The 115,343-nt window shown below is 28.1% G+C and carries 105 protein-coding genes, 2 tRNA genes, 1 pseudogene and 1 riboswitch (2 of these 109 only partly in view); of the genes and pseudogenes, 89 read left to right on the forward strand and 19 right to left on the reverse strand.

The window, feature by feature from the left end; all coding sequences use genetic code 11:
• Both CVOLT_RS07985 and prfB read left to right on the forward strand, forming a co-directional pair.
• Positions 1–1,263 carry the 3' portion of a DUF8374 domain-containing protein gene (locus CVOLT_RS07985; RefSeq protein ID WP_052243143.1) on the forward strand. It extends 318 nt beyond the left edge of the window, so only the last 1,263 of its 1,581 coding nucleotides appear in the window; its start codon lies beyond the left edge, outside the window; it ends in the stop codon at positions 1,261–1,263.
• Positions 1,264–1,332: 69 nt separating this feature from the next.
• Complete coding sequence (prfB, locus tag CVOLT_RS01305; protein WP_039665103.1) at positions 1,333–2,433, forward strand: peptide chain release factor 2; 1,101 nt, start codon at positions 1,333–1,335, stop codon at positions 2,431–2,433.
• A gap of 26 nt (positions 2,434–2,459) precedes the next feature.
• Here the strand turns inward: prfB and CVOLT_RS01310 are convergent, their stop codons facing one another.
• The gene (locus CVOLT_RS01310) at positions 2,460–3,503 is read right to left on the reverse strand and encodes a YeiH family protein (protein ID WP_084059195.1); all 1,044 of its coding nucleotides are present in this window, start codon (positions 3,501–3,503) and stop codon (positions 2,460–2,462) included.
• A gap of 105 nt (positions 3,504–3,608) precedes the next feature.
• Between CVOLT_RS01310 and CVOLT_RS01315 the strand changes: the two genes are divergently transcribed.
• Positions 3,609–4,469: a LysR family transcriptional regulator gene (locus CVOLT_RS01315; protein WP_052243144.1), complete on the forward strand. Its 861-nt coding sequence runs from the start codon at positions 3,609–3,611 to the stop codon at positions 4,467–4,469.
• On the opposite strand, the gene murD is transcribed toward CVOLT_RS01315, so the two are convergent.
• A complete protein-coding gene (gene murD / locus CVOLT_RS01320; protein WP_039665104.1) occupies positions 4,466–5,665 on the reverse strand; it encodes a UDP-N-acetylmuramoyl-L-alanine--D-glutamate ligase in 1,200 nt (399 codons plus the stop codon). The two genes, CVOLT_RS01315 and murD, sit on opposite strands and share 4 nt — an antisense overlap.
• Positions 5,665–6,756: a phospho-N-acetylmuramoyl-pentapeptide-transferase gene (gene mraY, locus CVOLT_RS01325; RefSeq protein ID WP_165902312.1), complete on the reverse strand. Its 1,092-nt coding sequence runs from the start codon at positions 6,754–6,756 to the stop codon at positions 5,665–5,667. Before mraY ends, murD begins: the two co-directional genes overlap by 1 nt.
• Before the next feature lie 44 nt (positions 6,757–6,800).
• On the opposite strand from mraY, the gene gpmI reads away from it, so the two are divergent.
• Complete coding sequence (gpmI, locus tag CVOLT_RS01330; protein WP_039665106.1) at positions 6,801–8,279, forward strand: 2,3-bisphosphoglycerate-independent phosphoglycerate mutase; 1,479 nt, start codon at positions 6,801–6,803, stop codon at positions 8,277–8,279.
• Positions 8,280–8,294: 15 nt separating this feature from the next.
• A complete protein-coding gene (gene fabG / locus CVOLT_RS01335; RefSeq protein ID WP_039665107.1) occupies positions 8,295–9,038 on the forward strand; it encodes a 3-oxoacyl-ACP reductase FabG in 744 nt (247 codons plus the stop codon).
• Between the two features lie 20 nt (positions 9,039–9,058).
• Here fabG and acpS read toward each other — a convergent pair whose 3' ends face one another.
• From acpS to CVOLT_RS01350, 3 genes are all read right to left on the reverse strand, one after another.
• The gene (acpS, locus tag CVOLT_RS01340) at positions 9,059–9,409 is read right to left on the reverse strand and encodes a holo-ACP synthase (RefSeq protein WP_039665108.1); all 351 of its coding nucleotides are present in this window, start codon (positions 9,407–9,409) and stop codon (positions 9,059–9,061) included.
• A complete protein-coding gene (fliL, locus tag CVOLT_RS01345) occupies positions 9,409–9,957 on the reverse strand; it encodes a flagellar basal body-associated protein FliL (protein ID WP_039665109.1) in 549 nt (182 codons plus the stop codon). The genes acpS and fliL overlap by 1 nt, the downstream gene beginning before the upstream one ends.
• Before the next feature lie 67 nt (positions 9,958–10,024).
• Positions 10,025–10,657, reverse strand: a complete 633-nt coding sequence (locus tag CVOLT_RS01350) for a YheO-like PAS sensor domain-containing protein (protein ID WP_039665110.1) — start codon at positions 10,655–10,657, stop codon at positions 10,025–10,027.
• Between the two features lie 218 nt (positions 10,658–10,875).
• Between CVOLT_RS01350 and CVOLT_RS01355 the strand changes: the two genes are divergently transcribed.
• Genes CVOLT_RS01355 through CVOLT_RS01370 form a run of 4 tightly spaced genes read left to right on the forward strand, consistent with a single transcriptional unit; the run spans position 10,876 to position 15,629 of the window.
• Positions 10,876–12,300, forward strand: a complete 1,425-nt coding sequence (locus tag CVOLT_RS01355; RefSeq protein ID WP_039665111.1) for a catalase — start codon at positions 10,876–10,878, stop codon at positions 12,298–12,300.
• A 52-nt stretch (positions 12,301–12,352) separates the two neighbouring features.
• Positions 12,353–12,823, forward strand: a complete 471-nt coding sequence (locus tag CVOLT_RS01360) for an ankyrin repeat domain-containing protein (protein WP_039665112.1) — start codon at positions 12,353–12,355, stop codon at positions 12,821–12,823.
• A gap of 60 nt (positions 12,824–12,883) precedes the next feature.
• Positions 12,884–14,287: an argininosuccinate lyase gene (gene argH / locus CVOLT_RS01365; RefSeq protein WP_039665113.1), complete on the forward strand. Its 1,404-nt coding sequence runs from the start codon at positions 12,884–12,886 to the stop codon at positions 14,285–14,287.
• A 10-nt stretch (positions 14,288–14,297) separates the two neighbouring features.
• Positions 14,298–15,629, forward strand: coding sequence for an anaerobic C4-dicarboxylate transporter family protein (locus CVOLT_RS01370; protein ID WP_039665114.1), 1,332 nt, complete (start codon positions 14,298–14,300; stop codon positions 15,627–15,629).
• A 7-nt stretch (positions 15,630–15,636) separates the two neighbouring features.
• Here the strand turns inward: CVOLT_RS01370 and CVOLT_RS01375 are convergent, their stop codons facing one another.
• Positions 15,637–16,305 (reverse strand): YheO-like PAS sensor domain-containing protein, encoded by a 669-nt coding sequence (locus tag CVOLT_RS01375; RefSeq protein WP_039665115.1) that lies wholly within the window; start codon positions 16,303–16,305, stop codon positions 15,637–15,639.
• Positions 16,306–16,475: 170 nt separating this feature from the next.
• Here CVOLT_RS01375 and CVOLT_RS01380 point away from each other — a divergent pair, with 170 nt between their 5' ends.
• The 11 genes from CVOLT_RS01380 to CVOLT_RS01430 all read left to right on the forward strand — a co-directional run bounded on the left by CVOLT_RS01380 (position 16,476) and on the right by CVOLT_RS01430 (position 27,175).
• Positions 16,476–16,838: an endoribonuclease L-PSP family protein gene (locus tag CVOLT_RS01380; RefSeq protein ID WP_039665116.1), complete on the forward strand. Its 363-nt coding sequence runs from the start codon at positions 16,476–16,478 to the stop codon at positions 16,836–16,838.
• A 3-nt stretch (positions 16,839–16,841) separates the two neighbouring features.
• Positions 16,842–18,281, forward strand: a complete 1,440-nt coding sequence (dcuC, locus tag CVOLT_RS01385) for a C4-dicarboxylate transporter DcuC (RefSeq protein ID WP_039665117.1) — start codon at positions 16,842–16,844, stop codon at positions 18,279–18,281.
• A gap of 13 nt (positions 18,282–18,294) precedes the next feature.
• Positions 18,295–19,464 carry a trans-sulfuration enzyme family protein gene (locus CVOLT_RS01390; protein ID WP_039665118.1) on the forward strand — a complete coding sequence of 390 codons (1,170 nt, stop codon included), beginning with the start codon at positions 18,295–18,297 and terminating at the stop codon, positions 19,462–19,464.
• 3 nt (positions 19,465–19,467) lie between these two features.
• Positions 19,468–20,832, forward strand: coding sequence for an adenylosuccinate lyase (gene purB, locus CVOLT_RS01395; protein WP_039665119.1), 1,365 nt, complete (start codon positions 19,468–19,470; stop codon positions 20,830–20,832).
• A 6-nt stretch (positions 20,833–20,838) separates the two neighbouring features.
• The gene (locus CVOLT_RS01400; RefSeq protein WP_039665120.1) at positions 20,839–22,179 is read left to right on the forward strand and encodes an MmgE/PrpD family protein; all 1,341 of its coding nucleotides are present in this window, start codon (positions 20,839–20,841) and stop codon (positions 22,177–22,179) included.
• An 86-nt stretch (positions 22,180–22,265) separates the two neighbouring features.
• Positions 22,266–22,496, forward strand: a complete 231-nt coding sequence (locus tag CVOLT_RS01405; protein ID WP_039665121.1) for a FeoA family protein — start codon at positions 22,266–22,268, stop codon at positions 22,494–22,496.
• Positions 22,493–24,520, forward strand: coding sequence for a ferrous iron transport protein B (feoB, locus tag CVOLT_RS01410; protein ID WP_039665122.1), 2,028 nt, complete (start codon positions 22,493–22,495; stop codon positions 24,518–24,520). Before CVOLT_RS01405 ends, feoB begins: the two co-directional genes overlap by 4 nt.
• 107 nt (positions 24,521–24,627) lie before the next feature.
• Positions 24,628–24,861, forward strand: a complete 234-nt coding sequence (acpP, locus tag CVOLT_RS01415) for an acyl carrier protein (RefSeq protein ID WP_039665123.1) — start codon at positions 24,628–24,630, stop codon at positions 24,859–24,861.
• A gap of 30 nt (positions 24,862–24,891) precedes the next feature.
• Complete coding sequence (locus CVOLT_RS01420; protein WP_039666225.1) at positions 24,892–26,106, forward strand: beta-ketoacyl-ACP synthase II; 1,215 nt, start codon at positions 24,892–24,894, stop codon at positions 26,104–26,106.
• A gap of 1 nt (position 26,107) precedes the next feature.
• Positions 26,108–27,043: an acetyl-CoA carboxylase carboxyltransferase subunit alpha gene (locus CVOLT_RS01425; protein WP_039665124.1), complete on the forward strand. Its 936-nt coding sequence runs from the start codon at positions 26,108–26,110 to the stop codon at positions 27,041–27,043.
• A 56-nt stretch (positions 27,044–27,099) separates the two neighbouring features.
• A tRNA-Phe gene (locus CVOLT_RS01430) sits at positions 27,100–27,175 on the forward strand.
• Here the strand turns inward: CVOLT_RS01430 and CVOLT_RS01435 are convergent.
• On the reverse strand, positions 27,166–27,963 hold the full coding sequence (locus CVOLT_RS01435; protein WP_052243204.1) for a ferritin-like domain-containing protein: 798 nt from the start codon (positions 27,961–27,963) through the stop codon (positions 27,166–27,168). The two genes, CVOLT_RS01430 and CVOLT_RS01435, sit on opposite strands and share 10 nt — an antisense overlap.
• Positions 27,964–28,041: 78 nt before the next feature.
• On the opposite strand from CVOLT_RS01435, the gene kpsM reads away from it, so the two are divergent.
• The 27 genes from kpsM (at position 28,042) to kpsS (ending at position 61,123) form a co-directional block, all read left to right on the forward strand.
• Positions 28,042–28,824 carry a capsule polysaccharide transporter KpsM gene (gene kpsM / locus CVOLT_RS01440; RefSeq protein ID WP_039665125.1) on the forward strand — a complete coding sequence of 261 codons (783 nt, stop codon included), beginning with the start codon at positions 28,042–28,044 and terminating at the stop codon, positions 28,822–28,824.
• The gene (locus CVOLT_RS01445; protein WP_039665126.1) at positions 28,821–29,489 is read left to right on the forward strand and encodes a capsular polysaccharide export system, ATP-binding protein; all 669 of its coding nucleotides are present in this window, start codon (positions 28,821–28,823) and stop codon (positions 29,487–29,489) included. Before kpsM ends, CVOLT_RS01445 begins: the two co-directional genes overlap by 4 nt.
• On the forward strand, positions 29,479–30,594 hold the full coding sequence (locus tag CVOLT_RS01450; protein ID WP_039665127.1) for a capsular polysaccharide export system, inner membrane protein: 1,116 nt from the start codon (positions 29,479–29,481) through the stop codon (positions 30,592–30,594). The genes CVOLT_RS01445 and CVOLT_RS01450 overlap by 11 nt, the downstream gene beginning before the upstream one ends.
• A complete protein-coding gene (locus CVOLT_RS01455; protein WP_039665128.1) occupies positions 30,594–32,258 on the forward strand; it encodes a capsular polysaccharide export system, periplasmic protein in 1,665 nt (554 codons plus the stop codon). Before CVOLT_RS01450 ends, CVOLT_RS01455 begins: the two co-directional genes overlap by 1 nt.
• 8 nt (positions 32,259–32,266) lie before the next feature.
• Entirely contained in the window at positions 32,267–33,223 is a 957-nt protein-coding gene (locus tag CVOLT_RS01460; protein ID WP_390621651.1) for a KpsF/GutQ family sugar-phosphate isomerase, read from the forward strand.
• Positions 33,220–34,290, forward strand: a complete 1,071-nt coding sequence (locus CVOLT_RS01465) for a glycosyltransferase (protein WP_052243145.1) — start codon at positions 33,220–33,222, stop codon at positions 34,288–34,290. Before CVOLT_RS01460 ends, CVOLT_RS01465 begins: the two co-directional genes overlap by 4 nt.
• A complete protein-coding gene (locus CVOLT_RS01470; RefSeq protein WP_039665129.1) occupies positions 34,280–35,632 on the forward strand; it encodes a glycosyltransferase family 2 protein in 1,353 nt (450 codons plus the stop codon). The genes CVOLT_RS01465 and CVOLT_RS01470 overlap by 11 nt, the downstream gene beginning before the upstream one ends.
• Positions 35,633–35,701: 69 nt before the next feature.
• A complete protein-coding gene (locus CVOLT_RS01475; protein ID WP_039665130.1) occupies positions 35,702–36,874 on the forward strand; it encodes a nucleotide sugar dehydrogenase in 1,173 nt (390 codons plus the stop codon).
• A 26-nt stretch (positions 36,875–36,900) separates the two neighbouring features.
• Positions 36,901–39,414, forward strand: a complete 2,514-nt coding sequence (locus CVOLT_RS07990; RefSeq protein ID WP_390621652.1) for a DUF8374 domain-containing protein — start codon at positions 36,901–36,903, stop codon at positions 39,412–39,414.
• Between the two features lie 22 nt (positions 39,415–39,436).
• On the forward strand, positions 39,437–40,606 hold the full coding sequence (locus CVOLT_RS01490; RefSeq protein WP_235362403.1) for an aminotransferase class I/II-fold pyridoxal phosphate-dependent enzyme: 1,170 nt from the start codon (positions 39,437–39,439) through the stop codon (positions 40,604–40,606).
• Positions 40,607–40,609: 3 nt separating this feature from the next.
• Entirely contained in the window at positions 40,610–41,242 is a 633-nt protein-coding gene (locus CVOLT_RS01495; RefSeq protein ID WP_039665132.1) for an HAD-IB family hydrolase, read from the forward strand.
• A gap of 18 nt (positions 41,243–41,260) precedes the next feature.
• Complete coding sequence (locus CVOLT_RS01500; RefSeq protein WP_052243146.1) at positions 41,261–42,472, forward strand: glycosyltransferase family 2 protein; 1,212 nt, start codon at positions 41,261–41,263, stop codon at positions 42,470–42,472.
• A 63-nt stretch (positions 42,473–42,535) separates the two neighbouring features.
• The gene (gene rfbF, locus CVOLT_RS01505; RefSeq protein WP_039665133.1) at positions 42,536–43,333 is read left to right on the forward strand and encodes a glucose-1-phosphate cytidylyltransferase; all 798 of its coding nucleotides are present in this window, start codon (positions 42,536–42,538) and stop codon (positions 43,331–43,333) included.
• Positions 43,334–43,348: 15 nt separating this feature from the next.
• Positions 43,349–44,470 carry an NAD-dependent epimerase/dehydratase family protein gene (locus CVOLT_RS01510; RefSeq protein ID WP_039665134.1) on the forward strand — a complete coding sequence of 374 codons (1,122 nt, stop codon included), beginning with the start codon at positions 43,349–43,351 and terminating at the stop codon, positions 44,468–44,470.
• Entirely contained in the window at positions 44,467–45,729 is a 1,263-nt protein-coding gene (locus CVOLT_RS01515) for a UDP-glucose dehydrogenase family protein (RefSeq protein WP_039665135.1), read from the forward strand. The genes CVOLT_RS01510 and CVOLT_RS01515 overlap by 4 nt, the downstream gene beginning before the upstream one ends.
• Before the next feature lie 16 nt (positions 45,730–45,745).
• The gene (gene rfbC, locus CVOLT_RS01520; RefSeq protein ID WP_039665136.1) at positions 45,746–46,306 is read left to right on the forward strand and encodes a dTDP-4-dehydrorhamnose 3,5-epimerase; all 561 of its coding nucleotides are present in this window, start codon (positions 45,746–45,748) and stop codon (positions 46,304–46,306) included.
• Between the two features lies 1 nt (position 46,307).
• Positions 46,308–47,210, forward strand: a complete 903-nt coding sequence (locus CVOLT_RS01525) for an NAD-dependent epimerase/dehydratase family protein (RefSeq protein WP_039665137.1) — start codon at positions 46,308–46,310, stop codon at positions 47,208–47,210.
• On the forward strand, positions 47,207–48,166 hold the full coding sequence (locus CVOLT_RS01530) for an NAD-dependent epimerase/dehydratase family protein (RefSeq protein ID WP_039665138.1): 960 nt from the start codon (positions 47,207–47,209) through the stop codon (positions 48,164–48,166). Before CVOLT_RS01525 ends, CVOLT_RS01530 begins: the two co-directional genes overlap by 4 nt.
• A gap of 86 nt (positions 48,167–48,252) precedes the next feature.
• Positions 48,253–49,569, forward strand: coding sequence for a protoporphyrinogen oxidase-like protein (locus CVOLT_RS01535; protein WP_039665139.1), 1,317 nt, complete (start codon positions 48,253–48,255; stop codon positions 49,567–49,569).
• A gap of 11 nt (positions 49,570–49,580) precedes the next feature.
• Positions 49,581–51,644, forward strand: coding sequence for a DUF8374 domain-containing protein (locus CVOLT_RS07995; RefSeq protein WP_052243147.1), 2,064 nt, complete (start codon positions 49,581–49,583; stop codon positions 51,642–51,644).
• Positions 51,645–51,767: 123 nt separating this feature from the next.
• A complete protein-coding gene (gene cysD, locus CVOLT_RS01545) occupies positions 51,768–52,661 on the forward strand; it encodes a sulfate adenylyltransferase subunit CysD (protein WP_039665140.1) in 894 nt (297 codons plus the stop codon).
• Positions 52,661–54,067, forward strand: a complete 1,407-nt coding sequence (gene cysN, locus CVOLT_RS01550; RefSeq protein WP_039665141.1) for a sulfate adenylyltransferase subunit CysN — start codon at positions 52,661–52,663, stop codon at positions 54,065–54,067. Before cysD ends, cysN begins: the two co-directional genes overlap by 1 nt.
• Positions 54,064–55,779, forward strand: coding sequence for an SLC13 family permease (locus CVOLT_RS01555; protein WP_039665142.1), 1,716 nt, complete (start codon positions 54,064–54,066; stop codon positions 55,777–55,779). Before cysN ends, CVOLT_RS01555 begins: the two co-directional genes overlap by 4 nt.
• Positions 55,780–55,787: 8 nt before the next feature.
• The gene (gene cysC, locus CVOLT_RS01560) at positions 55,788–56,372 is read left to right on the forward strand and encodes an adenylyl-sulfate kinase (RefSeq protein ID WP_039665143.1); all 585 of its coding nucleotides are present in this window, start codon (positions 55,788–55,790) and stop codon (positions 56,370–56,372) included.
• Positions 56,369–57,874 carry a DUF8374 domain-containing protein gene (locus tag CVOLT_RS08000; protein ID WP_052243148.1) on the forward strand — a complete coding sequence of 502 codons (1,506 nt, stop codon included), beginning with the start codon at positions 56,369–56,371 and terminating at the stop codon, positions 57,872–57,874. The genes cysC and CVOLT_RS08000 overlap by 4 nt, the downstream gene beginning before the upstream one ends.
• A gap of 28 nt (positions 57,875–57,902) precedes the next feature.
• A complete protein-coding gene (locus tag CVOLT_RS01575; RefSeq protein WP_039665144.1) occupies positions 57,903–59,948 on the forward strand; it encodes a capsular polysaccharide export protein in 2,046 nt (681 codons plus the stop codon).
• Entirely contained in the window at positions 59,945–61,123 is a 1,179-nt protein-coding gene (gene kpsS / locus CVOLT_RS01580; RefSeq protein WP_039665145.1) for a capsule polysaccharide modification protein KpsS, read from the forward strand. The genes CVOLT_RS01575 and kpsS overlap by 4 nt, the downstream gene beginning before the upstream one ends.
• On the opposite strand, the gene CVOLT_RS07955 is transcribed toward kpsS, so the two are convergent.
• The gene (locus CVOLT_RS07955; RefSeq protein WP_039665146.1) at positions 61,120–62,619 is read right to left on the reverse strand and encodes a DUF8374 domain-containing protein; all 1,500 of its coding nucleotides are present in this window, start codon (positions 62,617–62,619) and stop codon (positions 61,120–61,122) included. The genes kpsS and CVOLT_RS07955 overlap by 4 nt on opposite strands.
• Before the next feature lie 153 nt (positions 62,620–62,772).
• Between CVOLT_RS07955 and CVOLT_RS01590 the strand changes: the two genes are divergently transcribed.
• The 3 genes from CVOLT_RS01590 to CVOLT_RS01600 are packed head-to-tail and all read left to right on the forward strand — an operon-like array spanning position 62,773 to position 65,644.
• Complete coding sequence (locus CVOLT_RS01590) at positions 62,773–63,909, forward strand: hypothetical protein (RefSeq protein ID WP_039665147.1); 1,137 nt, start codon at positions 62,773–62,775, stop codon at positions 63,907–63,909.
• Between the two features lie 11 nt (positions 63,910–63,920).
• A complete protein-coding gene (locus CVOLT_RS01595; RefSeq protein WP_039665148.1) occupies positions 63,921–65,294 on the forward strand; it encodes a cytochrome P450 in 1,374 nt (457 codons plus the stop codon).
• Positions 65,291–65,644: a hypothetical protein gene (locus CVOLT_RS01600; RefSeq protein ID WP_039665149.1), complete on the forward strand. Its 354-nt coding sequence runs from the start codon at positions 65,291–65,293 to the stop codon at positions 65,642–65,644. The genes CVOLT_RS01595 and CVOLT_RS01600 overlap by 4 nt, the downstream gene beginning before the upstream one ends.
• Here CVOLT_RS01600 and nusA read toward each other — a convergent pair.
• Positions 65,641–66,732 carry a transcription termination factor NusA gene (gene nusA, locus CVOLT_RS01605; protein ID WP_039665150.1) on the reverse strand — a complete coding sequence of 364 codons (1,092 nt, stop codon included), beginning with the start codon at positions 66,730–66,732 and terminating at the stop codon, positions 65,641–65,643. The genes CVOLT_RS01600 and nusA overlap by 4 nt on opposite strands.
• A gap of 125 nt (positions 66,733–66,857) precedes the next feature.
• Here nusA and CVOLT_RS01610 point away from each other — a divergent pair, with 125 nt between their 5' ends.
• Genes CVOLT_RS01610 through CVOLT_RS01635 form a run of 6 tightly spaced genes read left to right on the forward strand, consistent with a single transcriptional unit; the run spans position 66,858 to position 71,053 of the window.
• Entirely contained in the window at positions 66,858–67,100 is a 243-nt protein-coding gene (locus CVOLT_RS01610) for an HP0268 family nuclease (protein WP_039665151.1), read from the forward strand.
• A complete protein-coding gene (gene miaB / locus CVOLT_RS01615; protein ID WP_039665152.1) occupies positions 67,097–68,395 on the forward strand; it encodes a tRNA (N6-isopentenyl adenosine(37)-C2)-methylthiotransferase MiaB in 1,299 nt (432 codons plus the stop codon). The genes CVOLT_RS01610 and miaB overlap by 4 nt, the downstream gene beginning before the upstream one ends.
• On the forward strand, positions 68,379–69,002 hold the full coding sequence (locus CVOLT_RS01620) for a lysophospholipid acyltransferase family protein (protein ID WP_039665153.1): 624 nt from the start codon (positions 68,379–68,381) through the stop codon (positions 69,000–69,002). Before miaB ends, CVOLT_RS01620 begins: the two co-directional genes overlap by 17 nt.
• A gap of 2 nt (positions 69,003–69,004) precedes the next feature.
• Entirely contained in the window at positions 69,005–69,994 is a 990-nt protein-coding gene (locus tag CVOLT_RS01625; RefSeq protein WP_039665154.1) for a DUF8341 domain-containing protein, read from the forward strand.
• Positions 69,991–70,521 (forward strand): hypothetical protein, encoded by a 531-nt coding sequence (locus tag CVOLT_RS01630; RefSeq protein ID WP_039665155.1) that lies wholly within the window; start codon positions 69,991–69,993, stop codon positions 70,519–70,521. Before CVOLT_RS01625 ends, CVOLT_RS01630 begins: the two co-directional genes overlap by 4 nt.
• On the forward strand, positions 70,514–71,053 hold the full coding sequence (locus CVOLT_RS01635; RefSeq protein ID WP_039665156.1) for a hypothetical protein: 540 nt from the start codon (positions 70,514–70,516) through the stop codon (positions 71,051–71,053). Before CVOLT_RS01630 ends, CVOLT_RS01635 begins: the two co-directional genes overlap by 8 nt.
• Here CVOLT_RS01635 and CVOLT_RS01640 read toward each other — a convergent pair.
• Positions 71,040–71,828 (reverse strand): hypothetical protein, encoded by a 789-nt coding sequence (locus tag CVOLT_RS01640; RefSeq protein WP_039665157.1) that lies wholly within the window; start codon positions 71,826–71,828, stop codon positions 71,040–71,042. The two genes, CVOLT_RS01635 and CVOLT_RS01640, sit on opposite strands and share 14 nt — an antisense overlap.
• A gap of 76 nt (positions 71,829–71,904) precedes the next feature.
• On the opposite strand from CVOLT_RS01640, the gene lgt reads away from it, so the two are divergent.
• The 6 genes from lgt (at position 71,905) to CVOLT_RS01670 (ending at position 80,266) form a co-directional block, all read left to right on the forward strand.
• Complete coding sequence (gene lgt, locus CVOLT_RS01645) at positions 71,905–72,720, forward strand: prolipoprotein diacylglyceryl transferase (protein ID WP_039665158.1); 816 nt, start codon at positions 71,905–71,907, stop codon at positions 72,718–72,720.
• A 75-nt stretch (positions 72,721–72,795) separates the two neighbouring features.
• The gene (locus CVOLT_RS01650) at positions 72,796–73,575 is read left to right on the forward strand and encodes a fumarate reductase cytochrome b subunit (RefSeq protein WP_039665159.1); all 780 of its coding nucleotides are present in this window, start codon (positions 72,796–72,798) and stop codon (positions 73,573–73,575) included.
• Positions 73,559–75,550, forward strand: coding sequence for a fumarate reductase flavoprotein subunit (locus tag CVOLT_RS01655; protein ID WP_039665160.1), 1,992 nt, complete (start codon positions 73,559–73,561; stop codon positions 75,548–75,550). Before CVOLT_RS01650 ends, CVOLT_RS01655 begins: the two co-directional genes overlap by 17 nt.
• Positions 75,543–76,268: a fumarate reductase iron-sulfur subunit gene (locus tag CVOLT_RS01660; RefSeq protein WP_039665161.1), complete on the forward strand. Its 726-nt coding sequence runs from the start codon at positions 75,543–75,545 to the stop codon at positions 76,266–76,268. Before CVOLT_RS01655 ends, CVOLT_RS01660 begins: the two co-directional genes overlap by 8 nt.
• Positions 76,246–78,465 (forward strand): dynamin family protein, encoded by a 2,220-nt coding sequence (locus tag CVOLT_RS01665; protein ID WP_052243149.1) that lies wholly within the window; start codon positions 76,246–76,248, stop codon positions 78,463–78,465. The genes CVOLT_RS01660 and CVOLT_RS01665 overlap by 23 nt, the downstream gene beginning before the upstream one ends.
• Positions 78,455–80,266 carry a dynamin family protein gene (locus tag CVOLT_RS01670; RefSeq protein ID WP_039665162.1) on the forward strand — a complete coding sequence of 604 codons (1,812 nt, stop codon included), beginning with the start codon at positions 78,455–78,457 and terminating at the stop codon, positions 80,264–80,266. Before CVOLT_RS01665 ends, CVOLT_RS01670 begins: the two co-directional genes overlap by 11 nt.
• Positions 80,267–80,486: 220 nt before the next feature.
• Here CVOLT_RS01670 and CVOLT_RS01675 read toward each other — a convergent pair whose 3' ends face one another.
• From CVOLT_RS01675 to CVOLT_RS01685, 3 genes are all read right to left on the reverse strand, one after another.
• A complete protein-coding gene (locus CVOLT_RS01675) occupies positions 80,487–81,116 on the reverse strand; it encodes a thiamine diphosphokinase (RefSeq protein ID WP_039666234.1) in 630 nt (209 codons plus the stop codon).
• The gene (gene pnuC, locus CVOLT_RS01680) at positions 81,113–81,778 is read right to left on the reverse strand and encodes a nicotinamide riboside transporter PnuC (protein ID WP_039665163.1); all 666 of its coding nucleotides are present in this window, start codon (positions 81,776–81,778) and stop codon (positions 81,113–81,115) included. The genes CVOLT_RS01675 and pnuC overlap by 4 nt, the downstream gene beginning before the upstream one ends.
• Positions 81,769–81,855, reverse strand: a riboswitch (TPP riboswitch). (Overlaps the previous gene by 10 nt.)
• A 93-nt stretch (positions 81,856–81,948) precedes the next feature.
• Positions 81,949–83,022, reverse strand: a complete 1,074-nt coding sequence (locus CVOLT_RS01685; protein WP_039665164.1) for an NAD(P)-dependent alcohol dehydrogenase — start codon at positions 83,020–83,022, stop codon at positions 81,949–81,951.
• Positions 83,023–83,144: 122 nt separating this feature from the next.
• Between CVOLT_RS01685 and hsdR the strand changes: the two genes are divergently transcribed.
• The 7 genes and pseudogenes from hsdR to CVOLT_RS01715 all read left to right on the forward strand — a co-directional run bounded on the left by hsdR (position 83,145) and on the right by CVOLT_RS01715 (position 90,439).
• Positions 83,145–85,451, forward strand: coding sequence for an EcoAI/FtnUII family type I restriction enzme subunit R (gene hsdR / locus CVOLT_RS01690; RefSeq protein ID WP_039665165.1), 2,307 nt, complete (start codon positions 83,145–83,147; stop codon positions 85,449–85,451).
• A 74-nt stretch (positions 85,452–85,525) separates the two neighbouring features.
• On the forward strand, positions 85,526–86,617 hold the full coding sequence (locus CVOLT_RS01695; protein WP_039665166.1) for an ImmA/IrrE family metallo-endopeptidase: 1,092 nt from the start codon (positions 85,526–85,528) through the stop codon (positions 86,615–86,617).
• Complete coding sequence (locus tag CVOLT_RS01700; RefSeq protein WP_039665167.1) at positions 86,610–87,152, forward strand: DUF4411 family protein; 543 nt, start codon at positions 86,610–86,612, stop codon at positions 87,150–87,152. Before CVOLT_RS01695 ends, CVOLT_RS01700 begins: the two co-directional genes overlap by 8 nt.
• Positions 87,153–87,174: 22 nt before the next feature.
• Positions 87,175–88,409: pseudogene (locus CVOLT_RS08200) on the forward strand (restriction endonuclease subunit S).
• 118 nt (positions 88,410–88,527) lie between these two features.
• On the forward strand, positions 88,528–88,764 hold the full coding sequence (locus CVOLT_RS08005; protein WP_235362404.1) for a virulence RhuM family protein: 237 nt from the start codon (positions 88,528–88,530) through the stop codon (positions 88,762–88,764).
• 41 nt (positions 88,765–88,805) lie between these two features.
• A complete protein-coding gene (rhuM, locus tag CVOLT_RS08010; RefSeq protein ID WP_235362415.1) occupies positions 88,806–88,952 on the forward strand; it encodes a RhuM family protein in 147 nt (48 codons plus the stop codon).
• A gap of 2 nt (positions 88,953–88,954) precedes the next feature.
• Positions 88,955–90,439: an HsdM family class I SAM-dependent methyltransferase gene (locus CVOLT_RS01715; protein ID WP_039665168.1), complete on the forward strand. Its 1,485-nt coding sequence runs from the start codon at positions 88,955–88,957 to the stop codon at positions 90,437–90,439.
• Here CVOLT_RS01715 and CVOLT_RS01720 read toward each other — a convergent pair.
• Genes CVOLT_RS01720 through CVOLT_RS01735 form a run of 4 tightly spaced genes read right to left on the reverse strand, consistent with a single transcriptional unit; the run spans position 90,436 to position 93,826 of the window.
• Positions 90,436–91,614, reverse strand: a complete 1,179-nt coding sequence (locus tag CVOLT_RS01720; RefSeq protein ID WP_039665169.1) for a molybdopterin molybdotransferase MoeA — start codon at positions 91,612–91,614, stop codon at positions 90,436–90,438. The two genes, CVOLT_RS01715 and CVOLT_RS01720, sit on opposite strands and share 4 nt — an antisense overlap.
• Position 91,615: 1 nt before the next feature.
• Positions 91,616–92,056 carry a molybdopterin synthase catalytic subunit gene (locus CVOLT_RS01725; RefSeq protein ID WP_039665170.1) on the reverse strand — a complete coding sequence of 147 codons (441 nt, stop codon included), beginning with the start codon at positions 92,054–92,056 and terminating at the stop codon, positions 91,616–91,618.
• Between the two features lie 3 nt (positions 92,057–92,059).
• Positions 92,060–92,281: a MoaD/ThiS family protein gene (locus tag CVOLT_RS01730; RefSeq protein WP_039665171.1), complete on the reverse strand. Its 222-nt coding sequence runs from the start codon at positions 92,279–92,281 to the stop codon at positions 92,060–92,062.
• Positions 92,282–92,290: 9 nt separating this feature from the next.
• Positions 92,291–93,826, reverse strand: a complete 1,536-nt coding sequence (locus tag CVOLT_RS01735; RefSeq protein ID WP_039665172.1) for a multicopper oxidase family protein — start codon at positions 93,824–93,826, stop codon at positions 92,291–92,293.
• A 94-nt stretch (positions 93,827–93,920) separates the two neighbouring features.
• Between CVOLT_RS01735 and nspC the strand changes: the two genes are divergently transcribed.
• The 11 genes from nspC (at position 93,921) to putP (ending at position 108,241) form a co-directional block, all read left to right on the forward strand.
• Positions 93,921–95,084 carry a carboxynorspermidine decarboxylase gene (gene nspC / locus CVOLT_RS01740; protein WP_052243150.1) on the forward strand — a complete coding sequence of 388 codons (1,164 nt, stop codon included), beginning with the start codon at positions 93,921–93,923 and terminating at the stop codon, positions 95,082–95,084.
• Positions 95,085–95,229: 145 nt separating this feature from the next.
• The gene (locus tag CVOLT_RS01745) at positions 95,230–96,165 is read left to right on the forward strand and encodes a formate dehydrogenase subunit gamma (RefSeq protein ID WP_039665173.1); all 936 of its coding nucleotides are present in this window, start codon (positions 95,230–95,232) and stop codon (positions 96,163–96,165) included.
• A gap of 28 nt (positions 96,166–96,193) precedes the next feature.
• Entirely contained in the window at positions 96,194–96,874 is a 681-nt protein-coding gene (locus CVOLT_RS01750; RefSeq protein WP_039665174.1) for a TorD/DmsD family molecular chaperone, read from the forward strand.
• Positions 96,875–97,046: 172 nt separating this feature from the next.
• On the forward strand, positions 97,047–97,250 hold the full coding sequence (locus CVOLT_RS01755; protein ID WP_039665175.1) for a twin-arginine translocation signal domain-containing protein: 204 nt from the start codon (positions 97,047–97,049) through the stop codon (positions 97,248–97,250).
• A gap of 19 nt (positions 97,251–97,269) precedes the next feature.
• Positions 97,270–100,092: a formate dehydrogenase subunit alpha gene (locus CVOLT_RS01765; RefSeq protein ID WP_132038058.1), complete on the forward strand. Its 2,823-nt coding sequence runs from the start codon at positions 97,270–97,272 to the stop codon at positions 100,090–100,092.
• 11 nt (positions 100,093–100,103) lie between these two features.
• Complete coding sequence (gene fdh3B, locus CVOLT_RS01770; protein WP_039665178.1) at positions 100,104–100,673, forward strand: formate dehydrogenase FDH3 subunit beta; 570 nt, start codon at positions 100,104–100,106, stop codon at positions 100,671–100,673.
• Between the two features lie 44 nt (positions 100,674–100,717).
• Positions 100,718–101,440, forward strand: a complete 723-nt coding sequence (locus tag CVOLT_RS01775) for a ModE repressor domain protein (RefSeq protein ID WP_039665179.1) — start codon at positions 100,718–100,720, stop codon at positions 101,438–101,440.
• Between the two features lie 63 nt (positions 101,441–101,503).
• Positions 101,504–102,079 carry a sulfurtransferase-like selenium metabolism protein YedF gene (gene yedF, locus CVOLT_RS01780; protein ID WP_039665180.1) on the forward strand — a complete coding sequence of 192 codons (576 nt, stop codon included), beginning with the start codon at positions 101,504–101,506 and terminating at the stop codon, positions 102,077–102,079.
• Entirely contained in the window at positions 102,076–103,107 is a 1,032-nt protein-coding gene (gene selD, locus CVOLT_RS01785) for a selenide, water dikinase SelD (protein WP_084059199.1), read from the forward strand. Before yedF ends, selD begins: the two co-directional genes overlap by 4 nt.
• Positions 103,108–103,248: 141 nt before the next feature.
• Positions 103,249–106,746, forward strand: coding sequence for a proline dehydrogenase / 1-pyrroline-5-carboxylate dehydrogenase (locus CVOLT_RS01790; RefSeq protein WP_039665181.1), 3,498 nt, complete (start codon positions 103,249–103,251; stop codon positions 106,744–106,746).
• A gap of 13 nt (positions 106,747–106,759) precedes the next feature.
• Positions 106,760–108,241, forward strand: coding sequence for a sodium/proline symporter PutP (gene putP / locus CVOLT_RS01795; RefSeq protein WP_039665182.1), 1,482 nt, complete (start codon positions 106,760–106,762; stop codon positions 108,239–108,241).
• Positions 108,242–108,265: 24 nt separating this feature from the next.
• Here the strand turns inward: putP and CVOLT_RS01800 are convergent, their stop codons facing one another.
• The gene (locus tag CVOLT_RS01800; protein WP_039665183.1) at positions 108,266–108,733 is read right to left on the reverse strand and encodes a hypothetical protein; all 468 of its coding nucleotides are present in this window, start codon (positions 108,731–108,733) and stop codon (positions 108,266–108,268) included.
• Between the two features lie 78 nt (positions 108,734–108,811).
• Between CVOLT_RS01800 and CVOLT_RS01805 the strand changes: the two genes are divergently transcribed.
• From CVOLT_RS01805 to ccoO, 9 genes are all read left to right on the forward strand, one after another.
• A tRNA-Sec gene (locus CVOLT_RS01805) sits at positions 108,812–108,909 on the forward strand.
• Positions 108,910–108,935: 26 nt separating this feature from the next.
• On the forward strand, positions 108,936–110,186 hold the full coding sequence (locus CVOLT_RS01810; RefSeq protein ID WP_039665184.1) for an adenylosuccinate synthase: 1,251 nt from the start codon (positions 108,936–108,938) through the stop codon (positions 110,184–110,186).
• Complete coding sequence (locus CVOLT_RS01815) at positions 110,183–110,602, forward strand: flagellar FliJ family protein (protein ID WP_039665185.1); 420 nt, start codon at positions 110,183–110,185, stop codon at positions 110,600–110,602. Before CVOLT_RS01810 ends, CVOLT_RS01815 begins: the two co-directional genes overlap by 4 nt.
• Complete coding sequence (locus tag CVOLT_RS01820) at positions 110,599–111,120, forward strand: MotE family protein (RefSeq protein ID WP_235362416.1); 522 nt, start codon at positions 110,599–110,601, stop codon at positions 111,118–111,120. The genes CVOLT_RS01815 and CVOLT_RS01820 overlap by 4 nt, the downstream gene beginning before the upstream one ends.
• Before the next feature lie 60 nt (positions 111,121–111,180).
• Positions 111,181–111,732: a DUF507 family protein gene (locus CVOLT_RS01825; RefSeq protein ID WP_039665187.1), complete on the forward strand. Its 552-nt coding sequence runs from the start codon at positions 111,181–111,183 to the stop codon at positions 111,730–111,732.
• The gene (carA, locus tag CVOLT_RS01830) at positions 111,729–112,847 is read left to right on the forward strand and encodes a glutamine-hydrolyzing carbamoyl-phosphate synthase small subunit (protein ID WP_039665188.1); all 1,119 of its coding nucleotides are present in this window, start codon (positions 111,729–111,731) and stop codon (positions 112,845–112,847) included. Before CVOLT_RS01825 ends, carA begins: the two co-directional genes overlap by 4 nt.
• A complete protein-coding gene (locus CVOLT_RS01835) occupies positions 112,844–113,506 on the forward strand; it encodes a sulfite exporter TauE/SafE family protein (protein WP_039665189.1) in 663 nt (220 codons plus the stop codon). The genes carA and CVOLT_RS01835 overlap by 4 nt, the downstream gene beginning before the upstream one ends.
• 124 nt (positions 113,507–113,630) lie before the next feature.
• Entirely contained in the window at positions 113,631–115,097 is a 1,467-nt protein-coding gene (gene ccoN, locus CVOLT_RS01840; RefSeq protein ID WP_039665190.1) for a cytochrome-c oxidase, cbb3-type subunit I, read from the forward strand.
• Positions 115,098–115,108: 11 nt separating this feature from the next.
• Positions 115,109–115,343 carry the 5' portion of a cytochrome-c oxidase, cbb3-type subunit II gene (ccoO, locus tag CVOLT_RS01845; protein ID WP_039665191.1) on the forward strand. 431 nt of this gene lie beyond the right edge of the window, so the window shows 235 of its 666 coding nt (coding positions 1–235); the start codon lies at positions 115,109–115,111; its stop codon lies beyond the right edge, outside the window.

Here is a 115,343-nt window from a genome sequence, read left to right on the forward strand (position 1 = left end):
AATCCTTTATATTCAAAATCTACTGAATATAAAGAATTGGCTGTAAATTTTGAAGATATTAATAACAAATACAGACAATTGACACTAAAATATAAGTTTAATATTATAGATATGCAAAAATTTTATATAGAAAATAATTTAATGAAATTTTTTATGGATGTTCAAGATACTTGGCATCCAATCCCAAGTATAATGTATGAATTAGGTAAAAATATTGCTGATAATTTATGTTTATTTAAAACAAATATATCGCAAAATACCTATAATAACATCGATAGCATAATATTTAAATTACAAAAAGATCATATGATTAGCAATACAAATTTTACAGAATTAACTCATAAAAATTTTTTAACACTAGAAAATGTAGTCAGACTAAACAAGAAAGATATTTTCAAATTTCCAGGCAATTTAAAAAATTATAAGATATTGGGAATTCATTGTTTTACAAAAACAAACTCTAAAACAGCAGAACAAATGATTGCAAATTATTCTAGTATAGTTTTAAAAAATGAAGATAAAACAATTATCAAAGCAGCTATTTCCATGGATAGATTTTATGATTTACACGAAGATTTTATTATAGATGAAAATACTTACATAAAACTTAATGATACAGACTTGCCGTTAACTGAAAATACTCATGCCGAAATTAAAAAATATTTTAATCCAAATACAATATATTTTATCGATATAGTAGGATTTTTACTAATGAAAAATCATGATATAAATACAAAATCAATATATTCAAAAGATTATAAATATACATATGATTTTAATTATTTAATTCCACCGCTAAAATTATATAAATCAATAATAGAAGAGTATAATAAAGATTCCAATTTTTTATTAGAATATTTAAATTTAAAGAATAGTTATAATTTACTATCTTTCCAAACTAAACATGGCATAGCAAAGGCTAGAATTCAAAATCAACTTTCTTATAAACTAGGTCAAACTTTAATAATAAATTCAAAAAGTATATTTGGCATACTATGTATGCCAATATATATAATATCAACTATATTAACTCACAATCAAGAACAAAAAATATATAAAGCAAAAATAAAAAAAGATCCATCTTTAAAATTACCTCCATTAAAAAACTATCCTGATTATAAAGAAGCTTTAAAAGAAAAAGAATGTTTAACTTACAAACTAGGACAAGCGCTTATAAAAGCCAATAAAACTTGGTATGGGGGGGGGTATATAAAGTTGCTATTTGAAATTCGTAAGCTAAAAAAAGAATTTAAGAAAAAATAAATCAATTCCATTTGAAAGTTTGCTAAAATTACAATTTATAATTATAACAAAAATTAGAAAGAATTTTTAATGGATAATTACGAATATAGCGAACTTTTAAAAAAACTTAAAAATAAAGTAGGCAACATCGCTTCTATCATAAAACCTGAAGAAATTAAAGAAAGATTACAAGAGATAGAAAGTCTTGAAAATTCTCCTTCTTTTTGGAGTGATGTGAAACAAGCTGGTATTATAGGAAAAGAAAAAACTAAAATTTCAAATTTACTTAAAAATTATGATAATGCAAATAATGCATTAAATGATGCAAGCGAGCTTTTTGATCTTGCAAATAGTGAAAATGATTTAGATACTATAGAAGCTTTATTTAACGATGCTTCAAATTTAGAAGAGCTTATAGTAAGTCTTGAAATTTCTATGCTTTTAAGCGGTGAAAATGATAATAAAAATGCCATAGTTTCTATCCATCCAGGAGCTGGTGGAACAGAAAGTAACGACTGGGCTAGTATGCTTTATAGAATGTATTTAAGATTTTGTGAAAGAGAAGGTTTTAAAGTAGAAACACTTGATTTTCAAGAAGGTGAAGAAGCGGGATTAAAAGATGTAAGTTTTTTAGTAAAAGGTGAAAATGCTTATGGATATTTAAAGGCTGAAAATGGAATTCATCGTCTCGTAAGAACATCTCCTTTTGATAGTGCTGGTCGTCGTCATACTAGCTTTTCAAGTGTTATGGTAAGTCCTGAGCTTGATGATGATATAGAAATAGAAATAGAAGAAAAAGATATAAGAATAGATTATTATAGAGCTAGTGGAGCTGGTGGTCAGCATGTAAATAAAACAGAATCAGCAGTGCGTATAACTCATATGCCAAGTGGTATAGTAGTGCAATGCCAAAATGATAGAAGCCAACATAAAAATAAAGCCACAGCCTTTAAAATGCTAAAATCAAGACTTTATGAATTAGAATTGATGAAACAACAAGATGAAGCAAATTCTAGCGAAAAAAGTGAGATAGGATGGGGACACCAAATAAGATCTTATGTGCTTTTTCCATATCAGCAAGTAAAAGATACTCGCTCTAATGAAGCTTACTCACAAGTTGATAATATATTAGATGGAGATATTAAAAAAATAATAGAAGGTGTTTTGATAGCTCAAAAAGCACAAAATTAAAATTTCCTAGTTTTAAAACTAGGAAATTACATTAAAACTTTAACTAGAATTATCCCTGAAGCAATTAACCATACAAATAAAATTAAAGCCATAGCAAATGGTTTAAGACCTGCTTTTAAAATCACGCTTCTGTGGATATTTACTCCTAAGGCTACCATAGCTATAGAAAGTAAAAGTGTATCGATAAATGCTATGCTTGGTTTTACATAAGTTAATGCAAATTCAGTATTTAAAATATTTAAAGAGCTAACTCCGCTTGCTATTAAAAACCATAGTGCAAAATATGGGATATTATCTTTAATAGTTACTTTTTCTCCATTTTTGTTTAAAAATTTCAATGAAAATATAGCTAGGAAAATCAAAAATGGCACTAGCATTAAAACTCTAATCATTTTTTCAATCACAGCACCATCTCCAGCTTTTATAGCTTCACCTGCTGCTACTGCATGAGCAACTTCGTGTAAGGTAGCTCCCATAAAATATCCCATTTGATTGATATCAAAGAAATTAAACCATCCTAAATTCCAAGCAATTGGAAATAAAAACATTCCCAAAGTCCCAAAAACAACCACAGTACAAATTGCTACCCCAACTCTATCAGGTCCGCCTTTGACTATGCTCTCGCTAGCCATAACCGCAGCTGCACCGCATATACTAGAGCCACTGCTTATTAGCATACTTTCTTTAAGATCAAGTTTAAAAAGCTTTCCAAGTAAAAGTCCTATGAAAAATGTTGAAAATACTATAATCAAAGCTACGCTTATTCCATTTAGTCCAACTTTTTCTATATCATGAAAAGTGATTCTAAAACCATAAAGGATGATCCCTAATCTTAAAATTTGTTTTGTAGCTATGTTTAATACTCCTGTTTTTTTAAGTAAAGTAGTGTTTTGATGAGCAAAATTACCTATCATAGCTCCAAGAGATACAGCGATAATCAAAGCAGAAATTCCAAAACTTTTAAAAACTGCAAGTTCAGATACAGCATATGAACAAAATGCTAAAACAATTAAAAGCATAATGCTTTCAAATTTCCTACCTTTATAAAGGTTTTTTCTTCTATTGTGCATAAATTTCCTTTAAATTTTTGTGCAATTGTAGCTGGTTTTGATTGATTAGAAAAATTAATTTTATTTGATATAATGATAAAAAATATTTATCAAAAAAGGATAAAAATGACTTTTAAACAACTCAAATATTTTCAAGCTCTTAGTAAAAATTTAAATTTAAGAGCTTGTGCTAAAGAATTAAATATAACCCAAGCTGCACTTTCTTTGGCTATTTTTGAGCTTGAGAAAAGTTTAAATGTCAAATTGTTTGATAGAAATGCTAAGTTTTTAACCCTTAATGAAAAGGGTAAATTTTTTTTAAAACAAATTTCACCTTTGGTTTTGGACTTTGAGCGTATCCAAAAGCAAATGCAAGATCAAACGCATTATGAATTAAAAATGAAAGTGAGTCAAAATGTTGGAGTGTATTTGCTATGTGGTGTGTTAAATGATAAAGAAGATCATATAAAATTAGATATCATGATAGCTAATAGTAAAAATATCATTAAAGATGTTTTGGAAAATGAAATTGATCTTGGTATTATCGAAGGTATATGCAAAGATAAAGATTTAAAAAAAATAAAAATTTGTGATGATGAGCTTATAGTAGTAAGTAAAGAAAAATTAGATAAAGAATTTTTTATCGATGAGTTGCAAAATCACAAATGGCTTAGTAGGGAAAAAGGTTCTGGAGCAAAAGAAGTTTTTTTAAATGCTTTGCCTAAAAATGTAAAATTGAATTTAATTTATGAATTAAATTCCACAGCTATGATTAAAGAATTAGTTAAAAAAGGAAATTTTTTAGCGGTTTTGCCTAAATTTAGTGTTAAAGAAGAACTTGAAAGTCAAAAATTATTTCAAGTAAGATTAAAAAATTTTAAGATTTCAAGAGAGCTTTTTTTAATTTATCATAAAAATAAAGAGTTAAATGAAAAATTTGTAAATTTTTGCAATTTTTTAATACAACAAATTCAAAAAGAACTTTAATGCAATTTAGCTATGCATTTTTTAAATTCATCTCCGCGCTCTTGATAAGAAGAAAATTGATCTAAACTGGCACAAGCTGGACTTAAAAGCGCTACTTCATCCATTTTTAATCTTTCATGAATTTTTGTAACTCCAATGTGTAAAAATTCACAAGAATATGCTTGTAAATTTGCATTTTGTGCAAGATTGATGATTTTATTTGTATTAGATCCTATGGCATAAATTGTGATATTTAAAGTTTTCATAAATTCAAACAAAGAGCTAAGATCAACTCCTTTATCATCTCCCCCTAAGATAAGATGAATTTTTTTATCTTTATAGCGTTTGAGTGCTGCTAAGCTCGCATCTATATTGGTAGCTTTGGTATCATTAACCCAAAGCCTATTTTGATAATCATAAATTTCTTCAAGTTTATTTTTTTCAATTTCAAATTCATTTAAAAATTCATATGAGCATCTATCAAGAATGATTTTTTCTATGCTTAAAGCTATGATGGCATCTAGTAAAAAAGGAGTTTTAAAATGAACTTTTTTTATGTCAATTTCCATTTTTTTAGCAAGCTCGTATTCATCTTCATAACTTATAATATAAGCACTAGTTGGATAGTTTTCATATTTTTTAGGCAAAATTGCCACATCATTTTCATTCATTCTATCTAAAACGCTTAATTTTGCATTTTCATAGGACTTGAAATCTTTATGCCATGAAAGATGATCAGGTGTAATGGGCAAAAGTGCATAAATTTCAGGCTTGGCTAGCTTAGTATAAAAAAGTGAAAAAGATGAGCTTTCAAGTATCCATAAATTTGCATTTGCATCCATTGTTGCAAGTGGAATTCCTATATTAGCTCCCATTTGAGCGTTGATATGTTTTAAAAGATGATATGACATTTGAGTGGTAGTGGTTTTTCCATTAGTTCCACTTATCCAAACACTTTTTGGCATCGCATCATAAAAAAAATCATACTCACTACTTAAATTTTTTGCATTTTTTATTAGGAAATGATCATTGGGAAATCCAGGACTTGGAATTTCTAAATCACTTTTTAAAGGATTAAATTCTTGTGGTGGTAAAAGAGTATTTCCAAATTCATCTTTACTAATGCTTGTAAAATGATCATCATAAATATCGCAATTACCAAAACGCTGTGCAAAAGCCTTAGTAGTCTTACCGTATCCAAAGAGTGAAATTTTCATTATCTTAACTTTATACTGATTAATGCGATGATATTTGCAAGTAAAGCTATCATCCAAAAGCGAACGATAATTTTATTTTCCACCCAGCCTACTTTTTCAAAATGATGATGGATGGGTGCCATTTTAAAAACTCTTTTGTTAAAAATTTTAAAACTTCCTACTTGTAAAATCACTGAAATTGTTTCTAAAACAAAAACAAATCCTATTAATATAAGTAAAATTTCATTTTTACTCACTATGCCAAGATAGCCCAAAAATGCCCCAATACTCAAACTCCCACTATCTCCCATAAATACTTGTGCTGGATAGCAGTTATACCACAAAAATCCCATCAAAGCTCCAATTAGTGCTGCGCTAACTACTACAAGCTCTCCTAAGCCTTGAATTTTTGGTAAAAATAAATAAGAACTATAAATAGCATTACCGCATAAATATAAAAATATTCCTAAGCTTAAAAGTGAAAAAATAGAAGGAACCGTGGCAAGTCCATCAAGTCCATCGGTTAAATTTACAGCATTAGAGCTTGAAATGATGACTAAAATCCACAAAGCAAGCATAAAAATTCCACCATCAAATAAAGCATATTTATAAAATGGTAAATAAAATTCAGTATTAACATCCATTACATAGAGTAAGATAACGCAAACAAAAGCTGCACCAAATTGACTTAATAATTTCATTTTAGGACTAAGCCCTGCGTGGTTGTCTTTTTTAAGAATTTTACCTAAATCATCTACTAAACCTATAGTGCAAAACAATACTAAGCATAATAAACCTACAATAACATAAAAATTATTTAAATCCGCACATAAAATACTTGCAATAATAGTAGCAAAGATAAAAATAAGCCCGCCCATGGTTGGGGTGTGAGATTTAGCCTTGTGTGATTGTGGAGCGTATTCGTAAATAGGTTGATTAGCTTTTTTATTTTGAGCCCATTTTATAAATTTAGGCATCATGTATAAGCTTAAAAATAAAGCGATAAAAAAAGCACATCCAGCTCTTACGCTTATATAAGAAAAAAACATATAATCAGTGTAGTTTGTAAGATAAAGCAAAATTTTAACCTTGTATTTGTTTTTTAAAAGCATAATTTTAGTAAAATCATATAAATAAAATATAAAAAAGAGTAAAAATGAGTCAAAAATGTATTTTAATAATAACAGATGGCATAGGTTATAATCAAGATAATAATTATAATGCATTTTTTCACGCTAAAAAACCAACTTATGATGAACTTTTTAAAAATACTCCTAATGTTTTGATTAAAACTAGTGGTTTAGCTGTTGGTTTACCAGAAGGTCAAATGGGAAATAGTGAAGTAGGTCATATGTGTATAGGTAGTGGGCGTATTATTTATCAAAATTTAGTAAAGATAAATAAGGCTATAGAAAATGATGAGCTAAAAAACAATCAAGCCTTACAAGAGCTTTTGCAAAAATGTAAAAGAATTCACATTATAGGTCTTTATAGTGATGGCGGGGTTCATTCTATGCACTCACATTTTAATGCGCTTTTAAAAATTTGTAAAAATGCAAACAAACAAGTTTTTGCTCATGCTATTACTGATGGAAGAGATTGTTCTCCAAATTCGGGTTTAAATTTTATAAAAGAACTTGATGAATTTTGTAAAAATCATCAAATTTGTTTAGCTTCTTTATCGGGTAGATTTTATGCTATGGATAGAGACAAGCGCTATGAAAGGATAAAATCATACTATGATGCGTTATTGGCAAATGCTGTAATTTACGATGATTTTATAAAATATATGCAAGAAAAATATGATCAAAATATCACTGATGAATTTTTAATGCCTATTATTAGTAAAGAATTTGATGGTTTAAAAGAAGAAGATGGTTTGGTTTTTATCAATTTTAGAAACGATAGAATGCGTCAATTAGTTCAAGCTTTAACCCAAGATGATTTTAATGAATTTCAAAGAGAAGTTGTATTTAAAAATGCTATAACTATGAGTTTATATGATGAAAAATTTAAACTACCTGTAATGTTTGAAAAAGAAATATTACAAAATACTTTATCTAGTGTGCTTGCAAAGGCAAATTTAACTCAACTTCATGTAGCAGAAACTGAAAAATATGCCCATGTGACTTTTTTCTTTAACGGAGGAAAAGAAGAATTAGAAGCCAATGAAACACGCGTTTTAATTCCAAGTCCAAAAGTTAAAACTTATGATCAAAAGCCTCAAATGAGTGCCAAAGAAGTTGCTAATGAGGTGATTAAGGGTATAAAAGATGGTATGGATTTTATCGTTGTAAATTTTGCAAATGGCGATATGGTAGGGCATACTGGCGATTTTGAAGCTGCTATTAGGGCAGTAGAAAGTGTAGATGAATGCTTAGGGGAAGTGATTAAGGTAGCAAGAGAAAATGATTATGCTTTTATCATTACTTCTGATCATGGAAATTGTGAGCAGATGAAAGATAAAGAACTTAATATGCTAACTAACCATACTACTTTTGATGTTTTTGCCTTTGTCGAGGCAAAAAATGTAACAAAATTAAAAGAAAATATGGGACTTAGCAATATAGCCCCTAGTGTGCTTAAAATTTTAAATTTACCTATTCCAGAACAAATGGATGAGGCTTTATTTTAATCGAAAGGAATATCAATGAAATTTAGTGGAAAAAATGTATTAATTACAGGTGCAAGTAAAGGTATAGGTGCTGCAATAGCTAAAGAATTAGCAAGTAATGGTTTGAAAGTTTGGATTAATTATAGAAGCAAACCTGAACTTGCTGATGCTTTAAAAGAAGAAATAGAAAAAAATGGTGGCACTGCAGCGGTGATTAAATTTGATGCTAGTATTGAAGAAGAATTTATAAGTGCTGTAGCTACTATTGTTGAAAGTGATGGTGAGCTTAGTTATTTGGTTAATAATGCAGGTATTACAAATGATAAATTAGCGCTTAGAATGAGTATGCAAGATTTTTCAAATGTAATCAATGCTAATTTAAATTCAAGTTTCTTAGGATGCAGAGAAGCTTTAAAAACTATGAGTAAAAAGCGTTTTGGAGCGGTTGTGAATATCGCTTCTATAGTTGGAGAAATGGGTAATGCAGGTCAGACAAATTATAGCGCTAGTAAAGGTGGTATGATAGCTCTAACAAAATCTTTTGCAAAAGAAGGTGCAGCTAGAAATATAAGATATAATTGTATCACTCCAGGCTTTATAAAAAGCGATATGACTGAAGTTTTAAGTGATGAGATTAAACAAAATTATATTAACAATATCCCATTAAAACGCTTTGCAGATGCTAGTGAAGTAGCTCAAGCTGTGGCATTTTTATTAAGTGATCATTCTTCTTATATTACTGGTGAAATTTTAAAAGTAAATGGTGGCCTTTATATGTAAAAAGCAAGGTCAATCCTTGCTTAATTTTTCTCTATAGCAACTACAGCTATAGCAAATCCACCATCATGAGCTATACTTACGCTTGCTGATTTTATATTAAATTCTTTCATAACTTTTGTAGAAAATTTAATATGAGGAGCATTTTTTTTATCTTTGAAGATAATAATGTCAAAAAATGAACATTCTTTTGAAATCCCTACTCCTAAAGCTTTAGAAGCCGCTTCTTTTATAGCCCAAAATCCTGCTAAAGTGTTGGTATTTTTAATATAAGTTTGCTCTTGCTTGGATAAAAATTTATCCAAGAAAAGCGTTTTGTGTTTATTGTAAATGGTTTCTATGCGAGAGCATACGACTATGTCACATCCAATCATTAAGAAACAACAAAGTCAGTAAAATAAATATTTTTGATAAAACCATCAGTTAAAACTTCATTGATCTTGCCAGTTAGTTCATCTTTTAATCTTTCTTTACCTTTTGTAGTGCTAACTTCTTCAAAAGTTTTTGAAGTTAAGGTTTTGATAATTATATCTCTTATAATAGCAACTTTTTTATCAAGTTCAGGGGTAAGTGTTTCAACATTTTGTTCAAGTTGTATAGTGCATTTTACATATCTTGCACCACCATCACTTAATAAATTTAAAGTAAAAGGTGCTAAAGGATACATCACTCCTATATTTGAATAATCACTACCTCGTGGAGCTACTGCATTTGCTTTTTTAGTTACTTGAGCTGGTTGTTGAGCTTGTTCTTCAGCTTGTGGTGCAGGATTTTCTTCTGAATTTCCACTAAACATCAAATAAGCTATAGCTCCCATAATAACTAGCAAAAATACAAATAAAAATACAACGATAATAATAACTAAGGCATTTCCACCTTTTTTCTTGGCTTGGCCTTGTTCATCCATCACATCATCTGCCATATTTTTCCTTCTTTAATATTTAATAAGAGCGTTATTGTATCAAAAAATATAATTTTTTAAAATATTCTTATTTCATTTTTTGTAAATATCTATACACGCTAGGTTCAGAAATACTTAAAATTTCGGCTACTTTAGGTATAACCCCTTTGACATTAAATACACCTTTTTCATAAAAGCTTGCGATGATTTTTTGTTTTTCTTTTGGCTTTAAGCTTTTAGCTTTAAAATTATCTATGTGCATTCCAGTGATGTCTTTTATAAGTTCTTCTAGGTTTATTCTTATATATTCTTTGTTTTCTTCTTGTCCATGGGGATCATCATAAATACAGGCTAAATTTAAAATTTCATCAGAGATTTTTTTAAAAGCTGAAGTGTCGTGATTGATACAAAGTAAACCTTCTAATTTTTCATCTTTTTTGATGAAAAAAGTTGAACCGCTCATTGATTTTGAATTTTCATCTAAGGTTTTATAGTGGGTGATGTAATCACGCTCAAGATAAATTTTATTTTTAATCATTTCCATTGCAAAACCAGTTAATGGAGAATTGATAGTTCTTTTGCTGATGTGATTGTTTGCGATTTCTGCTATATTAGCACCATCTTCGCTTACATCATGTAAAACTATTTCATAATTTCTTCCTAAAGTATCTGCTAAAAATTTGACTAGTTTTATGTAGTGAGCTTTAGTGTATTTGTCCATAGTCTTTCCTTTGTATTTTGTAGTAAATTCAATAATAATTTTAATACAAAATAAAAAATTTACACTTAAAAATTTATCTTTTATAAAAAAATTATATTTTTTATAAATTTTGCAAGTATGTAACATAATAAATAATAATATTTATCAATTAATATTATTTTAATTTTTATAAGCATATAATTTATCAAATAATAAAAATTATTATTTAAGGAGATAAAATGAGAAAATTAACTAATGATTTTGGTAATATCGTAGCTGATAATCAAAATTCACTAAGCGCAGGTGCTAAAGGGCCACTTTTAATGCAAGATTATATTTTACTTGAAAAACTTGCCCATCAAAATAGAGAAAGAATTCCTGAAAGAACTGTTCATGCTAAAGGAAGTGGTGCATATGGTGAGCTTAAAATCACAGCAGATATTTCTAAATATACTAAAGCTAAAGTATTACAACTAGATGAAACTACACCTTTATTTATAAGATTTTCAACCGTTGCAGGTGAAATGGGTGCAGCCGATGCAGAACGCGATGTGCGTGGTTTTGCGGTTAAATTTTATACTAAAGAAGGAAATTGGGATTTAGTGGGTAATAACACTCCTACATTTTTTATAAGAGATGCTTACAAATTCCCTGATTTTATCCATACTCAAAAAAGAGATCCAAGAAGTAATTTAAGAAGCAATAATGCTGCTTGGGATTTTTGGACACTCTGTCCTGAAAGCTTACATCAAGTAACCATCTTAATGAGTGATAGAGGAATTCCTGCAAGTTATCGTCATATGCATGGTTTTGGTAGTCATACTTATAGTTTGATTAATGATAAAAATGAAAGATTTTGGGTTAAATTTCATTTTAAAACTAAACAAGGCATTAAAAATTTAACCAATGAAGAATCAGCCAAAATTATAGCTAATGATAGAGAAAGTCATCAAAGAGATTTATATGAAGCTATAGAAAACGGAGATTTTCCAAAATGGACTTTCCAAATTCAAGTTTTAAAAGAAGATGAGGTAGAAAAACTAGGTTTTAATCCTTTTGATTTAACTAAAGTTTGGCCTCATAGTATTGTTCCTTTGATTGATGTAGGAGAATTAGTGCTAAATAAAAATGTGCAAAATTATTTTAATGAAGTAGAGCAAGCTGCATTTAGTCCAAGCAATATAGTGCCAGGTATAGGTTTTAGTCCTGATAAAATGCTTCAAGCTAGAATTTTTTCATACCCTGATGCACATAGATATCGCATAGGAACTAATTATCATTTACTTCCTATAAATCGTGCTAAAAGCGAAGTAAATACTTATAATGTTGCTGGAGCTATGAATTTTGATACTTATAAAAATGGTCTTGCTTATTATGAACCAAATAGTTATAATGATAGTCCAAAAGAAGATAAAAGCTATTTAGAACCTGATTTGGCAATTGATAATATTGCACAAAGATATGCGCCTTTAGATGATGATTTTTATACTCAACCTAGAGCTTTATTTAATATAATGAGTGAAAATCAAAAAGAGCAATTATTTAGCAATATCGCTGCTTCTATGGATAAAGTAGAAGAAAAAATCATTCAAAGAGCATTAGATCATTTTGAAAAAATTTCAACCGAGTATGCAAATGGTGTTAAAAAAGCTTTGAAAAAGTAGTTTTTACTTGCCACTTTTAAAGTGGCAAACTAAAGATTATAAAAGGAAAAATATGTTTACTTATGAAGAAGAACAAAGAATTCAAGAACTTTGTACTATGGCTTTTGATTATGCAAGAAAAAATGATTTGCAAAATTTAAAGATTATGATAGAGACTGGATTGAGTGTGAATTTAAAAAATCATAAAGGTGATAGCCTTTTAATGCTTGCAAGTTATCATAATTCTTATGATTGTGCTAAATTTTTATTAGAAAATGGAGCCAATGTAGATGAAAAAAATGATAAAGGGCAAACTCCTTTAGCTGGGGTGTGTTTTAAAGGGTATTTGCCTATGTGTAAGCTTTTAGTTAAATATGGAGCAAATATTGATGAAAACAATGGTTTAGGTATGACTCCATTTACTTTTGCTGTGATGTTTGGACGCACAGATGTGGTAGAGTTTTTATCACAAAATTCTAAAAAGAGTTTTTTGAAAAAAATTTCTTTATTTCTTTTAAAAATTTTTAAAAGAAATAAAAATTAAAGTAATTAATACTATAAAAATTATAAAATATCCTTATTTAGATTATTTTAAGGATATTTTATGCCAACACATAAAGAAAAATTATGGGGTGGTAGGTTTGATTTACCTACAAATAAACTTGTTGAAGAATACACAGCTTCTTTGCTAGTTGAACCTAGACTTGCTCCTTTTGACATACAAGGAAGTATCGTTCATGCTACTATGCTTGCTAAGGAAAAAATCATAAGCAAAGATGATGCAAATACCATCATAAAAGGTTTAAATCAGGTAAAAAAAGAAATAGAAAATAATGAATTTATTTTTGATATTGCTGATGAGGATATTCATATGGCAATTGAAAAAAGAATGACCCAAATTGTAGGGAGTGTAGGAGGTAAGCTTCATACTGCAAGAAGTAGAAATGATCAAACTACGCTTGATTCTAAAATGCATATGCGTGCAGTGATTAAGAGTGTTTTGGCTCAAATTTTGACTTTACAAGAAGAAATCATCAATCAAGCTCAAAAAAACATCAAAGCTATTATGCCAGGTTATACTCACCTACAAACTGCTCAACCTATTTTATTTTCTCATTGGATTATGGCATATTTTTGGATGCTAAATAGAGATTTTTCTCGTTTTGAAGATCTTTATAAAAGAATGGATGAGTGTCCTTTAGGAGCAGCTGCGCTTGGTGGAACTACTTTTAATATAGACAGGCATTTTACAGCTTTAGAGCTAGGATTTAGCAAGCCAACTGAAAATAGCATTGATAGTGTAAGTGATAGAGATCATATGGTGGAATTTACAGCTATTGCTGCGATGTGTTTTATGCATCTTAGTCGTTTTTGTGAGGAACTTATAATTTTTTCAAGTCAAGATTTTAAATTTATAGAATTAAGTGACGATTTTTGCACAGGTTCAAGCATAATGCCTCAAAAGAAAAATCCAGATGTAGCTGAAAAAATGCGTGGTAAAACAGGTAGGATGTATGGAAATGTCATGGCTATGCTTACCATTATGAAAGCAATTCCACTAGCTTATAACACTGATATGAGCGAGGATAAAGCTCAAGTTTATGATTCTATGGATACTCTTATGAGTAGTTTAAATATCTTAACTCCAATGATAGCCAAAATGCAAATTTGTGCTGATAATATGTATAAAGCAGCAGCAAAAGGGTTTTCAAACGCTACTGATATGGCTGATTATTTAGTTAGAAAAAATATCCCATTTAGAAAAGCCCATGAGATTGTAGGCGGGGTGGTAAATTACTGCATTAAGCATCAAAAAATGATTGAAGAGCTTGCTTTAGAGCAAATGCGTGAATTTGAGCCTAGCATTGAAGAAGATGTCTATGAAGCTATTGCCTTACAAACTTGTGTAGATACTAGAAATTCATATGGTGGTACAGGGACAAAAGCTGTGTTAGAGCAAATCGAACAAGCTCAAAAAATTTTAAATTTATGTAAGAAAAATTTGTAGAAAGAAGCTAATGGAGATTATTTTTTTATTGGAACTTTTTATTATATTTTCTATGATTGCTATAGGTGGTAGATATGGCGGTATAGGACTTGGTGTAGCAGGTGGGCTTGGTATGTGTATTTTGGTTTTGGTATTTGGAATGAAACCAGCTTCGCTGCCTGTAAATGTTGTTTTTATTATATTAGCTGTAATTACTTGCGTGAGTGTTTTACAAAGTGCAGGCGGGCTTGATTTATTAGTAAAAATAGCAGAGAAAATTCTTAAAAGAAAGCCTCAAGCTATTAGCTTTATGGGTCCATTTATTTGTGCTTTATTTACTATTTTTTGCGGGACTACTTATGTAGCATTTTCTATTTATCCAGTGATTGCTGAAGTGGCTGCTCAAGCTAAAATTAGGCCAGAGCGTGCTTTGTCTGCTTCGGTTGTAGCTGCGGGTATTGGTGTGATAGCTTCTCCTATGAGTGCAGCTACTGCCACTATGATAGCTATATTAGCTTTTAGTGGTGTTGGAGTATTGCAAATTTTAATGATTAGTTTGCCTGCTTTTTTAATAGGAGTTTTTTGTGCTTGTTTGAGTGTATTTAAACGCGGTAAAGAGCTTGAGCAAGATGAAGAATTTCAAAGAAAAGTGCGTTTAGGTGAATATCATTTTATTAATGAAAATTCGCAACAGCAAGATTGTGAGAATGATTTTAAAGCCAAAAGATCTTTATACATTTTTGCTTTAGGAATTTTAGCCATTATTTTCTTTGGTACTTTTACAAATTTATTACCTCATTATGAGCTTGCAAATGGTGATATGGAAAGACTTTCTACTCCAAATTTAATCCAAATGCTTATGCTTGCAACGGCTTGTTTAATTATGCTTTTTGCCAAAGTCCCTGCTAATAAACTTGGTGAAGCTTCTGTTTTTAGATCAGGACTTGTTGGAGTGGTTGGAGTTTTTGGTGTAGCTTGGATGACTGGAACTTTTTTTGAAGCTTATAAGCTTTTCTTTAGTGATGCCTTATCACATATTGTGGAGGATTATCCATATTTATTTGGTTTGATTTTATTTGCTTTTTCTATGGTTATTTTTTCTCCTTCTGCGACAGTAGCAGCTTTAATGCCTTTGGGTGTTAGTTTAGGAATTCCACCTCAAATTCTTATAGTGCTTTATCCTTGTGTTTGTGGAGATTTTATAGTTCCTGGTGCAAATCAAATTGCTTGTGTATCGTTTGATAGAACAGGCACAACTAAAATAGGTAAATTTGTAATCAATCATTCTTATTTGCGTCCAGGTTTTGTTTTAATTATTAGCGCGACAATCGTAGGATATGTGTTATCTAAAATTTATTTTTAGCTTTAAATTATTTTTTAAGTTTTTGTAGATATCTATAAACGCTAGGTTCTGACATATTTAGGAATTTAGCGACTATAGATATACTTCCTTTGATATTAAAAATTCCTTTAGAGTGTAAATTTTTAATAATCTCATCTTTTTGTTCTATGCTTAGATTGTATCCTGAATTTAAATAATCTAAATTTACATGTTCGGCTAAAATATCTTCTATAGAGTGACTTAATGTTTCTATATTACTCATATTTTGCAAATTCATATTATTTTGATTATTTATATTTAATAAATCACTAAAATCATTAATTTTTTCAAGTTCTATGATCTTGCTTATAGCGCTTCTTAGTTCTGTGGTATCGTGATTTATACATAAAATTCCAACTATTTTATTGTGATTTTTTATAAAAAAAGTTGATCCAGTTACTATTTTAGAATTTCCAACCTTTGCCTTATAATCACATAAAAAATCTTTAGTTAAATATTCTTTTTCCTGGATGAGTTCGCTTGCAAATGAAGTTAAAGGAGAATTTATAGTTCTACCGCTTATGTGATTGTTTGCAATAGCTGCTATGTATGAACCTTCTTCTGATATCACATGAAAAACTATTTCGTATTTATCTCCAAGAACTTGACCTAAAAATTGTGTTAATTTGATAAACAATTCTTTTTGTAATTCATCCATTATAAATTTACCTTTTTTTGTTTTTATTATATTTTACATAATATTTTCACACAAATGAGTAAATCTTTCATAATATTAAAAAAAATTATTATTATGATAAAAAAATATTGACATTTCATTTTCTTAGTGATAATATTATTTACACATCAAATATTAACAAAGGAGATAACATGGCAAACTATCCAAAGGCTATAGGACCATATTCAGCTTACAAAGAGGCAAATGGTTTATTATTTATTTCAGGACAACTTCCTATAAATCCAGCAAGTGGCAATATAGAAAGTGAAGATATAAAAGAACAAACTAGACAATCTTTACTTAATATAAAAGCAATTTTGGAAGAAAATAATTTGTATTTTAACAATGTTGTAAAGACTACTTGTTTTTTAGCAGATATTAATGATTTTCTAGCTTTTAATGAAATTTATTCTGAATTTTTTGCAGCTCCATACCCGGCAAGAAGCGCTTTTGCGGTAAAAGATCTTCCAAAAGGAGCTAAGATTGAAATAGAGGTTATCGCACATAAAGGATAAAATATGTTAGGTCTATTTTTTGCAGGATGCTCTGTATTTTTACTCGTTTTTATGCTTTATAAAAAAATCAATGCCCATATGGCATTGCTTTTAAGTGGTTTATTTTTATTAGCTTTGGCAGGAATTTTTGGACTTTCGCCTATTATTAATGAAAAACAATCATTACATCTTGGAATTTTTGATATTTTTCAAGTAGTAAATACTAAAATGTCAAGCACTTTGGCAGGACTTGGGCTTACTCTTATGTGTATAGCAGGATTTTCAGCTTATATGGATCATGTTGGTGCAAGTTATGCTTTATTTAAGGTATTTGAAAAACCATTAAAAGCGGTTAAATCACCATATGTTTTATTGTTAGTTTCTTATTTTGTTATCCAGTTTTTAGTGCTTTTTATACCTTCTCATGCGGGTTTGGCATTATTGCTTATGGTAACTATGTATCCTATTTTAGTGCGTTCAGGTGTTTCTAAACTTTCAGCGCTTTCGATTATCGCAGTGTGTCAGTATATAGATCATGGACCAGGAAGTGGTAATGTGATATTGGCTTCAAAAACTGCTGAGATTGATCCAGCTGTGTATTTTGTGCATTATCAATTACCTGCAACTATACCAATTATCATAGCTGTAGGCATTGCGTTTTATTTTTGCTCAAAATATTTTGACAAAAAAGAAAATTTTGTATTTAATCGTGAAGATGTTGAAAAAGAATTAATGGAGCATGATGGCAAAAAAGAAGAATTAAAAAAACCACCTAAAATTTATGCAATTTTACCAGTGATACCTTTGGTATTGATTTTAGGTTTTAGTAGTGTTTTAGATAGTATTTTGGTTCTAATGGGGCTTACTACTATAGAAGAAGTTCAAGCAGCTTCATCGACTGCAATTAGAATGAATGTGCCAGTTGCAATGATGATTTCAACCTTTATAGCAATTATTTTTGAAATTATTCGTTATAGAAGTTTAGTAGATACTTTAAATTCTATTATGGTTTTCTTCAAAGGTATGGGGCATTTGTTTGTTATAACTGTTTCTTTGATAGTTTGTGGTCAGGTTTTTGCAAGCGGACTTTTATCAGTTGGTTTTGTGGATACTTTGATAAATTTTGCAAAAGATGCAGGTTTTGGAGTGCTTGCTATCATCATAGCAGTTTCAATTTTGCTTGCTGTGTGTGCATTTTTAATGGGTTCAGGAAATGCTGCATTTTTCTCTTTTGCGCCACTTATCCCAAATATAGCAAAATCTTTTGGAGTAGAAACTATCACTATGATAGCACCAATTCAAATAATGACAGGCTTTGGAAGATGTGTCTCGCCAATAGCTCCAGCTATTTTAGCAATTTCGGCTATGGCAAAGGTCAATCCTTTGCAAGTTGTAAAAAGAACGGCTATTCCTATGCTTGTGGCTGCTATTGTTAATGTCATAATGACTTATATTTACATATAAAAAGGAATTAATAATGCAAAATAAAACCAAATTAATCCATTTAGGAAGAGGCGATGTTAATGCAGAAGCAAGATCGGTTAATCCGACTTTAATGCGTGCTTCAACTATACTTTTTAAAGATCATGCTACTTGGCAAAAATATAGAGATTTAAGAAAAACCGAGCGTGTTTTAAGCTATGGTGCTAGAGGAACGACTACAAATTTTGAGCTTGAAAAATTAATTTGTGAGCTTGAAAATGGTTATAGAGCTCAGCTTTTTCCAACAGGACTTGCAGCATTAGCTATGGTGCTTTTAAATTATGCTAGCAAAGATGCACATTTTTTAATTACTGATGCTATTTATGGACCTGTTAGAACAATTTGTGATTTATTTTTAGCAAAAATGGAAGTAGAAGTTGATTTTTTAAAAGCAGATGCAAGTGATGTAGAAGAAAAAATCAAACCAAATACAAAATTAATCCTTTGTGAAAGCCCAGGTTCTATACTTTATGAGATTATAGACTTGCCAAAACTTTGTGAAATTGCACATAAACACAATATACCAGTAGCTATTGATAATACTTATTCAAGCGGGTATTTTTTCAATCCTTTAGAATATGGAGCAGATATTTCTGTGATTGCAGCTACTAAGTATTTAAGCGGACATTCTGATGTTACTATGGGGATAGTAGTAGCAAATGAAAAAGAATGGAAAAATTTTGACAAATTACCTGAAGCTTTAGGCTTTACTACTAGCCCAGATGATTGTTATTTAGTGCTTCGTGGTATGAGAACTTTAGATGTTAGAATGAGAGCTCATGAAAAAAGTGCTGATGAAATAGTAGAATTTTTACAAACTAGAAAAGAAGTGAAAACTATTTTTTATCCAAAATTAAAAACCCATCCAAATCATGAAGTTTTTATGCGTGATTATAAAGGCACTAATGGTATGGTTACTATTGAATTTAATGATGGAATTTCAAAAGAACAAGCAATTAAATTTGTAGATGATTTAGAGTATTTTTCAATTGGAGCTAGTTGGGGTGGATATGAAAGCTTAGCTACTGTTACTACTCCACCTAGAACTGCAACAGACCTAAGCGCTAGAGGTCCTTTTGTGAGATTTCATATAGGTCTTGAAGATAGTAAAGATTTGATTGCTGATTTAAAACAAGCGTTTGAAAAAATAAATTTTAAAGGATAAAACATGGGTGTGAGTGTATTTGATATGAGATTGCTTCAAGATTCTTGGAGCACTCCTGCTATGAGAGAAATTTTTAGCGAAGAAAATAGAATTCAAAAATGGCTTGATGTTGAAGCTGCTTTGGCAAAAGCTCAAGCAAAACTTGGCATTATCCCTAGTGAAGCTGCTGAAGAAATAGCTAAAAAAGCTCACTATAAATTTATGGATATGGATTTTATTTTTGCTGAATTTAAAAAGACTAAGCATCCATTAGTTCCAACTGTTAGAGGTTTGGAAAAAGCTTGCGAAAATGGTTTTGGTGAATATGTGCATTTTGGAGTAACTACTCAAGATGTTATCGATACAGGTATAGTTTTGCAATTTAAAGAAGCGATGAATTTGATCAAGCAAGATTTAAAAAATATAGCTAAAAATTTAGCCTCTATAGCAAAGGAACACAAAAACACAGCTATGATGGGTAGAACTTTAGCTTTGCAAGCTTTGCCTATTACTTTTGGACACAAGGTTGCTATTTGGCTTAGTGAGCTTAATCGCCATTATGAAAGGATAAACGAACTTGAAAAAAGATTATATGTAGGTTCTATAGTAGGAGCTGTTGGAACTAAAGCTAGTTTGAGTGAAAAGGCTAATGAAGTAGAAAAATTAACTTTGCAAATTTTAGGTTTAGAAGTACCTGATATTTCTTGGCAACCAGCAAGAGATCGCTTTATAGAATTAGGTTATGTTTTAGGTAATATCAACGCAACTTTTAACAAAATCGCACACCAGCTTTTAATCTTAACTCATAATGAAATTGATGAATTAGCTGAGCCTTTTGGTAAAGGTCAAGTAGGAAGCTCTACTATGCCACATAAAAGAAATCCAGCAGTAAGTGAAAATGCAGTTACCGTAAGCAATGCTTTAAGAGCAAATATAGCGATTTTAAGCGATATAGAAAGACACGAGCATGAAAGAGATGGGCAAGTTTGGAAAATGGAATGGAAATTATTGCCTGAAACATTTTTGATGCTTTCAGTGGTTTTAGCGAATATGAAATTTGTCTTTGATGGTTTAGAAGTTAAAAAAGATAAAATGCTTAAAAATTTAGATATTTTAGATGGTTTTGTATTAGCTGAACGCGTGATGTTTGCATTAAGTGATCATTATGGAAAACAACATGCTCATGAGATTGTATATGAAAATGCCATGAGAGGTATAGAAAATCATAAAACTTTTAAAGTTGCTTTACTCGAAGATGAAAGAGTAAGTAAGGTTTTAAGCGAAAAAGATATCGATGCTTTAATGGATGCTACAACTTATGTAGGCTATGCTCCAAAATTAGTAGATGAATTTTTAGAAAAAATTGCTAATGCACAAATTTTAAAGTAGGATAAAATGTATTTAAGTGAAAAATTAGCTGAATTTATCATAAATTTAGATTATGAAGCCATTCCAAGTGAAGTAAAACAAAGAGCTAAAGAATTGATGTTTGATACTTTAGGAACGGCTTTAGCTGCTAAAAATGAGCAATGTGTTTTAAATGCAATTAAGGCTTTTAAAAATTTAAGTCTTAACAAAGACACTAAAATTTGGATAAATGATGAAAAACTTGATCTAATCTATGCTGCTATGCTTAATGCCATAGCAGCTCACGCTCTTGATTTTGATGATACTCATACAGAAGCTATTTTACACGCTAGTGCTATTTTAGCTCCACTTTGTTTAACTTATGGCTTTAATGTAAGCAAAGATGGAAAAAAAGTTTTAAAAGCTTTTATAGTAGGTTGGGAAATTGCTGCTAGAGTTGGTATAGCAAGCAAAGGAAGTTTTCACAAACGAGGATTTCACACTACTGCTATAGCTGGAATTTTTGGTGCAGTTAGTGCGTGTTGTGTTTTACTTGATTTAAATAAAGAACAAGTCATAAATGCTTTAGGTTTGGCAGGAAGTTTTGCAAGCGGGGTAAATGAATTTTTATCAAATGGTTCTAATTCAAAAGTTTTGCATATAGCTAATGCTTTAAAAAACGCAATTTTAGTAGCAAATTTTGCCAAAGCAAATATGAGTGGGCCTTTGAGTATTTTTGAAGGAAGAGATAATATATTTAGAGCCTTTGGTATAGAAGAAGAATGTGATAAAAACGAACTTTGCAAAGGATTAAATGAGATATATCAAGTGATGCAAGTATCTTTAAAGCCATATCCAAGTTGTCATTTTGCTCATGGGCTTATTGATTGTGCTATGAGTTTAAGAAATGATGGTTTAAAAACACAAGATATTAAAAGCATCCATTGTTTTGTAGATGAGGTTCCAATTTCTTTTATTTGCGATCCAATTGAGGCAAAATATGCTCCAAAAAGTGCTTATGAAGCTAAATTTTCTATGCCTTTTTTAATGGCTCTTGCTTTTATTGATGGTAAGATTACTTTAAAATCGTATGAGAATTTAAACCGAGTGGAGCTTTTAGAATTTGCTAAAAAAATTAGTTATGAAAAGAAAAAATCAAGCGGTTTTCCAAAATACTTTCCTGGGCATTTAGAAGCTATTTTAGCTAATGGAGAAGTTGTAAAAAAAGATGTATTTATTAACAAAGGAAATTTTGACAATCCTTTGAGTTTTGATGAATTAAAAGATAAATTTATAATCAATGCTACTATCAATATATCCCTAGATCAAGCCACAAAACTTATAGAAAAAATTCAAAATTTAGAAAATCTTAGTCATTTTGATTTTTAGCAATCTCTTTTTTTGAGATTGCTTATTATTTTAAATAAAGTATTTTTATATATAATGCTTTTTTTAGTGTTGATAAGGAAAAAAATATGACTTTAGATACTTTAAAAGATAATGAAGAAGCTTATATACTAGGTTTTAATGCAGAAAAAAATTTACAAAATAGGCTTTTTAGTTTTGGTTTTGTTAAAAACAAAAAAGTTAAAAAAATTCGCTCTTCTGCTGCTAATTCTACTATAATGGTAGAGCTTGATACAAGCTGTGTTATTTTAAGATTAAATGAAGCAAAAACCATACTTGTATCAAAAGAGTTAAAATGAAAGAAATTATCGTAGCTTTAGTGGGTCAGCCAAATGTTGGTAAAAGTTTGCTTATTAATGCAATATGCAAAGCAAATATGAAAGTTGGAAATTTTAGTGGAGTTACAGTAGAAAAAGCTCAAGCTAGTATCAATTTTAAAGATTATAAAATCCTTTTTATAGATTTACCTGGAACTTATGCTTTAGATGGTTATAGCGAAGAAGAAAAAATCACTAAAAATTTTTTGCAGAATGAAAAATATGATTTAGTAGTAAATGTTGTTGATTCGACAAATTTAGAAAGAAATCTTATTTTAAGCACTAGTTTGCTTGAAGAAAAAATTAAAACAATTATTGCATTAAATATGCAAGATGAAGCTAAAAATGAAGGATTTAATATAGATTTTAAGAAGCTTAGTAGCTTATTAAACACTCCTTGTATAGGAGTATGTGCTAAGACTAAAGAAAATTTAAATGAGCTTTTATCTTTAATTATTTCAACCTATGAGTCTAAAATTCAAGCTTTTGAAAGAATTTATACTAAAGTTATAGAAGAAGAACTTGAAAAAATTAGTATATTTTTAAAACAAAATAACATCACTCAAGAAAATTTAACTCACAAAGAATTAGCACTTTGTTTGTTAAAAAATAAAACTTTCATAAAAACTAATCCTAGTTTGCAAACAATAATCATCCAATCTTTAGAAAAAATTTATTCAATTTATAATCACAATAATATAGAAAATATTTTCAAAGAAGAATCTATCAATTTTGCTAATGAAATTTGTAAAAAAGTTTTAAGTAAAAATTCTAGCAAAACAAATCACACTAAAACAATTGATGCAATTTTAATCAATAAATATTTAGGAATTCCTATATTTTTGTTTTTAATGTGGCTTTTGTTTCAGCTTACTTTTACCTTGGGTCAAATTCCTATGGATTATATAGAAGCCTTTTTTGGACTTTTAGCAGATACTACTAAAGAGTATATTGGTAATGAATTTATAGCTTCGGCTTTAGCTGATGGAGTCATAGCTGGGGTAGGAGCTGTGGTAACTTTTTTACCAAATATAATTATTTTATTTTTTGGTATAGCCTTACTTGAGACAACTGGATATATGGCAAGAGTAGCTTTTTTGCTCGATGGAATTTTGTACAAATTTGGCTTACATGGGAAAAGCTTTATACCATTGATCACAGGTTTTGGTTGTTCAGTCCCTGCTTTTATGGCTACAAGAACTCTTAAAAATAAAAAAGATCGTCTATTGACACTTTTTATTGTAAATTTTATGAGTTGTGGTGCAAGACTTCCTGTGTATGTGTTGTTTGTTGGTGTATTTTTTCCAAGTGAATTAGCGGGAAATTATTTATTTGGAATTTATATTTTGGGTGCTTTTTTGGGTTTAATTGCAGCTAAAATTTTAAGAATTAGTGTTTTTAAAGGTCAAGATGAACCTTTTGTAATGGAAATGCCAAAATACAGAATGCCAAATTGGCATTTAGTGTGGTTTATGATTTATAATAAAGCAAAAATGTATCTTAAAAAAGCAGGAAGTTTTATTTTGCTTGCTTCTTTGGTAATTTGGTTTGCAAGTAATTTTCCAGCACAAAAAATAATCAACGAAGATGAAAACATACAAAAAGAATTACAAATTAAAAATAGCTATTTAGGGCAATTTGGTCAATTTATAGAGCCAGTGTTTGCTCCGCTTGATTTTGATTGGAAACTTAGCGTTTCATTGGTTAGTGGTTTAGCAGCTAAGGAAGTGATGATTTCAACTATGGGAATTTTGTATTCTTTAGGCGAAGAAGTAGATGAAACTAGTGCTAATTTAAAACAGATGATAAAACAAAATATCCCTTTTAGCACCGCTGTAGCTTTTATACTTTTTGTGATGGTTTATAATCCTTGCTTTGCAGCAACTATAGTTTTTGCAAAAGAAGCCGGAGGTAAAAAATATGCTTTTTACCTTTTTATATTTACATGTTTGAGTGCTTATTTAATAGCTTTTATAGGTATAAATATCATAAAATTAATGAGTTGAAATTAATTAAAAATTTAAATGTTTTTGTGAAAAATTTAATTTTTAAACAAAAAATTTAGATTTTTTATTGTAAAATACGCTTTATTTTTAAATTTTAGGAGATAAAAATGGCAACTTTTGATGATGTTAAAGCAGTTGTAGTAGAGCAATTAAGTGTTGATGAAGATACAGTTAAAATGGAATCAAAAATTATTGAAGATTTAGGTGCTGATTCTTTAGATGTTGTTGAATTAGTAATGGCTTTAGAAGAAAAATTTGATGTAGAAATTCCAGATAGCGATGCAGAAAAACTTGTAAAAATAGAGGATGTTGTAAATTATATCGATAATCTTCAAAAATAATATTTTTTATAAATTTTTAAGGAGAATATGTTGAAACGCGTTGTAGTAACAGGTATAGGCATGATTAACGCTCTTGGTTTAGATAAAGATAGCTCATTTAAAGCTATTTGTGAAGGTAAAAGCGGCGTTGATAAAATTACCCTTTTTGATGTTTCTGATTTTCCGGTACAAATTGCAGCTGAAGTTAAAAATTTTGATCCTTTAAGCGTAAGTGATGCAAAAGAAGTGAAAAAAATTGATCGTTTTATACAACTTGGTATTAAAGCTGCAAGAGAAGCTATGGAAGATGCCAAATTTGATGCAAATTTAAATAAAGAAGAATTTGGAGTAGTTTCAGCTGCTGGTATAGGTGGATTACCAAACATTGAAAAAAATTCTGTTATTTGTGCTGAGCGCGGTCCTCGTAAAATTTCTCCTTTTTTTATACCTTCAGCTTTAGTTAATATGCTTGGTGGGTTAGTATCTATTGAGCATGGATTGCAAGGTCCAAATATTTCTTGTGTTACAGCTTGTGCTGCTGGAACGCATGCCATAGGCGAAGCTTATAAAAGTATTGCTTTAGGTAATGCAGATAAAATGCTTGTTGTAGGAGCAGAAGCTGCGATTTGTGCTGTGGGTATAGGTGGGTTTGCTGCGATGAAAGCGCTTTCTACTAGAAATGATGATCCATCAAAAGCTTCAAGACCATTTGATAAAGAAAGAGATGGTTTTGTCATGGGTGAGGGTGCTGGAGCTTTAGTTTTTGAAGAGTATGAAGCAGCTAAAAAACGCGGAGCTAAAATTTATGCTGAATTAGTTGGTTTTGGTGAAAGTGCTGATGCGCATCATATAACTTCTCCAACTTTAGAAGGTCCGTTGCGTGCTATGAAAAAAGCTTTAAAAATGGCTGGAAATTTGAAAGTAGATTATATTAACGCACATGGAACTTCAACCCCTGTTAATGATAAAAATGAAACAGCGGCTATTAAAGAACTTTTTAAAGATCAAATTCCTCTTGTGAGTTCTACAAAAGGTCAAACAGGTCATTGTTTAGGTGCGGCTGGAGCTATAGAAGCAGTTATTTCACTAATGGCACTTGATCAAGACATCGTTCCTCCAACTATTAATCAAATCATCCCTGATGAAAATTGTGATCTTGATTATGTTCCTAATGTTTCTAGAGAATGTAAGCTTGAAGTGGTAATGAGTAATTCTTTTGGTTTTGGTGGAACCAATGGCTGTGTGATTTTTAAAAAAGTAGATTGATATGTCATCGTATTTAGATTTTGAAAAACATATACAGCAAATTGATGAAGATTTAGCTAACGCTAAAATAAAAGGTGATGTTGAAGCAGTTAAAATTTTAGAAAAAAATCTTGAGAAAGAAACGCAAAAAGTTTATAAAAATTTAAGCGATTATCAGCGTTTACAGCTCGCAAGACACCCTGATCGTCCTTATGCACTTGATTATATACAAGCTATTTTAACCGATGCTTATGAAATTCATGGTGATAGAGCTTTTAGAGATGATCCAGCTATTATCTGCTTTGCAGGGTATTTGGGTGGAAAAAAAGTTATAGTTATAGGCGAGCAAAAAGGAAGAGGCACAAAAGAAAAACTTCATAGAAATTTTGGTATGCCTCATCCTGAAGGCTATAGAAAAGCTTTAAGAGTAGCTAAAATGGCTGAAAAATTTGAAATTCCAGTAGTTTTTTTGGTAGATACCCCAGGTGCTTATCCAGGTGTTGGTGCTGAAGAAAGAGGACAAAGCGAAGCTATTGCTAGAAATTTATATGAACTTAGTAATCTAAAAACCATTAGTATAGCTATTGTTATTGGCGAAGGTGGAAGCGGTGGAGCTTTGGCTATAGGAGTTGCTGACAAACTTGCTATGATGAAAAATTCAGTTTTTTCTGTGATTTCTCCAGAAGGTTGTGCTGCGATTTTATGGAATGATCCATCTAAAATAGAAGCTGCTACAAAGGCTATGAAGGTAACTGCAGATGATTTAAAAAATCAAGGTTTAATTGATGATGTTATAGAAGAACCTATAAGCGGAGCTCATAGAGATAAAGAAAGTGCTATTAAAAATTTGAGTGATTATATCTTAAAAAGTATTGAAGAATTAGAAAAATTTGACAAAAGAGAATTAGCTGCACTAAGAATGCAAAAGATTTTCAAATTAGGTGCTTTTTCAGAATAATCTTAAATTTCAACTTTTTTTAAAAAAAAAGTTGTATAATTATAACTTCAATTTTTGGTTGGATAGCTCAGTCGGTAGAGCAGCAGACTGAAAATCTGCGTGTCGGCAGTTCGATTCTGCCTCTAACCACCATTATAAAAATTTTCCATTTCATCTAATTCTTCTTGTTGAAATCCAGCTTTGATTCTAGCTTCTTTATTATATTTTTTTCCTAAAAGATTGAATTCTTTAAAGTTTTTACATAAATTGATGTATTTTTCATTTTTTTCTTTTGCATAATTCCACCAAATATCACCTTTGCTTACATGTTTTATTTCATCATCAAGAATTATTTTAAATATTTCATTAAATAGAGTTTTTATAGGATGATTAGTTGAGTTTAATTTTTTTAATACAAAAGGATTTGCATCAAGTCCTTTTGCTTCTAATCCTCTATGCACTATACCCATTCTATGAGCTAGATTGTCTTTGGTTAAAAATAAAGCTTGTTCGAGATTATCATGAGCATCAAAATCTCCATATTTAAAACCTAATTCATTTAAAACATTTTCTAATAACAAAAAATGTTTTATTTCCTCATCTGCAACTTCAAGCCAATCTTGATAAAATTTGAAAGGTAAATTTTTAAAACGATAACTTGCATCTAAGGCTAAATTGATAGCACTGTATTCTATATGAGCAACAGAATGAAGTATTTTTGCTAGTGCGGCTGGGCTATTTGCTTGTTTGGGTCTTCTTATTCTAGTAGGATGGAGTATATTTACTTGAGAATTTTTTCTAATGATTGCTTGATGATCGTGATTAAATTCACATAGGTTTAGTTTAAAATTTTCATAGAAGTTTTTAAATTTATCAATTTTTATTTGAGTATTTTTTTCATATAAAATTTCTTCTAAAGTTGTGAAAAAATTTATTTTCATTTTTTGCCCTATTAAATGTTATATAAGAATAAAAAGTATAATATAAAAATTTTGAAAATTTATCAAAGGCAATAAAATATGATCGATGTCATTCATGCTCTTTTTTTTAGAGAGCTAAAGACTAGATTTGGTGTTAATAAGCATTTAGGCTATTTTTGGGTTGTCGGTGAACCTTTGTTGATATTATTAGTAATACTTTTTATAGTAACAGCTATTAGAGAATTTCACCATCAAATCATGCCAGCTAATATACCTATTTTTATGTTTTTAGCAGTGGGTATTATCCCATTTTTTATGTTTAGAAGTACAATCAATCAAATCATTACAGGTATAAGTTCAAATTTAACATTATTTGCTTATAAACCTGTAAGACCTATTCATGTTTTTATTGCTAGGGCTTTGCTTGAATTTTGTATTTATTTTACTATTTTTATAGTTGTGATGTTTATAGCAGGATGGTTTTTGCATTTAGATGTATTACCAAAGCACATTTTAGAGGTTTTGATTTTATTTTTTTTATTATTGTTGTTTGGGTTTTCTTTAGGTATATGTTTTGCTATAGCTGGACATTTTGTAGAACCTTTAAAAATATTTTTAACTTATTTTAGTATAGTATTTTATTGGACTTCTGGAGTTATTTTCCCTACTTTTTTAACTCCTAGGAATATTTTAGATTTACTTTATTATAATCCACTTTTACATATCTTTGAACTTTTAAAATACAATTTTTTTGATGATTATCCTCTGATGGATGATTATAATTATATATATCCTGTATTATGTATTTGTGTAGTTTTATTTGTAGCCTTATTTATATATTATTATAATAGACAAGCTCTTATTGCGGTAAGAAAAACATGATAAAACTTATAAATTTAACAAAATCGTATCCATTGACCAATGGAAGACATTATGTTTTTAAAGATTTAACTTTTGAATTTCCAGAAAATTGTAGTATAGGTCTAATGGGTAGAAATGGTGCTGGAAAATCTACTTTGATGAGATTGTTAAGTGGCTCAGAATTGCCAGATCGTGGAAAAATAGTAACTAATAAAAAACTTTCTTGGCCTTTGGGTTTAGCTGGAGCTTTTCAGCATCGATTATCAGCTAGAGATAATGTAAAATTTGTGGCTAGAGTGTATGGTTATAAAGGTGAAGAATTAGAAAAAAAAATCCAATTTGTAGAAGATTTTGCAGAACTTGGTAAATTCTTTAACGAGCCAATGAATACTTACTCATCTGGTATGAGTGCTAGAATAGGCTTTGGTTTGAGTATGGCTTTTGATTTTGATTATTATCTAATAGATGAAGCAGGAGCTGTTGGAGATCCAAATTTTAGAGAAAAAAGTGTAAAGTTATATAAAGAAAAATTAAGTAGGTCAAAAGTTATTATGGTTTCGCATGATGTAGCTGAAATTAAACAATGGTGTGATAAAATTATATTCATGCAAGATGGAAAAGCTACTATATATGATGATGTGGATGAAGGTATAGCTGTATATCAAGGAAAAATCAATGCAAAATAAAATACTAAAAAAAATTCGAAATTCAAAAATTTTAAATTCATTCAAAATAGTATTAATTTTGACAGCATTTGTAGTATTTTACTATGTTTTTATAGCGGCAAATCGTTATGTAAGTGAGAGTGTTTTAAGTATAAGATCAACTACTGGCAATAATATTGCTATAACAGGACTTGCATCCTTGCTTACAAATAATTCTTTTTCAAGTGATGATATAAGTTATTTAAAATCTTATATTTATTCTTTGGATATGCTAAATATTTTAGAAGAGAAAATTAAAATTCGTGAGCTTTATCAAAAACAAAAATTGGATATTTTTTATAGTATTTCTGATTCTGCTAATCAAGAAGCGTTTTTAAAATACTATAAAAATCGTGTTAAAATTGTCCAAGAAAACTCAGCAAATGGTCTTTTAAGAGTAGAAGTAGAAGGTTTTAGTGCTAAAGATGCTCATTTGATTGCTACTACTATAGTAAAAGAAAGTGAAAGGTTTATCAATGAAATTTCACATAAAGCAGCAAGAGAACAAATGGCCTTTGCTGAAAATGAACTTTTGCAATTTAAACAAAGATTTCAAAAAGCAAAAGATGATTTATTGGTGTTTCAAAATAAATATGGAGTGTTTGATCCGCTAAAACAATCAGAAGGTATTTTAAAACTTGTAGGAGAGCTTGAAGCAAAAGTAGCGGCAAAAGAAGCTGAGCTTTTAATGATGCAAAGTTATATTAATGATAATGCTCCACAAATCATCACTATAAAATCAGAAATCAATGCTTTAAAAAAACAACTTCAAAGAGAAAAGGCTAAAATTACTTCATCAAAATCTTCTCAAAAACTTAACGATCTAGCTGCTAAATTCCAAGATCTTACCATAGAAGTAGGTTTTGCAGAGAGTGCTTATACTACAGCTTTAAAAGCTTATGAGAGTGCTAGAATTGAAGCTTTAAGAAAGATAAAACAAGTAGTAGTTATACAAAGTCCAAGTTTGCCTCAAAGTGCAAAATATCCTGAAATTTTATATAATATACTTACAGCTTTTATGATTTTATCTTTGATATATGGAATTATTAAATTTATTAAAATGATTATTGAGGAGCATAGATACTAATGAAAAAAATATTTTTATTATTAATTTTACCATTACTAATTTTTGGTGCAGTAGATGTTTCTCAAATAGCAAAAATTCAAAATGAACCATTTATGCCTACTATGGATACACAGATTGCAAAATATGATTACAACCAAAGTGATTTTAATCAAACTCAAAGTCTTACTCCTACGGTAAAAGTTTTTGGCTCTCATTTATTTAATGGTAATTTTACCCAATTTACTCAACATGTTTACAACCCTGATTATAGATTGACAGTTGGAGATAGGATTAATATTAAAATTTGGGGAGCTGTAGAATTTATACAAACTTTGACTGTGGATTCTCAAGGAAATATTTTCATACCAAAGGTTGGAGCGATTAATCTTTTAGGGGTTAAAAATAGTGCCTTAGTGAGCGTTATTTCAAAGGCTATTGGTAAAATTTATAAAAGCAATGTTTATGTTTATGCTGATATGGATATTTATCAAAATGTTTCAGTGTTTGTGACAGGAAATGTTAATCAACCAGGATTATATCAAGGACTTAGCTCTGATTCTATCATCCAATACCTTGATAAAGCTAAAGGTATAAATTTAGAATATGGAAGTTTTAGAGATATTGAAATTTTAAGAGATAACAAAGTCATAAAAAAAGTTGATTTATATGATTTTTTGCTTAAAGGTGAGCTAGAGCTTTTTCCATTTAGAATGGGTGATGTGATTTTAGTTGGTAGCGTGAAAGATTATGTTTTTGTTAAAGGTGATGTGCAAAAGCCTTTTAGATTTGAATTAAGTGATGATATAAAAACTTTATTAGATATAGCAAATATTTCAGGTGCTAAGCCTATAGTAACCAATGCAGTAGTAAAAAGCTATAGAGCAAATCATCATCTACAAGTAGATGCATATACTAAAAAAGAATTTTTAGATGTGATATTACATGCTGGAGATGAGATAGAATTTAGACCTGATTATACAGCGCAAAATATCAATATACAAATAGAAGGTGAGCATAATGGTTTGCATTCTATAGTGGTAAAAAAAGGCACTACTTTAGAAGATGTAGCACAAATGATTATTGCAAATCCACAATCAAATATGCAAGCTTTGCAAATTTTTAGAAAAAGTGTCGCAGCTACTCAAAAACAGCTTATCAATGCTCAGCTTAAAGAACTTGAAACACTAGCTTTAACAAGCTCTTCGGTAAATGCTGAACAAGCTAGTATAAGAGCTACTCAAGCTAAGACGATTTTAGACTTTATAGAGCGTGCAAAGCAAGTACAGCCAAAAGGACAAATTGTTGTGGATAGTCCAAAAGCCTATAAAGCTGTGGTTTTAGAAGAAGGCGATGTGGTAAATGTACCAAGTAAAAACAATATCGTTTTAGTTCAAGGTGAAGTATCTATACCAGGAGCTTTTGTATATATAAATAGAGAAAATTTAAGGTATTATATCAATTTAGCTGGTGGATACAGCGATAGAGCTGATACTTCAAGAATTTTAGTCATTAATGCCAATGGTAAAGCAACTAAATATAGTAGCAGCAGTTCAGCAGATATCAAAGCAGGAGATTCTATACTAGTTTTACCAAAAGTAGATAGTCAAAATTTACAAATTTTTAGCATGCTAACGCAAATTTTATATCAAATAGCAGTAGCAACTAATGTTATACTTAAAATATAAGGTAAATTATGAGCAAAATAGATAGTATTAAAATAGCCAAAGAAGTATTTGAGATAGAATCAAAAGCTATTTTAGATTTAATTCATAATTTAAATGAAGATTTTAACAAAAGCATAAGCTTGATACTTTCTATCAAAGGAAGATGTATAATAAGCGGCATGGGTAAATCAGGTCATATAGGCGCTAAAATAGCTGCTACCTTAGCAAGCACTGGAACTCCTAGTTTTTTTGTCCATCCTGGTGAAGCTTTGCATGGTGATTTAGGTATGATCACAAATGATGATGTGGTTTTAGCCATTTCAAATTCTGGAGACACAGAAGAACTTTTAAAAATAATACCAGTTATTAAAAAAAGAAAAATTCCACTAATTGTTATGAGTGGGAGAAAAAATTCTACATTAGCAAAACAAGCTGATGTATTTTTAGATATAAGCGTTGAAAAAGAAGCTTGTCCATTGCAGCTTGCTCCAATGTCTTCAACTACTGCTACTTTAGTGATGGGAGATGCATTAGCTGCTGCTTTGATGAAAGCTAGAAATTTTAAACCTGATGATTTTGCTTTATTTCATCCTGGCGGAAGTTTAGGTAAAAAACTTTTAACTAAGGTTGAGGACTTGATGGTAAAAGAAAATTTGCCAATAGTAAGTTTAAATACAAATTTTAGTGATTTGATAGATGTGATGACTAGTGGAAAATTAGGTCTTTGTATAGTTTTAGAAAATGAAAAATTAGTGGGTATTATAACAGATGGAGATCTAAGAAGAGCTTTAAAATCCAATGATAAACCAAGATTTGATTTTAAAGCAAGTGAAATAATGAGTGCTAATCCTAAAGTAATAGATGCAAAAGCTATGGCTAGTGAGGCAGAAGAACTTATGCTAAAACATAAAATAAAAGAAATAGTAGTAAGTGAAAATGACAAGATAGTAGGCATTATACAGCTTTATGCGATAGGAAATGTGTGAAAATTCTTTCTATAATCATACCTTTTGGTTTAAGTAAAGAAAGAGCTTATATACAAGATAGGATAATACAAAAAGCTAAAGAATTTAAAAGCAATGAAAAAATAGACTATATTTTTGTAGAAGGGTATTCATCTTTAGAAAATAATTTAAAAAAAATCATAGAAGATAATGGACATATTTATATAAAAGATGAATCGCAAAAAGAGTATTTTTCTCAAGGAAAATGTAGAAATTTAGGTGCTGTTTTTGCAAATTCTAAAGTTTTAATGTTTTTGGATGCTGATTGTTATATTTCTAATTTTTCATTAGAAAGAATTTTAAATCTTATACAAATTAAAAATATAGCTCAAAATATAAATGAAATTTTAGTATTGCCAGTTGTTTATCTTAGCAAAAATGGAAGTGATTATATATACAATCAAGAACAAATCTTATGGGATGATATAATAAAAGATGATTTGATAAGTGGAAGAAATAAATTTATAAAATATTTTTCATTAATATCTAGTTCCATTGTAGTCAATAAATATAAATTTTTAGAGCTTGGTGGAAATAACGATGAATTTATAGGACATAGCTATGAGGATTTTGATTTTTTAGCAAGATTATTGTTTGATACGACTGAATTTGAAAAAATGCCTAGAGTAATTTGTTATGATGAAGGTAATTGGAATTTAGCTAGTTTTAAAGGTTTTAGAGCTTGGTTTTCTTTGCTTGGATATGAAATGAGTTTTCATGGAATTTATATATATCATTTTTTTCATGAAGAGCCAAATCAAAACAATTATATGTCAAATCGCAGAAAAAATCACAAAAAATTCTATAAAAATTTAGCAAATTTAAAAAATTATAAAATAAAATCTTTATTGTCAAATAATGAGCCGGATAATTATGGATTAAATTTTGATAAAAGATATATATCGATTAATTCTTTGATTTATGATAGATATTTATATGAAATAAAAAATACTAAATTGAAATTTTTAGATATATTTAACTTTTTTATTGTGAAATTTTCGCATACTAAATTGTATAGAATTTTAAAGAGGAAATTTTATGCAAACTAAATCAGTAGGCGTAGTAATCCCAATATACAATGTAGAAAAATATCTAAAAGAATGTTTAGATAGTGTAATCAATCAAACTTATAAAAATTTACAAATAATATTAGTAAATGATGGAAGTACTGATGAAAATTCATTAAAAATAGCTAAAGAATACACCTTAAAAGATAAAAGAATAACTCTTTTTGATAAAGAAAATGGAGGACAAAGTACAGCTAGAAATGTAGGTATAGAATACTTTAGTGGAGAATACAAACTTAAAAATATAACTACACAAATTAAAGAAAATTCTTTAATAGAATTTGAATTAGATGATAATAATCCTTATAATATATATAAAGTGTATAAAAGCTATAAAGCTTTTAATAATGAACAAGATTTAACTAACTTTACTTATCCTATTATAGATTATATTATCTTTTTAGATAGTGATGATTATTGGGAATTAAACTGCATAGAAGAATGTGTTCCTAGAATGGATGGGGTAGAGGTGCTTTGGTTTGATTATAAAGTATTAAATGATAAAGTTAAAAAACAACATATTAGCCAAATGACTTATTTTGATTATAAAAAAGAAATGATTATTACATCAAAAGACTGGATGGAAAAAGCTAAAGAAAGGAGATTGTATTATTTTTGGTTTGCATGGCAGGGTATGATAAATTTTAATTTTCTTAAAAAAATAAAATTAAAATTTATTGATGGGATTTTTGCAGAAGATTGTCATTTTGGAGTATTGTTATTTACTCAAACTAAAAATATTTACATATATCCTAAGAAAAATTATGTTTATCGCATACGAAAATTAAGTTCTATGAATTTTACCAATAAAAAATGGGTAATACATTCTAATTGTCATCTAAAAAGAATTGATGTTTTTGAGAATTCAAACATAACCAGATTATATTATGAAACTATAAGCTGGATGAAAATTGCTTTAGAATTTATAAATTATAATCATCAGTTAAATCGAGATGTTAAAACACATTTTCTACCAGTAGTTTGTAATAAAGCTTTAACTTTACAAAAGTTTGATAAAGATCCATTGTGTTTAAAAAAATATACTAAAAATTTAAAAATATATATACAAAATCAACCCTTAGGAGCAGTTGATAGAGTTAAAGAGTATCTATCTTACAAAATTGCAAAAGAAATATCTAATAGTAATGGTACAATTTTGTTTTTATTGCCTTTTAAAATCATTTGCATAATTTTAAAGCATCAAAAAGAAGTTAAAAAATATAAGCAAAATATAAAAAAGAGTTTTTCAAATAAAAGACTGCCATTAGAGTTTTATAAAGATTATCAAGAGGCTTTAAGACTTAAAAAATTAACTTTATTTTAAATTTTTTAAGATGTTTTAAGAAAATAAAATGTTATACTTTTAATATAATAGTTTTATAGAAAGATAAAGATGAAAATTTGTGTTGTAGGAATTGGTTATGTGGGGTTGGCAAATGCCTTGATGTTATGTAAAAATAATAATGTTATAATGTTAGATATTGATCCTGACAAAGTTAAACAAGTCAATCAAAAACAATCTCCTATTAAAGATACAATGATTGAAGAATATTTAAGTAATACTCAAAATAGTATTAATGCTACATTAAACAAACAAGATGCTTATGAAAATTGCGATTATATTATTATAGCTACGCCAACAGATTATAATGAGGATGCACAATGTTTTAATACTAAAACTATTGAAAGTGTTATGCTTGATATTGTTAAATATAATAAAAATGCCGTGGTAATAATTAAAAGCACAATACCTATAGGTTATATTAAATATTTAAAAAGTACTTTTGCTGTTAAAGATGTTATTTTTTGTCCCGAATTTCTGAGAGAAGGTAGTGCATTGTATGATAATTTATATCCAAGTAGAATTATTATCGGTAGTTATAGTGAAAATGCACAAAATATTGCTAAACTTTTTAGTGATTCAGTTTTAAAAAAAGATGTACCTGTATTATTTATGAGTTCTGAAGAAGCAGAGAGTGTGAAGCTGTTTTCAAATACTTACCTTGCAATGAGAATTGGTTTTTTTAACGAATTAGATATTTTTGCTAAAAATTATAACTTAGAAGCAAAAAATATTATTGCCGGTGTTTGTGCGGATCCTAGAATTGGTAATTATTATAATAATCCGAGTTTTGGTTATGGGGGATATTGTTTACCTAAAGATAGTAAACAATTATTGGCAAATTTTAAAGATATACCTAATGCTTTGATTCAAGCGGCGGTAAAAACAAATGAAATAAGAAAAAATTTTATTGTAAAACAAATTTTATCTCTATCTAAAAATATAAATAATATAGGATTTTATAGATTAATTATGAAGCATAATGCAGATAATTTTAGAAATTCTATTATGCTTGAGTTGATTGATGAAATTCAAAAATATAGAAATGTTGTAATATACGAGCCATTAATTAATACAAATAAATTTAGTAATTGTAACATTGAAAATGATTTTAATAAATTTATTAATGGGACAGAAATAGTTGTGGCAAATAGATTAGACGATCAAATTGCTCCATATAAAAATAAAGTTTATACAAGTGATATTTATACAAGTGATATTTAAGGTTTTTTGAAATGGAAAATATAATCATGCAAACTAAATCAGTAGGCGTAGTAATCCCAATATACAATGTAGAAAAATATCTAAAAGAATGTTTAGATAGTGTAATCAATCAAACTTATAAAAATTTACAAATAATATTAGTAAATGATGGAAGTACTGATGAAAATTCATTAAAAATAGCTAAAGAATACACCTTAAAAGATAAAAGAATAACTCTTTTTGATAAAGAAAATGGAGGACAAAGTACAGCTAGAAATGTAGGTATAGAATACTTTAGTGGAGAATACAAACTTAAAAATATAACTACACAAATTAAAGAAAATTCTTTAATAGAATTTGAATTAGATGATAATAATCCTTATAATATATATAAAGTGTATAAAAGCTATAAAGCTTTTAATAATGAACAAGATTTAACTAACTTTACTTATCCTATTATAGATTATATTATCTTTTTAGATAGTGATGATTATTGGGAATTAAACTGCATAGAAGAATGTGTTCCTAGAATGGATGGGGTAGAGGTGCTTTGGTTTGATAATCAAAATAAATTCGAAGATAATATACAAAGAGAGTATTTTAGTCTATTGTCTGTTTGTAATTATACAGAAGGGATAATTACTTCAGAAAAATGGATTTTAGATATGCATAAATTAAAAATGAAAGCTTTTTGGTTTGTAAAACAAGGTATGATAAATTTTAATTTTCTTAAAAAAATAAAATTAAAATTTATTGATTATATTAAGCATCAAGATCATTGTTTTGGTATGATTTTGTTTTTTTATGCAAAATTTATTTATATTCTTCCAAAGATATTATATATATATAGATTGAGACATAATAGTGCGACTCATGAACATACTCATATTGATAAAACAGATATCCCATCTTATACGAAAGATATTTTTAAAGCTTTTAAGAAAGATGTAAAAAAAACAAGAGGATACCATTCAGCTGTTAGTTGGGTAATTAGCTTGATGTATTTATTAGACTTTATCAAAAAAAATACAGATGATAGTAAGATAATAATTTTTAAATCAATGTATATTCCATATATTTACGAAAATGCTTTAAAAATTTTTAATTATGATCGTGATCCTTGGGGTGCTAAAAGTAAAATAGTAGAAGTAACAAATTTTAGATTAGAAAATATTTTTAATGTCGGCCAAGATTTTTATAGAGATTTTATTTTTAGAGATAAATATGGAAGTGCAAAACAAAGAATTAGAAGTCAGCTTTCATATAGATTGGGACAAATTATGTTGTGTAGTTCTAAAAATTTTTTAGATATATTATGTATGCCTATATACTTAATGGCAGAAACAATTTCCTATTGCCAAGAAAAGAAAATTTATAGACTTAAAACAAAAAAAGATTCTTCTCTTGTTTTGCCATATATTGAAAGTTATCCCGACTATCAAGAAGCAATGCAACTTAAAGAACATCTTTCTTATAGACTAGGAAATGTTTTAATTAAAAGTTTTAAAATGTGGTATAAAGGTAAAATTTTTGTTTTACCTTTTGATATGTTTAAAGCATATAAATTATATAAAAGAAATTTGAAAAAAAATCAAAATATTTCTATAAATTATAATTTACAACAACTTTCAGATGAAGAATTTCATATAGATAGATTTCAAAAGCGTTTTGGCTATGTTCCAGATTTTAAAAATCCTCAAACTTTTAATGAAAAATTAGTATATAGAATTCTTTATGATAGAAATCCTATTTATACTTTTTTGACAGATAAACTTAAAGCTAGGATATTTATTTCTCATGTTTTATCCAATAGTGTAAAAGATTATGAAATTTTATCTAATAATTCTATTCTATTTAAGAAAATAGAATATATAAAAGATGAATTATTTGCTACAAATTCATGTAAATTTCTTCCAAAATTGTACGGAATTTATGATAGTATTTATGATATAGATTTTAAAGCTCTTCCAAATTCTTTTGTTTTAAAAACAAATCATGATTGCGGTGGATATATTATAGTAAAAGATAAAAAAGATTTTTTAAGAAATACAAATTTTTTCTCAGAAAGTATAAATAAATTGAATGAGCATTTTAAATTTAATTACTATTATAAACATAAAGAATGGCATTATAAAAATATAGAACCTAAAATATTTGCTGAAGAGTTATTGTTTGGAGAGAATGAAAAACCAGCAGATACTTATAAATTTCATATATTTGATCATAAACAATTAAATAATAATTATATTCAATTTACAATGGATAGATTTGATAATTATAAAAGATTAATGTTTGATATTAATTGGAATTTAGCACCTTTTAACTTTGTTTATGAAAATTCATGTGATCAACTGCCACCTAAACCCAACAATTTTAAGGAAATGCTAGAAATTTCTCTAAAGCTATCTAAAGTTTTTGATTATGTTAGAGTTGATTTGTATTCTGTAAAAAATTGTATCTATATAGGTGAGTTGACTTTTACACATGGTGCTGCAAGTGAAAGAGTTATTCCAAGTCATTGGGATAAAAATCTTGGAAAATTGTGGAAAATTAAAGAATAAATATTAATTAAAGGATTTTATTTTGATAAAGCTTACTGAATATGAAAAAAACATACAACAAAAAATAATAAAGTTAAAAATGGAATCAGGAAGTCATAGTCCTAGTATATTTACTATAGCAGAAAAATTACCAGAACTAAAAATCAATATTGATTCGTGTTTTTTATCTAATCCATATGCAACAGCGCTATTCTTAAGGCATGTAAAAGAGGATTTGATTGATACACAAAAATTACGTTCAATTTTAGAGTTCTATCCTTCACAAAATAATGTTATTTCTAAAATTGTGGGCGATTTTATAGGTATTAATGCTGATAATATGTTTATTGGTAATGGTGCCATAGAGATTATTCAAGCAGTCATGCATAATTTTGTAGGAAGTAAAATTGTTATTAATATCCCTACTTTTTCTTCGTATTATGAGTTTGCAAAAGAAAGTACAAAAGTTGTTTATTATCAGCTATCTAAAGAAAATAATTATATGTTAGATTTGGATGATTATATTAACTTTATCAAACTTGAAAAGCCAGATAGTATAGTATTGATTAATCCAAATAATCCAGATGGTGGTTATATTTCTTATGAAAAATTAAAATTTCTATTGAAAGAATTATATTTTGTAAAAAATATAATTATAGATGAATCTTTTATTCATTTTGCTTTTGAAGATTTGGAATATAATCAAATTAATATTGAATTTCTATTTAAAGAGTTTGATAATTTAATATTTATTAAAAGCATGTCTAAAGACTTTGGAATAGCAGGAATTAGAGTTGGTTACGGCATTATGTCTAAAGATAAAGTTCAAAAATTATTATATAATGGATATTTATGGAATTCTTCTGGTTTTGCTGAGTATTTTTTAAGACTTTATACAAATAAAGATTTTTTTGATGAGTATAATAAAATAAGAATAGGGTATATTAAAGAAACTCAAGATTTTTTTAATTCATTGGGAGCAATTGAACAATTTAAAGTATATCCTAGTAAAACTAATTTTGCACTTGTAGAAATTTTAGATGGTACTTCTAGTGAAGATTTTGTATCAAAAATGTTAATTAAATATGGTATTTATATGAGAACTTGTAAAGACAAAATTGGATTAAATGGAGAATTTGTCAGAATAGCTAGTAGAACTTTTGATGAAAATGAAATTGTAATCAAATCAATTCATAATGCTTTTAAGGAATAATTTATGTCCAAAAAAATCCTAGCTTTATTTGACTTTTGTGAAACAATAACTAATTTTCAAACGCTTGATAGATATTTACCCATGGCGGCAAATCGGAATATTAATTATAGTTATGAAAAAAATATTATTCGGAGAGAAAATTATAAATCGCAAAATATTCCTTACCCTAGATATGAATGGTTAATTGATCTTGATTATTTTTTAGCTACAAAAATAGGAAAAGAATTTATATATATGGATGTTATGTGTAATTTAAACAAAAATATTATGGATAAGCTTTTTTGGCATCAAGATGCTGGACATGATATAGCTATTGTATCTGGAGGCTTATCTATTTATATCAATGAATTCGCAAAAATCTATAATATAGATAATGTAATTGCTGTTGATTTAGAAGTATTGAATGGTAAATTAACTGGAAATATAGATGGAATTCATACTATGCAAGAAAGAAAGTTATATAAACTATCTCATATGTTAGATTTAAATAATTATGATTTGAAAAAATCTTATGCATATAGTGATTGCGTTAGTGATATTCCGCTTTTATCCTTGGTTGGCAATCCAAATGTTGTAAAATGTGGAAAAAATTTAGAGTGGGCTAAAATATTAGGATTTAATATTATAAATCCTTAATTTGTGTAAGGACTGGCATTGGAAAAAAAATTAGTTTCTATTTTAGTATCAGTATATAATGTAGAAAAATATCTTGAAGAATGTTTAGATAGTTTAATTTATCAAACTTATAAAAATTTAGAAATTATTTTGGTTAATGATGGATCAACAGATAATAGTTTAGATATAATCAATATGTATATTCAAAAAGATCCAAGAATTGTATTAATCAATCAAGATAACCATGGAGCCGGATATTCTAGAAATATAGGTTTTGATAATGCCACTGGAGAATATGTTATATTTTTTGATTCAGATGATTATATGAGACAAGACGCAATTGAACTACTTCTCAATCAAGCTTTGAAAACTGATGCAGATATAGTATTAGCTAAAAGTAAAAGCTACTGTGATAAAACAAAAAAAATCGACAAAATGGATTATGCTATAAGATGTGATAGAATAAATATAGATAGTGTTTTTAACTTTAAGACTAATGGCAAATATGTATTTAATTTTTGCATAGGATGGGCTTGGGATAAACTATATAAACGAGAATTTTTGTTAAAGTATAATCTTAAATTTCAAAATATAAACTATGCAAATGATGGATATTTTGTTTGTCATAGTTTATCTTTGGCTGATAAAATCAGTATTTTAAATGAATATATATTCTATCATAGAATAAATAATCCTTTATCAATATCGAATTTTGCTAGAGATAAAGATCCTTTAGAGGGTTTTAAATCTTTGTTTAAAATAAAAGAAGGATTGGAAAAAGACGGAACTTATAATAATTTTGAACAAAGTTTCATTAATATGTCCATAGGTTATGTGATTTGGCATAGTAGCACCATAGGGGAAACTTCAAGAGAGCTTGTTATATTGTATATGAAAGTATATATATTTAAATTATTTAATATTTTAGATAAACCTGAAGAATATTTTTATGAAGAAAATTATTATAAATGGATTAATAAAATTAAAAATAATGAAAAATATGATCAATTTGATTTTAAAGATTTTATTATTTATTCTATGGGGTATGAATTTATAAATATATGGAAAAATAAAAGTATTAAAAGTATCTTTAAGTGTTTTTTTGCCTATTTATTTTTTAAAACTGCAAAATTTAATTTCAGTGGTTTAAATAATTATAAAGAGCATCTTTCATATAAATTTGGCTATAATATAGCTTATAATAAATTACGAAAGTTATTAAAAACATATAAAGAATATAAAAATAAATAGAGATTATTTATGTTTTTGTATATTTTATCAATAAGTTAAAATATATTTTATTTAGGAGTTATAGTGAAGGTTATAATTTTAGCAGGTGGGCTTGGCACTAGGCTTTCAGAGGAAACTGGTTTAAAACCAAAACCTATGGTAGAAATAGGTGGTAAACCTATTTTATGGCATATAATGAAAATCTATAGTTATTATGGTTTTAATGATTTTATTATTTTAACAGGATATAAAGGACATATTATAAAAGATTATTTTATCAACTATTATACTCAATATAGCGATATAACAGTAGATATGTCGGATAATTCTGTTCAAATTCATAATACTAGACATGAGCCTTGGAAGGTCACTATGCTTTATACTGGGCAAGAGTCTATGACCGGCGGTAGAATTTTATATGCTAAAGATTATGTAGGTGATGAGACTTTTATGCTTACTTATGGAGATGGTGTTAGTGATGTAAATATAAATAATTTACTTAAATTTCATAAAAATCATGGCAGAGCTATCACTATGACTTCTGTGCTTCCTGAGGGAAAATTTGGTGCTTTAAATATTGATAATACAACAAATCGTATAAAAAGTTTTACAGAAAAACCTAAGGGTGATGCTAGTTTAAATAATGCAGGTTGGATAAATGGTGGTTTTTTTGTATGCGAACCTAAAGTATTTGACTATATCAAAGAAGGTGATATGACGATTTTTGAGCAATCTCCATTAAAAAATTTAGCACAAGATGGAGAGTTATATAGTTATCAACATCATGGTTTTTGGAAATGTATGGATACTTTAAAAGATAAAAATGATTTAACTAAAATGTGGGTAGAAAATAAAGCTCTATGGGCTTTATGGAATAATTAAAAAAAAGGAGAGAAAGTGAATCAAGAAAATATATGCTTTAGTAATCCAATTGTAAAAGAAGATTTGGAGTATATTTATAATTCTTTAACGAGTAAGCAAAAAGAAAAATTTAATAATTCTACAATTTTATTTACTGGAAGCGCAGGTTTTTTAGGATTTTATTTTATTAATTTTTTTGTGAAATATGCTAATGATTTAAATATTAAAAAAATTATTGCATTAGATAATTTTATGCTAAGAAAACCAAAATGGTTAGAGCAATTATCAAATGACTATTCTGAAATTTTAGAGCTTTATAAATTTGATATTATTAGTGATAAAATTGATTCTTTACAAAGTGCTCATACAGCTGATTTGATAATTCATGCAGCAAGCATAGCAAGCCCTATGTTTTATCGTACTTATCCTATTGAGACTTTAGATGCAAATGTTTGGGGTTTAAGGTCTTTACTTGATTTTTACAAAGATAAAAATATTAAAGGATTTTTATTTTTCTCAAGTTCTGAAATTTATGGAGATCCTGATATAGCTAAAATTCCAACGGATGAAGAGTATAGAGGTAATGTAGCTTGTATAGGTCCTAGAGCGTGTTATGATGAATCTAAGCGTTTTGGAGAGACTATGTGCTCATTGTTTGCTCAGAAATTTAATATGCCAATTACTATAGCAAGACCATTTAATAATTATGGTCCTGGTATGAGCTTAAATGATAAGAGATTGCCAGCTGACTTTGCGAAAGCTGTTTTAGATAAAAAAGATATTACAATTTTTAGCGATGGAAAACCTACAAGAACTTTTTGTTATATAGCTGATGCTATTGCAGGATATTTGAAAGTTTTGGTTTATGGAGAATTTGATTATTTTAATATAGGTATTGATCAGCCTGAAATTTCTGTAAAAGATTTATCTTTTATTTATGCTAAACACTCAAAAGATATTTTTAATTTTGAACCACAAATTAATTTTGCTATTTCAGAAGACAAAAATTATCTCAAAGATAATCCTAATAGAAGATGTCCTATCATTGACAAAGCTAGAAATAAATTAAACTATAATCCTAGTATTTTAGTAGATGAAGGTGTTGGTAGATTTTTAAAATTTTTAAAATTTGAAAAAGAAAATGGAGAACTTTTGTGAAATCATTAAAAATAGCAGTTTTTGGTTTGGGTTTTGTGGGGTTAACTACGGCTGTTGGATTTGCAAAAAAAGGTTTTGATGTTGTTGGTTATGAAATAGATAAAAACAAATTTTTATTGCTTAATGAAGGTCAAATTCCATTTCATGAAGAAGGATTACCAAAAGCTTTCAATGAAGTATTAGGAAAACAACTAAAAGTCACCAATGATGTAGTAGAAGCTTTAAAAGAAGCAAAGATTATATTTTACTGTATTGGCACACCTATGAGTGAAGATGGAAGTGCTGATTTAAATTTTTTACTGAGTGCGCTTAAAACTACTGCTGAAAATTTAGCTTTATGTCAAAAAGAACCAATTTTAGTAATTAAATCTACTGTTCCACCTTCTAGTTGTCAAGATATTTTTATACCACATTTAGAGTCTTTAGGTGTTGTTGTCGGAGAAAAATGTCATCTTGTAAATAATCCTGAATTTTTAAGAGAAGGATTTGCATATAGTGATTTTATGAATCCAGATAGAGTGGTTGTTGGAACTCAAAATGCACAAAATTTTCAAGAATTAGAAGAAATTTATAAACCTTTTAATTCACCTGTATTTTTTACTTCTTTAAATACGGGTGAGTTTATTAAATATCTTAGTAATACCACTTTAAGTTTAAATATAAGTTATGCTAATGAAATGAGTATGATTGCTCAAAGTATAGGAGATATAGATATTATCAGTGCTTTTAACATTTTACATAGCGATAAAAGATTTAGTGGAAGTCCTGCTGGTATAGCTAGTTATTTATATCCTGGGATGGGTTTTGGTGGATATTGCTTACCAAAAGATACTCTTGCTCTTTATAAAAAAAGCAAAGATAAAGGATATGAAGCAAAAATTTTAAATGATATTTTAAAAGTAAATGAAGAAATTCTTGATTTTTATGCTTATAAAATACAAAAAGAAATTTCCAAAGATAAAAAAATAGCTATTTTAGGATTGAGTTTTAAACCGGAAAGTGATGATGTCAGAGATACAAAGTCTGCTACTTTGATTTCTAAGCTTTTAAATTTAGGTTTTCAAAATATTTATGTTTATGATCCTATAGCAAATGATATATTTGCCAAGACTTATGATTACAAATTAAGCTATAAAAATAATCTTGATGAGATTGTTTCTGAGTGTGAAGTTTTGATTATAGCGACAGCTTGGAATGAATTTAAGCCTTTGGTTAATAGACAAGATAAGATTGTTTATAATTTAAGATGGATGAAATAATAATAAGGTAAATAAAATGAGTCGATTTATTTTTACTTCTACACCAATATCAGGTGTATATGTTATAGAATCTAAACCAATAGAGGATAGTAGAGGTTATTATGAGAGGTATTTTTGTGTTGAAGATTTTAAAGAAATCGGATTAAAAAAACCTATTGTTCAAATCAATCATTCAAAAACCTTTATTAAGGGTTGTATAAGAGGTTTTCATTATCAAAATTACCCATTTTCCGAAGTTAAAGTTATAAGATGTATAAAGGGTGCCATTTATGATGTTGCGGTTGATTTGCGAAAAAATTCTCCGACTTTTTTGAAGCATTTTGGAGTAGAATTAAGTGAATTCAATAGTAAATACCTTTATATTCCAGAAGGTTGCGGACATGCTTTTCAGACTTTAACAGAAGAATCTGAGCTTTTATATCCTGTAACAGAGTTTTATCATCCAGATAGCGAAGGATCTTTAAATCCATTTGATGAAACAATAGGAGTTTGTTGGCCGTTAGAACCTAAAGGACTTTCTGATAAAGATCAAAATGCTCCTTATGTTGATTCGTATTTTAAAGGATTGGAAAATTAATATGAAAAATGCAATTGTTTTTGGTGCGACTGGATATATAGGAAAAGCATTAGTTGAAAAGTTGTTATCACAAAATATTAAAGTTTTAGCTATAGGTAGAAGAAATCAATATATACAACATACAAATTTAAAATATGTATATATTGATACAATTTTAGAAGTATTTTTTGAACAATTAATGGTTATGAAAAATGATTTTAAAGATGCGGTATTTTATAATGTGGCTTGGTCTGGTTTAGACAGACTTACAAATGGAGAAATTCAAGATCAAGTAAAAAATATTGCTATGAGTTCAAAAGCTATTCAATTTGCCAGTAAATTAGGTTGTTCTAAATTTATTAATATAGGTTCACAAGAAGAAGCAATATTTAATGATTTTATTAGCTCTGAAAAGTGGAAAACTACTACTTATACTTCTAGTCCGATTTACTATGCTGGAGCAAAATTTGCCAATATGGAAATGTTAAAACTTTTAGCTTATTTGGAAAAAATTGATTTTATTAATACACGATTTTCAATCGTGATAGATAAAACACTTTCGGGTGTAAGTTTTGTTGCTAAAAATTTAAAATCAATTGTTGATGGAGAAATACCACAAGAGGTTAGAAATACACAACCTTGCGAGATAATTTTTTTTGATGAATTGATTGAATCTTATTATCAAATTGGAAAATTTGGAAAAAATAAAGCTGATTATTATTTAGGAATTGGCAAAGTAGATGTTTTAGCAAACTATTTGTCAAGTTTTTATGAATATAAAACAAATTCTAAAGAGTATATTCAATCGAAATTAAATTTTGACAAAAAACTTTTAGATACTTTCGATCCATCTTCTTTGTGTAAAGATACTAATTTTTATTTCAAAAAAGATTTTTCTCAAATAATGCGGGAGATTTTAGAATGAAAAAAGTTATTATTAGCGGTGCTGCTGGCTTTATAGGTTCAAGACTTGTCAGGCTTTTATTAAAAAACAATGTAGAAGTGTTAGCTCTTGGTAAGAAAGATAGAAAAAATGTTAATCCATTGAGATTGCCAGAAGATCCTAAATTGACTTATTTAAAGTTAGATATGGCCGAAATTTCTAATTTGCCTCAAATTTTGAAGAGTATAGGATGGGATCCGATAGGTTCTGTTTTTTATCATTTTGCATGGGGTGGAAAAAATGGTTTATCTGATTTGATAGTAGAGGATCAGTATGAAAATGTTACTTGGACTATTAATGCTTTTATAGTTGCAGATAAAATGAAATGCTCTAAATTTATCCATGTAGGTACTATGGAAGAAGCATTTGCTACGCCTTATCTTGAACTAGATTATCATAAAGAAAAACATTATAACCGTCATGTGGTATATGCTCTAGCTAAGAAAGCTACGAGGGATTATCTTAAAGCAATTTCAAGTCAATTTAATATCAACTTAATTATTGCTACCAATTCTCATGTTGTAGGACCAAACGATTCAAGAGATTCTTTTTTGCTGGTTGTTGTTCAAAAAATCATCAATGATGAAAAAATAGAAATGACTAGTGGTGAACAAACATTTGATTCTATTTCAGTTACTGATTGTGCTAAAGCTTTTAAAGTGATTGGAGAAAAAGGTAGTAAAAATTCAGAGTATTGGATAGGCTCAGGTAATCCTAGAAAACTTAAAGAATATGTAGAAATTATAGCAAGTTTATATCCTCCAAAATATGCTATTGAATTTGGGAAAATTTCTTATAGTGATGTAAAATTAGAAGAGCAAATTTTTTCTTCAGAAACATTAAATAAAGAATTAGCTTTTAAGTGTACTCAAAGTTTTGAATCAGCTATAGATGAAGTTTATAAATGGCTAAAATTCAAAGAGATGTTTGAAGAATAGAATGAATTAAGTTATTGTGGATTTTTATAAATTTTTAAAATGTGTTTTGATGTTAAATAATAAAAAATCTTTTAAGGAAATATTTTATGGATAATAAAAATATGGTAGTATTAGGAGCTGGTATAGCAGGGGTTTCAGCTGCTTACCATATAAAACAGCAAAATAAACAAGTAAAAGTTTTTGAAAAAAATGATGATTATGGCGGTTTATGTGGAGGATTTTTTGTAGATTCTGTTAAAGGCAAATTTTGGTTTGATAATGCTGTGCATTTATCATTTGCAAAAGATGAGAATGTAAAAAATGCTTTTTTTGCTTCTGCAAAGCATTATACACATATACCACAATTGTTAAATTATTATAATGGAATTTGGGTAAAACACCCTGCACAAAATAATCTTTATCCTTTACCTTTAGATGTAAAGATAAAGGCTATCAAAGATATGTTGCAAAATACTTATAAAAATGATAAAGTGCAAAATTTTGAACAATGGCTTAAAGCTCAATATGGTAAATTTTTTTCAGAAGAATTTGCTATGAAATATACTAGGAAATATTGGACTTTAGATGCAAAAGATTTAAATACCAACCCTATGTTTGTAGGCCCAAGATTTTATAAACCAAGTATAGATGAAATTTTAATAGGTGCTATGAGTGAAGATACTCCAGTGACTTACTATGCCAAAGAGATGTATTATCCTATAAAAGGGGGATATAGAGCATTTTTACAAAATATGGTTAAAGAAATAGATATTGTATATCAAAAAGAAGTTGTAATTATAGATAATAATGAAAAAATAATTTATTTTTCAGATAATACTAAAGTAAAATATGAAAAGTTGGTTTCTACCTTGCCTTTGCCTTTGTTAGTAAAAATGTTAAAAAACACCCCGCAAGACATCTTAGAATCAGCTAAACATCTTCAAGCAACTTCTGTTGCTTTAGTTTCTTTAGGTTTTGACAAAGAAATTCCAAAGAGATTGTGGTATTATGTTTACGATGAGGATATATTTTTTGCAAGATTTTATAGTCCATCAGTAAAAAGTAGTTTTAATGCTCCAAAAAATTGCTCGAGTATGCAAGCCGAAATTTATTTTTCTGATTTTAAGTCTTTAGAAAAAATGAGTGGTAATAGTAGTAATTTAGCAGATTTTTTCATAAAACATGTTAAAGAAAAACTATTGCAAATGAATTTTTGTAATGAAAAAGATATTATATGTGAAGATTTTAGAATTATCCCTTATGCAAATGTGATTTTTAATCATGGCATGGAAAAACATAGAGATAAACTTCTTAATTATGTAAAAGATTGTAGTATATTAACATGTGGTAGATTTGGAGAATGGGATTATTTATGGAGTGATCAAAGCTTTTTATCTGGGAAGAATATTATAAATAAAATATAAAAAGGATTGTTGTGGAAAATAATATAGAACAATTTATTACCAAAATAAAAAAAGGATTGGATAGTTTTAAAGGACAGTTGTATGACTATCAAAATTATAATTGTGAGATGGCTTCATTTGCCAATATGATAAAAAACTATGATGTAGATGGAATGATAAAGTTTTGGAATGATAAGCAAAATTATAATTATTTTGAACTACAACATCCAATTTATAATAATATTAAAACTAAAGCTGTATATTCGATCCAGCATCTAGGACACAATTATGTATTTTTTGCTGATGAAACTAATGAATATATTTGGTGTGGTATACAAGGATTTGATGTTTTTAATTATTTTATAGTTGAAGATACTTTTTATACAGTTGTTCGTCAAGATTGGAGAAAATTAGACTTACAATTTATTGGAAATACTTTGTCTTATGAGTTGCTAAAATATAAAGAAATAGATTTTGGTTTTACTTTTGATCCAATTCTTCCATTAACACATTTTTTTGATAGCAATTTAGTTTATATATATTCTATAATTGTGAAAAAATTTGTACAAAATGTTCCTAGTTATTTTATTCCTAAACATGTGCAACTTACAGATGAAAAGCTTGTTTTTTTACGACCTATAATTATTATGGCAGAAATTACAAATTATCATTTAAAGCCTATAGAAAAGTTAATTAAAAGATTTGCAAAAGGAGTTTATAATGATGCTTTAAGTGATTCAAATAAATTTTTATCAGATGAAAAAAAATATGATTTAACACTATGGCTTGGTTTAACTTATAGAAATGGTGTTAAAACTTGGTTAAACCAAGTTGAAGCAAGTATTAATATCATTCAAAAATTACAAAAGACATTTAAAAACATTAGGGTTTATGTTGATGGTTTGAAAGAACGGGAAAACATACTAGGGCTTGGCGATTCTGCTGGTTATAATAATTCTTCATATGAGTATGCAGATTGTCTATTTAAACAAATTGCTAACAACTTAAATGCTGTGGATATTATTAATCTTAATAATTGTACTGTTAGAGAAGCTATTTGTATTTGTTCAAAAGTTGATATAGCAATAGCTGATGTTGGAGCGGGATCGTTTATTCCATTTTTATTTTGTCAAAAACCAACTATTATGTATGGAAATCATAATTATATAAAATATAGTGCGCGGCATTATCCTGATGAAAATACAAGAATTGTAAAAAAAGAATACTCTATGTCTATAGGTGTTTATAGTGGTGGTTGGGATGATCGTAATTATTGCATCTCTTGGGAGCATATATATAATTTAGCTGTTGAACTTTTAGAACAATCAAAACAACAGGGTAAAATTCAAATACCTAATAAAATGGAATTTTTAAATGTTACTTCAGTTGAATTACTTGTGAAACAATATGAATTAAAACAAGAATTAAAAACAAAATTACCTAATTTGCATCTTGATGAAGAAATTCTTAAATTTTTTAGCGAAAAAGAATTAAATCATTCTAAAACTATAATATTATTAACTAAAGAAAATAATGAGAAAGATAAGCATTTAAAAGATAAAAATGAAGAATTAAAGCAGCTTGAAAATACTATACAATCTTTACCTATTAAAAAACAACAACTAGAAATTTTTAATCTTGAACAAGATTTAATTAATAAAAAATTACAAACGAAACAATTATTTAAAAAATTAGATTATAAAATGTTTATATCAGACATGGTTGTGATTTATCCAAATTCAGCTAAACAAAAAATTCAAAACCAACTTTCATATAAGTTGGGTCAAGCTATGATAATAAATTCTAAATCTTTATTGGGTTATCTAAGAATGCCTTTTGTATTATCTTACATAAAAGATAAGCACCATCAAGAGCAAAAAATATACAAAGAAAAAATAAAAAAAGACCCATCTTTAGCTTTTCCTCCTTTAGAAAGCTATCCAGATTACCAAGAGGCTTTAAAAGAAAAAGAGTGTTTTACTTATAGATTAGGACAAGCCCTTTTAGAGGCTAGTAAAGAATGGTATAAAGGTGGATATATCAAGTTGCTATTTGAAATTAGAAAATTAAAAAAGGAAATTAAAGAAAAGAAATGATATTAAAATAGCACTAGTAAAAAAGATAATTTAACAATAAAAAATAAATTGTGAAAATAAGATAAAAATTAATTAGTTTAATATATAAAAAAGTATATAAATTTATATTTGTAGCGGAGTAAAATGATCCATTTAAATTATCTAGAATCACAATCCATCTACATCATCCGTGAAGTTATAGCTGAGTTTGAAAAGCCTGCTATGCTTTATAGTATAGGAAAAGATAGTGCGGTGATGCTTCATCTTTTGCGTAAGGCTTTTTATCCAGCTAAACCTCCACTTCCTTTAGTGCATGTTGATACTACATGGAAATTTAAAGAAATGATAGAATTTAGAGACAAACAAGCTAAAGAGCTTGGTATAGATTTTATAGTTTATCAAAATCCAAAAATCAAAGAGTTAAATCTCTCTCCATTTATACATGGTTCTGCTATGCATACTGATATTGCTAAAACTCAAGCTTTAAAACAAATGTTAGATTTGTATAAATTTGATGCAGTTTTTGGCGGAGCAAGAAGAGATGAAGAAAAATCGCGTGCAAAAGAAAGAATTTATTCTTTTCGTGATGAAAATCATTCCTGGGATCCTAAAAATCAGCGTCCAGAACTATGGGATATTTATAACGGTCGTCATAAAAAAGGTGAATCCATAAGAGTTTTTCCACTTAGCAATTGGACTGAGCTTGATATATGGCAGTATATTTATAAAGAAAATATAAAAATTCCAAGTTTATATTTTGCTAAAAAGCGAAAAGTGGTTGAGTATATGGGAACTAAAATTTTGGTAGATGATGATAGAATGCCAAAAGAACTTGTTAAAAATGCCAAGGAAGAATTAGTTCGTTTTAGAACCTTAGGATGTTATCCATTAACTGGAGCTATAAACTCAAGTGCAAGTAATGTTTTAGAGATTATTGAAGAGCTTTTGCTTTCTAAAACAAGTGAAAGACAAGGCAGATTGATAGATAGTGATGAAGAAGCAAGTATGGAAAAGAAGAAAAAAGAAGGGTATTTTTGATGAATATAGATTATGAAAAATACTTAAAAGAGCATGAAAATAAAGAGCTTTGTAGATTTATTACTTGTGGTAGTGTAGATGATGGAAAATCAACTCTAATAGGTAGAATGCTTTATGATGCAAAAATGCTTTTTGAAGATCAGATAATATCTTTAAAAAAAGATAATAAAAAATTTGGCAATGCTGGAGAAAAGCTTGATTTTGCACTTTTGGTTGATGGGCTTTCAAGTGAAAGAGAGCAAGGCATCACTATAGATGTAGCATATAGATTTTTTACAAGTAATAAAAGAAAATTTATCTTGGCAGACACTCCAGGTCATGAACAATACACTAAAAATATGGCAACAGGTGCAAGCACTGCTGATATTGCTATTATACTTATAGATGCTAGAAAGGGAGTTTTAACTCAAACTAAAAGACATTCATATATTGCAAGTTTATTTGGCATAAAGCAATTTATAATTGCTATAAATAAAATGGATTTAATTGATTTTGATCAAAATATTTTTGATAAAATTTGCAAAGACTATGAAAAAATTATACCTTATTTAAAAAATTCTAAAAAAATCAATACCCATTTTGTACCAATATGTGCTATAGATGGAGATAATATAGCTCATAAAAGCACTAATACTCCTTGGTATAAAGGAAAAACTTTATCAGAGCTTTTAGATACTTTGCCAATTTATACTCAAGATGATAACGAATTTATAATGAGTGTGCAATATGTTAATCGTCCAAATTTGGATTTTAGAGGTTTTTGTGGGAATATTGCAAGTGGTAAGATAAGTGTTAATGATGAAATTGTGATTTTACCATCTTTAAAAATAAGTCAAATTAAAGAGATTATCACTTCTAATGTAAATTTAGATAAATCTGTTCAAAGTTCTAAAAATGCAAGTTTTCCAAGTGCTATAACTTTAACCTTAAAAGATGAAATAGATATATCAAGAGGTGATGTGATAGTATCTAAACAACATGATGTGAAAATTTCAAATACCTTTAAAGCTATGATTATATGGATGAGTGAAGTTAAATTTGAAAAATATGGTAATTATTTAATAAAACTTGCAAATTCTACAAACAATATACAAAATATAAATATTGATTTTAAGAAAAATATCAATACTTTTGATGAATATACTAGCGATGAATTATATATAAATGATATAGCAAAATGCACTTTAACTCTCAATAAGAAAATACCACTTAAAAATTATGATGAAAACAAAACTTTAGGAAGTTTTATCATTATAGATAAATACTCTAATGAAACTTTAGCAGCTGGGATGATAGAAGAAATTTTAGATTTCAAAGAAAAATTAAGAATTTACACTCAAGAAGAAATCGAGCTTAATGCTTATATAAGAGAAAATTATCCTGAATGGGGATGTAAGAAGATATGAAAATAATTGTTGCATCAAGTATTTTGATTTTACTAATTTTGTTAATACAAAATAAAATTAAACCTTTTATACTTTTTGGAAGTTTGGCTTTATTGTATTATCTTTTAGAATATTTAAATTTAAACACTTGGCTTAGTTCTTATACGAATGATTCTTTAATAGTGCTTGTTTTATTGCTTTTAGTATCAATTGCTATAGAAAAAAGTGTGATTATAAATTGGTGTTCTAAATTTATCATAGGCAAAAATTATTATTTATCTTTGTTAAAATTAGGCATTATAACAGCCAGCATCTCAGCTTTTTTAAACAATACTGCGGTAGTAGCAAGTTTTATGAGTGTTATAAAAAATAATAAATTTCAAGCCCCTTCGAAACTTCTTATCCCACTTTCATACTTTTGTATAGTTGGTGGTACTATGACTTTGATAGGAACTTCTACAAATCTAATAGTTAATTCTTTTGCCGTGCAAAATGGTTTAAATAGTTTTAAAATTTTTGATTTTTTTACTGTTGGTTTTTGTATAAGTTTTAGCGTGATTGTAGCTATATTGATTTTTAGTTTTTTATTGCCTAAATATAAAGATGAAGAAAAAAAGCTTGATGAGTATTTAATAAGTGCAAAAGTTTTAAAAGATAGTTCTTTGATAGGAAAAAATTTAGTAGAAAATGGTTTAAGAAATTTAGAGTTTTTATTTTTGTTTGAAATTCAAAGACAAGATGAAATTATTTCTCCTGTAAGTCATAATGAGATCATAAAAGAAAATGATGTGTTAATTTTTAGTGGCGATGTTACTCATTTAGAGCTTTTAAGAAAATTTGATGGCTTAAAAATCGGTACTCAAGAAATAAAACACAATACATTAAATTTAGTCGATGTAATTATTAGTGCAGAATCAAATTTAATAGGAAAAAGCGTAAAAGAAGCAAATTTTAGAACTAAATTTGATGCTGGTATCATAGCTTTAAAAAGAGGTTCAAAAAATATTTCTAAAATTGGTCAAAGCTTTTTGCAAGCTGGAGATAGACTTATTTTAAGTGTGGGAAATGATTTTTACTCAAGAGATAATCTCAGTAAGAATTTTTATATTATCTCAAATATTATGCAAAATAAAAAATTAAATAATATTCAAAGTTTTATAGTGGTTTTTATATTTTTAGCTATTATTGCTTTATCTGCTTTGAAAATTGTAACTTTGCTAAAAGCATTGTTTGTTTTTTTGGTATTTTTGATTGTGTTTAAATTTGTAAGTTTTGAAGAGCTTAAAAGACGCTTTCCTTTGGAAATTTTTATCATAGTTGGATCATCTTTGGCTATAACTAAAGTTTTAGTTGATAGTGGATTGGCAAAAGATTTTGCTCAAATTATAATAGAAATTTTTGGAGTATATGGAGTATATGGAAGTTTCATTGGAGTGTATTTACTAACTTTACTTCTAACTGAGATGATTACAAACAATGCAGCAGCAGCCTTAGCTTTTCCTATAGCATATAGTAGTGCGATAGCACTTGAAGCAAATCCTACTCCATTTATATTAGCAGTTGCTTATGGAGCAAGTTGTGGATTTTTAATGCCACATGGATATCAAACACATTTAATGGTAAGTTCGATTTGTAGCTATAAAACAACTGATTTTATCAAAATTGGTTGGATAGTTTCTTTGGTTTATTCAACTATAGTTTTAAGTTTAACTCCAATATTTTTTAAATTTTAAGGGCTAAAATGAGTAAAAATTTAACTTGGCATACTAGTAATATAACAAAGACTCAAAGAGCTAAACTCAAAAATCAAAAACCATGTGTTGTATGGTTTACAGGACTTAGTGGTAGCGGTAAATCTACATTAGCTAATGCCTTAGAAGAAAAACTTTTTAATCTAGGATATCATACTTATATTTTAGATGGGGATAATGTCCGTCATGGACTTAATAAAGATCTAGGTTTTGATGAAGCTTCAAGGATAGAAAACATAAGACGCATCGGTGAGCTTTGTAAGCTTTTTGTAGATAGTGGTTTGATAGTAATTTGCGCTTTTGTATCTCCTTTTGAAAAAGATAGAACTTTTGTTAGATCTTTACTTAAAAAGGATGAATTTATAGAAGTATTTGTAGATACTCCTTTAGAAATTTGTGAAAAACGAGATCCAAAAGGCCTTTATAAAAAAGCAAGAAATGGAGAAATTCAAAATTTCACAGGTATAAATAGTCCGTATGAAACACCTTTAAACCCAGAAATTCACATACGAAAAGAGGATATTAAAGAAAATGTGGGTATGATTTTGGAATTTTTAAATGAAGGTAACATATGACTTGTTATTTGCATATAGGTACTATGAAAACAGGTACTACAAGTATTCAAAAATTTTTATATTTAAATCGTAATTTATTAAAGACGCAAAATTATTATTATCCTATAAGCATTAAACATCATAGACGAGATGATCATAATTTTTTTGCGCATAAAATTTATGATTTTTTGTGTAAAAATGAAAAAATTGAAAATATATGTTATTTTTTTAGTGTTCTTAAGAAAGAAATTATAGAAAGTAATGTGAAAAATATTATCATATCGTCAGAAAATATACAGTGGTTGTTTTTTGATAAGGAAAAAATTTTACATCTTAGAAAAATATTAGAGTATTTAGGTTTTGTTGAAATATTTATTATTGTGTATTTAAGAGAAAGTGCAGATTTATTTATATCAATGTGTTCAGAATTAATAAAAGGTGGTGAAAATTATGATTATTGTTACTTAAATCCAAATAAATTACATTCACATTATATGGTTTATGATTTTAAAACATCATTATCTTTATGGGAAAATATTTTTAATAAAAAAAACTTGATTATACGGTTATTTGATAATACGGAATTTTATAATAAAAATTTGTTGAAAGATTTTATATATAGTGTTAATATGAAATGGGATGAAAATTTTATATTGCCTCAAAAAGAAAATGAAAGTTTAAATTTATTCGGATTCGAATTATTGCATAGATTTAATAGGCTTAAACTAGGAGGATATTTATCAGGTAATCCAAATACTTTACTTTATTTTGTACAAAAATATACTCAGAAGATTAAAGATTTAAAATTTCAACCATCTAAAGAAATTATACAATCTTATATAGATCATTTTGAAGAATCAAATGAATGGGTAAGAAAGGAATTTTTTCCTCATAAAGACACATTATTTCCTAAAAAAGATTTAACTAATTATAAAGAAAACTATGAGCTTAAAGAAATGAAACCAGAATATTGGGATGCAATAGCTGAATTTGTAGCAGATATAATTCAAACTAAAAATCAAATAATAGAAGATAAAAATCAAATAATAGAAGATAAAAATCAAATAATAGAAGATAAAAATCAAATAATAGAAGATAAAATTTTGCAAATTCAGAATTTAGAACAAATCAATAATTTATTATCTTTTCAAACCAAACATGGTGCAGCCAAAGCTAGAATTCAAAACCAACTTTCTTATAAACTAGGTCAAGCTATGATAATAAATTCTAAATCTTTATTTGGTTATATCAAAATGCCTTTTGTGTTATCTTATATAAAAGATAAACACAATCAAGAACAAAAAATATACAAAGAAAAAATAAAAAAAGACCCATCTTTAAAATTACCTCCTTTAGAAAACTATCCTGATTATCAAGAAGCTTTAAAAGAAAAAGAATGTTTAACTTATAAATTAGGACAAGCTCTTATAAAAGCTAATAAAACTTGGTATAAGGGTGGATATGTTAAATTATGGTTTGAGATTAGGAAGTTAAAAAATGAATTTAAAAATAAAATGATATAATCTCTCTTTAAATTTTTAAGAGAGATTAATGGCATTTTATAGTACTTCAAAAAAACTTATAATTAATGTTAAAAATTTTTATAAAGCAAGATTTTTTAATATATTTAAACCCATAAATAAAGAAGATATTTTTTTGGGTTGGGGTAGAAAAAAATCAGGTTTCAAAGCTATAAAATTAGCTAAAAAGTATAATAGCAAGTTTTTGCTATTAGAAGATGGTTTTTTGCGTTCTTTAAATTTGGGTATAGAAAATAGTCCTAGTTTTTCTATTGTCAAAGATGATGTGGGAATTTATTATGATGCGACTGCGCCATCTAGACTTGAAAATATTTTAAATACATATGAATTTAACGAAGAAGAATTAAAACAAGCAAAAAAAGCTATAAAGTTGATAAAACAAGAAAAGCTAGGTAAATATAATAATAATTTATCCTTGCCAAAAGATTTGTTTAGCCAAAATGAAAAGCGAGTATTGATAATAGCTCAAGTTGGTAATGATGCTTCTTTAAAATACGGCCTAGCAGAAAATTTTTCCACTCAAGAAATTATAAATGATGCTATAAAAGAAAATCCTCAAGCTAAAATTTATATAAAAATTCATCCTGATGTGTTAAGCAGCAAAAAACAAAGTGATTTTGATGTTAAAGATATTCCAAAAGAATGTATTTTAATAAAAGAAAATTATAATCCAATAGAGCTTTTATCCTTTTTTGATAAGGTTTATACAAAAACTTCTGGTATGGGTTTTGAGGCTTTGATGATGGGGTTAGAGTGTGTTTGTTATGGCAAGCCTTTTTATGCTGGTTGGGGTTTAACTAAGGATAAGTTAAAATGTAAAAGAAGATTTAAAAAAAGAAAACTAGAAGAAGTTTTTTACGCTGCTTATATTTTGTATAGTGAGTATTTTAATCCTTATTTGGATAAAAAAAGCGATATTTTTGATACTATAAATACTTTAGCAAAATATAAAAAAATAGAGCAAATAAATTCAAATAATTTATATTTTTTAGGATTTACTTTATGGAAAAGATGGTTTATAAAGCCTTTTTTTCAAGCTAAAAAAAATAAAATTATATTTTTAAATTCTTTTGATGATATATTAAAATATAAAATTAATGAAAATGATAATTTTTTTATATGGGGAAAAAGATTTGAAAAAAAAGATTTAAAATCTTATTTGTATAATAAAAATATAAAAAACGACAATATTTTTTTAGTCGAAGATGGTTTTTTGCGATCTATTTTTTTAGGATCTGATCTTACTAGGCCTTTTTCTTTAGTGGTAGATAGCAAGGGTTTATATATAGATCCAAATCAAGAAAGTGATTTGGAGTATATTTTGCAAAATTATGAATTTGATGAAAATTTAAAGCAAAGAGCTAAAAATTTAATAAATACTATAATTACAAATAAATTTTCAAAATACAATGGCTTAAAACATGAAGATTTGAAATTTAATACAAATAAAAAGGTTATTTTAATCCCAGCTCAAGTAGAAGATGATGCTTCTATGATCTTAGGTGGAGCAGGTTTTGATACCTTAAAACTTTTGCAAGTTGTAAGAGAAAATAACAAAAATGCCTTTATAGTTTTTAAGCCTCATCCTGATGTTTTAAGTGGAAATAGAAAAGGTTTAAAAGATAAAAATATAATTTTAAAATATTGCGATGAAATAATTGAAAATGTAAGTATAGATAGTGCTATAAATGCAAGTGATGAAGTGCATACCATAACCTCTACTAGTGGCTTTGATGCGCTTTTACGTGGTAAAAAAGTTTTTACTTATGGCAAGCCTTTTTATGCTAATTGGAGTTTAACTAATGATATGCATAATATATCAAGAAGAACTAAAAAATTAAGCTTAGAAGAATTAGCAGCTGGAGTTTTGATACTTTATCCAAGATATATACATCCAAAAACTAAAAATTTATGCGAAGTTGAAGTTGCTTTAGATATAATGTTAAAAATGCAAGAAAAATATTTTTCAAATTTTTATTATAAGATGATTTTAGATTCTAAAATCTTTATACTTAGAAAAATTAGAAGAGCAATAGAGTTTGTTATAGGTAGATGAATTTAGGTAAAAAATTAAAAAAATTTTCTGGAAAAAATGTTTTATTACTTCAAGGACCTGTTGGAAGTTTTTTTTATAAAATTTCTAAAAAGATACCCGATGCTAATGTGTATAAAATCAATTTTAATGGCGGAGATTTCTTTTTTTATCCTTTTAAAAGTGTAAATTATAGAGGTAGTTTAGAAAATTTAGAAAATTTTTATATTAATTTTTTTAAAGAAAAAAATATTCAAATTATTATCATGTATAATGATTGTCGTAAAATTCATGAAATAGCCATTAAAGTAGCAAAAGAAATGGGTATAGAAATTTGGATATTTGAAGAAGGCTATATAAGACCTAATTTTATAACCTTTGAAAAAGATGGAGTAAATGCAAATTCTACCTTGCCAAGAGATAAAGAATTTTATTTAAATCATAAAAAATTTGACAAAGAATACAAAATAAAAAATTTTTCTAGCACTTTTAAAAATATGGCTTTTGCTTCGTTTTTGTATTGGTTTTTTGCTGCTTTGTTTGCTTGGTATTTTAATAATTCTTTGCATCATAGATCGTTAAAGTTTTTTGATTTTACTCCTTGGCTTTTGTCTTTATATAGAAAGAAAAAATACAAGATCACTGAAAAACCAATCAATGAAAAAATCATTAATCTCAAACAAAAATATTTTTTAGCCATTTTACAAGTTTTTAATGACACACAATTGTCCCATCATTATAAAAAAACTACGGAAAAATTTATAGAAGAAGTGATTATTTCTTTTGCTAATCATGCTAGAGCAAAATCTTATTTAGTTTTTAAACATCACCCTATGGATAGAGGCTATAAAGACTATACTAAATTGATAGAAAATTTAAGTTTAAAATACAATGTAGAAGGTCGAATTTTATATGTGCATGATTTGCATTTACCTATGCTTTTAAGCAACGCTAGAGGCACTATAGTTATAAATAGCACGGTAGGACTTTCAGCCTTGTATCATGGGAGTTCTTTAAAGGTCATGGGAAAAGCATTTTATGATATAGAAGGATTAACCTATCAAAAAAGTTTGCATACTTTTTGGAAAGAATGTAGAGCTTATAAACCTGATGCAAGATTGCATGCTAAATTTAGAAATTATGTCATTTATAAAACTCAAATAAATGGGAATTTTTTTAAAAATACTAGTTTAGATTAAATTTTCTTTTTATAATTTTTAGCAATTTTTTTCAGCTTAAAAGGCAAACTTATATAGCCAATCTTAAAAGGAGTTCTTGAAGCTTGCAAAAGTGCATTTCCTAAAAGATAAGGCAAATGAGTTTTAGCAATTTGAGCTTGTTTGTAATCAGCATAAGCTTTTAGAGGCGGTAAGTCTTTAGTATTTGTTTGGTTTTTCAAATGATGTTTTTTGATTTTTATTAATTCAAAAGGCATTTTTAAATATCCTGTAAAACTTTTACTATTTTTTATAATTACTTCTCCGAGCTTATAGCTTAATCTTTCTTTGATTCTTAAATTAGCCCCGTAAAGCTTGGTATTTTTAGATATAAAAAGCTCAAATTCATTTTTTAAATTTTTATGTGTTAAAAATTGCATGAGATTGTGATTTTGACTTTGTAAAAAAGATTGTTTATCAAATTTAATATTTTCTTCGTATTCATGGATTAATTTTGCATAAAATTCTATAGGAGGGATTAAAAAATTTTCATTTTTTTTCTCAAGATTTAAATTGCTTTGATAAAAATCATCATTTTGCAAAAGTAATATTCCTATTAAATCAATATGATTTAATTTAGTAGTTTTTTCACTTATATTAACCCCGCTACTTGCTTCGCTTTGTTTAATATTTTGAGGATTAACATAAAAATAAGTTTGAGTATCTATAAAAGCTTTATCGTTTTGTAAATCTTGAAAATTATTAATCATATTAAAATTTTTATGGATTTGAAAATTAGCATTTTCAATACTTATGGTAGATATAGCATGAGTAATTAAATTACTTTGAGTCCAAGTATGAATTCCTAAAATTTGATATCCTAGGTATTCTTGTGGGAAAAATATTTTTTCTAAAGCATTAATTCTTATTACTTTTTCACAAAAAAATGAATTTTTATGTTCAAATTTAGCTAAATTTGGAGTAAAAATAAAATATTTTCTCTTAGAACAAGGGATATTTTCTTTGGATTTTTTAAAATGATTTAAATGATTGATGATATTTTTACCAAGTTCTTGCATAGCAAGTGGCATAGGATGGAATTTATAGTTTTGATCAAAGGCATAAAGATTATTTTGCTTAAAATAAAGATCTACATCGATTAAATTAAAACCATAGTGATAGCAGTTTTTCCTATGAGTTTCATTAATGGCTTTAGCTTTATCATTTTGTGCAGGTATAGGTAAGATTAAAACAATAGTTGTTTTTTGCATTTTATATAATTGCTCGTAAAAATAATCAATATTTCTAAGCAAAATAGTTGTGTTAATAGGACTTAAATAATCATTGATGTTTGATTCACTGATGATAAAATCAGCATTTTTTATGGTTTTTGCATGACGGATTAGTTCGTATAAATTTTGCAAAGAAGTGCTAAGTCCTAGGGCAAAATTATGCAAGATGGTATTTTTGTGTTCAAGTCCTATTCTAAGACCATTTTTAACAACACTATTACTCCCACCTAGTAAAACTATCTCCATAGCACCTTCTTTAATTTTTATTTATGAATTTTATAAAATATTTTTTAATAAATAATGTAAGAGTAAAAAACTCTTTTAGTCTTAGTATTTAAGCATTTGACAAAGATAATAACTTTAGCTATATTTTTGAGTTATTTTTAAGTTGGGTTTGCTATGGAAAAAGAGTGTAAAAAAAGAGATGTTTTTTATATAGCTGGTTATGATCCTAGAGGATATAGGCATTATTATACTATGTTTAAAAAGAATTTATCTTTGCAAAATGAAATTTTAAAATACAACTATACAATTTCAAAAAGCCAAACAAAACCTAATTCCTTTCCTTTTTGGGAGATAAATACTGAAAAAACTGAGATTAGATACACTTTTTTAAGCTGGAATGATATAGTTAAAAAAAATTGGTCGCAAGATTTAAAAGATGCTTTGTATGATTGTTATGGTTTTTTTAGAATTTATACCATCACAGGGCTTTTTATAAAATTTGGAAAAGAATCTTTTAATCAACTTGCTACAGGGTATTATCCATTTTTTTATGTATTATTGAGTTTGATTTTTACTTTAAGTTGTGCTTTTGGAGCTTTGTTTTATCTTAAAAATTTTCATTTAGCATTAGGAATTTTAGCTTTTATTGTGTGTTTATTTGTTTTGCCAAAAATATTATTTAAATTTGGAAAAAAATTAGCTGTGTTTTGGATAGCTAGAATTTGTTCATTTTGTGCAAATTGGGAAAAAAATAGACAGGGTCAATTAGAACAAAGAATGCAAGAATTTTCTCAAACAATTTTTGAAAATTTAAAAACTCATTCTAAAGAAAAAGATTATGAATTAATTTTAATAGCTCATAGTGTAGGAACGATTTTATGTATCAATGTTTTGACTAAAGTGCTAAAAAAATGCGAGCAAGAAAATATTGATTTTTCAAATTTAAAAATACTCACTTTAGGAGAGTGTATTCCACTAGTAAGCTATCAGAAAATATCACATGAGTTTAGAAAAGATTTAGAGTATTTAGGAAGTAAAAATTTAATATGGTATGATTTTACTTCTATCATTGATGGAGCTTGTTTTGCACAGGTTGATTTCATACGCACAAGTGGAGTAAAAGCTAACTTTAGTCCAAAATATCTTTCAGCTAAATTTCATACTTTATATCACAAGCAAGATTATAAAAAAATCAAAAAAGACAAATATAAAGCACATTTTTTATATTTATTTTCTACGCAAATTAAAGGCGTATATGACTTTTTTGACTTTATAATGGGCAAAAATATGCTAGAAGAAAAAATCAAATAAAGGAGTAAATCATGGGTCAATGTCCTTTTCATCCAAAGCCTTATAAAAATAAGGCTTCTACTCTTATGACTTTTTTACTTAAAAGAAGATCTTGGCTTGATGGGTTGTATGAAAGAAGCTATAAAATGATGATGGGTAGAGTCCAAATGCCTGGTTTTGATCTTTATGTGGTAAATGATCCAAAAGAAGTAAGACGCATTATGGTTGATGAGGTAAGAGAATATCCAAAAAGTCAGCTTTTACATGAATTACTTGAGCCGCTTTTGGGTGTTAGTATCTTTACTACTAATGGCAGGGTTTGGGAAAAACAAAGAGAATTGTTAAGGCCATCTTTTGAAATGACTAGAATTTCTAAGGTTTTTGGCTTGATGAGCGAGGCAGCTTCTGATATGATGGCAAGATTTGATAAATATGAAGATGGTGCCATCATTGAAGTAGATGAAGCGATGACTTTTGTCACTGCAGATGTGATCTTTAGAACCATTATGTCTTCAAAATTAGATGAGGTTAAAGGAAAAATAGTTTTAGATGCTTTTGTAACTGTGCAAGAACAAACAGTCAAAACTGCTATGAGAAGAATGTTTCGTTTTCCAACTTGGCTTTCAAATCTTTTGGGTGAGAAAAAAAGATTAAAAGCTGGTATGACTATAAGAAAAGTTTTATCTGATATTATCAAACCAAGATACGAAAATGCTTTAGCTGATAAGGGAAAATACGAAGATATTTTATCTTCTTTGCTTATGGTGGTAGATGCAGATACTAATGAAAGATTTTCTTTTAATGAAATTTTAGATCAAGTAGCAATGTTATTTTTAGCAGGTCATGAAACCACTGCAAGCTCGCTTACTTGGACGCTTTATATTTTAAGCATCAGTGAAAAAGAACAAGAAAAAGCTTATGAAGAAATCATGCAAGTTGCAGGGGATGAAAAATTTACCATAGAGCATATTAAATCGATGAAATATCTTACTAATATTTTCAAAGAAAGCTTAAGACTTTATCCTCCTGTGGGATTTTTTGCTAGAGAAGCAAAACATGAAAGTAAAATGCGTGATAAGCTTATAAAAGAAGGTTCAGGAGTAGTGGTAGCTCCTTGGCTTATACACAGACATGATAATTTTTGGGAAAATCCTCATGAATTTGATCCAAGTCGCCATGAAGATAAAAGCAAGATTAAAAAAGATACTTATATGCCTTTTGGTATGGGAGAGCGTATTTGTATAGGGCAAGGTTTTGCTATGCAAGAAGCAATTTTAATTTTAGCAAATATTTTAAGGACTTATAAGTTACAATTAGAAGAAAATTTCACACCAGATGTTGTAGGAAGACTTACTATAAGATCAGCTAATGGTATGAATATTAAATTTATCAAAAGGAAAAAATGAAAGAAAAATTAGCAGGAACAATTTTACTTTGCGCTATCGTTCCTTTGGCGGTGATTAGCTATCTTTTTATAGTTATAGTGGGTACTTTTGGAGATGCAGCTAGAGTTAGACAAGGTGTTAGAGCATTAGATCACTTTGTCAATGCGACTTTGTTTAATGGCTATGCTTGGGAGTCTTTGTCTTCGCATGCTTGGAGAGAGCGCCATAAAAGATGGGCAAAAATAGTGATAAAAATAACAGATTTTTTTGATAAAGATCATTGTCAAAAGGCCAATAAAAGAGAACAAGCTATCGTTGATTTGGTATTAGAAAAAAAACTTACCGAGCAAACTGTCGGTAAGCAGCTTTAGCTTTCTCCAAATAAAGCTTTAAGGTTTTTCAATGCTTCTTCTTGATTTAAAGTTTTATCCTCGCTATTTACTTCATTAAGCTCTATTTCATAACCAAGCAACATTGTAGCCAAGCGTATATTAATACCACTTTTACCAATAGCCTTGCTTTTTTGCTCACTATTAATGCTAACAATAGCTTTTTTATCTTCAATTTGCACTGAATTTATAATAGCAGGAGCTAAGCTTCTAGTAATTAAAATTGCCATTTCATTAGAATACTCAATACAATCAATGTTTTCATTTTTTAATTCTTTACTAACAGCATTGATTCTTACTCCTTTAACTCCCACAGTTGCACCTACTGCATCAACACTTGGGCTATTTGCTTGCAAGATAATCTTAGCGCGCTCACCTGGAATTCTAGCACTTGCATAAATATTAATTAACCCATCTTTAATTTCAGGAACTTCAGCTTTTAACAAAGCTTCTAAAAATTTAGGACTCGTTCTGCTAAGTTCCATTCTCATACCAGTTCTATCTATATATACATGTCTAATGACAGCTTTTATTACATCGCCAACTTTAAATTTTTCACCTTTAATGCGATTTTTTCTAGGTAAACAAGCACGAAATTCATCAATTTCTACATAAGTATTTTCTTCACTATCTATTCTAACAACACTACCAAATACCATATGTCCAACCATTTTTTGATATTTTTCGTATATTTTTTCTTCTAAAAGTTTTTGTATGTTGTATTCTAATTCTTTATGTAAGATATTTACAGCAGTGCGACCTAAATTTTCCAAATAGCACTCATAAGTTAGTTCATCTCCTATTTCTACATCTTTTGCTTCTGCTTTTGCTTTGCTTAGAGCGATAAAATGCTCATTTTCATTTTCTAATCTTTCATCATTATCAGCAACTACGATGATTTTTTGATAAAGTTGTAAATTTTTTCCTGAATCAACAAAAAATTCATATTTATCACCATAAATTTTTTTAGCTGTATTAATAAGTGCTTTTTTTACTCTTTGACGCACATCTTCAATTTGTAAATTTTTTTCATTAGCAATGGACTCTATAATATCTGTGATTTTTTCCATAATGACAATACTACCTTAATTTTGGGATTTTAATTTTTGTAAGGGTTAAATTATATCTTTAATAAGTTTAATTAAAAGTAAAATTTGTTATAATTTTAGATTAAAAACATTACGAGGATGATGATATGGATTTAAAAATAGCAAGAACCTCTGTGGATGAAAAGCCAAAAAGTATAAGTTTAGAAAGTATTGAAAAGGCTATAGATAAAGAAGGTCAGAAATTTTTTTATTTTGATAAAGATAATGCACATAAGCAGCTTATAGCTTTGGTTGAGCACTTTGAAAAAAAAGGAAAATGTGTTTATCATAGAACGATTAAATATGGCTTAGATGAGGCTGATTATATGTATGAGGTACATATTCTTTGAGTAAAAAACTTTTTATACAAACTTTAGGTTGTGCTATGAATGTAAGAGATTCAGAGCACATGATAGCCGAACTTAAAGAAAAAGAAAATTACGAACTAACTCAAGATGCCAAAGAAGCAGATTTGATTTTAATCAATACTTGTTCAGTGCGTGAAAAACCTGTGCATAAACTTTTTTCAGAAGTTGGAAGTTATGAAAAAATCAAAAAAAATGGTGCAAAAATAGGAGTTTGTGGATGTACTGCTTCTCATTTAGGGGATGAAATTTTTAAACGCGCTCCTAATGTGGATTTTGTTTTAGGCGCTAGAAATGTTTCTAAGATCACTCAAGCAGTTAATACCCCTAAATTTTTAGGCAATGATATAGATTTTGATGAGAGCAATTATGCTTTTGCTGATTTTAGAAATAGTTTTTATAAAACTTATGTAAATATTTCTATAGGATGTGATAAACATTGTACTTATTGTATAGTGCCACATACTAGAGGGGATGAAATTTCCATACCTTTTGAGATTATTAAAAAAGAAGCATTAAAAGCTGTTTTTAATGGTGCTAAAGAAATTTTTTTATTAGGACAAAATGTTAATAATTATGGTAAAAGATTTTCAAATGCTCATGAAAAAATTAATTTTTCTGATCTTTTAGAAAAACTCAGCGAGATAGAAGGTTTGGAGCGTATTCGCTTTACAAGTCCACATCCTTTGCATATGGATGATAGATTTTTAGAAGTTTTCTCAAAAAATCCAAAAGTATGCAAATCCATGCATATGCCATTGCAAAGTGGCTCGAGTGAAATTTTAAAGGCTATGAAGAGGGGTTATAATAAAGAGTGGTATTTAGATAGAGCCTTAAAACTTCGTTCAATGTGTGATGAAGTGAGTATTTCTACTGATGTTATTGTAGCTTTTCCAGGTGAGAGTGATAAAGATTTTGAAGATACTTTAGATGTGCTTGAAAAAGTGCGTTTTGAGCAAATGTTTTCTTTTAAATATTCTAAAAGACCGTTGACTAAAGCAGCAACTATGCCAAATCAAATTCCAGATGATATTGCTTCAAAGCGTTTGAGTGTTTTACAAGCTAGACATACTGAAATTTTAGACGAAATTGTTTTAAGACAAAAGGATAAAGAAGTAGAGGTATTATTTGAAGAATTAAGAAGCGAAGGAAATATTGCAGGCAGAAGTGATAATAATTTTTTAGTTCAAGTAAAAGGAAGTGAAGAATTATTAGGTCAAATGAAAAAAGTAAAAATCACCAATCCTAAGCGTATGGTGTTAAATGGCGAAATCATTTAAAATCGATTGTATAGCTTTTGGAATTTTTTTACTTCAATGGCTGATTTTTTTAACTTGCAAAAAGGTGTATTTAGGAGAGGCATTACCTAAAAAATCTTGCGTTATACTTTTTTGGCATGGAAGATTAGCCTTAATGCCTTTTGCATATAAAAAAATGGGTATTAAAGAAAAAAAAGCTTATGTGATGATTTCTCATCATAAAGATGGAGAAATCATTGCTAGAAATATTGCATTTTTTGGCTTAAATACTTTAAGAGGAAGCACAAGTAAAGGAGCTTTGGCTTTATTAAGACAATCTTTTAAAATTTTAGATCAAGGAGATGATATCATCATTACCCCAGATGGACCAAGGGGACCATTTCATAGCATTTCAGATGGCTCTGTGATAATAGCATTAAAAAAACAAACTCCTCTTTATTTGCTTAATTATGAAGCAAGTTCATTTTGGGAATTTAAAAGTTGGGATAAAATGATACTCCCTAAGCCATTTTCAAAAATCACTTATAGATTGAGTGAAGAAATTAAAATTCAAAATTTAAATTTAGAAGAAGCTAAAGTGTTGATAAAAGAAAAATTTGATATTATAAGTCAAATGGATAAAGGCTAATTATGCTATCTTTTCTTAGAAAATACATTTTACAACTTTTAGTATGTATATGTTATGATAAAAAACAATATACCATTAGATGTCATACTTGGAAAAATTCTAAAGCTGTTGATACTTTTGAAAAAACTTTTGAAGATAAAGCTAGGGCTGTTGAATATGTTAAAAATTTAAGTAAAGATTTTCAAATTTATTATATTAACACCTTTTTTACTTCTATAGCTCAAGGTGTGGCTCCAAGTTCTAATTATAAAGAACTTTCTAAATTTGGAGTTGATACAAATACGGTAAAATGCCTACCATTAAATAATGCTTTGATGTATGTAGCAAATTCTTCTTTAGAACTTTATCAGCAAGATTTTGAAGATTTTGGTGGGCTTGATTTGTTGTATTCTCCATTTTTCTTGCTATATCATAGTATAGAAAAAAAAGGTTTTGATGATAAGGTAAGTTTATATGTGTATAGATATCATGATTTTGTAGCAATGTTAATTTGTAAAAATAAAGAAATATATTTTGGTAGTTATTTTGATATAGCTAGTCAAGATTATAATGAAGAAGAAATTTTTGAAGATATGCAAGATGAAGAAGAGCCTTTAGAATTAACCCAAGAGTTAGAAGGTGAAAAAAATGAAGAAGATGTTGAAAATACTGAAGAAAATTATGAATTAAAAAGTTTAGAAGAAATGGGTGAAGATTTTGACAAAATAGAATCTTTAGAAGAACAAACAGAGCAAGCACCTATGGAAGATTTAGAAAATTTTAGCACCAATATGAAAATGATAGAATTTATCATTGATAGTGTAAAAGAATTTTATAACAATCCTTTATATAATAATAATTTTTTGGAAAAAATAGTGATTTTTGACGAAGAAGAATTTAGCAATACTTCATTAGATTATTTAGAAAATGAGCTTTTTATAAGACCAGAAGTAGAGTTAATTGATACTCTTGATATCATGAATGAGCTTGTAGTAAGGGATTTAAAATTATGAAATATAGTTTGATAGAGCCTAAAGCAAAACCTGTATTTAATCTTTTTACTAGAATTTGGATTTATTTTACACTAATTAGTGTTTCGTTGATTTTGATGGTTTTTGTGATAGTTGTTTTTAAAAGTTCATATGCTTTTATACAACTTAATAATAAACAAGAAGAACTTATTCAAATTTTATCTCAAATTGAAAATAATAAATTAAAATTTTCCGAGCTTCAAAAGCAAAATTTTCAAGCTGTGGCTGTTGTAGGCGATGATGATGAAGATGGAAAAAATTTAACTTTATTAAAAAGTGTGAAAAATTTATTCACTTTAGTTCCAAAGGATATTTCTTTAGACGAGGTTATTATAAAGGATAATTCTTTAACTTTGCGAGGTATAACTCCAACTAAAGAGATGTTTTCTTTGTTATTAGAAGCTCCATTAAAAAGTGTTTTTACGATTTCTAAAACGAGTTATTATCCACTTGAAAATGGTTGGTATAGATTTGTAAGCATTAATACATCTGGGGATAATTATGAATAAAAAAGATAGAAGTCTTGAAGAAGTAGATATATTAAAAATTTTAATTTTTTCTTTTTCTTTTATTGTTATTTGTGCGGTTTTGATTTTATTTTTAATTGTTCCTTTTTTAAAAGATTACAAGCTCACTCATTCAAAACTTGCTAGACAAGAAATTCAAAATACAAAAGCATCTACTGAGCTTGAGAGTTTAGAAAAAATTATTGCAAGTTTTCAAAATACCAACCAAACTCGTTTAGCTCAGATAAATTCTGAATTTTCTACTAAAGATTTTTTAAAATTTATGCAAAATTATTTTGAAGAAGTCCAATTTAAATCAGTTCCAATTTCTAAACCAAAAGATTATTTAAAATATAAATTTAGCATTGAAGCTAAAATTAAAAATCCCCAAGCTTTTTATTCTTTTTTAAATGATTTACAAAAATACAAAAATTTAGTGGAGATTGATTCTCCGGTTGAATTTAAATCTAAAGAAAAATACATTGAGTTAAAATTTAACGCAAATGTATTTTATGCTAAAGCTATTGAAAAATAATCACTTCATTATTTTGATAAGGGTTTGATTCTTTTGTTGTGTTAGTGTCTTCTTCAACTAGATCTTGTGTTTTTATTTCTGTGGTAATTTTTTCATATTTTGGGATAGAAGTTTGCAAATTTACACTCATTTCTTTATAAAATTTGATAAATAAATTATCCACTTCTAAAACACTAGCTGAAGTATTTTCATTGATTTGAGTAGGAACAGCGCTATAAACTTGTTTAAAAGTGTCAAATCCTGCTTGAGATTTGATTGGATAATTAATTGTAATAGCATCATCAAATTTAGTAGAGCTATTAATAGAAGTAGTATTTCCGTCTAAGTTTGCTAGGGTGTTTTGCGCTTCAAGTATTAGCATAAAAGAAGATTCAACATTTTCTCCACCAAGACCTGAACTTCTTAAAACCTTATCTTCATATAAACTTGCGTTTATAATCATCGTAAAAGTATAATCAGCACCATCTTGGACTATTTGATAACCTTTGTTTTCTAAGATGGTTTTTACATCTTTTATAAGTTGATCTTTTAGTAGTTGCAAACTTTTGTCTATTCTTTGATTAAGAGTTGATTGTTCAAAATAAGAACTATAAAAAGTATTTTTTGAAATTTGAGCTTCTAAAATTTTTATTTTTGGCCCATCGACATTAGTTGTAGTATTATGCTCTTGAATTTGGGTTTTAAAACTAGGCATAGAAATATGATAAGTTTTTTGATTATCAGCACAAGCTATGAAAGATAGTATTGTTATTAAAAATATTAATATTTTTTTCATACATAAACCTTAAAAATTAATTTTTATAATTATAACAATTTTTTGATATATTATGACTTTTATATAAAGGTGTATTATGGAGTATTGGCAAAATATTTATGCAAATTTTGATGTAGTTGCTTTTGAGCTTTTTGGTTTAAAAGTTCATTGGTATGGCATAATGTATGTTTTGGCTTTATTGGTTGCATTGTTAATAGCAAAGTATTTTGCAAAAAAAGATAAGATGGGAATTTCAAATTCCATGCTTGATAGTTATTTTATATGGGTTGAAATCGGAGTGATTTTAGGAGCAAGATTAGGGTATATTTTAATTTATGATGCAAATACTTTATGGTATTTGGCAAATCCTTGGCAAATTTTTAATCCTTTTTATAATGGTGAATTTGTCGGTATTAGAGGTATGAGTTATCATGGTGCTGTAGTGGGATTTTTAATCGCAACTTATGCTTTTTGCAAAAAAAATAAGCAAAATATGTGGAAATATCTTGATTTAGTAGCTATTAGCGTTCCTTTAGGATATGTTTTTGGTAGGATAGGAAATTTTTTAAATCAAGAATTGTTTGGAAGAGCTACAGATGTGCCTTGGGGTATTTATGTAGATGGAGTATTGCGTCACCCTTCACAACTTTATGAAGCATTATTAGAAGGAGTGGTGGTTTTTGGAGTTTTATTTTTTGTTAGAAAATTTAAAAAATATGATGGTCAATTGATAGTTTATTATACTATGCTTTATGCTGTGGCTAGATTTATTTGTGAAGCATTTAGAGAGCCTGATTTTGGTTTAGGCTATGTATTTATAGGACTTAGTATGGGTCAGATATTAAGCATTATAATGTTTTTATTAGGACTATTTTTATCTTTTTATTTAAAAAATATTAAAAAAATTTTTTAATTTTTTATTTTTTTAAGAAAAAAAGTTTTATAATTGCTCCGATGTTAAACTTATTAACTTTTCAAAGGAGCAAACATGAGCCAACTCATTGAGGGTTTTTTAGGCAAGGGTGTTGATGGCAAAAAAAGCAAAATGCCAGCAAAACTTGACTATATTCAAAGTGCTACAGGCTTAATCTTAGGGTTATTTATGTGGGCACATATGTTTTTCGTTTCTACCATTTTGGTTAGTGATGATTTTTTTGATTCAGTTGTTCATTTTTTAGAGCTAAAATTTATTATTGATAGCCCTATGATGAGCTATATTACTTCGTTTTTAGCTGCCTGTGTTTTAGTAATTTTCTTTGTACATGCAGGTCTTGCAATGAGAAAATTTCCTATCAACTTTAGACAATATCAGCTTTGTAGAACACATTTAAAATATATGAATCATGGTGATTCTTCTTTATGGTGGGTTCAAGCTTTCACTGGTTTTGTAATGTTTTTCTTAGGTTCAGCTCACTTAATTTTTGTGATCACTAATGCTGATAAAATCAGTGCTGATATGTCAGGTGAGAGAGTTGTTAGTCATTTTATGTGGTTATTTTACCTTGCTTTATTAATCTGTGTTGAATTGCATGGAAGTATCGGTCTTTATAGACTTTGTGTAAAATGGGGTTGGTTTGAAGGAAAAGACGCAAAAGAAAGTCGTAAAAAGCTTAAAAAAGCAAAATGGTTTATAAGTATTTTCTTCTTGGTTTTAGGATTATTAAGCTTAGCTGCTTTTGCAAAAATAGGTTTAAAAAATTATCAAAATAATTCTGTAGCGCAAATAGTAAAAACTTATGATGGAGCTAAATATGAACATACAATATAGTGATGCTTTAGTTATTGGTGGTGGTCTTGCTGGACTTAGAGCAGCAATTGAAGTTGCAAAAAGTGGTCAAAGTGTAACACTTTTGAGTATTTGTCCTGTTAAAAGATCTCACTCAGCTGCTGTACAAGGTGGTATGCAAGCAAGTTTAGGAAATAGTGTAAAAGGCGAAGGTGATAATGAAGATGTGCATTTTGCTGACACTGTTAAAGGATCTGATTGGGGTTGTGATCAAGAAGTAGCTAGAATGTTTGCTCAAACTGCTCCAAAAGCGGTTCGTGAGCTTGCTGCTTGGGGGGTTCCTTGGACTAGAGTTACAAAAGGACCTAGAACTGTTGTTATAAATGCTCAAAAAACTACTATTGAAGAAAAAGAAGAAGCGCATGGTCTTATAAATGCAAGAGATTTTGGTGGTACTAAAAAATGGAGAACTTGTTATATAGCTGATGCCACTGGACACTGTATGCTTTATGGTGTTGCAAATGAAGCGATTAAGCATCAAGTAAAAATCATCGATAGAATGGAAGCAGTAAGATTAATTCATGATGGTAAAAAATGTTTAGGAGCTATTGCTAGAGATTTAACTAATGGGGAATTAATCGCTTATGTTGCAAGAGGAACTATGATAGCAACAGGTGGTTATGGAAGAATCTACAAACAAACTACAAATGCTGTTATTTGTGAAGGAACTGGAGCGGCTATTGCTTTAGAAACTGGACTTTGCAGGTTATCAAATATGGAAGCGGTGCAATTTCACCCAACTCCTATAGTTCCTAGTGGAATTTTATTAACCGAAGGTTGTAGAGGTGATGGTGGTATCTTAAGAGATGTTGATGGATATCGTTTTATGCCTGATTATGAGCCAGAGAAAAAAGAACTTGCAAGTAGGGATGTTGTAAGTCGTAGAATGATGGAGCATATTAGAAAAGGAAAAGGTGTAAAAAGCGCTTATGGCGATCATTTATGGCTTGATATTTCAATTTTGGGTCGTGCTCATGTTGAGAAAAATTTAAGAGATGTTCAAGATATTTGTAAAACTTTCAATGGTATAGATCCAGCTGATGAAGGTCCTAAAGGTTGGGCTCCTGTTTTACCAATGCAGCATTATTCAATGGGTGGAATTAGAACTAAACCAACTGGTGAGAGCCAATGGCTAAATGGTCTTTTTGCATGTGGAGAAGCAGCTTGTTGGGATATGCATGGTTTTAATCGTTTAGGTGGAAATTCATGTTCAGAAACTGTTGTTGCAGGTATGATTGTTGGTGATTATTTTGCACAATATTGTAAAGAAAATGGTTCAGAAATTGATACTAATATCGTTAAATCTTTCCTTACTAAAGAATATGATTATTTAAAATCTCTTGTAAGTAAAGAAGGTAAACATGATGTGTTTGAAATTAAAAACAGAATGAAAGATATTATGTGGGAAAAAGTTGCTATCTTTAGAACAGGTAAAGGACTTGAAGAAGCTGTTAAAGAGCTTGAAGAGTTATATCATAAATCATTGGATTTAAAAGTACATGATAAAGAATTAAAATGTGCTAATCCAGAGCTTGAAGAAGCTTATAGAGTGCCAAGAATGCTTAAGATTGCTCTATGTGTTGCATATGGTGCTTTACTTAGAACAGAAAGTAGGGGAGCTCATTATAGAGAAGATTATCCAAAAAGAGATGACTTAAATTGGATGAAAAGAACTAATACTTACTGGGTAGAAGGTGAGAGTATGCCAAGAGTTGAGTATGAAGATCTTGATATTATGAAAATGGAAATTCCACCTGCATTTAGAGGATATGGTGCAAAAGGAAATATCATAGAAAATCCATTAAGCGAAAAACGCCAAGCTGAAGTAGATGCAATTCGTGAAAAAATGGAAGCTGAAGGCAAAGGAAGATATGAAATTCAACATGCGTTAATGCCTTATGAATTACAAGCTAAATTTAAAGCACCAAATCAAAGAATAGGAGTTGATTATGAGTAGAAAATTAACAATAAGAGCATTTAAATATAATCCATTGAGTAAAATTTCTAAGCCTCATTTTGTTACTTATGAGCTTGAAGAAACTCCATTTATGACTATTTTTGTGTGCTTAACTCAAATTAGAGAAAAAATGGATGCTGATTTGAGTTTTGACTTTGTTTGTAGAGCAGGAATTTGTGGAAGCTGTGCTATGATGATTAATGGTAAGCCAAAACTAGCTTGTAAAACTTTAACAAAAGACTATGAAGATGGTGTTATAGAGCTTATGCCATTACCTGCTTTTAGACATATAAAAGATTTAAGTGTAAATACAGGCGAGTGGTTTGATAGTATGTGCAAACGCGTTGAAAGCTGGGTACATAATGAAAAAGAAACAGATATTTCTAAACTTGAAGAGCGTATAGAGCCTGAAGTTGCAGATGAAACTTTTGAGCTTGATCGTTGTATAGAGTGTGGAATTTGTGTTGCTTCTTGTGCTACTAAGTTGATGAGACCTGATTTTATAGCAGCAACTGGACTTTTAAGAACAGCTAGATATCTACAAGATCCACACGATCATAGAACTATAGAAGATTTTTATGAGTTAGTTGGTGATGATGATGGAGTATTTGGTTGTATGTCTTTACTTGCATGTGAAGATAATTGCCCTAAGGAATTACCTCTACAAAGTAAAATAGCTTATATGAGAAGACAGCTTGTCGCTCAAAGAAACAAATAATCCTAGCCCCTTAGATAAAGGGGCTATTAAAACATTACTCAAGCAAATTTGGCAAAATCATAGTGTTTTTCTCGATATAAATTGTATATTTGAACAAGACATTATAGATGCTCAAAAAGCTGCAATTATTTTAAGTACAAATTTAAACAATTATGAAAGATTTAGTGCTTTAAAAGAATTTAAAAAAATTATTAAAGATTTAAATTTGCGTTTGGATCTTTATAATATACAATATGCTCAAGTTTGTTTTATTAATGCTTTAAAACTTGCAATGATTGATAAAAATGAAGTTTTAAAATTCTTAGAAAATTTGCAAAAAATTACAGATAATTCTTTAATGTATGCTTTTATTTTAGGTATAGAAAGTGCAAAAAAAGACTATAAAAAAGAAATTTTTAATGCACATCAAAATTTAGACTTAATTAATCAAAATTTACAAAATTTATGCAAAGATGAAAATACTAAAAAAACCTTGCAAGAATCTTTACTCAAATTTGCACAAGTAGATTTTTCCATAGCAGTTACAGGTGTGGTAAATGCTGGAAAATCTAGTATGCTTAATGCACTTTTAAAAAAGAACTTTTTAGGAGTGTCTAATGTCCCTGAAACAGCAAATTTAACCATTTTAAAATACGGACAAAATCAAAAAGCTAAAATTTATTTTTGGAATCAACAAGAATGGCAAAATATCTTAAAAAGCTCTACTAATAATGAAGATATGCTAAATTTACTCAAAGAGTTAAAGCATGATTTTAATCTTGATGAGTATATCAAAGAAGAAAATAAAATCATAGAAGTTGATTTTGATTTATTAAAAGAATACACAAGTGCAAAAAATAAAATTTCAGCATTAATCAAGCAGATTGAAATTTATTCTTTGCTTGATTTTTTAAAAGATAATGTTTATATAGTTGATACCCCAGGCCTTGATGATATAATCATTCAAAGAGAACTTTTAACAAAAGAATATATCCAAAAGGCTGATTTTTTAATCCACCTTATGAATGCTTCTCAAAGTTTAAGCCAAAAAGATTGCGATTTTATTATAGAATGTTTGCTAACTTCAAGAGTGAGTAAGCTTTTAATAGTGCTTACTAAGGCTGATTTGCTAAGTGAAAAAGACTTGCAAGAAGTGATTGCTTACACTAAAAATAAACTCAAAGAATCTTTAAAAGCAAAAAATTTAGATGTAAATTTGATTTTAAATATAGAATGTATTTGTATTTCTTCTAAATTCGCTAATGATTTTTATCAAAAAAATGAAGGAAATTTAGAAAAAAGCAATATTTTGTCTTTAGAGAATTTAATTCATAAAAGTTTATATGAAAAAAATACCATTGCCATGCAAGCTTATAAAAAAGAATTGTTGCTTATTGCTAATTTACTTATACAAAAAATTGACACAGAAAATAAAATGCTAAATTTTAAAAATTATGAATTAGGCGAAGAAAATCAAAAACTTATTAATGAATTTAAAAATTTGCAAAATAAATTAGAGCAGGTTAAAGAAGAATTAGAACACATTTTTACTTTAAAAGATGATGGCAAAGATGAAACTAGTGCTCTTTTGCGTTTGCTTGCTAAAAAATTACAAGAAAAAATCATCGATGAGTTAAAATATAATCAAAACAATAAAAAGAAAAACGATATATCTCGTTTAAATACCATTATAGAAACGACTTTAAAAGATGGAATTTTTGATCTTTTAAGAGAATTAAAATATGAAAGTCAATTAAAATTAGATGAAATTAAAAATAATTTAAGTTTAAAATATGACTTTTTAAATGATATATTAAAATCAAATCATAGCGATTTTAAAAATTTAGTCCAAGAAAAAATTGATAATATCTTTAATAATGATATATTATTTAATTTAAAAGCTAGTTTGATTGAAAGTATTCATCAAACAAATGATATATATAAATTGCATTTAGAGCAACAAATTTTAGATAAATTAAATGAACTAAATATACAAAATTTAGCCCAAAACATCAAAAATAATCAAGAATTTATTATACTTTTAAAAACAAAACTAGCCCAATATGAAAAAGAACAAGAGCTAAAATTTAAAGATTTAAAAGAGCTTATTTTAAGTGTAGAAAATAATGAGCAAAAATCAAAAGAACTTTTAAATCAAAATCAAAAAACACTAGAGCAATTGCAAAATTTAAAAATGGAACTTTTAAATGCAAAATAATTTAATTTTTGATTTTATAAAAGCTTATGAGAATTTATATTGTCAAAAATTTGATGAGAATTTCCAAGGGCGATTGTTAGCTATAAAAGCTAGTTTTTGCGAGCCTAGTTTGCGTTTGAATTTAGAATTTTTAAAAGAAATTGATGAAATTATTTTTAGCTATAAAAGACCTATCAATATAGCAATCATAGGTCAATTTTCAAGCGGAAAATCCACACTTTTAAATTTAATCTTACAAAAAGAATGCTTACCAACTGGTGTGGTGCCTGTAACTTTTAAGCCTACATTCTTAAGATATGCAAAAAATTATTTTTTAAGAGTTGAATACGAAGATGGAAGTGATGAGATAGTTGATATAGAAGAACTTTGTAAATTTAGCGATCAAAGAAATGAGATCAAACCAACTAAAAGTTTACATCTTTTTGCTCCTATTGAGCTTTTAAAAAATATTACCCTTATAGACACTCCTGGTTTAAATGCAAATGATATTGATACGCTTACTACCTTTAAAGAACTTTCTTTTATGCATAGTGCTATATGGTTAAGTTTGATTGATAATGCTGGTAAAAAAAGTGAAGAAGAGGCTATAAAGGCAAATGCTTTGCTTTTAAAGCGTGGTGGAATTTGTGTTTTAAATCAAAAAGACAAGCTTAGTGAAAATGAATTAGAAAATGTTTTACAATATGCTCATTTAGTGTTTGATAAGTATTTTACAAAGCTTATTGCTATTTCTTGTAAAGAAGCTAAAGAAGATTTGCAAAAGTCTAATGTGCCTTTGCTTTATCAGTATTTACAAGAGCTTGATTTTGAGCATATAAAAAAAGAATTTATCAAAGAAAAGCTTGAAAATTTATGCTTTGTGTTGTTAAATCAATATGATTTTTTTATAAAAAATTTAGAAAATTTAAATGCGAAATTTGATTCTTTTGCTAAAAATAAGAATTTAGAAGAGCAAATTAACATCTTAAATCATACTTGCCTTGAAAAATTAAAATTAGTTAGTGATAAAATCGCAAAAGAGATTTTAAAATTTATTAAAGAAAAAGATAGCAGTTATTATAAAAAAGCACAAGGCTTGTTTAAGAAAAATCTATACGAAAAGGTTGATTATAAAGCCCCGTATTTATCTAGTGATGATGCATTTTTAGCAATGTTTTACAATAGCGATACTATGAACAAAGAATTTAAAAAAATGAAAAATGAAATTGCTTTGGAGTTTAGTGAGTTAAAAAAAGGATTTTTAGCATATTTTTCGAATTTACAAGAACAAATTTTACTTTTTAAATCCCAATTTTCAAATTTAAAAAAAGAAGAATCTTTGCAAAGTGATGATGAATTTGCTTATTTTAGAAGTTTTGCTAGTGCGGCTGAAGAAATTTTTATAAAAGATTTTAAAGAATTATTGTTTGAGAGTGAATTAGAACTTGATTTATTTTTGGAAAAATTAAATTTAAAAGCATTAGCTAATTATGAAAATGCGACTAAACTTGCATTGGGATTTTTTAGCACTAAGATGAATGCAAGTAAAGAATTTTATGAGCTTGATAGTGCTGAATTTAGTTTGTATCATCCAAAAGCAAGTGAAATTTATCAAAGAGTATTAGTAGAATTAAATGTGCATGAATTTGAAGATTTGCTTTTAAATAAACCTGTGATTTTAAAAATTTATAAAAATTATATGCAAACTTATGAAAGTCTCATCCAAGATAAAAAGACATATATACAAAATTTAAAAAATGAATTTGAAATCAAAAAAGAAATGGTATCAAAAATTAAAGAGCAAATTTCTAAACTTAATTGACATAAATGTGTTTTAAGATAAACTTAAAACACTAAAATTATTTTTCATTGTTTTTTTCTTTGCTTTTTTTCCAAAAGTGTAAAGCTACTCCACATAAACCACCTACTATAGCAGCAAGAAAAAGTTGAGTGATAAAATCCATATAAGTCCTTTGTTGTAAAAATATTTGGTATTATATTTATTTATGATTAATCATTTAATATTTAATTAATTTTTCGTTTTAAATAGTATTTTTGTAAGCTTTATAAATAAGCACTTTCGCTTTTTTATTTGAGTTTAAGTAAAAAATATCTGATTTTGCTTCATTTAAAGTCGCACTTGCTAGAAATGGTAAAGATATATTTTTTAATGGATATTTTAAATTCTTAGAATTAAATTTTATATTTTTATCAAAACAAAATATAGATATTTGTTCGCCTTTATAGCTTTGTATTTTGCAAGGAGTTTCATAAAATTTAAATTCTCCATAATCGCTTTTTATAGTTAAATTTTTACAATCTTTGCTGTATTTTATCATTAAAGAAATATTAGCTAAGGTATGATCTTCTCTTTTTCCAGTGCTTGCCAAAAATACAAATTCATCAAAACCTAAATTTAAACAATGATAAAAAGCTTTTGATAAATCATTACTCATTTGTTCTTTTATATGTATTAATTTATCTTTATATTTTTCTTTTAATTCTTTGCTTATGCTATCTAAATCGCCTATTATTAAATTTGGCATTATTTTTAATTTATCAAGATACTTAATAGCTCCGTCGCAAACTGCTATAAAATTTGCTTTTTTTAGTTCGTTTATTATTGATTTTTTTATAGGAAATTCTCCATTTGCTATTATGTAAGCTTTCATTGTGCTTGTTTTTTCCATATGAAAAAATAATAAATTCCTATAATAAAAAATACTAAAGTATTTAAAAGTTGAGCTATGCTTTCTTTGCTTTGTTCAAAAATCAAAAACCAAATTATTAAAGAACTTATATTTGCTAAAGTTACTAAAAAATAACTCTCCATATATCTTTTAACTTGCATATAAAAGGCTATTAATTGTCCCATAACAGCAAAAGAATTTAAAAAAATAAAACTAGCATTCATATTTTTCAATATATAAGCATAGATTATAGTTGATATTATTGTTATAATAGCATATATCAATCTTTGATTATTTTTTAATTTTGTTATTATTATTTTGGTTTTTTCTTTGTTTTGATTATTTTTCCAATTATAAATTCCATAGATATTAATAGGCAAATAAAAAAGATTTAACATAACATCGCCGTATAATTTTAACTCATAAGCTATATATGCATAAGATGTAGAATATAAAATTCCAAAAACAAAACAAATCATCTTGCCAGCACCAGCAAAAAATACATATAGCACAGCACAAAAAGCACTAAAAATACTTAAACAATCTCCACCGCTAATATAACTTAAGATACCTATAATGCTTAAAGTTGTAAAAAGTGTTAAGTAAAATTTAAAAGATGAAATAAATTGTAGTTTTAAATTCATAAAATCTTTCCTTTCGCGAGCATTATCTCACAAGTTATAAGGGTATAATCTCAGCCTTAGCACCCCTTGATTTTAATTTATAATGATACAAATATATTAGTAATTTTAATTGTTTTTTTGTAAGAAAATTTAAGCTTTTTGGTTAAAAATTAACACAAAAAGCTTTTTGATTATTCATCATTCATATCGATAACATAACGAAATTTTGCTTCACCATTTGTTAGTTTTTTGTAAGCTTCATCTATTTGTTCAGGTTTTATTAGTTCAATTTCAGGATAAATTTCATTTTTTATTGAAAAATCAAGCATTTCTTGAGTTTCTTTTATGCCACCTATTAATGAACCATAGATTTTTTTATTTGCATTAAATACAAATTCATTTGCACTGATTTTAGGGCTTATATCATGCGGTGGTAAGCCAACTATACATAATTCTCCGCCTATTTTTAAAAGTTTCATATAAGCACTTATATCATAAGGAGTTGGTATAGTTGAAATGATAAGATCAAATCTTTCATTTATATTTTCTGTGCTTGTGTAAAATTCACTAGCTCCAAGTTCAATTGCTTTTTGCTTTTTATTTTCATTTCTTGCAAAAATACTTACTTTAGCACCCATTTTAATAGCATATTTTAAAGCCATTACTCCAAGACCGCCAAAACCTGCTATGGCTACTTTTGAACCTTCTTTTATTTTAGAAAATTTAAGCGGAGAATAAGTAGTAATACCAGCACAAAGTAAAGGTGCTACTTTTTCTAAAGGTGCATTATTTGGCACTTTTATGGCAAATTTTTCACTTACTACTATATTGTTAGAGTATCCACCATAAGTATTTTCATTATCGTGAAATACATCTTTACTATTGTAAGTGTATATGGTTTTTCCATTTTGGCAAAATTGTTCCAATGATGCTTTGCAAGCTTCACATTCCCCGCATGAATTTACCATACATCCAACACCTGCTAAATCACCCACTTTAAATTTACTTACTTTTCCACCTACTGCTATAACTTCTCCTGCTATTTCATGTCCAGGCACACAAGGATAAGTAGCTTTTCCCCATTCACTTCTTGCTGTGTGTATATCGCTATGACAAATTCCTGAATATTTTATAGCTATTAATACGTCATTTTTTCCTATTTTATGACGAGTAAATTCAAATGGAGTAAATTTAGCATCTTTGCTAAGCATAGCATAACCTTTACTTTTTATGCGTCCATTTTCTAAAAATATTTTAGAATCCATTTTATTTCCTTTCATTTTTTATGTAATTATAGAAAAATATACTAAATGTTGTATTTTTATAATTGTTATATTAATAATTTTTATTTTTAGTATAATTTTGTAAAAAATTCTTTGGATGAGATATGAAAAATTATTCAGAAGATGATACTAGAGTTAAATTTATAGATACAAAGCTTTATGAGAGTTCTTATAAAGAAGAAAATATTAGACGAAATTATTATTTTACAGATGGTAGAAAACTTTTAGGCGGTAAAAGAGGTGAAAGAAAATTTGCTGATTATTTGCTTAGATATGAAGGTAATAACCTTGCTATAATAGAAGCAAAAAAACTCAGTAAAGATCCACTAGATGGCTTATCTCAAGGCATAGAATATGCAAAAATTTTAAATATATCTTTTGTATATAGTAGCAATGGAGAAAAAATTTACGAATACGATATGAGAAGCCACAAAGGAGAATACATAGACAAATTCCCAAGTCCAAAAGAGCTTTTTGGTAGAATTTATGGCAATGTCAAAGAATGGCAATACAGGCTTTTAACTCAAAATGTTATGTATATTCCGCAAAAAGAATTAAGATATTATCAAAAAATAGCCATAGATAAAGTCATAGAAGCCATCATAAATGATAAAAATAGAATTTTACTCACTCTTGCTACTGGCACAGGAAAAACTACTATAGCTTTTAATTTATGCTATCGTTTGCTAGAAGCAAGATGGAATAAAGAAAACAAAGATCAAAAACCTAAGATATTGTTTTTATGCGATAGAGTAAGTTTAAGAGATCAAGCCTTAGGAGAATTTAATCCCATAGAAAGTGATTGTAAGGCAATTAGCGCCCAAGAGATAAAGAAAAATAATGGAAAAATCATAACAAATGCAAATGTTTTCTTTGGAATTTATCAAAGCTTAGCCGCAAATTCAAAAGAACAAGAAAACACTCAAGAAGAACAAGAGAGTAAATTTTATCTTCAGTATCCAAAAGATTTTTTCGATCTTATCATCATAGATGAGTGCCACAGAGGTGGAGCAAACGAAGAAGGAAGTTGGAGAGCTGTGCTTGAGTATTTTTCTTATGCGACTCAGCTTGGCTTAACCGCTACACCAAAAAAAGAAGAAAATATAGACACTTATGAGTATTTTGGTGAGAGTGTTTATGATTATAGTCTTAAAAGTGGTATTGAAGATGGATTTTTAACACCTTATAAAGTCAAACTCATAAAAACAACTTTGAGTGATGGCTATACTTATAATCCTGATGATTTGATACAAGGTGAACTTGAAAAAGGATTTTATAAACAAAGTGAATTTGAAAGAAATATTTTTTTACCAAACTATAATGACTTTATCGCTAAGAAAATTTTAGAATTTATAAATCCTATGGATAAAACTATAATTTTTTGTGCAAATCAAACTCACGCAAGCGAAGTAAAAAGAGCTATAGATAAATATAAAAGTGTTAAAAGAGATGATTATTGTGTAAGAGTTACTAGCGATGAAGGTAAAATAGGGCTTGATTATTTGAAATTGTTTCAAGATAATGATAAAAGCTATCCTGTCATACTTACTAGCTCTAAAATGCTTACAACTGGAGTGGATGCAAAAAATGTGCGAAATATAGTATTGCTAGCAAATATAGGTTCTATGGTGGAATTTAAGCAAATCATCGGGCGTGGCACTAGGGTTTATGAAGGTAAGGACTTTTTTACTATACTTGATTTTGTAGGCACTACTAAGCTTTTTTATGATCCAAAATGGGATGGTGAGAAAATAGAAGATTTAAAAGAAAATGATGAAAAAGAAAAAATTACTAAAGAATATATAAAACAAATAAAAGAAGAAAATAAAGAGAAAAAGAGCGTAACTATACACTTAAAAGGCACAAAATTAAAGGTTTTAGATATCACCACAAGTTATGTAGGAGCACAAGGAAAGCCACTTAGCACTAAAGAATTTTTGGAATTTTTAATAGGAAAGCTTGGTGAGTATTATGATGATGAAGCAAAATTGCGTGAAATTTGGAGTGATCAAAAAAATAGAGAAAGATTTTTAAAAGCCCTTGCAAATGATGGAGTAGATGAAGATGCTTTAAAAGATCTAAGAGAAATTTTTCAAAAAGATTGTGATATATATGATGTTTTGGCACATTTAAGCTTTAATAGCGAGATAAAAACAAGACAAGAGCGTGTTTTGCAAGTAGAAAATGGTGAGTTTTTAAAACGCTTTCAAAAAGAAAAGGCTATAAAATTTATAGAATTTTTACTAAATAGATATCAAGAATATGGCATAAAAGACTTTGATGATGGCTTAAAACCGCTTATAGAGCTTAGTTCTTTAGGCAATGTAAGAGAATTAGCCGATAAATTTGGTGGCTTAGAAATTCTAAAACAAAGCTTTGATGATTTACAAAGGGAGATTTATGCGGGGTGAAATCAAGATTATTTAATATAGTTATGATAAAATTTTTATTATAATAGATTATTAAAAAGAGAATTAAGATATTAATGGCTAATATAGATATTAATTTTAATAGATTAAATTATTTGTTAGAATTGTTTGATTTTAACTCTATTGATGAATTTGCGAAATATATTGGGCTTGAAAAAATTCAAAATCCTTTAACAAAAGGTGATTTGCAAAAGATTGATGCAATTTTTAAAAGAGGATTAGATTTTTATACAAATCCAAATTCTATCATAAATAAATCAAGTATTTTGTTTAGAAAAAATAATATAAAAGAAGAATTAAGTATAGGAGATAAACAATTAATTTCTAAAATGGAACAAAATATTTCTTATATTACAGGTTTAGCTAAATTAACAAATTTTGATTTCACTTCGCGAAAGTTAGAAAAATTTTCTATCAATGATAAACCTTGTGAAGTTGCTACACAAATGCAATTTTTGTTAGATAAAAATATTAGCGATGATAAAAAATTTTTAAAATATTTTATAGATAATCTTGCAAAACATAATATTCTTGTAATAGAAGAAGTGCAACATTCAAATTTAAAATTTAAAAGTAATTTATGTGGTTTTTTTATGAAGCCAAATATTATAGTTTTAAGAAAACAACAATCTAGAAAAAGAGAAATTTTTACATTAGCTCATGAACTTGGCCATTATTTATTGACTCATGAACATATTGATAAAAATATTTTTGATGAAAGTGTGGATTTAGAAGAAAAATGGTGTAATGAATTTGCTTTTAATTTTTTAATAGGTAGCGAAATAGATGAATTGAATAATATTGCTAAGCATGATATAGATATCAATAATGAAATGATTTTAGAAATTTCCAAAAAAAAACATATTAGCAGACTTGCCATCTTTTATTATTATACTAATAACAAAAAAATTAGTTGGCAAAGATATCACGAATTAAATAAAGAATTGGAAGATGATTATAAAAATAAATTAGAAATATCAAATTCAAAAGGAACTATTTATAGACAACCTAAGCCTATTATCTCTTCTCTAAAAAAAGATATTTTTATAGATGCATTTTTAAATGATATTATTGATGAATATATAATACGCACAGAATTTTCTAAAGAAATAAAAAACGATGATTTTGAGGGATTTATCTATGGATAAATATCTTTTTGATTCTAGCTCGTTAATAAATTTAGTTAGATATTATATTCCATTTGACAATAATTCAAAATTAAAAGAATTTATATTAGATGAATTTATGAAAAATAATTTTTTATTATTAAACGAAGTTAGAATAGAATGTAAAAGAAAGTCATCAGGTTTAGTTTTTAAAGAAATTCCAGAGTTAGATAAAATAGAATTTATAAAACAAAAAGATTTTATAATTGATGCAAAATGGCATAATTTAATTGATAATAATTTTGTTATAAAAGGAATGAAACAAAAATTAAATCAAGATGAATATGAAGCACAAAAAAAGCAATTTATTAAAAGTGCTGATTTTGCATTGATTTATTATGTTTTTTATAATAAAAATATAACAATAATAACAGAAGAAACAATAAATAGTAATGATAATAAATTTTTTAAAAAAATTCCAGCAATATGCAAATTTCAAAATATAAATTGCATAAATCTACCACAATTTCTTCAAGAACAAATACAAATACATTATGAAATATTAAATTGTTTTTAATTTAGTACTAGAGAGCAACACAATGACAAATTTACCGCGGGGTTGGGAAGTTAAAAAGCTTGGTGAAATAGGTGAAATTGTTACAGGTTTAACACCTAGTAAGAATAATTTAGATTTTATGGAAAAGATTATCCATTTTTTAAGCCAAGTGATTTTGAACAAGGATATTTTTTAGAAAGTGCTGTAGATAATTTGTCTAAGTTGGGTTTTGAAAAAGCTAAACAACTTCCATCAAAAACAATTCTTGTGGTTTGTATAGGTTCTTTAGGTAAAGTAGCATTAACTAGAGTTATTGGAAGTTGCAATCAGCAAATAAATGCAATTATCTCAAATAAAAATATAATTCCAGAGTATATTTATTATTGCATATCTTCTAAATTTCAGTCTATATTATTTTTAAAAGCACCTCAAACAACTTTACCTATTTTAAATAAAACTGAATTTTCTAAGCTAGAAATTATGTATCCAAAAAATGTAAAAGAGCAAGAAAGGATAGTGGAAATTTTAGATGAGAGTTTTGCAAATATAGATGAGAGTATAAAAAATTTAGAGCAGGATTTGCTAAATTTAGATGAGTTAATGCAAAGTGCTTTACAAAAGGTTTTCAATCCTTTAAAAGACAATACTAAGGAAAATTATCAACTTCCGCAGGGTTGGGAATGGAAAAGTTTAGAAGATATAGCAAATATTAAGGGTGGTAAAAGACTCCCAAAAGATGAAAAATTATTAGATTATAAAACTCCTTTTCCATATATTAGAGTATCAGATTTTCAAGATGATGGAACAATAGATTTGCATAATGTTAAATTTATTAATGAAAAGACTTATAATATTTTAAGTAATTATCAAATTGATAATACAAATTTATATATAAGCATAGCTGGAACTATTGGTAAAAGTGGCATTATACCAAAATCATTAAATGGTGCTATTTTAACCGAAAATGCTATTAAGTTGGAATACAAAAATTATAATATTTATAATAAATTTATGTATTATTTTACAACTTCATCTTGTTTTAAAAATCAAGCAATAGAATCCACAAGAATTGTGGCTCAACCCAAGTTAGCTATTAGTAGATTAAAAACTATTCAAATCCCCATACCACCTTTACAAGAGCAAGAGCAAATCGCATCATATTTAGATGAGCTTTCTTTAAATATAAAAGATTTAAAGCAAAATTATCAAACACAGATAAAAAATTTACAAGAGCTTAAAAAATCATTGCTAGATAAAGCCTTTAAAGGAAGATTATAAATGTTAAAAATTTTATCAAATTTTAACACATTAGCTAGATATGTTAAAAATTTTTGATTTTTTTAACATATTTTTTGAAGGATAAAAATGCAAAAAAAATATAAAACGAAATCTTGCTATGGATTTTTTAAGTTTTAGCTTGGAAAATCAGGAAGATTTTTTAGAAGTGATTTATAAAGATGATGATATATGGCTTAGCGTATCTTTAATGGCTAAGTTATTTGAATGTTCTAGTGATAATATTTATCTACATCTTAATAATATTTATAAAGAAAATGAGCTTGATAAAAATTCAACTTCCGAGGAAATCTCGGTAGTTCAAAAAGAAGGAAAAAGAGCAGTTAAAAGAAAATAGCATTTTATAATCTTGATGCTATTATAAGCGTAGGATATAGAATAAATTCTTATAAAGCTACAAAATTTAGACAATGGGCTACGACAATTTTAAGACAATTTGGCATTAAAGGGTATGTGCTAGATAAAGAGCGTTTGAAAAATGGTAGTGCGATAAATAAAAACTATTTTAAAAATTTTGAAGGATAAAAATGCAAAATAAAATAGATAAAATCACAGATATTTTAAGAAGAGATGATGGCATAAGCGGTGCTATGCATTATAGTGAGCAAATTAGCTGGATATTGTTTTTGAAATTTTTGGATGATTATGAGACAAATTTAAAAGATCTAGCCTTTTTAGATGGTAAAGATTATAAAAGCATTTTAGAAGAAAAATTTAGCTGGAGTGTTTGGGCAGCACCAAAAAAAGATGGCAAACTCGATGTAAAAAATGCTTTAAGTGGTAAGGATTTGCTTGATTTTGTAAATAATGAATTGTTTGTTTGTCTTAAAAATTTTAAAAGTAATGATGATTTTAAAAGTATAGAATACAAAATAGGTGGAATTTTTGAATTTATAGACAATCGCATCGCAAACGGCCATACCTTAAGAGAAGTGATAAATATAGTCGATGAGATGAGTTTTAACAAAGAAGATGATGTTTTTGCTTTGGGTGAAGTTTATGAAAAGCTTTTAAAAGATATGGGGAGTGATGGTGGAAATAGTGGAGAATTTTATACTCCGCGTCCTTTGATAAAAGCTATGGTAGAGGTTATAAACCCTAAAGCAAAAGAAAGAATTTATGATCCTTCTTGTGGGAGTTGTGGCTTTTTAGTGGAGAGTTTTTTGCATATTTTATATGAAGATAGAGTTAAAGGAAAAAAGGCAAATTTGAGCGTAGAAGAGCTTGAATTTTTAAAAAATGATGCACTTTTTGGACAAGAAAAAACTCCGCTTAGCTATGCAATGGGCGTTATGAATATGATACTTCATGAAATTTCAAGCCCAAATATCATAAAAACAAATACTTTAAGTAAAAAAATCACAGATATAACAGAAAGCCAAAGATATGAAGTAATACTTGCAAATCCACCTTTTGGTGGCAAAGAAAAAGAGCAAATTCAAGAGAATTTTCCTATAAAGTCAAATGCTACTGAACTTTTATTTTTACAGCATATTTTAAAATCTTTAAAAAACAATGGAAGATGTGCTATAGTAGTGCCTGAAGGTGTGCTTTTTCAAAATTCAAATGCCTTTGTGAGTGTAAAAAAAGATTTATTAGATGATTTTAATTTAGAGTGCGTTTTGAGTTTGCCAAGCGGGGTATTTTTGCCTTATAGTGCGGTTAAGACTAATGTGCTTTTTTTCTCTAAAGGTAAAAAGTGCATTTGTGAAGGCGATGGAGTGTATTATTATGAGCTTATACCGCCTTTTAAACTTACTAAAAATAAGCCTTTAGAATATGCACATTTTAAAGAATTTCTAAAATGCTATAAAGAAAGAAAAATCACGCCAAATTCTTATATAGTAAGCTTAGAAGAATTAAAAAATAGAAACTATGATCTAAGCGCTAAAAATCCAAACGCAAAAGAAGAAAAAGCCTTGCGTGAAGTGGAAGAAATTTTAGATGATTTAAAACAAAATCAAGAAAAAGCCAAAGAGCTTTTAGAAAAAATTCAAAAAACTCTTGTTTAAGGCATCAAAAGTATATCTACTAAATCATTTTCTTTTATATCATCATTTACTATCATAAGTGCAGCTTTGTTGTTTAGGTTGTTTATGATGGCACTTGAGCCTTCTTTTTTGCCTTTTAAATTTGCATAAATTTTTCCATCTTTAAATTCTATATTGCAAGCTACAAATTCTAAATGTTGGCTTTTTTTCTTATAATCAGTATTTAAAAATGCTTTAAATACATAGTCTTTTTCTTGTAAAAGCCAAGCATTTAGCAATTCTCTTACATAAAGATTAAACATCACCATAGCTGAATATGGAAAACCTGGCAAAGCAAAGATAAATTTTTCTTCACATTTAGCTATTTTTATGTGTTTGCCAGGTTTGATATTTACTTTATCTATGATGATTTGATAATCTTTTATAGCTTGTTTTAAAAAGTCAAAATCACCCATAGAAACTCCGCCTGTGGTTATTAAAATATCGCAAGAATTTAGTGCTTGTTTTAAAGTTGAATTTGTTTTTTCTTTATCATCCTTTAAAAGTGGAAAAATTCTAACATCACAATTTAATTTTTTTGCCATATTTGCTATGGCTACATGATTTGAGGAGCGGATTTGAGCAAGATTGTCTAAGCTTTCTCCAAGATCTTTTATCTCACTACCGCTGCTTAAAACTCCTATTATAGGTTTTATAAATACACTTATATGAAAATATCCAAGCTCTGCTAAAAGTGCTATCTCGCTATAATTTATTTTAGTGCCTTTTTTTAGTAAAATTTCACCTTTTTTATAGCTTTCTCCTATTTTTCTTACAGCAAAGCCTTTATTAACTTTTTCTTTTATAATTAAAGTATTTTCTTTTACTTCTATTTTTTCTATAGGTATTAAAGTATCACTTCCTTCACTCATCAATGAACCCGTAAAGGTTTTAACACATTCTTTATCTTTTAAATTAAAACTAGGAAAAATTCCTGCTGGTACTTCTCCTATGATCTTTAAATTCTCATCTTGATCTTTAAATTTTATAGCATATCCATCCATAGCTGAAGTTGGAATTTCAGGATAATCTTTTAAAGCTATGATATCTGTTGCTAAAATTCTATCTAAGCACTCTGTTAGCGCTATTTTTTCTATCTTTTCATAAGAATTTATAGCTTGTTTTAAACTTTTTAAACTATCTTCATAAGATTGCATTTTAATCCTTTAAAATTCCTGCGCCTTTAAGTTTTAAAGAACGCTCTTTTGCATAAATTTTTTCTCCATTTATAATATCATATTTCCATATAGGAGCACTAGCTTTAAAATCTTCTACAAAATCATTTATAAGTTTTAAGCCTAGCTTTCTTTGTTTGCTTAAAACTCCGGCAAAATAAGAACTCTCATGCACCTTAACTTCGCCAATAGAATGAGCAAACATTAAAGTTATATTATCATTTTTTACTTTTTCACACCATTTTTCAAACCAATTTTTAAGCAAAGGTTCGTATATATCAAAACTTAGAGCACTTATGTTATCTTCAGCTCTTACTATGCCACAAAATGTTATTAAAGCTCCACAATTTTGATTTTTGGAAAATTCATACCATTTTGTATAAATTTGATTTATATCTAAAGCTCCATTATATAATTGAAACATTTATTAACCTCCACATACTGGAGGAAGTAAGCAAATTTTATCTCCATCTTTAAAACTTGCATTTTCATCAAACAACATTTCATCATTTAAAGATATGGCACAAAGTTCTAGCCATTCTTTTAGACTTTTATCTTTTTGTAAAATTTCTTTTAATTGTTTTAAATTTTTTACATCAAGTTCTATACTATCTTTATTTATTGGCCCTAAAAATTCTACTTTTATCATATTTTTCCTTTAATTTTCTATTTTTAAAATTCCCATCATTCCTAAGTCTTCATGTTCTAATATATGACAATGAAACATTCTTATACCTGTGAAATTTTGAACCATTTTTAATTTTATTATTTCTTTTGGTTTTATATTTATTGTATCTTGCAAAGCTTTAAAATTAGGTTTAATGGTTTTATTATTTATTGTAGAAGATATTAATTCAAATTGTGTTCCATGTATATGAAAATTATGATCCATATGAGAATCATTTATTATAGTCCATTCTTCTATTTCTCCAATTTTTGATATTAAATCTATTCTATGCATGTCAAATACATTTCCATTTATCAAAAACATTGAAGCTAAATTTTGTTTTATTTCTTCTGAAGTTTTTTTACTTATGTTGTGCATTTTCATATGATCTTCGCTAAAAATTATTTTTTTAAAACTAGTAGCTTTATCTAATGAATTTATTGTTCTTAATTTTTCTGGTATATTGTTTATAGTTTCTTCTATTTTTATATTTGCTAAAAATATATTTTTAGGTTTTTCTTTTACCATCATTTTATCTCTATTATAATATAAACTTTCTAGCTTGAATTCACCTTTGTTAGCTTTTATTATTACTTCGACTCTTGAAGCAGGCGCTAAAAATAAATTTTGCATTTTTACAGGTTTTTCTATTAATCCACCATCTGTTCCAACCAATATAAATTCTGCATCTTTTATATGTAAATTTAAATATCTAGCTGAACATGAATTATATATTCTTATTCTTTGTTCTTGATTTATTGTTATTTTTGGTTTAAATTGTCCATTTATTAATACAAATTCACCTTCTCTTCCGTTTAGCCAATCAAATAAATTATTATCAGGAATTTGTGCATTTTCATCAAGTCTTAAATCGCTAATCATCCAATCTTGTTCTTTTAAATGAGATAATGCATCTTGTTTTGCTTTTACTACAAATACACCCGCTAATCCTTTATAAACTTGTTTTGATGTTATATAATGAGGGTGAGGATGATACCAATATGTTCCAGCAGAACCTTCTTTTATTTTAAATTTATAAATTCTTTCTTGTTTTGGCATTATTGGATCATGAGGATTTCCATCTTGTTCTGGTGGTATATCAAGTCCATGCCAGTGTATAGTTGTTGGTTCATTTAAATTATTTTTAACTAAAATTTCTACAGTATCTCCTTCATAAACTTCTATTTTCGGACCAGGGGTTAATCCATTGTAAGTAAAAAATTTTGTTTTTTTACCTTTTATAATCTCTATCTCACTTTCTTTAATTTCTATAATTGATTTAAAAAAACCTCTTTTTTTACTTTTGTTTTCTAATAATTTTAGTTTTTGTAATTTTTCATTTTTTGGAAAATATTTTTCTTGTAATAATTTTATATTAGGATTTTCTAAATTTATAAAAGAAGTGTTTATATTATTAAAGTTATTTATATTATTCATTTTGTGATTTGAATGATCTTTCATTGCATATAAGCTAGTAATACTAGCTAGACTTAACATATTTAGTTTTAAAAACATTCTTCTGTCCATTTCAACTCCTAAATTATGATAAAATTTATTGTTTTATAAATAATATAAAAATATATTTAACATTTTTGATAAAAAATATTTTTTAAGGAAAAAAATGCAAATTAAAAATCATTTAAATGAGAATTTTACTACACCTGCTTATGTTATAGAAGAAGATAAATTAAGAAAAAATTGCGAACTTTTAGTTAAAGTAGGTGAAAAAAGTGGTGCAAAAATTTTACTGGCATTAAAAGGTTTTGCTTTTTCAGGAACTATGGGTATAGTTGGTGAGTATTTATCAGGATGCACTTGTAGTGGCCTTTGGGAAGCAAAATTTGCAAAAGAATTTATGGATAAAGAAATCCACACTTTCTCTCCTGCTTTTAAAGATAATGAAATAGATGAGATTATAAAGCTTTCAAATCATTTAGTATTTAATTCTTTTAATCAATTTAGAAGATATAAAGAAAAAGCAAAAATAAAAAGTATAGGATTGCGTGTAAATCCTGAAATTTCTATAGCTCCAAAAGAAATTTATAATCCTTGTGGAAGATATTCAAGACTTGGTATAAAAATAGATGATTTTAAAAATGAAGATTTAGGTAATGTAGATGGTTTGCATTTTCATGCTTTATGTGAAGAAAGTGCTGATTCTTTAGAGCTTGTTTTAAATGCTTTTGAATCTAAATTTGCAAAATATATAAAAAAAATGAAATGGGTAAATTTTGGCGGTGGTCATCATATAACTAAGCAAGGTTATGATGTAGAAAAACTTATAAATCTTTGTAAGAATTTTTCTGATAAATATGGAGTGCAAGTATATCTTGAACCAGGGGAAGCTGTTGGATGGCAATGTGGTACTTTAGTAGCAAGTGTAGTAGATATAATAAAAAATGAAAAAGATATAGCTATTTTAGATACTTCAAGTGAAGCTCATATGCCAGATACTATAATAATGCCTTATACTAGTGAAATTTTAGATGCAAAAATTTTATCAAATCGTAATGGTGAAAAATATAATGAGTTATTAAAAGATGAATTTGCATATTTACTTGGTGGCAATACTTGTTTAGCAGGAGATATAATGGGGGAATATGCTTTCAAAGATAAGCTTAAAATAGGTCAAAAGATAGTATTTTTAGATCAGGCTCATTATTCTATAGTAAAAAATACTACTTTTAATGGCATAAAGCTTCCAAATTTAATGCTTTTAACTAAAGAAAATAAACTTGTTATGGTTAGAGAATTTTCTTATGAAGATTATTCAAAAAGAAACTAAAAACAAGTTTAATTTAATGTTTTTGTAAAAATTTATTTTTTTTAAATAAAACTTTTTTTAGAATAAAAACCAAAACTAAAAATAAATAAAATTACAATGCTCTTTTTTATAAAAATACGCCTTGTAAAATTTTAGGAGATGATTGATGTATAAGGTTTTGCTGGCTTTTTTTACCTGTTTAAATTTTTTGTTAGCTGAAGAAGCTTTTGCTCCAAAAAATACACAAATTTGGGACGAGCAACGCGTGTTGAATATAACTCATTATGAGAATTTTGGTGCTTTATGGACAAAACTTCAAGGTGAGTATATAGCAAGTGCAGTATTTGTGATACTTCTTGTGGTGATATCAGCATTTGCTTTACATTATATGGTTATAGGGCCGAAGAAATTTTCTCACGATGGAAAGAAAATTTATGCTTTTTCTTTGTTTGAAAGATTGTTTCATTTTGTCGCTGCTATATCTTGGATCATTCTTGTGCCAACAGGTTTGGTTATGATTTTTGGATCTTATTTTGGAGGTGGATTTTTTGTAAGAATGTGTAAAAATTTACACGGCATTGCTACGATTTTATTTATCATTTCTATCATTCCTATGCTTGTGTGTTGGATTAAAAGAATGCTTCCTGCAAGCTATGATCTAAAATGGATGATGATGGTTGGTGGCTATTTAAGCAAAGAAAAAAAGCCCGTTCCAGCAGGTAAATTTAATTTTGGACAAAAATCATGGTATTATATAGCAGTTTTTGGTGGTTTTATGATGATAACCACTGGTGCTTTTATGTTTTTTTTAGATTTTAATTCTTCATCTTTACAATCAATTTTTGGAATTTCTCATATAGATATTTTAAGAATTTCAGCAATCATCCATAATATTTTAGGAATTTTATGCGCGGTATTTTTTGCTATACATATTTATATGGCTGTATTTGCGATTAAAGGTAGCATACATTCTATGATCAATGGTTATAAAGAGGAAGAAGAAGTTTATATTTTACATCATTATTGGTATAAAGAATTAAGCGAAAAAAAACAAATCAATCCTACTTTTACTAGTGATTTTGAAGTAAAAAACAATCTTTAAAATAACATATAATTTAAGGAAATACATTATGATTGAAGATATAGATCTTTCTCGTAAATACTTTTATGAATTTTTTTCCAAGGTTTTTAATTTTATAGATGAAAATGAATTTAATATCTGGCATAAGCAACTTTTAATTTTAGCTAAAAGTCCATTAGATGAGAGTTTGGTAAGTGATTTTAACAAACTATGTGAATGCGATTTTACTCAACTTAAAGCCGAACAAAATGCTGTGTTTTTTGATTTTTCTTATGTTAATGTTCCTATAAGTGCTTCTTTTTATGATGAAGGAAGAGATGATGGCAAAATGAAACTACAAGCTTGTGAAATTATAAGAAAAAGTAAATTTAGAAAAAAAGAAGAATGCAGACAAAGCGAGGATGAATTTGGATTTTTATTTGCTTTTATGGCTAGTGTTATAGAATATGATTTAAAAATAGCTCAGCAGTTGTTTCGCTTTGTGATTAATCCTGTGATCGATGAATTCATACAAAAATTACAAATTCATAAAAATTCTAATCTTTATATTTGTATAGCAAATATTATGAAAGTTTTTTTTGCAAATGAAAGAGCTTATCTTGAAATTCAAGCTCCTATTAAAAAAGAAGGCAAAAGTATTGCTGATGAGGCATTAGCGCGCTTGCCATACGAACCACGACTTCCTACTAAATTTAGTAAAATTAATATCGAAGAGCTTAGTAAGCTTTGATTTTTTATGTATTTTGGTAACAAAATACATATTATCGATTAATCTTTTTTAAGAAAACAAAAATTAAATAAAACCTTAAGTGAAAATATGCAAAAGTTATGATGTTTGGTGTGTAAAAGCTTTGTATATAAAGTTTTTGCAGTTATTCTTGACTTTTTTTAAAGGAGAGTATATGGAGACTAATCAAAGAAGAGATTTTTTAAAAAAATCTTTGAAGATTGGTGCTTTAGGTGTGGTAGCTGGTGCAAGTGTAAATGCTTTAGCTAAGGATGATTATCAAGAGCAAAATACCGTAGTTTTGGGAAAAAGCACTAAAAAAGAAGTGCTTTATAAAAAAACTATGCACTGGGAAAAATACTACAAAATAGCGTATTAATTTCAAAGAAAGGAAAAACATGGCATTAGCAAGAAGAAATTTTCTTAAGCTTGCTGGTATTGCTGGTCTTGGAAGCGCTGCATTTGGTAGTGAAAATAAAGCTATTAGAAATGCTAGTGAAGAAGAGATTGCCAATCCTTATCCAGATTCTAAGATTGTTAGAACAATTTGTAGTATCTGTAGTGCAGGCTGTGGAATCAAAGCAGAAGTGCAAGATGGTGTTTGGGTGCGTCAAGAAAATGCTATAGAGCATCCTATTTCTCAAGGATCTCATTGCTGTAAGGGGATAGATCAAATCGATCTTACAAAATCTAAACAGCGTATTAAATATCCTATGAAAAAAGAAAATGGCAAGTGGGTTCGTTTAACTTGGGAACAAGCTATCGATGAAATTGGCGATAAAATGCTTCAAATACGCAAAGAAAATGGACCAGATAGTGTGATGTTTTTAGGCTCTGCTAAATTTAATAATCAACAAGCTTATTATTTTAGGAAATTTGCAGCCTTTTGGGGAACAAACAATATAGATCACGTTGCTAGAATTTGACACAGCGCAACAGTCGCCGGTGTGGCGAATACATGGGGTTATGGCGCTATGACAAATCATTTTGGTGATGTAACAAAACATTCAAAAATGATGATTATTTTTGGAGCAAATACTGCTGTAGCTAATCCTATTGGATTTAAACATTTATTACAAGCAAAAGATCGTAATAATGCAAAATTAGTTGTTGTAGATCCTGTTTTTACAAAAACTGCTGTGCATGCAGATGAGTATGTAAGAATTCGTCCAGGAACTGATATAGCGTTAGTTTATGGTATGCTTCATTTGATATTTAAAAATGGTTGGGAAGATAAAGAAATCATCAAAACTAGAACTTATGGAGTAGAAGAAATCAAAGCAGAGGCTGCTAAATGGACTCCTGAAGTTGTAGAAGATGTTACAGGTGTTAGTGCTGCTCAACTTGAAAAAATCACAAGAATGCTAGCAACAATTAAACCAGCAACTTTGTTTTGGGCTTTGGGTATTACTCAGCATTCAGTAGGTAGTTCAAATACAAGAATTTTAGCGATTTTACAACTTGTTTTGGGAAATATTGGCAAACCAGGTGCAGGAACAAATATCATTAGAGGTCATGATAATGTTCAAGGTGCTACTGATATGGGTTGTTTGGCTGATACTTTGCCAGCATATTATGGATTAAAAGATGATGCATGGGATCATTTTGCTAATTTTTGGAATGTAGATAGAGAATATTTAAATTCAAGATTTTATTCCAAAGAATGGATGCATGAGAAAGGATTTTCACTAGCAAAATGGTGGCAAGGTGTATTGCATGAGGAAAAAACTTATTCTAACTCACCTATTAGAGTTCTTTGGGTTCAAGGAACGGGTATTACTTCTATGGCACATACTGTAAAAATTCAAGAAGCACTTAAAAAACTTGATATGATAGTAATTGCTGAACCTTTTGTTAATGAAGTAGCGGTTTTAGCTGATCGTCCTGATGGAATTTATATCATTCCAGCATGTACTCAATTTGAAACCGAAGGCTATGTTACAGCTACAAATCGTGCTATGCAGTGGCGTTCTCAAGTGGTAAAACCAATTTATGAAAGCAAAGAAGATCAAGAGATTATGTTTGCTTTTGCTAAAAAATTTGGTTTTTATAAAGAATACACTCGCGGTATGAAAATGCAATTAAAAGATCATAAGCTTGTGCAGATAAAAGATGATGCAGATGATACTTTCATATGGCCTGATGATGCTACAAGAGAGATGAGTAATGGGCTTTTAAGTATAGGATTAAGAGGAATTTCAGCTCAGAGATTAAGAAAACATCAGCAAAATTGGGAGCATTTTGATCCTGATACTCAAAGAGGCTTAGGCGGTGATGTTAAGGGTGAATATTATGGGTTACCATGGCCTTGTTGGGATGAAAAACACCCAGGGACTTCTATCATGTGGAATACAGATATTCCTTATGAAGAAGGTGGTATGGGCTTTAGAAATCGTTTTGGTTTAGAACACGATGGACATTCTCAATTAGCAGATGAAAGCTTTACTCCAAAAGGTTGTAAAGTAAAAGGTGGTTATCCACAAATTACTAAAGCAAATATAGAACAAGTTTTTAATATCAAGCTTAGTGATAAAGAAAAAGAATTAATGGGTGCTAGTTGGAGCACTGATATTTCAGGTATTATCCTTGAAAAATGTAGAGAAAAAAGCGCTTGTTGTTTAGGTAATGCTAGAGCTAGGATGAAAGTTTGGGAATTTGCTGATCCTATTCCTTTACATAGAGAACCTATACATTCACCGCGTTGGGATTTGGTGAAAAAATATCCTACTTGGGGTGATCAAGAGAAAAACTTTAGGGTAGAAAGTAAATTTATTAGCGAACAGCAAAAAACAGATTGGAGTAAAGAATTTCCAACTATTATTTCAAGTATGCGTTTAGTAAATTTAAGTGGAGCAGGTATGCTTGAAAGAACGAGCAAATATCTTGCGGCTATTACTCCTGAAATGTTTGCAAATGTTCATCCAGAGCTTGCTTTAAAATATGGCATTAATGATGGAGATATGATGTGGATTCATTCTCCACAAGGCACAAAAATCAAAGTAAAATGTGTTCATAATCAATCAGTTACTCCAGATAGAATTTGCTTGCCTTATAATTTTGCAGGTATTATGCAAGGGGTGGATTTAAGTTATAATTATCCAGAAGGAACTAAACCTTATACCATAGGTGAAAGTTCAAATACTGTGACAAATTATGGTTTTGATATTAACACGCAAATTTCTGAATTTAACGCAGGACTTTGCAGACTTGAGAAAGCTTAAAAGGATAAGTCATGGCTAGAATGAAATTTTATGTAGATAATAATCGTTGTATTTCTTGCTTTGCTTGTCAAGTGGCTTGCTCAAGTGCTCATGAAGTTCCAGTTGGGATAAACAGAAGAAAAGTGATCACTTTAAATGAGGGTATTGAAGGAAAAGAATTTTCTACAACCCTTGCTTGTCAGCATTGCACTGACGCACCATGTGCGCAAGTGTGTCCTGTGAAATGCTTTTATATCAGAGCTGATGGTATAGTTTTGCATGATAAAAAAACTTGTATAGGTTGTGGGTATTGTCTTTATGCATGTCCTTTTGGAGCTCCACAATTTCCAAGAGATGGCGCTTTTGGTATCAAAGGAGAAATGGATAAATGCACCATGTGTGCAGGTGGTCCTGAGCCTACTAATTCTTACGAAGAAAGAGAACTTTATGGGCAAAATCGTATCGCAGAAGGTAAAGTGCCTATGTGTGCAGCAGTTTGTTCTACTAATGCACTTTTGGTTGGTGATGCAGCTGAGGTAAGTGCGATGTATAGAAAAAGAGTTATGCTAAAAGGACAAAATTTAGGACTTGATGCAAAATAAATTTAAAAGAGCACTTTTAGTGCTCTTTGATTTAAGGTTAGTAAATGAAAAAACTTATGGAAGAAATTCAAAATAATCTTGATAAAGATAACAAGCTTCCTTGTGTCAAAGCTTTACAGATACTAAAAAAATACTCAAAACAAGATTTTGCAAATGCTATTTTAGAACTTAATATTAAAATTTCAGATTGTGAGCTTGGGCAGTTTGGATCTTTAGAAAAAACTTTTGCTAAAAGTGAAATTTTTGAAATTTTAGAGCCATTATTAGATCAAAAAAATCGTATAGAGTGTAAGTATGCTTTAGAAAAAACTAAAAATTTTGATATGAAAGAAGTGAGAGCTACTTTAAAAGATTATAAAATTGATATTAAATATTGTGAATTAGGATGTTTTAAAGAAAAAAAAGGTAAAAAATTTAATGTAAAAAGTAAAATTTGGATTGAAAATCCTGATGGAAAATTGCTTTTTGGAAAAGGCAAAACAGATATTTTAGAACTTATTGGAGAACATGGGAGTATCGCTAAAGCTGCTAAAATTTTGGGTATTAGCTATAAAAAAGCTTGGCTTTATATACAAGATTTGCAAGTAAATATGAAAGAAGAATTGATTGTTGCAAAAAAAGGAAGAGGGGAAGAATCAGGAAGTAAATTAACCCCAAGAGCCTATGAATTGATTAAAAATTATAAAATTTTACAACAAGATGTAGAAGAATTTACAAATAAGCGTTTTAAAGAATTATTTTTCAAAAAAAATGAAAAAAATAAATAAAGTTAATTTCCTTACAAGTTATAAGACTATATCATTATCTTTACTTTAGTTAAAAGGATAAATATGAAGATTGATTGTAGAGATTTAGCTTGTCCGCGTCCTGTTATAGAAACTAAAAAAGCATTAGAAGAACTTTCCAAAGATGAGAATTTGCAAATTCTTTTAAATTCACAAACTTCTAAAGAAAATGTTATGCGTTTTTTAAAATCTTTAAATATAGAATTTGAAACTAAAGATATAGAAGATGAAAGTATAATAAGCATCAAAAATAAAATGCCGTTGCAAGAAAATCAATACAACAATGATGAATTTAATGTTTTGTTTTTAAAAAGTGATAAAGTCGGAGAAGGAGAGCTTGGCCAAAATTTAATGGTGGGTTTTTTAAAGACTTTAAAAGATTTAGATAATTTTCCTAAAAAAATTTTATGTGTTAATAATAGTGTTTTGATTAATACTGATTCTTCTCATATAGCTTTTGAAGCTATGAAAGAATTAGAACATATGGGAGTAGAAATTTATAGTTGTGGAGCGTGCTTAGAGTATTTTGGTAAAACTCAAGAATTAAAAATAGGCAAAATAGGTAATGCTTATGAAATTTTAAATGAATTATTTGGAAAGGCTAAAATTATTTCTTTATGATTTATAAGAATCAAAAACTAACTCAATATGTTAAAGCTGCGGGTTGAGCTGCCAAATTAGACCCGTTGGGTCTTGACAAAATTCTTGGTATTTTAAAACCTCATGCAAACATTCTTAGTGGTATTGTTAATAACGAAGATGCAAGCGTATATAAGCTAAATGAAGATTTAGCTTTAGTTCAGACTTTAGATTTTATAACTCCTATAGTAGATAGTGCTTATCATTTTGGTGCTATAGCAGCAGCTAATGCACTAAGTGATGTATTTGCTATGGGTGCTGATGTGATTAGTGCTTTAAATATAGTAGGTTTTGATAAGTGTCATTTTGATGATGAAGTTTTATTAGAAGTTTTGCAAGGAGCTAGGGATAAGGTTGAAGAAGCTGGAGGCGTTATAGTAGGTGGTCATACTATACAAACTAGTGAATTTATTTTTGGTTTGAGTGTAACAGGTAAAGTTCATCCTAAAAAATTTTTTGCAAATAACCATGCTAAAGAAGAAGATGTGATTTTACTTACCAAGCCTATAGGAAGTGGTATTTTAAGCACGGCTTTAAAGGCAAATTTGCTAGAGAAAAAAGATATTTTTACAATGTGCGAGCAGATGAGCTTTTTAAATCTTTACGCAAGTAATATTTTGAAAAAATTTAAAAGCTTAAGTGCTTTGAGCGATGTAACAGGATTTGGACTTTTAGGACATTTAAAAGAAATGTTAAATTCTACTATCAGCATAGAAGTTTATAAAGATGAAATTCCTTTAATGGACAAAGTGGTAGATATGGCAAATATGGGTATCATACCTCAAGGAGCTTATGATAACAAGCAAGCTTTAGATAAATATGTGATTGTAGATAAAGAAAAAGAAGATGATATTATATTATTTGATCCACAAACTTCAGGTGGGCTTTTAGCTGCTATGAGTGAAAAAGAAGCCAAAGAAGCTTTAAAAATTTTGAAAGATAATAATATTCATACTAAAATTATCGCTAAATGTGTAAAAAATACCCATAATTGTTTATTTTTAAAATAAATTATTATTTATATTCTTTTACAAATAATTATTTATGTTACTTTTTTTCCTATTTAAGCAAATTTTTAAATCAATATCTGTTAATTTATGTTTCGTTTTTTGTATTATAGAAATATATTAACTATCAAGGTGGAGGAAAAAATGATACAAAAAGCTTTACTTTTAGCAGAAGAATTGCAAAGAAAGATTGAAAACAATATTTCTCAAAATGAAAAAGAATTTCATGCAAAAATGCAAAAACTTCTCAATAATCCAAAAAACAAAGTAATGCTCATAGAACTTTTAGATCGTTCTTTTAGATGTAAAGATAAAAGTGCAAGTTTTGAACTCATAGAACACACTTTAAGTAAATATGGAATAGCAGATTTTTTTAGTGCTTTTGAAAAATTTCTACTTTTTTCGTTTTTAAATTTTGGAAAATTGGCACCAAAATTAAGTGTTCCATTTTTTGTTAAGCATTTAAGAGAAGATACAAAGGCTATGGTTTTGGATGCAAATCCTAGTGTATTAGAACCTCATATGGTAAAAAGAAAAAATGAAGACAATATCACTTTAAATGTGAATTTAATCGGGGAAGAGGTTTTAGGTGAGGCTGAGAGCTCTTATAGAATGAGAAAATATGAAGAAGCTTTGAAAACTAGCTACATTACTTATATTTCGATTAAAATTACGACTATTTTTTCACAGATTAACATTATTGATTTTGAGTATTCTAAAAATGAGATTGTTAAAAGATTGGATAAATTATATGCTCTTGCTTTAGAAGAGGAAAAAAAACAAGGTGTATCTAAATTTATAAACCTTGATATGGAAGAATTTAGAGATTTAGAATTAACCGTTGAAGCTTTTATGGAAAGTGTTGCTAAATTTGACATTAAAGCAGGTATTGTTTTACAAGCTTATCTTCCTGATTCTTATGAATATCTTAAAAAGTTATTTGCTTTTTCTAAAGAAAGAGTTTTAAAAGGCATGAAGCCTATAAAAATACGCTTTGTTAAAGGTGCTAATATGGAAAGTGAAGAAACCATAGCATCTCAAAGAGGATGGGCTTTACCTACTTTTTATAAAAAAATCGACACAGATAGTAATTATAATAAAATGTTAGATTTTGTTTTAGAAGATGATAATTATAAATACATTAATGTAGGGATTGCAAGTCATAATATTTTTGAAATTGCTTATGCTTATACACGCATAAGCGAGGCAAATGCTTTGGATAGTTTTACTTTTGAAATGTTAGAGGGTATGAGTTTGCAATGTTCTTATGAATTATCAAAAATGCACGAACTTATACTTTATGCACCAGTTTGTGATGAAGCTCATTTTAATAATGCCATTGCTTATTTAGTTAGAAGACTTGATGAAAATACAAGCGAAGATAATTTCATGAGATATTTTTTTAATCTCAAAGTTAATGACTCTAATTGGCAGGCTCAAAAAGAATTATTTATTAAATCTTTAGAAGGCATCAAAACCCTTGATAATTCCACTCATAGAACTCAAGATAGAAACAAAGAGCAAAAAGCTATAAGTTCTTATGAAAGTAAAGAATTCAAAAATGAACCAGACACTGATTTTATCTTAAAAGCAAATAGAGAATGGGCAAAAAATATTAGATCTCAATATGAAAATTTACAAAATTATGATGTTTATCCAGTTATCAAAGAAGAGATTAAAAAAGATGGCTTAAAAGTTGTAGAAGTTAAAGATAAAATTCAAAACCGCACTATAGGAAAAGCGTATTTGGCAGGCCAAGCAGAGATTAAATACGCTTTAGATGTAGCTAAGAGCTCAAATTTTAGCGATTTAAGTCATGATGAAATTTATAAAATTTTAGCAAAAACTGCTCAACTTGTGAGAGAACGCAGAGGTGATTTAATAGGTATAGCAGCATTAGAGGTAGGAAAAACATTTTTAGAAATTGATCCTGAAGTGAGCGAAGCTATAGACTTTTTAGAATTTTATCCACATTCTTTAGAAAAATTAAAAGAGCAAAATCCAAATACAACTTTTAAAGCAAAAGGAGTAGGGGTTGTTATAGCACCATGGAATTTTCCAGTAGGAATTTCAGTAGGAACCATAGCAGCACCTTTGGCAGCAGGCAATAGAGTAATTTATAAGCCATCATCTCTTTCTATGTTAACAGGTTATATGCTTTGTAAATGTTTTTGGGATGCGGGTATTCCTAAAGATGCATTGATTTTTCTACCATCTAAAGGAAGCGATATTTCAAAATATCTTTTAGTGGATGAAAGTGTTAAATTTTCAGTATTAACAGGTGGAGAAGAAACTGCTTATGCAATGCTTAAAGCAAATCCAACCTTACTTTTAAGCGCTGAAACGGGTGGAAAAAATGCAACGATAGTATCTAAATTTGCTGATCGTGATAGTGCGATTAAAAATATCATTCATTCAGCATTTTCAAATTCAGGTCAAAAATGCTCAGCTACTTCTTTGCTTGTATTAGAAGAAGAAGTATATGAGGATATAGAATTTAAAAAGACTTTAGTAGATGCAGCATCATCTATGGCTGTAGGAAATCCTTTTGTATTTAAAAATAAACTTGGGGCTTTAGCAGATAAGCCTGATGAAAAACTCACAAAAGCACTTGAGGAATTAAAACCTTATGAAAGTTGGGCTTTAAAACCAAGATTTGTTGATAATAATCCTTATCTTTTAACCCCTGGTATTAAATACGGAACCAAAAAAGGTGATTTTACTCATATGAATGAACTTTTTGCACCAATTTTGACCGTAATGAAGGCAAAAAATTTAAAAGAAGCCATTGAAATAGTAAATTCTACTGGCTATGGTTTAACAGCTGGATTTGAAAGTTTAGATGAGCGTGAGTGGGAATATTTTCATACTAATATAGAAGCTGGAAATATATATATCAATAAACCTACCACAGGTGCTATAGTTCTTAGACAACCTTTTGGAGGAGTAAAAAAATCAGCTATTGGTTTTGGTAGAAAGGTTGGAATTTATAATTATATTACTCAATTTATGGATTTAGAGCAAGAAAAAGCTGATTTAAATGTTTTAGAAAATGATTTGGTAAAAAAACTTCAATCTATACATTTGAATTTAAATGACAAAGATAAGCTTGAATTTGAAGCGGTAAAAGACATGGCAAAAAGTTATGCTTATCATGCTAAAAATGAATTTGCTTTGGCTAAAGATTATGTAAATATTAGAGGTGAGGATAATTTATTTTCTTACACTAAAGTTAAAAATATTGCCTATAAGGTGTATAAAGATGATAGTTTAAAAGATATTTTAGGAGTTATTTTAGCAGCTAGTATTTTAAATATTGATCTTATTTTAAGCTATGATGAGCATGAAAAAATTGATTTAGTCAAAGAAATTAATAAACACATTAGCACTAAAACTTTATTCCTTAAAGAAAGTAAAGAAAATTTTGTTAGCAAAATTGGTGAATATGAAAGAATTCGTTATTTTGCGCCTTTGGATAAAAATGATGAAATTTTCAAAAAAGCAGCAAGTTGTGCAAAAATTATCGCAAATACCAAACCTTTGCTTAATGGTCGTTTTGAGTTGCTTTTATACCATAATGAAAAAGCATTAAGTATATCTTTCCATCGTTATGGAAATTTGGGAATTCGTGCATTAAAATAAGAAAGGAGTATAAATGGAAGTGGTTCAAATTAATACGCAAATTGCGATAATGTTTGTCGCATATTCAGCTTTAATGCTTTTTATAGGTTTTTATTTTTATAAACAAAATAAAAATTCAGAAGATTATTTCTTAGGCGGTCGTTCTATGGGGCCTGTTGTTTCAGCGCTTAGTGCTGGAGCTTCTGATATGAGCGGATGGCTTTTGATGGGTTTACCTGGAGCTTTATATGTGAGTGGTTTAGCTGAAAGCTATATAGCTATAGGTCTTAGTATAGGAGCTTTTTTAAACTGGGCTTTTGTGGCAAAAAGACTTAGAATTTATACTAGTGTAATTGCAAATTCTATTACGATTCCTGATTATTTTGAGACTAGATTTGATGATGATAAGCATATATTAAGAGTGATTTGTGCTTTTGTTATTTTGACATTTTTTACTTTTTATGTTTCTTCAGGATTAGTTGGTGGAGCAAAACTTTTTGAAGCAACTTTTGGAATCGATTATGATTATGCTTTGACTACTGGAACGATTATTATCGTTGCTTATACTTTTTTAGGTGGATATAAGGCAGTTTGTTGGACAGATTTAATTCAAGGGCTTTTAATGATGAGTGCTTTAATCATAGTTCCTATAGTGATGATTTATCATTTAGGTGGCTTTAATGAGGCTTTAAATATAGTTAGTGAAATCAAGCCAAATGCTTTATCTATGGGAGAAGGATTAAGTTTTATAGGTATAGTTTCAGCATTATCTTGGGGGCTTGGATATTTTGGCCAACCTCATATTTTGGTGCGTTTTATGTCTATACGCTCAACTAAAGATATCCCAACTGCTACTTTTGTAGGAATTTCTTGGATGGTTATATCATTAATCGGAGCTTGCATGATAGGAATTTTGGGCATAGCTTATGTGAGTAAATTTGAATTAAGCTTGCAAGATCCTGAAAAGATTTTTATAGTGATGTCGCAGTTACTTTTTAATCCTTGGATAGCTGGAATTTTATTAAGTGCGATTTTGGCTGCTATTATGAGTACGGCTAGTTCGCAATTACTAGTTTCAAGTTCAACTATAGCTGAAGATTTTTATAAAAGAATTTTCAACAAAGAAGCTTCAAATCAAACTGTTATGACTTTAGGTAGATTTGGAGTTTTAGCAGTTGCTGTAATTGCATTTGTGATTTCAACCGATAAAAATTCAAGTGTTTTAAGTATAGTTGCTTATGCTTGGGCTGGTTTTGGTGCTAGTTTTGGATCTGTTATGTTATTTTCGCTGTTTTGGTCTAAAATGACAAGATATGGAGCGATTGCAGGTATGATTACTGGTGCTGTGGTTGTAGTTGTTTATAAAAATTTCTTAGCTACTAAGTTTGATTTTAGTCTTTATGAAATTGTACCAGGATTTGTAGCTGCTTGTATTGCTATTGTAGTAGTGAGTTTATTTACTACTGTTAGACCTGGAACCAAAGCAGCATATGAAAAAATGTTACAGCATTTGTGATTTTAAAGATAAGGTTGTTTAACCTTATCTTATATAACTTTTTTTAATATAAGATGTTATTTCTTTAGCACTTTCATCTAATACACCTTTAGCATCTCCTCCTAAAAATCCCATTTTCATTTCCGAAGAGCTTTCAAAGCTAGCTATACTAAAGCCAAAACGATTTTTTAAGATTATTTTGATTTTAGACTTTGCAGCACCTACTCCCATTGCACCTGTTGGAGCAAAATGTCTAAAAATTCTATTGCCTTCATCATAGTATTTGATATTGCATTCTATTTTTAATTCATTGCCATAAATTTGTTCTTCTTTTAAATAGTGGTTGATTTGTTTTTGTAAGTATTGTTCTTCTTTTGAATTCCCGCATTTAGCATAAGCACCTTCATATTCTTTATAGCTTGCCTTTCCTTTGATTTTTCCAATTGTAGTACTTGCACATGCAGTAAAAAGCAAACTTAAGCTTATTAGTAAGGCGAATTTTAGATATTTCATTGATAGACCTTTTTGAAAAATGGTGCTTATTATAACTAATTTTTCTGTATTTATAAAGTTTTTATATAATTGTGTTTTGGAAGGTTAGTTTATCTGGTGATGACCACTGACTTCAAATCAGATGAAAGGATAGTTGACTATTCTTTGGGGAGTTCGATTCTCTCACCTTCTCGCCAATTTTTATTAAAAAGTGGAGTTTTTTATGAATAAAGCAGATATAGTTGTAGGAATTCAATGGGGTGATGAAGGAAAAGGTAAAATAGTTGATAAATTATGTGAAAATTATGATTATGTTTGTAGAAGTGCTGGCGGACATAATGCTGGACACACTATATGGGTTAATGGCCAAAGATATGCTTTACATTTAATGCCATCAGGAGTACTTCATAATCAATGTATAAATATTATAGGCAATGGCGTGGTTGTTAATCCAGATGTTTTAATTAGCGAAATGGCTCAATTTGAAAATTTAGAAGGAAGATTATATATAAGCGATAGAGCTCATTTAAATTTAAATTACCATGCCCTTATTGATCAAGCAAGAGAAAAATTAAAAGGCGAAAAGGCTATAGGAACGACTGGTAAAGGTATAGGGCCAAGCTATGAAGATAAGATTAGTCGCACTGGACATAGAGTCGGAGAGCTTTTAGAGCCTGAAAAACTTTGTGAAAATCTAATGAAAGATTTTGAATTCAAAAAAACTTATTTTGATGCTTTAGATATCACAATGCCAAGCTATGATGAAATTTTGCAAGACTTAAAACGATTTAAAGAAATTTTAGCACCTTACATCACAGATACTACTAGAATGCTTTGGAAAGCTTTGGATGAAGATAAAAAAGTACTTTTAGAAGGTGCTCAAGGTTCTATGCTAGATATTGATCATGGAACTTATCCTTATGTGACTAGTTCAACTACGATTGCAGCAGGAGCTTTAAGTGGTTTGGGATTAAATCCAAAAGAAATAGGAAAAATTATAGGTATAGTGAAAGCTTATACAACTAGAGTTGGAAATGGTGCTTTTCCAAGTGAAGATTTAGGTGAAGATGGAGAAAAAATAGGACTTATAGGTAAAGAAATTGGTGTAAGCACAGGTAGAAAAAGAAGATGTGGTTGGTTTGATGCTGTGGCTGTAAGATATACAGCTAGATTAAATGGTTTAGATTATTTATCTTTAATGAAACTTGATGTTTTAGATGGTTTTAAAAGTGTAAAAATATGCAAAGCCTATGAATACAATGGAAAAGAAATTGATTATGTTCCATGTGATTTAGAAAATGTAAAGCCAATTTATGAAGAAATGGAAGGTTGGGATAAGGTAGCTGGCATTAGAGATTATGATTTATTACCTGAAAATGCTAAAAAATACATTAAGCGTTTAGAAGAACTTAGTGGAGTTAAAGTTGGATATATATCTACAAGCCCAGAAAGAGATGATACTATCATTTTATGAAAAGCAAATATTCTTCTGTTATAAAGCTTAGAAAACAACAACTTGATAAAGCAGAAGCAAATTTAACTAAAACTAGGCAAAAAATTCTACAATGCGAAGAAGAATTAAAAGAAGCCACAAAAACTTGTGAAAGCTTAAGTTTAGCAGATAAAGGTTCTATAGCACTTTTAAGGTCTTCTTTAAAAATGCAAGAAATAGCAAGAGATGGGAAAAGACTTATTAAGCAAAAATTGGACTTATTAAAAAAAGAATTAGCCCATAATCACCATCTTTATAAAAGAGCACATTTAGAATTTGAAAAAATGAAAGTTTTAGAAAATGAGGAATTAAAAAAAATTAAAAAAATATTACAAAAAGAAGAAGAAAAATTTATTGATGAACTTGCTATCACAAGACATTTTAACAAGGGAAAATAATGAAAAAAATTATTTTAGTATTTAGTTTATTTGCATTATATCTTCATGCTCAAGAAAATTGTGAGCAGTATTTTGAAGCAAGAAAAGCTCAAATGCAAGATCAAATTAGAGAGTATGATGAAGCAAAACAAAGTTTAGAAGCATATAGAGCATCTTTTGAAGCTCTGCAAAAAGAAAAAATGCAAGCTTTGTTACAAAAAGAAGCAGATATTAACGCAAGTTTGCAAGAAATTAAAACCTTAAAAGAGCAAAATGAGCGTATTTTAGAAGCTACTAAACAAAATCTTCAAGTAATTAATGATAAAACTATGGGTCGTATCACTGAAATTTATGCCAAAATGAAAGATGTCGCAGTAGCCGGGATACTTAGTCAAATGGATGATGAGGAAGCTTCTAAAATTTTATTATCTTTAGAGCCAAGAAAAATTTCTTCTATCATGGCAAAAATGGATCCTAAAAAGGCCTCTGATTTAACATTGCTTTTAAAAAATTTAGATCAAAATGCAAGTTCACAATAAGTTTTAAGGAGTTTTTAGCTTTTTTTAGTATTATTTCAATAAAAATAAAAAGGTGGATAAATGCGTATCAAACCAGCTCATATACCTTATATTGCAAATAAAATAATATTAGATTTGATGCATTCTTCTTTTGTAAAAATTAAAGATGATAGTCAAAAATTACTCAAGATTATTAAAGAAATTTTAGAAATTGATGTTTTAAACGAACGCAAACTTGATGAAAAAGCTAAAGAATTATTAGAAAGTCAAGAAGAAGAAATTGAATTTATGCAAATTGATAGAAAAAGTATGTTTTGGATGATAAAGAAAAAACTTGCAAGTGAATTTAAATTTATGCTCGATAAAGAAGATAGATATAACAATCTTGCACATAAAGTCTTAGAAAATTTAGTTAATGAAGATTTGATTAATTATAATGTTTCAGAAAATCGTGTTAAAAATTTGATTTTTTCAAGCATAATGACTTATTTAAAAGAGTATGAAAATTTAGAAGATTTAGTTTATGAAAAAATTTCAAATTATAAAAGAAAATTAATCCCTGGTTCTGAAGAATATGAACTAGTTTTTGAAAAATTATATCAGGAAGAACTAAGAAAAAAAGGGCTTTTATGAAAGCTTATATTTATATAGAAAATGATGTTTTTTTAACTGCTAGAGCTTTTGGTGCAAGTGGGACTTTTTTTGGGGAATTAGTTTTTAATACTTCTTTAACAGGTTATCAAGAAATTATTTCTGATCCTTCATATGCAGGACAATTTATAGTTTTTTCTATGCCTGAAATTGGCATAGTGGGTGTAAATGATGATGATAATGAAAGTAAACACATTCATGCTAGTGGGATAATTATTAGACAATTGAATGATTATTATTCTAATTTTAGAGCAAAAGAAGATTTAAATTCTTATTTAAAACACCATGGAAAAATAGGGCTTTGTGAAATAGATACTAGATTTTTAGTAAAAATAATTAGAGATAATGGAAATTTAAGAGCTGTTATATCTACTGAAATTAAAGACAAAGAAGAGCTTAAAAAAATGCTAAATTCAAGTGCTAAAATTGATGAGGTAAATTATGTAGCACAAGTGAGCACAAAAACTTCTTATAATCATAAAAAAGGTTCCTGGGATCATAGCAGCAAGACTTTTAAAAATTTAACAAAGACAGATAAAACAGTTGCTGTTATTGATTATGGTGTGAAAGAAAATATACTTAATGAGCTTGTAAGTGTTGGTTTAAAAGTACAAGTATTTCCATATAATGTAAAAGCTAAAGAATTAATAGATCTTTATGAAAAAGGATTAATTCATGGCGTGTTTTTATCTAATGGTCCAGGAGAGCCAAAAATATTAAAAGAAGAAATTGCTCAAATAAAACAACTCATCCAAGCAAAAATTCCTATGTTAGGGATTTGTTTAGGCCATCAGTTATTGAGTAATGCCTTTGGATATGAAACTTATAAGATGAAATTTGGCCAACATGGTGCAAATCATCCTGTGATTAATCTTACTAATAATACAGTTGAAATTACTGCTCAAAATCATAATTACAATGTCCCTGAGGAAATTGCAAAAGTAGCAGTTATAACTCATAGGAATTTATTTGGAGACAATGTAGAGGGTGTAAAATATAAAGAATATCCTATCATTTCTGTACAACATCATCCAGAAAGTTCCTCAGGACCACACGAAAGTAAGTATATTTTTAAAGAATTTTTAGAGCTTTTGTGAATTTAGATTTTATCGCATTAATTAGCATTGCATTTCTTTCTAGTTTTGGACATTGTTATGGAATGTGTGGAGGATTTATTTTAGCTTTTAATCAACTTGCAAAAAATATTAAATTTCCATTTTTTTTATTAATTCTTTCTTATCATTTAACAAGAGTAGTTGCTTATATTTGTTTGGGTATTTTTTTTGGATATTTTGCAAAATTATTTTCTTTTAGCGAATTTGCAAAGGCTATGATGTTGTTTTGTATTGGTATTTTTATGATAATTCTTGCTTTTGCTCTTATTTTTAGGGGAAAATTATTAGCTTTTTTTGAAAATTCTTTTATTTTTGATTGTATGATTAAAACCAATATGCAAAAACTTTTTCGACAAAAATCCATAAAAAGTTCTTTGATTTTAGGATTTTTAAATGGCTTTGTGCCTTGTGGCTTGGTTTATTTTTATATAGCTTTTGGAATGAGTTTGCAAAGCATATATTATTCTGTTTTAATAATGCTTCTTTTTGGTATAGCTACTTTACCAGGGATGATTTTTCTTGCATATTTTAGTAAAACTTTAAATGATAAATTTCAAAAGATTGGATCTTTTGTATCTTATGTATTGATGCTATGCTATGGTGTGAATTTTGCTTATACAGGCTTTATTTTAACAGCATAATTTTTGATAATTATTTCCAATATTAACCAAGTGTTAAGAAAATCAATTTTTAAGCTAAAAAAGATATTAATTGTCATATAATAAAACAATTGCTTTATTGCAGAAAAAAAATTAAGGAGAGGAAATGCACCCAGGAAATGCATTAAACTATGACTATACGGTTGCTAAATATTTTATGTTTGCTACCTTATTGTTTGGTATTATTGGTATGGCCATTGGGACGCTAATAGCTTTTCAAATGGCATACCCAGACTTAAATTACTTAGCTGGTGAGTATGGTACTTTTTCAAGACTTAGACCATTACATACTTCAGGTGTGATTTTTGGTTTTATGCTTTCAGGAATTTGGGCAACTTGGTATTATATTGGTCAACGCGTGCTAAAAGTAAGCATGGCTGAATCAAGCTTTTTGATGTTTATTGGAAAATTGCATTTTTGGCTTTATATGATAACTATGATTTTAGCAGTTGTGACTTTATTTGCAGGCGTGAGCACTTCAAAAGAATATGCTGAACTTGAATGGCCTTTGGATATATTGGTAGTTTTGGTTTGGGTTTTATGGGGTGTAAGCATTTTTGGTCTTATTGGAATTCGTAGGGAAAAAACATTATATGTTTCATTGTGGTATTATATAGCTACATTCTTAGGTATAGCAATGCTTTATTTATTTAACAATATGGCAGTACCTACTTATTTTGTAACTGGAATGGGTGATTGGTGGCATAGTGTTTCTATGTATGCAGGGACAAATGATGCATTAGTGCAATGGTGGTATGGACATAATGCGGTTGCGTTTGTATTTACTGTAGGTATTATTGCTCAAATTTATTATTTTTTACCAAAAGAAAGTGGCCAGCCAATTTTCTCTTATAAATTATCTTTATTTGCATTTTGGGGATTAATGTTTGTTTATTTATGGGCTGGTGGGCACCATTTGATTTATTCTACAGTTCCTGATTGGATGCAAACTATGGGTTCAGTATTTTCTATAGTATTGATTTTACCTTCTTGGGGTTCAGCGATTAATATTTTACTTACCATGAAAGGTGAGTGGAGTCAGCTTCGTGAGAGTCCATTGATTAAATTTATGATTTTAGCATCAACATTTTATATGTTCTCGACTTTAGAAGGTCCTATTCTTTCTATTAAATCAGTTAATGCTTTAGCACACTTTACAGATTGGATTCCAGGACATGTTCATGATGGAACACTTGGTTGGGTTGGCTTTATGACTATGGCTGCACTTTATCATATGGTTCCTAGAATGTTCAAAAGAGAACTTTATAGTAAATCATTAATGGAAGCTCAATTTTGGATTCAAACTACAGGTATAGTGCTTTATTTTAGTTCAATGTGGATAGCAGGTATCACTCAAGGTATGATGTGGAGAGCTACTGATGAGTATGGTAATTTATTATATACCTTTATTGACACAGTTGAAGCTATTGTTCCATATTATTGGATTAGAGCTGTGGGTGGATTATTATATTTAATAGGATTTTTCATGTTTGTTTATAATATTTATAAATCAATTTCAGTGGGTAGAGTGCTTGATAAAGAACCAAAAAGTGCCTCACCTATGGCAGCATAAGGAGAGAAGATATGTTTAGTTGGTTAGAAAAAAATCCATTCTTTTTTGCTGTAGCAGTATTTGTAGTTATTGCTTATGCTGGAATTGTAGAAATTTTGCCAGACTTTGCACAAAATGCAAGACCTATTGAAGGTAAAAAACCTTATACAGTTTTACAATTAGCAGGTCGTAATGCATATATCAAAGAAAGCTGTAATGCTTGCCATTCGCAATTAATTCGTCCATTTAAATCCGAAACAGATCGTT

Origin of the sequence: Campylobacter volucris, assembly GCF_008245045.1 — a bacterium.
Classification (GTDB): Bacteria; Campylobacterota; Campylobacteria; order Campylobacterales; family Campylobacteraceae; genus Campylobacter_D; species Campylobacter_D volucris.

Bases quoted from the DNA above. Each gene is read 5' to 3' on its own strand.
- prfB (WP_039665103.1), top strand. From the start codon at position 1,333: ATGGATAATTACGAATATAGCGAACTTTTAAAAAAACTTAAAAATAAA.
- CVOLT_RS01310 (WP_084059195.1), bottom strand. From the start codon at position 3,503: ATGCACAATAGAAGAAAAAACCTTTATAAAGGTAGGAAATTTGAAAGC.
- CVOLT_RS01315 (WP_052243144.1), top strand. From the start codon at position 3,609: ATGACTTTTAAACAACTCAAATATTTTCAAGCTCTTAGTAAAAATTTA.
- murD (WP_039665104.1), bottom strand. From the start codon at position 5,665: ATGAAAATTTCACTCTTTGGATACGGTAAGACTACTAAGGCTTTTGCA.
- mraY (WP_165902312.1), bottom strand. From the start codon at position 6,756: ATGCTTTTAAAAAACAAATACAAGGTTAAAATTTTGCTTTATCTTACA.
- gpmI (WP_039665106.1), top strand. From the start codon at position 6,801: ATGAGTCAAAAATGTATTTTAATAATAACAGATGGCATAGGTTATAAT.
- fabG (WP_039665107.1), top strand. From the start codon at position 8,295: ATGAAATTTAGTGGAAAAAATGTATTAATTACAGGTGCAAGTAAAGGT.
- acpS (WP_039665108.1), bottom strand. From the start codon at position 9,409: ATGATTGGATGTGACATAGTCGTATGCTCTCGCATAGAAACCATTTAC.
- fliL (WP_039665109.1), bottom strand. From the start codon at position 9,957: ATGGCAGATGATGTGATGGATGAACAAGGCCAAGCCAAGAAAAAAGGT.
- CVOLT_RS01350 (WP_039665110.1), bottom strand. From the start codon at position 10,657: ATGGACAAATACACTAAAGCTCACTACATAAAACTAGTCAAATTTTTA.
- CVOLT_RS01355 (WP_039665111.1), top strand. From the start codon at position 10,876: ATGAGAAAATTAACTAATGATTTTGGTAATATCGTAGCTGATAATCAA.
- CVOLT_RS01360 (WP_039665112.1), top strand. From the start codon at position 12,353: ATGTTTACTTATGAAGAAGAACAAAGAATTCAAGAACTTTGTACTATG.
- argH (WP_039665113.1), top strand. From the start codon at position 12,884: ATGCCAACACATAAAGAAAAATTATGGGGTGGTAGGTTTGATTTACCT.
- CVOLT_RS01370 (WP_039665114.1), top strand. From the start codon at position 14,298: ATGGAGATTATTTTTTTATTGGAACTTTTTATTATATTTTCTATGATT.
- CVOLT_RS01375 (WP_039665115.1), bottom strand. From the start codon at position 16,305: ATGGATGAATTACAAAAAGAATTGTTTATCAAATTAACACAATTTTTA.
- CVOLT_RS01380 (WP_039665116.1), top strand. From the start codon at position 16,476: ATGGCAAACTATCCAAAGGCTATAGGACCATATTCAGCTTACAAAGAG.
- dcuC (WP_039665117.1), top strand. From the start codon at position 16,842: ATGTTAGGTCTATTTTTTGCAGGATGCTCTGTATTTTTACTCGTTTTT.
- CVOLT_RS01390 (WP_039665118.1), top strand. From the start codon at position 18,295: ATGCAAAATAAAACCAAATTAATCCATTTAGGAAGAGGCGATGTTAAT.
- purB (WP_039665119.1), top strand. From the start codon at position 19,468: ATGGGTGTGAGTGTATTTGATATGAGATTGCTTCAAGATTCTTGGAGC.
- CVOLT_RS01400 (WP_039665120.1), top strand. From the start codon at position 20,839: ATGTATTTAAGTGAAAAATTAGCTGAATTTATCATAAATTTAGATTAT.
- CVOLT_RS01405 (WP_039665121.1), top strand. From the start codon at position 22,266: ATGACTTTAGATACTTTAAAAGATAATGAAGAAGCTTATATACTAGGT.
- feoB (WP_039665122.1), top strand. From the start codon at position 22,493: ATGAAAGAAATTATCGTAGCTTTAGTGGGTCAGCCAAATGTTGGTAAA.
- acpP (WP_039665123.1), top strand. From the start codon at position 24,628: ATGGCAACTTTTGATGATGTTAAAGCAGTTGTAGTAGAGCAATTAAGT.
- CVOLT_RS01425 (WP_039665124.1), top strand. From the start codon at position 26,108: ATGTCATCGTATTTAGATTTTGAAAAACATATACAGCAAATTGATGAA.
- CVOLT_RS01435 (WP_052243204.1), bottom strand. From the start codon at position 27,963: ATGAAAATAAATTTTTTCACAACTTTAGAAGAAATTTTATATGAAAAA.
- kpsM (WP_039665125.1), top strand. From the start codon at position 28,042: ATGATCGATGTCATTCATGCTCTTTTTTTTAGAGAGCTAAAGACTAGA.
- CVOLT_RS01445 (WP_039665126.1), top strand. From the start codon at position 28,821: ATGATAAAACTTATAAATTTAACAAAATCGTATCCATTGACCAATGGA.
- CVOLT_RS01450 (WP_039665127.1), top strand. From the start codon at position 29,479: ATGCAAAATAAAATACTAAAAAAAATTCGAAATTCAAAAATTTTAAAT.
- CVOLT_RS01455 (WP_039665128.1), top strand. From the start codon at position 30,594: ATGAAAAAAATATTTTTATTATTAATTTTACCATTACTAATTTTTGGT.
- CVOLT_RS01460 (WP_390621651.1), top strand. From the start codon at position 32,267: ATGAGCAAAATAGATAGTATTAAAATAGCCAAAGAAGTATTTGAGATA.
- CVOLT_RS01470 (WP_039665129.1), top strand. From the start codon at position 34,280: ATGCAAACTAAATCAGTAGGCGTAGTAATCCCAATATACAATGTAGAA.
- CVOLT_RS01475 (WP_039665130.1), top strand. From the start codon at position 35,702: ATGAAAATTTGTGTTGTAGGAATTGGTTATGTGGGGTTGGCAAATGCC.
- CVOLT_RS07990 (WP_390621652.1), top strand. From the start codon at position 36,901: ATGCAAACTAAATCAGTAGGCGTAGTAATCCCAATATACAATGTAGAA.
- CVOLT_RS01495 (WP_039665132.1), top strand. From the start codon at position 40,610: ATGTCCAAAAAAATCCTAGCTTTATTTGACTTTTGTGAAACAATAACT.
- rfbC (WP_039665136.1), top strand. From the start codon at position 45,746: ATGAGTCGATTTATTTTTACTTCTACACCAATATCAGGTGTATATGTT.
- CVOLT_RS01525 (WP_039665137.1), top strand. From the start codon at position 46,308: ATGAAAAATGCAATTGTTTTTGGTGCGACTGGATATATAGGAAAAGCA.
- CVOLT_RS01530 (WP_039665138.1), top strand. From the start codon at position 47,207: ATGAAAAAAGTTATTATTAGCGGTGCTGCTGGCTTTATAGGTTCAAGA.
- CVOLT_RS01535 (WP_039665139.1), top strand. From the start codon at position 48,253: ATGGATAATAAAAATATGGTAGTATTAGGAGCTGGTATAGCAGGGGTT.
- cysD (WP_039665140.1), top strand. From the start codon at position 51,768: ATGATCCATTTAAATTATCTAGAATCACAATCCATCTACATCATCCGT.
- cysN (WP_039665141.1), top strand. From the start codon at position 52,661: ATGAATATAGATTATGAAAAATACTTAAAAGAGCATGAAAATAAAGAG.
- CVOLT_RS01555 (WP_039665142.1), top strand. From the start codon at position 54,064: ATGAAAATAATTGTTGCATCAAGTATTTTGATTTTACTAATTTTGTTA.
- cysC (WP_039665143.1), top strand. From the start codon at position 55,788: ATGAGTAAAAATTTAACTTGGCATACTAGTAATATAACAAAGACTCAA.
- CVOLT_RS08000 (WP_052243148.1), top strand. From the start codon at position 56,369: ATGACTTGTTATTTGCATATAGGTACTATGAAAACAGGTACTACAAGT.
- CVOLT_RS01575 (WP_039665144.1), top strand. From the start codon at position 57,903: ATGGCATTTTATAGTACTTCAAAAAAACTTATAATTAATGTTAAAAAT.
- kpsS (WP_039665145.1), top strand. From the start codon at position 59,945: ATGAATTTAGGTAAAAAATTAAAAAAATTTTCTGGAAAAAATGTTTTA.
- CVOLT_RS07955 (WP_039665146.1), bottom strand. From the start codon at position 62,619: ATGGAGATAGTTTTACTAGGTGGGAGTAATAGTGTTGTTAAAAATGGT.
- CVOLT_RS01590 (WP_039665147.1), top strand. From the start codon at position 62,773: ATGGAAAAAGAGTGTAAAAAAAGAGATGTTTTTTATATAGCTGGTTAT.
- CVOLT_RS01595 (WP_039665148.1), top strand. From the start codon at position 63,921: ATGGGTCAATGTCCTTTTCATCCAAAGCCTTATAAAAATAAGGCTTCT.
- CVOLT_RS01600 (WP_039665149.1), top strand. From the start codon at position 65,291: ATGAAAGAAAAATTAGCAGGAACAATTTTACTTTGCGCTATCGTTCCT.
- nusA (WP_039665150.1), bottom strand. From the start codon at position 66,732: ATGGAAAAAATCACAGATATTATAGAGTCCATTGCTAATGAAAAAAAT.
- CVOLT_RS01610 (WP_039665151.1), top strand. From the start codon at position 66,858: ATGGATTTAAAAATAGCAAGAACCTCTGTGGATGAAAAGCCAAAAAGT.
- CVOLT_RS01620 (WP_039665153.1), top strand. From the start codon at position 68,379: ATGGCGAAATCATTTAAAATCGATTGTATAGCTTTTGGAATTTTTTTA.
- CVOLT_RS01625 (WP_039665154.1), top strand. From the start codon at position 69,005: ATGCTATCTTTTCTTAGAAAATACATTTTACAACTTTTAGTATGTATA.
- CVOLT_RS01630 (WP_039665155.1), top strand. From the start codon at position 69,991: ATGAAATATAGTTTGATAGAGCCTAAAGCAAAACCTGTATTTAATCTT.
- CVOLT_RS01635 (WP_039665156.1), top strand. From the start codon at position 70,514: ATGAATAAAAAAGATAGAAGTCTTGAAGAAGTAGATATATTAAAAATT.
- CVOLT_RS01640 (WP_039665157.1), bottom strand. From the start codon at position 71,828: ATGAAAAAAATATTAATATTTTTAATAACAATACTATCTTTCATAGCT.
- lgt (WP_039665158.1), top strand. From the start codon at position 71,905: ATGGAGTATTGGCAAAATATTTATGCAAATTTTGATGTAGTTGCTTTT.
- CVOLT_RS01650 (WP_039665159.1), top strand. From the start codon at position 72,796: ATGAGCCAACTCATTGAGGGTTTTTTAGGCAAGGGTGTTGATGGCAAA.
- CVOLT_RS01655 (WP_039665160.1), top strand. From the start codon at position 73,559: ATGAACATACAATATAGTGATGCTTTAGTTATTGGTGGTGGTCTTGCT.
- CVOLT_RS01660 (WP_039665161.1), top strand. From the start codon at position 75,543: ATGAGTAGAAAATTAACAATAAGAGCATTTAAATATAATCCATTGAGT.
- CVOLT_RS01670 (WP_039665162.1), top strand. From the start codon at position 78,455: ATGCAAAATAATTTAATTTTTGATTTTATAAAAGCTTATGAGAATTTA.
- CVOLT_RS01675 (WP_039666234.1), bottom strand. From the start codon at position 81,116: ATGAAAGCTTACATAATAGCAAATGGAGAATTTCCTATAAAAAAATCA.
- pnuC (WP_039665163.1), bottom strand. From the start codon at position 81,778: ATGAATTTAAAACTACAATTTATTTCATCTTTTAAATTTTACTTAACA.
- CVOLT_RS01685 (WP_039665164.1), bottom strand. From the start codon at position 83,022: ATGGATTCTAAAATATTTTTAGAAAATGGACGCATAAAAAGTAAAGGT.
- hsdR (WP_039665165.1), top strand. From the start codon at position 83,145: ATGAAAAATTATTCAGAAGATGATACTAGAGTTAAATTTATAGATACA.
- CVOLT_RS01695 (WP_039665166.1), top strand. From the start codon at position 85,526: ATGGCTAATATAGATATTAATTTTAATAGATTAAATTATTTGTTAGAA.
- CVOLT_RS01700 (WP_039665167.1), top strand. From the start codon at position 86,610: ATGGATAAATATCTTTTTGATTCTAGCTCGTTAATAAATTTAGTTAGA.
- CVOLT_RS08005 (WP_235362404.1), top strand. From the start codon at position 88,528: ATGGATTTTTTAAGTTTTAGCTTGGAAAATCAGGAAGATTTTTTAGAA.
- CVOLT_RS01715 (WP_039665168.1), top strand. From the start codon at position 88,955: ATGCAAAATAAAATAGATAAAATCACAGATATTTTAAGAAGAGATGAT.
- CVOLT_RS01720 (WP_039665169.1), bottom strand. From the start codon at position 91,614: ATGCAATCTTATGAAGATAGTTTAAAAAGTTTAAAACAAGCTATAAAT.
- CVOLT_RS01725 (WP_039665170.1), bottom strand. From the start codon at position 92,056: ATGTTTCAATTATATAATGGAGCTTTAGATATAAATCAAATTTATACA.
- CVOLT_RS01730 (WP_039665171.1), bottom strand. From the start codon at position 92,281: ATGATAAAAGTAGAATTTTTAGGGCCAATAAATAAAGATAGTATAGAA.
- CVOLT_RS01735 (WP_039665172.1), bottom strand. From the start codon at position 93,826: ATGGACAGAAGAATGTTTTTAAAACTAAATATGTTAAGTCTAGCTAGT.
- nspC (WP_052243150.1), top strand. From the start codon at position 93,921: ATGCAAATTAAAAATCATTTAAATGAGAATTTTACTACACCTGCTTAT.
- CVOLT_RS01745 (WP_039665173.1), top strand. From the start codon at position 95,230: ATGTATAAGGTTTTGCTGGCTTTTTTTACCTGTTTAAATTTTTTGTTA.
- CVOLT_RS01750 (WP_039665174.1), top strand. From the start codon at position 96,194: ATGATTGAAGATATAGATCTTTCTCGTAAATACTTTTATGAATTTTTT.
- CVOLT_RS01755 (WP_039665175.1), top strand. From the start codon at position 97,047: ATGGAGACTAATCAAAGAAGAGATTTTTTAAAAAAATCTTTGAAGATT.
- fdh3B (WP_039665178.1), top strand. From the start codon at position 100,104: ATGGCTAGAATGAAATTTTATGTAGATAATAATCGTTGTATTTCTTGC.
- CVOLT_RS01775 (WP_039665179.1), top strand. From the start codon at position 100,718: ATGAAAAAACTTATGGAAGAAATTCAAAATAATCTTGATAAAGATAAC.
- yedF (WP_039665180.1), top strand. From the start codon at position 101,504: ATGAAGATTGATTGTAGAGATTTAGCTTGTCCGCGTCCTGTTATAGAA.
- CVOLT_RS01790 (WP_039665181.1), top strand. From the start codon at position 103,249: ATGATACAAAAAGCTTTACTTTTAGCAGAAGAATTGCAAAGAAAGATT.
- putP (WP_039665182.1), top strand. From the start codon at position 106,760: ATGGAAGTGGTTCAAATTAATACGCAAATTGCGATAATGTTTGTCGCA.
- CVOLT_RS01800 (WP_039665183.1), bottom strand. From the start codon at position 108,733: ATGAAATATCTAAAATTCGCCTTACTAATAAGCTTAAGTTTGCTTTTT.
- CVOLT_RS01810 (WP_039665184.1), top strand. From the start codon at position 108,936: ATGAATAAAGCAGATATAGTTGTAGGAATTCAATGGGGTGATGAAGGA.
- CVOLT_RS01815 (WP_039665185.1), top strand. From the start codon at position 110,183: ATGAAAAGCAAATATTCTTCTGTTATAAAGCTTAGAAAACAACAACTT.
- CVOLT_RS01825 (WP_039665187.1), top strand. From the start codon at position 111,181: ATGCGTATCAAACCAGCTCATATACCTTATATTGCAAATAAAATAATA.
- carA (WP_039665188.1), top strand. From the start codon at position 111,729: ATGAAAGCTTATATTTATATAGAAAATGATGTTTTTTTAACTGCTAGA.
- ccoN (WP_039665190.1), top strand. From the start codon at position 113,631: ATGCACCCAGGAAATGCATTAAACTATGACTATACGGTTGCTAAATAT.